General features: G+C 62.3%; 103 protein-coding genes, 1 tRNA gene and 1 pseudogene (2 of these 105 running past the window's edge). 54 read left to right on the forward strand and 51 right to left on the reverse strand.

Features of this window, described 5'->3' with window-relative positions:
• The 6 genes from rpoB to J2S32_RS12210 form a co-directional block, all read left to right on the forward strand.
• Positions 1–1,092: the end of a DNA-directed RNA polymerase subunit beta gene (gene rpoB / locus J2S32_RS12185; RefSeq protein ID WP_253521793.1), read on the forward strand. It extends 3,129 nt beyond the left edge of the window; only the last 1,092 of its 4,221 coding nucleotides appear in the window; its start codon lies beyond the left edge, outside the window; its stop codon occupies positions 1,090–1,092.
• A 58-nt stretch (positions 1,093–1,150) separates the two neighbouring features.
• Positions 1,151–5,479, forward strand: a complete 4,329-nt coding sequence (gene rpoC / locus J2S32_RS12190; protein WP_253521795.1) for a DNA-directed RNA polymerase subunit beta' — start codon at positions 1,151–1,153, stop codon at positions 5,477–5,479.
• A 191-nt stretch (positions 5,480–5,670) separates the two neighbouring features.
• Entirely contained in the window at positions 5,671–8,037 is a 2,367-nt protein-coding gene (locus tag J2S32_RS12195; protein ID WP_253521797.1) for a putative bifunctional diguanylate cyclase/phosphodiesterase, read from the forward strand.
• Positions 8,038–8,077: 40 nt separating this feature from the next.
• Positions 8,078–9,427, forward strand: coding sequence for a glutamate--tRNA ligase (gene gltX / locus J2S32_RS12200; RefSeq protein WP_253521799.1), 1,350 nt, complete (start codon positions 8,078–8,080; stop codon positions 9,425–9,427).
• A 13-nt stretch (positions 9,428–9,440) separates the two neighbouring features.
• The gene (locus tag J2S32_RS12205; RefSeq protein ID WP_253521801.1) at positions 9,441–10,754 is read left to right on the forward strand and encodes an NADH:flavin oxidoreductase/NADH oxidase family protein; all 1,314 of its coding nucleotides are present in this window, start codon (positions 9,441–9,443) and stop codon (positions 10,752–10,754) included.
• A 428-nt stretch (positions 10,755–11,182) separates the two neighbouring features.
• A complete protein-coding gene (locus J2S32_RS12210; protein ID WP_253521803.1) occupies positions 11,183–11,482 on the forward strand; it encodes a hypothetical protein in 300 nt (99 codons plus the stop codon).
• 43 nt (positions 11,483–11,525) lie between these two features.
• Here J2S32_RS12210 and pyk read toward each other — a convergent pair whose 3' ends face one another.
• On the reverse strand, positions 11,526–12,992 hold the full coding sequence (pyk, locus tag J2S32_RS12215; protein WP_253521805.1) for a pyruvate kinase: 1,467 nt from the start codon (positions 12,990–12,992) through the stop codon (positions 11,526–11,528).
• 49 nt (positions 12,993–13,041) lie between these two features.
• Between pyk and J2S32_RS12220 the strand changes: the two genes are divergently transcribed.
• From J2S32_RS12220 to J2S32_RS12230, 3 genes are all read left to right on the forward strand, one after another.
• Positions 13,042–13,356 (forward strand): DUF1244 domain-containing protein, encoded by a 315-nt coding sequence (locus J2S32_RS12220; protein ID WP_253523098.1) that lies wholly within the window; start codon positions 13,042–13,044, stop codon positions 13,354–13,356.
• A gap of 81 nt (positions 13,357–13,437) precedes the next feature.
• Complete coding sequence (locus tag J2S32_RS12225) at positions 13,438–13,674, forward strand: DUF2312 domain-containing protein (protein WP_050601763.1); 237 nt, start codon at positions 13,438–13,440, stop codon at positions 13,672–13,674.
• A gap of 87 nt (positions 13,675–13,761) precedes the next feature.
• Complete coding sequence (locus J2S32_RS12230) at positions 13,762–14,079, forward strand: heavy metal-binding domain-containing protein (protein WP_253523101.1); 318 nt, start codon at positions 13,762–13,764, stop codon at positions 14,077–14,079.
• A 1-nt stretch (position 14,080) separates the two neighbouring features.
• Here the strand turns inward: J2S32_RS12230 and J2S32_RS12235 are convergent, their stop codons facing one another.
• Positions 14,081–14,815 (reverse strand): CPBP family glutamic-type intramembrane protease, encoded by a 735-nt coding sequence (locus J2S32_RS12235; RefSeq protein WP_253521807.1) that lies wholly within the window; start codon positions 14,813–14,815, stop codon positions 14,081–14,083.
• Between the two features lie 53 nt (positions 14,816–14,868).
• Between J2S32_RS12235 and J2S32_RS12240 the strand changes: the two genes are divergently transcribed.
• The 5 genes from J2S32_RS12240 to J2S32_RS12260 all read left to right on the forward strand — a co-directional run bounded on the left by J2S32_RS12240 (position 14,869) and on the right by J2S32_RS12260 (position 20,081).
• Positions 14,869–15,615, forward strand: coding sequence for a YebC/PmpR family DNA-binding transcriptional regulator (locus tag J2S32_RS12240; RefSeq protein WP_253521810.1), 747 nt, complete (start codon positions 14,869–14,871; stop codon positions 15,613–15,615).
• 52 nt (positions 15,616–15,667) lie between these two features.
• Complete coding sequence (ruvC, locus tag J2S32_RS12245; protein ID WP_253521813.1) at positions 15,668–16,135, forward strand: crossover junction endodeoxyribonuclease RuvC; 468 nt, start codon at positions 15,668–15,670, stop codon at positions 16,133–16,135.
• A gap of 147 nt (positions 16,136–16,282) precedes the next feature.
• Positions 16,283–18,610, forward strand: coding sequence for a TonB-dependent receptor (locus tag J2S32_RS12250; protein ID WP_253521816.1), 2,328 nt, complete (start codon positions 16,283–16,285; stop codon positions 18,608–18,610).
• 95 nt (positions 18,611–18,705) lie between these two features.
• Positions 18,706–19,056, forward strand: coding sequence for an ArsC family reductase (locus tag J2S32_RS12255; RefSeq protein WP_253521819.1), 351 nt, complete (start codon positions 18,706–18,708; stop codon positions 19,054–19,056).
• The gene (locus J2S32_RS12260; RefSeq protein WP_253521822.1) at positions 19,035–20,081 is read left to right on the forward strand and encodes a glycerophosphodiester phosphodiesterase family protein; all 1,047 of its coding nucleotides are present in this window, start codon (positions 19,035–19,037) and stop codon (positions 20,079–20,081) included. The genes J2S32_RS12255 and J2S32_RS12260 overlap by 22 nt, the downstream gene beginning before the upstream one ends.
• Here J2S32_RS12260 and ubiG read toward each other — a convergent pair.
• On the reverse strand, positions 20,062–20,832 hold the full coding sequence (gene ubiG / locus J2S32_RS12265) for a bifunctional 2-polyprenyl-6-hydroxyphenol methylase/3-demethylubiquinol 3-O-methyltransferase UbiG (RefSeq protein WP_253521825.1): 771 nt from the start codon (positions 20,830–20,832) through the stop codon (positions 20,062–20,064). The two genes, J2S32_RS12260 and ubiG, sit on opposite strands and share 20 nt — an antisense overlap.
• 53 nt (positions 20,833–20,885) lie before the next feature.
• Here ubiG and J2S32_RS12270 point away from each other — a divergent pair, with 53 nt between their 5' ends.
• Both J2S32_RS12270 and purT read left to right on the forward strand, forming a co-directional pair.
• A complete protein-coding gene (locus J2S32_RS12270; protein WP_050601771.1) occupies positions 20,886–22,166 on the forward strand; it encodes an aspartate kinase in 1,281 nt (426 codons plus the stop codon).
• Positions 22,163–23,323 carry a formate-dependent phosphoribosylglycinamide formyltransferase gene (gene purT, locus J2S32_RS12275; RefSeq protein WP_253521827.1) on the forward strand — a complete coding sequence of 387 codons (1,161 nt, stop codon included), beginning with the start codon at positions 22,163–22,165 and terminating at the stop codon, positions 23,321–23,323. Before J2S32_RS12270 ends, purT begins: the two co-directional genes overlap by 4 nt.
• A gap of 6 nt (positions 23,324–23,329) precedes the next feature.
• Here purT and J2S32_RS12280 read toward each other — a convergent pair whose 3' ends face one another.
• On the reverse strand, positions 23,330–23,866 hold the full coding sequence (locus tag J2S32_RS12280) for a DUF2306 domain-containing protein (protein ID WP_253521829.1): 537 nt from the start codon (positions 23,864–23,866) through the stop codon (positions 23,330–23,332).
• 158 nt (positions 23,867–24,024) lie between these two features.
• On the opposite strand from J2S32_RS12280, the gene J2S32_RS12285 reads away from it, so the two are divergent.
• From J2S32_RS12285 to purU, 4 genes are all read left to right on the forward strand, one after another.
• On the forward strand, positions 24,025–24,834 hold the full coding sequence (locus J2S32_RS12285; protein ID WP_253521831.1) for a LytTR family DNA-binding domain-containing protein: 810 nt from the start codon (positions 24,025–24,027) through the stop codon (positions 24,832–24,834).
• Positions 24,835–24,875: 41 nt separating this feature from the next.
• Positions 24,876–25,892 carry an NAD(P)H-dependent flavin oxidoreductase gene (locus J2S32_RS12290; RefSeq protein ID WP_253521833.1) on the forward strand — a complete coding sequence of 339 codons (1,017 nt, stop codon included), beginning with the start codon at positions 24,876–24,878 and terminating at the stop codon, positions 25,890–25,892.
• 1 nt (position 25,893) lies between these two features.
• A complete protein-coding gene (locus J2S32_RS12295) occupies positions 25,894–26,220 on the forward strand; it encodes a hypothetical protein (protein ID WP_253521836.1) in 327 nt (108 codons plus the stop codon).
• Positions 26,221–26,292: 72 nt separating this feature from the next.
• Positions 26,293–27,147: a formyltetrahydrofolate deformylase gene (gene purU, locus J2S32_RS12300; RefSeq protein ID WP_253521839.1), complete on the forward strand. Its 855-nt coding sequence runs from the start codon at positions 26,293–26,295 to the stop codon at positions 27,145–27,147.
• Here the strand turns inward: purU and J2S32_RS12305 are convergent.
• Entirely contained in the window at positions 27,137–27,586 is a 450-nt protein-coding gene (locus J2S32_RS12305) for a protein tyrosine phosphatase family protein (RefSeq protein WP_253521841.1), read from the reverse strand. The genes purU and J2S32_RS12305 overlap by 11 nt on opposite strands.
• 2 nt (positions 27,587–27,588) lie before the next feature.
• A complete protein-coding gene (locus J2S32_RS12310; RefSeq protein WP_437181924.1) occupies positions 27,589–29,763 on the reverse strand; it encodes a PQQ-dependent dehydrogenase, methanol/ethanol family in 2,175 nt (724 codons plus the stop codon).
• A 125-nt stretch (positions 29,764–29,888) separates the two neighbouring features.
• On the opposite strand from J2S32_RS12310, the gene J2S32_RS12315 reads away from it, so the two are divergent.
• The 3 genes from J2S32_RS12315 to J2S32_RS12325 all read left to right on the forward strand — a co-directional run bounded on the left by J2S32_RS12315 (position 29,889) and on the right by J2S32_RS12325 (position 32,313).
• Positions 29,889–30,758 (forward strand): dienelactone hydrolase family protein, encoded by an 870-nt coding sequence (locus tag J2S32_RS12315; protein ID WP_253521843.1) that lies wholly within the window; start codon positions 29,889–29,891, stop codon positions 30,756–30,758.
• 62 nt (positions 30,759–30,820) lie between these two features.
• Positions 30,821–31,828, forward strand: a complete 1,008-nt coding sequence (locus tag J2S32_RS12320; RefSeq protein ID WP_253521845.1) for an SPFH domain-containing protein — start codon at positions 30,821–30,823, stop codon at positions 31,826–31,828.
• 11 nt (positions 31,829–31,839) lie between these two features.
• The gene (locus J2S32_RS12325) at positions 31,840–32,313 is read left to right on the forward strand and encodes an NfeD family protein (protein WP_253521847.1); all 474 of its coding nucleotides are present in this window, start codon (positions 31,840–31,842) and stop codon (positions 32,311–32,313) included.
• Position 32,314: 1 nt separating this feature from the next.
• Here J2S32_RS12325 and J2S32_RS12330 read toward each other — a convergent pair whose 3' ends face one another.
• Positions 32,315–33,265 (reverse strand): complex I NDUFA9 subunit family protein, encoded by a 951-nt coding sequence (locus J2S32_RS12330; protein ID WP_253521849.1) that lies wholly within the window; start codon positions 33,263–33,265, stop codon positions 32,315–32,317.
• Between the two features lie 172 nt (positions 33,266–33,437).
• Here J2S32_RS12330 and J2S32_RS12335 point away from each other — a divergent pair.
• A tRNA-Leu gene (locus J2S32_RS12335) sits at positions 33,438–33,524 on the forward strand.
• A 165-nt stretch (positions 33,525–33,689) separates the two neighbouring features.
• Complete coding sequence (locus tag J2S32_RS12340) at positions 33,690–34,913, forward strand: tyrosine-type recombinase/integrase (protein ID WP_253521852.1); 1,224 nt, start codon at positions 33,690–33,692, stop codon at positions 34,911–34,913.
• Between the two features lie 136 nt (positions 34,914–35,049).
• Here J2S32_RS12340 and J2S32_RS12345 read toward each other — a convergent pair whose 3' ends face one another.
• The 3 genes from J2S32_RS12345 to J2S32_RS12355 all read right to left on the reverse strand — a co-directional run bounded on the left by J2S32_RS12345 (position 35,050) and on the right by J2S32_RS12355 (position 36,435).
• On the reverse strand, positions 35,050–35,244 hold the full coding sequence (locus tag J2S32_RS12345) for a DUF6961 family protein (protein WP_176267530.1): 195 nt from the start codon (positions 35,242–35,244) through the stop codon (positions 35,050–35,052).
• A complete protein-coding gene (locus J2S32_RS12350; protein WP_176267529.1) occupies positions 35,235–35,786 on the reverse strand; it encodes a thermonuclease family protein in 552 nt (183 codons plus the stop codon). The genes J2S32_RS12345 and J2S32_RS12350 overlap by 10 nt, the downstream gene beginning before the upstream one ends.
• A gap of 64 nt (positions 35,787–35,850) precedes the next feature.
• Positions 35,851–36,435 (reverse strand): lytic transglycosylase domain-containing protein, encoded by a 585-nt coding sequence (locus J2S32_RS12355; protein WP_253521855.1) that lies wholly within the window; start codon positions 36,433–36,435, stop codon positions 35,851–35,853.
• Between the two features lie 237 nt (positions 36,436–36,672).
• Between J2S32_RS12355 and J2S32_RS12360 the strand changes: the two genes are divergently transcribed.
• The 3 genes from J2S32_RS12360 (at position 36,673) to J2S32_RS12370 (ending at position 43,889) form a co-directional block, all read left to right on the forward strand.
• Positions 36,673–37,488, forward strand: a complete 816-nt coding sequence (locus tag J2S32_RS12360) for a DUF7146 domain-containing protein (protein WP_253521858.1) — start codon at positions 36,673–36,675, stop codon at positions 37,486–37,488.
• A 75-nt stretch (positions 37,489–37,563) separates the two neighbouring features.
• Positions 37,564–41,811 carry a strawberry notch-like NTP hydrolase domain-containing protein gene (locus J2S32_RS12365; protein ID WP_253521860.1) on the forward strand — a complete coding sequence of 1,416 codons (4,248 nt, stop codon included), beginning with the start codon at positions 37,564–37,566 and terminating at the stop codon, positions 41,809–41,811.
• Positions 41,812–41,915: 104 nt separating this feature from the next.
• Positions 41,916–43,889, forward strand: coding sequence for a ParB/RepB/Spo0J family partition protein (locus tag J2S32_RS12370; protein WP_253521862.1), 1,974 nt, complete (start codon positions 41,916–41,918; stop codon positions 43,887–43,889).
• Positions 43,890–44,284: 395 nt separating this feature from the next.
• Here the strand turns inward: J2S32_RS12370 and J2S32_RS12375 are convergent, their stop codons facing one another.
• The 5 genes from J2S32_RS12375 to J2S32_RS12395 form a co-directional block, all read right to left on the reverse strand.
• Positions 44,285–45,274 carry a DUF4238 domain-containing protein gene (locus tag J2S32_RS12375; protein ID WP_253521864.1) on the reverse strand — a complete coding sequence of 330 codons (990 nt, stop codon included), beginning with the start codon at positions 45,272–45,274 and terminating at the stop codon, positions 44,285–44,287.
• 203 nt (positions 45,275–45,477) lie between these two features.
• Positions 45,478–46,407 (reverse strand): TIR domain-containing protein, encoded by a 930-nt coding sequence (locus J2S32_RS12380; RefSeq protein WP_253521868.1) that lies wholly within the window; start codon positions 46,405–46,407, stop codon positions 45,478–45,480.
• Positions 46,404–46,967, reverse strand: coding sequence for a Mov34/MPN/PAD-1 family protein (locus J2S32_RS12385; RefSeq protein ID WP_253521870.1), 564 nt, complete (start codon positions 46,965–46,967; stop codon positions 46,404–46,406). Before J2S32_RS12385 ends, J2S32_RS12380 begins: the two co-directional genes overlap by 4 nt.
• Positions 46,945–48,639, reverse strand: a complete 1,695-nt coding sequence (locus J2S32_RS12390; protein ID WP_253521872.1) for a ThiF family adenylyltransferase — start codon at positions 48,637–48,639, stop codon at positions 46,945–46,947. Before J2S32_RS12390 ends, J2S32_RS12385 begins: the two co-directional genes overlap by 23 nt.
• 8 nt (positions 48,640–48,647) lie before the next feature.
• Positions 48,648–50,249, reverse strand: a complete 1,602-nt coding sequence (locus J2S32_RS12395; RefSeq protein WP_253521875.1) for an adenylate/guanylate cyclase domain-containing protein — start codon at positions 50,247–50,249, stop codon at positions 48,648–48,650.
• 125 nt (positions 50,250–50,374) lie between these two features.
• Between J2S32_RS12395 and J2S32_RS12400 the strand changes: the two genes are divergently transcribed.
• The gene (locus tag J2S32_RS12400) at positions 50,375–53,476 is read left to right on the forward strand and encodes a tetratricopeptide repeat protein (protein ID WP_253521877.1); all 3,102 of its coding nucleotides are present in this window, start codon (positions 50,375–50,377) and stop codon (positions 53,474–53,476) included.
• A 57-nt stretch (positions 53,477–53,533) separates the two neighbouring features.
• Here J2S32_RS12400 and J2S32_RS12405 read toward each other — a convergent pair whose 3' ends face one another.
• Together J2S32_RS12405 and J2S32_RS12410 are read right to left on the reverse strand one after the other, a co-directional pair.
• Complete coding sequence (locus J2S32_RS12405) at positions 53,534–54,241, reverse strand: adenylate/guanylate cyclase domain-containing protein (protein ID WP_253521879.1); 708 nt, start codon at positions 54,239–54,241, stop codon at positions 53,534–53,536.
• A 4-nt stretch (positions 54,242–54,245) separates the two neighbouring features.
• Positions 54,246–54,749: a Pycsar system effector family protein gene (locus J2S32_RS12410; RefSeq protein WP_253521881.1), complete on the reverse strand. Its 504-nt coding sequence runs from the start codon at positions 54,747–54,749 to the stop codon at positions 54,246–54,248.
• 396 nt (positions 54,750–55,145) lie between these two features.
• Between J2S32_RS12410 and J2S32_RS12415 the strand changes: the two genes are divergently transcribed.
• The 5 genes from J2S32_RS12415 (at position 55,146) to J2S32_RS12435 (ending at position 58,788) form a co-directional block, all read left to right on the forward strand.
• A complete protein-coding gene (locus J2S32_RS12415; protein WP_253521883.1) occupies positions 55,146–56,075 on the forward strand; it encodes an ArdC family protein in 930 nt (309 codons plus the stop codon).
• An 11-nt stretch (positions 56,076–56,086) separates the two neighbouring features.
• Positions 56,087–56,527: a hypothetical protein gene (locus J2S32_RS12420; RefSeq protein ID WP_253521885.1), complete on the forward strand. Its 441-nt coding sequence runs from the start codon at positions 56,087–56,089 to the stop codon at positions 56,525–56,527.
• Positions 56,528–56,745: 218 nt separating this feature from the next.
• Positions 56,746–57,681, forward strand: a complete 936-nt coding sequence (locus J2S32_RS12425) for a DUF2493 domain-containing protein (protein WP_253521887.1) — start codon at positions 56,746–56,748, stop codon at positions 57,679–57,681.
• Positions 57,682–57,751: 70 nt separating this feature from the next.
• Positions 57,752–58,021 (forward strand): hypothetical protein, encoded by a 270-nt coding sequence (locus tag J2S32_RS12430; protein WP_253521890.1) that lies wholly within the window; start codon positions 57,752–57,754, stop codon positions 58,019–58,021.
• Positions 58,022–58,389: 368 nt separating this feature from the next.
• Entirely contained in the window at positions 58,390–58,788 is a 399-nt protein-coding gene (locus J2S32_RS12435; RefSeq protein ID WP_253521892.1) for a single-stranded DNA-binding protein, read from the forward strand.
• A gap of 66 nt (positions 58,789–58,854) precedes the next feature.
• On the opposite strand, the gene J2S32_RS12440 is transcribed toward J2S32_RS12435, so the two are convergent.
• Positions 58,855–59,121, reverse strand: a complete 267-nt coding sequence (locus J2S32_RS12440; protein WP_253521894.1) for a DUF6437 family protein — start codon at positions 59,119–59,121, stop codon at positions 58,855–58,857.
• 344 nt (positions 59,122–59,465) lie between these two features.
• Here J2S32_RS12440 and J2S32_RS12445 point away from each other — a divergent pair, with 344 nt between their 5' ends.
• From J2S32_RS12445 to mobF, 4 genes are all read left to right on the forward strand, one after another.
• Positions 59,466–59,687, forward strand: a complete 222-nt coding sequence (locus J2S32_RS12445; RefSeq protein WP_050599527.1) for a hypothetical protein — start codon at positions 59,466–59,468, stop codon at positions 59,685–59,687.
• Positions 59,688–60,417: 730 nt separating this feature from the next.
• Positions 60,418–60,750, forward strand: a complete 333-nt coding sequence (locus J2S32_RS12450) for a hypothetical protein (protein ID WP_253521897.1) — start codon at positions 60,418–60,420, stop codon at positions 60,748–60,750.
• A complete protein-coding gene (locus J2S32_RS12455) occupies positions 60,740–63,052 on the forward strand; it encodes a type IV secretion system DNA-binding domain-containing protein (protein WP_253523106.1) in 2,313 nt (770 codons plus the stop codon). The genes J2S32_RS12450 and J2S32_RS12455 overlap by 11 nt, the downstream gene beginning before the upstream one ends.
• A 59-nt stretch (positions 63,053–63,111) precedes the next feature.
• Entirely contained in the window at positions 63,112–66,036 is a 2,925-nt protein-coding gene (gene mobF, locus J2S32_RS12460; protein WP_253521899.1) for a MobF family relaxase, read from the forward strand.
• A 14-nt stretch (positions 66,037–66,050) separates the two neighbouring features.
• Here the strand turns inward: mobF and J2S32_RS12465 are convergent, their stop codons facing one another.
• Entirely contained in the window at positions 66,051–66,686 is a 636-nt protein-coding gene (locus J2S32_RS12465; RefSeq protein ID WP_221601636.1) for a S24 family peptidase, read from the reverse strand.
• A 425-nt stretch (positions 66,687–67,111) separates the two neighbouring features.
• Here J2S32_RS12465 and J2S32_RS12475 point away from each other — a divergent pair, with 425 nt between their 5' ends.
• The 5 genes from J2S32_RS12475 (at position 67,112) to J2S32_RS12495 (ending at position 73,455) form a co-directional block, all read left to right on the forward strand.
• On the forward strand, positions 67,112–68,749 hold the full coding sequence (locus J2S32_RS12475) for an ATP-binding protein (RefSeq protein WP_221601634.1): 1,638 nt from the start codon (positions 67,112–67,114) through the stop codon (positions 68,747–68,749).
• A gap of 1 nt (position 68,750) precedes the next feature.
• Positions 68,751–69,575: an HNH endonuclease gene (locus tag J2S32_RS12480; RefSeq protein WP_221601632.1), complete on the forward strand. Its 825-nt coding sequence runs from the start codon at positions 68,751–68,753 to the stop codon at positions 69,573–69,575.
• The gene (locus J2S32_RS12485; protein ID WP_253521901.1) at positions 69,568–71,394 is read left to right on the forward strand and encodes a DEAD/DEAH box helicase; all 1,827 of its coding nucleotides are present in this window, start codon (positions 69,568–69,570) and stop codon (positions 71,392–71,394) included. The genes J2S32_RS12480 and J2S32_RS12485 overlap by 8 nt, the downstream gene beginning before the upstream one ends.
• Positions 71,394–71,828 carry an EcoRII N-terminal effector-binding domain-containing protein gene (locus J2S32_RS12490; protein WP_221601630.1) on the forward strand — a complete coding sequence of 145 codons (435 nt, stop codon included), beginning with the start codon at positions 71,394–71,396 and terminating at the stop codon, positions 71,826–71,828. Before J2S32_RS12485 ends, J2S32_RS12490 begins: the two co-directional genes overlap by 1 nt.
• Before the next feature lie 67 nt (positions 71,829–71,895).
• The gene (locus J2S32_RS12495; RefSeq protein ID WP_221601628.1) at positions 71,896–73,455 is read left to right on the forward strand and encodes a hypothetical protein; all 1,560 of its coding nucleotides are present in this window, start codon (positions 71,896–71,898) and stop codon (positions 73,453–73,455) included.
• Positions 73,456–73,479: 24 nt separating this feature from the next.
• Here the strand turns inward: J2S32_RS12495 and J2S32_RS12500 are convergent, their stop codons facing one another.
• The 4 genes from J2S32_RS12500 to J2S32_RS12515 all read right to left on the reverse strand — a co-directional run bounded on the left by J2S32_RS12500 (position 73,480) and on the right by J2S32_RS12515 (position 76,923).
• Positions 73,480–73,890, reverse strand: a complete 411-nt coding sequence (locus J2S32_RS12500) for a very short patch repair endonuclease (RefSeq protein ID WP_237487477.1) — start codon at positions 73,888–73,890, stop codon at positions 73,480–73,482.
• A gap of 31 nt (positions 73,891–73,921) precedes the next feature.
• Entirely contained in the window at positions 73,922–75,154 is a 1,233-nt protein-coding gene (gene dcm, locus J2S32_RS12505) for a DNA (cytosine-5-)-methyltransferase (RefSeq protein ID WP_221601626.1), read from the reverse strand.
• Positions 75,155–75,268: 114 nt separating this feature from the next.
• Positions 75,269–76,567, reverse strand: a complete 1,299-nt coding sequence (locus J2S32_RS12510; protein ID WP_221601624.1) for a type II toxin-antitoxin system HipA family toxin — start codon at positions 76,565–76,567, stop codon at positions 75,269–75,271.
• The gene (locus J2S32_RS12515) at positions 76,564–76,923 is read right to left on the reverse strand and encodes a helix-turn-helix domain-containing protein (RefSeq protein WP_067695826.1); all 360 of its coding nucleotides are present in this window, start codon (positions 76,921–76,923) and stop codon (positions 76,564–76,566) included. The genes J2S32_RS12510 and J2S32_RS12515 overlap by 4 nt, the downstream gene beginning before the upstream one ends.
• A 149-nt stretch (positions 76,924–77,072) precedes the next feature.
• Here J2S32_RS12515 and J2S32_RS12520 point away from each other — a divergent pair, with 149 nt between their 5' ends.
• Entirely contained in the window at positions 77,073–77,276 is a 204-nt protein-coding gene (locus tag J2S32_RS12520) for a hypothetical protein (RefSeq protein ID WP_320181559.1), read from the forward strand.
• Here J2S32_RS12520 and J2S32_RS12525 read toward each other — a convergent pair whose 3' ends face one another.
• Genes J2S32_RS12525 through J2S32_RS12610 form a run of 18 tightly spaced genes read right to left on the reverse strand, consistent with a single transcriptional unit; the run spans position 77,277 to position 95,006 of the window.
• Complete coding sequence (locus J2S32_RS12525) at positions 77,277–79,988, reverse strand: conjugal transfer protein TraG N-terminal domain-containing protein (protein ID WP_253521903.1); 2,712 nt, start codon at positions 79,986–79,988, stop codon at positions 77,277–77,279. It abuts the gene before it with no gap.
• Positions 79,989–80,000: 12 nt separating this feature from the next.
• Positions 80,001–81,437 carry a conjugal transfer protein TraH gene (locus J2S32_RS12530; RefSeq protein WP_160726843.1) on the reverse strand — a complete coding sequence of 479 codons (1,437 nt, stop codon included), beginning with the start codon at positions 81,435–81,437 and terminating at the stop codon, positions 80,001–80,003.
• On the reverse strand, positions 81,427–82,257 hold the full coding sequence (locus J2S32_RS12535; protein ID WP_230833605.1) for a conjugal transfer protein TraF: 831 nt from the start codon (positions 82,255–82,257) through the stop codon (positions 81,427–81,429). The genes J2S32_RS12530 and J2S32_RS12535 overlap by 11 nt, the downstream gene beginning before the upstream one ends.
• A complete protein-coding gene (locus tag J2S32_RS12540; protein WP_067695815.1) occupies positions 82,254–83,987 on the reverse strand; it encodes a conjugal transfer protein TraN in 1,734 nt (577 codons plus the stop codon). The genes J2S32_RS12535 and J2S32_RS12540 overlap by 4 nt, the downstream gene beginning before the upstream one ends.
• A complete protein-coding gene (gene trbC / locus J2S32_RS12545; RefSeq protein WP_050599554.1) occupies positions 83,984–84,736 on the reverse strand; it encodes a type-F conjugative transfer system pilin assembly protein TrbC in 753 nt (250 codons plus the stop codon). The genes J2S32_RS12540 and trbC overlap by 4 nt, the downstream gene beginning before the upstream one ends.
• A complete protein-coding gene (gene traU / locus J2S32_RS12550) occupies positions 84,733–85,746 on the reverse strand; it encodes a conjugal transfer pilus assembly protein TraU (protein ID WP_050599555.1) in 1,014 nt (337 codons plus the stop codon). The genes trbC and traU overlap by 4 nt, the downstream gene beginning before the upstream one ends.
• Positions 85,743–86,381: a type-F conjugative transfer system protein TraW gene (gene traW / locus J2S32_RS12555; protein WP_082835680.1), complete on the reverse strand. Its 639-nt coding sequence runs from the start codon at positions 86,379–86,381 to the stop codon at positions 85,743–85,745. Before traW ends, traU begins: the two co-directional genes overlap by 4 nt.
• Entirely contained in the window at positions 86,378–86,899 is a 522-nt protein-coding gene (locus J2S32_RS12560; RefSeq protein ID WP_050599556.1) for a S26 family signal peptidase, read from the reverse strand. Before J2S32_RS12560 ends, traW begins: the two co-directional genes overlap by 4 nt.
• Positions 86,896–87,282 (reverse strand): type-F conjugative transfer system protein TrbI, encoded by a 387-nt coding sequence (locus tag J2S32_RS12565; RefSeq protein ID WP_228135197.1) that lies wholly within the window; start codon positions 87,280–87,282, stop codon positions 86,896–86,898. The genes J2S32_RS12560 and J2S32_RS12565 overlap by 4 nt, the downstream gene beginning before the upstream one ends.
• Positions 87,275–87,655: a hypothetical protein gene (locus tag J2S32_RS12570; RefSeq protein ID WP_253521905.1), complete on the reverse strand. Its 381-nt coding sequence runs from the start codon at positions 87,653–87,655 to the stop codon at positions 87,275–87,277. The genes J2S32_RS12565 and J2S32_RS12570 overlap by 8 nt, the downstream gene beginning before the upstream one ends.
• Entirely contained in the window at positions 87,652–90,195 is a 2,544-nt protein-coding gene (traC, locus tag J2S32_RS12575) for a type IV secretion system protein TraC (protein WP_066284723.1), read from the reverse strand. The genes J2S32_RS12570 and traC overlap by 4 nt, the downstream gene beginning before the upstream one ends.
• Entirely contained in the window at positions 90,192–90,779 is a 588-nt protein-coding gene (locus J2S32_RS12580) for a hypothetical protein (RefSeq protein ID WP_050599560.1), read from the reverse strand. Before J2S32_RS12580 ends, traC begins: the two co-directional genes overlap by 4 nt.
• Positions 90,776–91,648 (reverse strand): DsbC family protein, encoded by an 873-nt coding sequence (locus J2S32_RS12585; protein WP_050599561.1) that lies wholly within the window; start codon positions 91,646–91,648, stop codon positions 90,776–90,778. The genes J2S32_RS12580 and J2S32_RS12585 overlap by 4 nt, the downstream gene beginning before the upstream one ends.
• On the reverse strand, positions 91,645–92,961 hold the full coding sequence (locus J2S32_RS12590; protein ID WP_006834211.1) for a TraB/VirB10 family protein: 1,317 nt from the start codon (positions 92,959–92,961) through the stop codon (positions 91,645–91,647). The genes J2S32_RS12585 and J2S32_RS12590 overlap by 4 nt, the downstream gene beginning before the upstream one ends.
• The gene (locus tag J2S32_RS12595; protein WP_006834210.1) at positions 92,961–93,776 is read right to left on the reverse strand and encodes a type-F conjugative transfer system secretin TraK; all 816 of its coding nucleotides are present in this window, start codon (positions 93,774–93,776) and stop codon (positions 92,961–92,963) included. The genes J2S32_RS12590 and J2S32_RS12595 overlap by 1 nt, the downstream gene beginning before the upstream one ends.
• Positions 93,773–94,342 (reverse strand): type IV conjugative transfer system protein TraE, encoded by a 570-nt coding sequence (locus J2S32_RS12600; RefSeq protein WP_006834209.1) that lies wholly within the window; start codon positions 94,340–94,342, stop codon positions 93,773–93,775. The genes J2S32_RS12595 and J2S32_RS12600 overlap by 4 nt, the downstream gene beginning before the upstream one ends.
• 12 nt (positions 94,343–94,354) lie before the next feature.
• Complete coding sequence (gene traL, locus J2S32_RS12605) at positions 94,355–94,642, reverse strand: type IV conjugative transfer system protein TraL (RefSeq protein ID WP_006834208.1); 288 nt, start codon at positions 94,640–94,642, stop codon at positions 94,355–94,357.
• Between the two features lie 31 nt (positions 94,643–94,673).
• Positions 94,674–95,006, reverse strand: coding sequence for a hypothetical protein (locus J2S32_RS12610; RefSeq protein WP_006834207.1), 333 nt, complete (start codon positions 95,004–95,006; stop codon positions 94,674–94,676).
• 364 nt (positions 95,007–95,370) lie between these two features.
• Between J2S32_RS12610 and J2S32_RS12615 the strand changes: the two genes are divergently transcribed.
• The 3 genes from J2S32_RS12615 to J2S32_RS12625 all read left to right on the forward strand — a co-directional run bounded on the left by J2S32_RS12615 (position 95,371) and on the right by J2S32_RS12625 (position 96,669).
• Positions 95,371–95,862 (forward strand): hypothetical protein, encoded by a 492-nt coding sequence (locus J2S32_RS12615; protein ID WP_006834206.1) that lies wholly within the window; start codon positions 95,371–95,373, stop codon positions 95,860–95,862.
• Positions 95,855–96,070, forward strand: coding sequence for a helix-turn-helix transcriptional regulator (locus J2S32_RS12620; RefSeq protein ID WP_006834205.1), 216 nt, complete (start codon positions 95,855–95,857; stop codon positions 96,068–96,070). The genes J2S32_RS12615 and J2S32_RS12620 overlap by 8 nt, the downstream gene beginning before the upstream one ends.
• A 209-nt stretch (positions 96,071–96,279) precedes the next feature.
• A complete protein-coding gene (locus J2S32_RS12625) occupies positions 96,280–96,669 on the forward strand; it encodes a hypothetical protein (RefSeq protein ID WP_196793211.1) in 390 nt (129 codons plus the stop codon).
• Between the two features lie 591 nt (positions 96,670–97,260).
• Here the strand turns inward: J2S32_RS12625 and J2S32_RS12630 are convergent.
• Positions 97,261–97,491 (reverse strand): hypothetical protein, encoded by a 231-nt coding sequence (locus tag J2S32_RS12630; RefSeq protein ID WP_006834202.1) that lies wholly within the window; start codon positions 97,489–97,491, stop codon positions 97,261–97,263.
• Between the two features lie 85 nt (positions 97,492–97,576).
• On the opposite strand from J2S32_RS12630, the gene J2S32_RS12635 reads away from it, so the two are divergent.
• A protein-coding gene (locus J2S32_RS12635) for an IS3 family transposase (protein ID WP_369765956.1) occupies positions 97,577–98,769 on the forward strand; the annotation gives its coding sequence in 2 pieces (ribosomal slippage) (positions 97,577–97,826 and positions 97,826–98,769; 1,194 coding nt in all).
• A gap of 138 nt (positions 98,770–98,907) precedes the next feature.
• Here J2S32_RS12635 and J2S32_RS12640 read toward each other — a convergent pair.
• From J2S32_RS12640 to J2S32_RS12650, 3 genes are all read right to left on the reverse strand, one after another.
• A complete protein-coding gene (locus J2S32_RS12640) occupies positions 98,908–100,494 on the reverse strand; it encodes an ABC1 kinase family protein (RefSeq protein ID WP_253521907.1) in 1,587 nt (528 codons plus the stop codon).
• Positions 100,491–101,057, reverse strand: a complete 567-nt coding sequence (locus tag J2S32_RS12645; RefSeq protein WP_006834198.1) for a MarR family winged helix-turn-helix transcriptional regulator — start codon at positions 101,055–101,057, stop codon at positions 100,491–100,493. Before J2S32_RS12645 ends, J2S32_RS12640 begins: the two co-directional genes overlap by 4 nt.
• Positions 101,058–101,387: 330 nt before the next feature.
• Positions 101,388–101,573, reverse strand: a complete 186-nt coding sequence (locus J2S32_RS12650; RefSeq protein ID WP_228135198.1) for a MarR family transcriptional regulator — start codon at positions 101,571–101,573, stop codon at positions 101,388–101,390.
• Between the two features lie 263 nt (positions 101,574–101,836).
• Between J2S32_RS12650 and J2S32_RS12655 the strand changes: the two genes are divergently transcribed.
• Positions 101,837–102,724 (forward strand): alpha/beta fold hydrolase, encoded by an 888-nt coding sequence (locus tag J2S32_RS12655; protein ID WP_006834196.1) that lies wholly within the window; start codon positions 101,837–101,839, stop codon positions 102,722–102,724.
• A complete protein-coding gene (locus J2S32_RS12660) occupies positions 102,721–103,134 on the forward strand; it encodes a hotdog fold thioesterase (RefSeq protein WP_006834195.1) in 414 nt (137 codons plus the stop codon). The genes J2S32_RS12655 and J2S32_RS12660 overlap by 4 nt, the downstream gene beginning before the upstream one ends.
• A gap of 156 nt (positions 103,135–103,290) precedes the next feature.
• Here the strand turns inward: J2S32_RS12660 and J2S32_RS12665 are convergent.
• The 6 genes and pseudogenes from J2S32_RS12665 to J2S32_RS12690 all read right to left on the reverse strand — a co-directional run.
• Positions 103,291–103,470: pseudogene (locus J2S32_RS12665) on the reverse strand (IS3 family transposase); the annotation flags it as partial.
• A 311-nt stretch (positions 103,471–103,781) separates the two neighbouring features.
• On the reverse strand, positions 103,782–106,514 hold the full coding sequence (locus tag J2S32_RS12670; RefSeq protein WP_063506921.1) for a TonB-dependent receptor: 2,733 nt from the start codon (positions 106,512–106,514) through the stop codon (positions 103,782–103,784).
• 166 nt (positions 106,515–106,680) lie between these two features.
• Positions 106,681–107,751, reverse strand: coding sequence for an acyl-CoA dehydrogenase family protein (locus J2S32_RS12675; RefSeq protein WP_006834193.1), 1,071 nt, complete (start codon positions 107,749–107,751; stop codon positions 106,681–106,683).
• An 18-nt stretch (positions 107,752–107,769) separates the two neighbouring features.
• Entirely contained in the window at positions 107,770–108,981 is a 1,212-nt protein-coding gene (locus tag J2S32_RS12680; RefSeq protein ID WP_006834192.1) for an acyl-CoA dehydrogenase family protein, read from the reverse strand.
• Positions 108,982–109,049: 68 nt separating this feature from the next.
• Positions 109,050–109,376 carry a 2Fe-2S iron-sulfur cluster-binding protein gene (locus tag J2S32_RS12685; protein ID WP_006834191.1) on the reverse strand — a complete coding sequence of 109 codons (327 nt, stop codon included), beginning with the start codon at positions 109,374–109,376 and terminating at the stop codon, positions 109,050–109,052.
• A 28-nt stretch (positions 109,377–109,404) separates the two neighbouring features.
• A complete protein-coding gene (locus J2S32_RS12690; protein WP_006834190.1) occupies positions 109,405–110,667 on the reverse strand; it encodes a cytochrome P450 in 1,263 nt (420 codons plus the stop codon).
• 201 nt (positions 110,668–110,868) lie between these two features.
• Between J2S32_RS12690 and J2S32_RS12695 the strand changes: the two genes are divergently transcribed.
• The 4 genes from J2S32_RS12695 to J2S32_RS12710 all read left to right on the forward strand — a co-directional run.
• On the forward strand, positions 110,869–111,597 hold the full coding sequence (locus J2S32_RS12695) for a FadR/GntR family transcriptional regulator (protein WP_006834189.1): 729 nt from the start codon (positions 110,869–110,871) through the stop codon (positions 111,595–111,597).
• A gap of 50 nt (positions 111,598–111,647) precedes the next feature.
• Entirely contained in the window at positions 111,648–112,790 is a 1,143-nt protein-coding gene (locus J2S32_RS12700) for an NAD(P)H-dependent flavin oxidoreductase (RefSeq protein ID WP_006834188.1), read from the forward strand.
• An 89-nt stretch (positions 112,791–112,879) separates the two neighbouring features.
• A complete protein-coding gene (locus tag J2S32_RS12705; protein WP_253521909.1) occupies positions 112,880–113,563 on the forward strand; it encodes a ubiquinone biosynthesis protein COQ4 in 684 nt (227 codons plus the stop codon).
• Positions 113,560–113,709: the 5' end (the start) of a thiolase C-terminal domain-containing protein gene (locus tag J2S32_RS12710; RefSeq protein WP_253521911.1), read on the forward strand. The gene runs 1,023 nt beyond the window's last position; only the first 150 of its 1,173 coding nucleotides appear in the window; it begins with the start codon at positions 113,560–113,562; its stop codon lies beyond the right edge, outside the window. Before J2S32_RS12705 ends, J2S32_RS12710 begins: the two co-directional genes overlap by 4 nt.

Below are 113,709 nucleotides of genomic sequence, written 5' to 3' on the forward strand. Positions count from 1 at the left end.
GATGGCCGCCAGGCGCAGCTTGAAGCGGTCAAGTCGCAGTATGACGAAGCGGTCAAGATCATCGAAGAGAAGTTCGAAGACCGTAAGGAAAAGCTCGAACGCGGCGACGAACTCGCTCCGGGCGTGCTCAAGATGGTCAAGGTCTTCGTCGCGGTGAAGCGCAAGCTGCAGCCGGGCGACAAGATGGCCGGCCGTCACGGGAACAAGGGTGTGATTTCGCGCATCCTGCCGCAGGAGGACATGCCGTTCCTCGAGGACGGTACCCCGGTCGACATCGTGCTCAACCCGCTGGGCGTGCCTTCGCGCATGAACGTCGGTCAGATCTTCGAAACGCATCTCGGCATGGCGGCCCGTAATCTGGGCCACCAGATCGGCGAGCAGCTCGAAGAGTGGAAGCGCGCCAATCCGGATGCGTCGGAAGATTACGCCAAGGCCAAGCCGCCCGAAGCGATCATCGATCGTCTGAAGGAAGTTTACGGCGAGGAGTATCACGACGCGATCGACAGCCGTTCGACCGCCGAAGTGATCGAACTGGCAGGCAATCTGACCACGGGTGTCCCGATGGGTACGCCGGTGTTCGACGGTGCGCGCGAAGGCGATGTGACGATCGAGCTCGAAAAGGCCGGTCTGCACAGCTCGGGCCAGTCGGTCCTGTTCGACGGGCGCACAGGTGAAGCCTTCGACCGCAAGGTCACCGTGGGCATCATCTACATGCTCAAGCTGCATCACCTCGTCGACGACAAGATCCACGCCCGTTCGATCGGCCCCTACAGCCTCGTCACCCAGCAGCCGCTGGGCGGTAAGGCGCAGTTCGGCGGCCAGCGCTTCGGGGAAATGGAGGTCTGGGCGCTCCAGGCCTACGGCGCCGCCTACACGCTGCAGGAAATCCTCACCGTGAAGTCGGATGACGTGATCGGGCGGACCAAGGTCTACGAAGCGATCGTCAAGGGTGACGATACCTTCGAAGCGGGCATTCCGGAGAGCTTCAACGTGCTCGTCAAGGAAATGCGCAGCCTGGGTCTCAATGTCGAACTCAAGTCGCTCAGCGAAGGCGACGAGGACGGCGACGGCCTCGCGATCGCGGCGGAATAGGGGAGCCTAGCGCTCCCCACCACCGCCCCAAGGAATTCACCCGCTAAGGGAATAAGTCATGAACGAACTGACCAAATTCACCAACCAGCTCGCGAAGCCCGAAACCTTCGACGAGATCCAGATCGGCATCGCCAGCCCCGAGCGCATCCGCTCGTGGTCCTTCGGCGAAATCAAGAAGCCCGAAACGATCAATTACCGCACGTTCAAGCCTGAACGCGACGGGTTGTTCTGCGCGCGCATCTTCGGTCCCGTGAAGGATTACGAATGCCTGTGCGGCAAGTACAAGCGCATGAAGTACAAGGGCGTCGTCTGCGAGAAGTGCGGCGTCGAAGTGACCGTGACCAAGGTCCGCCGCGAACGCATGGGCCATATCGAACTGGCCGCGCCGGTCGCGCATATCTGGTTCCTCAAGTCGCTGCCCTCGCGCATCGGCCTGCTGCTCGACATGCAGCTCAAGCAGCTCGAACGCGTGCTGTATTTCGAAAGCTACATCGTCACCGAGCCCGGCCTGACCCCGCTCGAGAAGTTCCAGCTCCTCACCGAGGACGAACTGCTCGAAGCGCAGGACGAATATGGTGAGGACGCCTTCACCGCCGATATCGGTGCCGCTGCGGTCAAGACCATGCTGATGGATCTCGATCTCGAACAGGAAAAGGCCGATCTGCTGGAAGAGCTCGCGACGACCAAGTCGAAGCTCAAGCCGGCCAAGATCATCAAGCGCCTCAAGGTCGTCGAAAGCTTCATCGAAAGCGGCAACCGTCCCGAATGGATGATCCTCGAAGTCGTGCCGGTCATTCCGCCCGAACTGCGCCCGCTGGTGCCGCTCGACGGGGGCCGTTTCGCGACCTCGGATCTCAACGATCTCTATCGCCGCGTCATCAACCGTAACAACCGCCTGAAGCGGCTGATGGAACTGCGCGCGCCGGACATCATCGTCCGCAACGAAAAGCGCATGCTGCAGGAAGCCGTCGACGCATTGTTCGACAACGGCCGCCGCGGCCGCGTGATCACCGGCGCCAACAAGCGTCCGCTCAAGTCGCTCAGCGACATGCTCAAGGGCAAGCAGGGCCGCTTCCGCCAGAACCTTCTGGGTAAGCGCGTCGACTATTCGGGCCGTTCGGTCATCGTGACCGGTCCCGAACTCAAGCTGCACCAGTGCGGTCTGCCCAAGAAGATGGCGCTCGAGCTGTTCAAGCCGTTCATCTACGCCCGCCTCGATGCCAAGGGTCTGTCGATGACCCTCAAGCAGGCGAAGAAGTGGGTCGAGAAGGAGCGCAAGGAAGTCTGGGACATCCTGGATGAAGTCATCCGCGAACACCCCGTCCTCCTGAACCGCGCACCGACGCTTCACCGTCTCGGCATCCAGGCGTTCGAGCCCGTGCTGATCGAAGGCAAGGCCATCCAGCTCCACCCGCTGGTCTGCGCCGCCTTCAACGCCGACTTCGATGGCGACCAGATGGCCGTCCACGTCCCGCTTTCGCTCGAAGCCCAGCTCGAAGCGCGCGTGCTGATGATGTCGACCAACAACATCCTCTCGCCCGCCAACGGCAAGCCGATCATCGTGCCGTCGCAGGACATGGTCCTGGGTCTCTACTACCTCTCGATGGAGCGGCAGGAGAAGACGCCCGAATTCGTCGAGGACAGCGACGGCAACAAGGTCGAAAAGCTGCAGATGTTCTCGGACATGGCCGAGGTTCACCAGGCGCTCGAGACCAAGCAGGTCTCGCTGCACACCAAGATCCTCGCCCGCGTTCCGCAGGCGGACGAGAACGGCAAGATCGCGATGTCGCGGTTCGAAACGACCGCCGGCCGCATGCTGATCGGCGAATGTCTGCCCAAGAACCACAAGGTTCCGTTCGACATCGTCAACCGCTTGCTGACCAAGAAGGACATCGCCGACGTCATCGACGAGGTCTATCGTCACACCGGCCAGAAGGACACGGTGCTGTTCGCCGACGCGATCATGTCGCTCGGCTTCCGCCACGCGTTCAAGGCCGGCATCTCCTTCGGCAAGGATGACATGATCATCCCCGAAGAGAAGATCGAAATGGTCGAAACGACCAAGGCGCTGGTGGCCGATTACGAGCAGCAGTATCAGGACGGCCTGATCACCCAGCAGGAAAAGTACAACAAGGTGATCGACGCCTGGAGCCGTTGCGGCGACCAGGTTGCCGAAGCCATGATGGAGAAGATCCGGGCCCGCCCGATTGGCAAGGACGGTGTCCAGGCCGAGATCAACTCGATCTACATGATGGCGCACTCCGGTGCCCGTGGTAGCCCGGCGCAGATGAAGCAGCTCGCCGGGATGCGCGGCCTGATGGCCAAGCCGTCGGGCGAGATCATCGAGAACCCGATTATCTCGAACTTCAAGGAAGGCCTCAACGTCCTCGAATACTTCAACTCCACCCACGGTGCCCGTAAGGGTCTCGCGGATACGGCGTTGAAGACGGCGAACTCGGGTTACCTGACCCGCCGTCTCGTCGACGTGTCGCAGGACTGCACCATCGTCGTCGAGGACTGCAAGACCGACAACTCGCTCGACATGCGCGCCATCGTCCAGGGCGGTAGCGTGATCGCCTCGCTCGGCGAGCGTATCCTGGGCCGCACCGTGGCCGAGGATATCGTCAACGCGGCGACCGACGAGGTCATCGCCAAGGCGGGCACGCTGCTCGACGAACCGATGATCAAGGTCATCGAGGAAGCCGAAGTGCAGGTCGCCAAGATCCGCTCGCCGCTGGTCTGCGAAGCCCAGCAGGGCGTTTGCGCCAAGTGCTACGGCCGTGATCTTGCCCGCGGTACGCCGGTCAACATCGGCGAGGCCGTCGGCGTCATCGCTGCACAGTCGATCGGTGAACCGGGCACGCAGCTGACCATGCGTACCTTCCACATCGGCGGTGCCGCACAGCTCAACGAGACCTCGCATCTCGAAGCCGTGTCGGACGGCAAGGTCGTCTATCGCGACATGCCCACCATCACCGACAAGAAGGGCCGTATCCTGTCGCTCGCCCGCAATGGCGAACTGGCAGTGATCGATGCCGAGGGCCGCGAGCGCGAAATCCACAAGGTGCCCTACGGTACCGTGCTGATGCACAAGGATGGCGGCAAGGTGAAGGAAGGCGATCGTCTGGCCGAATGGGATCCGTTCAGTCTGCCGATCATCACCGAAACGTCGGGCGTGGCGAAATTCCAGGACCTGATCGACGGTACGACCATGGAAGAACGCGTCGACGATGCCACGGGCATCGCGCAGCGCGTGGTCATCGATACGAAGACGTCGGGCCGCAAGAAGAACGAGGATCTGCGTCCGCGCCTGACCCTGTTCAACGATGCGGGCGACGAGACGGAAGCCGCGCGCTACATGCTGGCACCGGGCACCGTGCTTTCGGTCGAGGACAACCAGCAGGTCGATGCCGGCGACATCCTCGCCCGTGCATCGCGCGAAGCTGCCAAGACCCGCGACATCACCGGCGGTCTGCCGCGGGTGGCCGAGCTGTTCGAAGCGCGCCTGCCCAAGGATAATTCGGTCATTGCCAAGATTTCGGGCAAGATCGAATTCGTTCGCGAATACAAGGCCAAGCGCAAGATCGCGATCGTTCCGGAAGAAGGCGATGCAGTCGAGTACCTGATCCCCAAGACCAAGGTGATCGACGTGCAGGAAGGCGACTTCGTGAAGAAGGGTGATACCCTGATTTCCGGTTCGCCCAACCCGCACGACATCCTCGAAGTCCTGGGCGTCGAGGCGCTGGCTGAATATCTCTGCACCGAAATCCAGGAAGTCTATCGACTCCAGGGCGTGAAGATCAACGACAAGCACATCGAGGTGATCGTTCGCCAGATGCTGCAGAAGGTCGAGATCAAGGATGGCGGCGACACCGTGCTGCTGCCCGGCGAACAGGTCGATCTGGAAGAGCTCAAGGAAACCAATGCCAAGCTCGGCCGGAACAAGGAGCCCGCCAAGGGCACCCCGATCCTGCTCGGCATCACCAAGGCTTCGCTGCAGACGCGTTCGTTCATCTCGGCGGCTTCGTTCCAGGAAACCACGCGCGTGCTCACGCAGGCCGCAGTCGAAGGCAAGAAGGACACGCTGGTCGGCTTGAAGGAGAACGTGATCGTGGGCCGTCTCATCCCCGCCGGTACCGGCGCGGGTATGAACCGCATGCGCATCACCGCCACCAGCCGCGATGCGGCGCTGCGCGCCCAGTGGAAGAAGGCACAGGAAGCGATCATCGCTGCCCAGACCGCCGAAGAAGAGCACGCGGCGGAACTCGCCCAGGGCCCCGAAGCGGCGATCGGCGACGATCCGCTGGCAGTGATGGAAGGCGAAACGCACGGCACCGATGCCGATGCGGGCGAATACCTCAACGAGGACGCCAAGGACGGCGAATAAGCCGCGCCTAAATCGCACCGAAGTATTGGGCCCCGCCGGAGCGATCCGGCGGGGCCTTTTCTTTGGCGGGTAGCCTTTGCGCCGCGTTAATTAGTTCTGCTTCGCATGTTACTTGACCTTGAGTTGCGGGGGTTGCACGATGTGTCCCGAGTGGCCGCATCGGGGGTGTTGGCAACGACCGAGGGGAATTCGTGGCCACAGAAGTGCCCGATACCGAACTGCGTGCCGAGCCCGGTCCTGCCGGGGCGGATGCGGTGGGCCGTCTGCTCCTGACACGCCGACTGGACGATTTCATGGCCGGGGCGCGTCTGGCGCTGCTCCCCACGATCGGATCGCTTGCCGCGCTGCTGTTCACCTTTATCGGGCAGGTGCCCTTTGCAATTCTGCTCGCCTGGACCGCGATGCAGATCGCGCTGCTGGTGACCTATGTCCTGCTCGAGCGGCAGCTCGATTCTGAAGAGGCCCCGCTGGAGGAACTGGAGCGCCACTGGCGCCGGCTGATCGCGCTGCAATGGGTCGGCTCGTCGATCTGGGCGGCCATCTTTCCCTTTCTCGCCACGGTCGCGACCGGGTTCGACGCGGCAGTGCTGGCAGCCATTGCGATCGCGATCCTGTGCGGGGTCCTGCTGGTCCATCGCACTGCGCCACAGGCGGCGATATTCCATATTATCGTGATGACGGTGTCGATCACCGCGGCGACCTGGATCCAGACCGACGGTGCCGGCTGGCCCGCGCTGATGCTGCTGGCGCTGTTCGTCATCGCGCTCCTTGGTTCGACGCGCGAGCAGGAAAAACAGATCATCAGCGGGGCCGAGGCGGAGATCAGCCGCCGCGAAGCCGCGGGCACCGTCCGCATGCTGTTGTATGATTACGAGGAGCATTCGTCCGACTGGCTCTGGACCGTGGATGCCGCCGGGAACCTGCGCGATGTCCCCGCGCGGTTCGCCGCGGCAGCAGGCAAGGCCGAGGATGCGCTCGAAGCCACGCCGCTGATCGCCATGTTCTCTCCGGGGGACGACCGCGACCGGCTCGCGCGCCATCTGATGGAGCGCAGCCGGTTTCGCGATCTCGTGCTCAAGCTTCGGGTCGATGGCGCGGTGCGGTACTGGAAGCTGTCGGCGCGCCCGCGCAGCGATGGCCGGATGAGCGGGGTCGCGCGCGACGTTACCAACGACCGGCTGATCGAGGACCGGGTCGCCTTCATGGCGCATTACGACAACCTCACCGGCCTCGCCAATCGCTACCTTTTCAACGAACGGCTGCGTGCCGCGCTGGCGCAGCAGGACCGTGTGCGCAACATCGTGCTGTTCTATCTCGATCTCGACGATTTCAAGGCGGTCAACGACACCCGCGGCCATCTGGTCGGGGACCGCCTGCTGCGCGAAGTCGGGACCCGGCTCGAACAGGAGGTGCGCGGACAGGATCTCGTCGCGCGGCTGGGCGGGGACGAATTCGCCGTGCTGCTCGAAACGCGCGCGGGCGCGGGCATGCTGATCGAGCGCGCGCATCGCTTCCTCTCGGTCATCCGCGACCCCTTCGAACTCGACGGGCAGGTCTATCGCATTTCGGGCAGCATCGGCATTGCCAAGGGCGCCGATGGCGACCGCGATGCGGAAGAACTGATGCGGCGCGCGGATATCGCGCTTTTCGCTGCCAAGGCCAAGGGCCGCGACACGCTGGCGCTTTACGACGAGGAACTCGACCGGGTGGCGCGCGAGCGGCGCGATATCGAGACCGATCTGCGCGAAGTGCTCGCCCGCGATCAGCTCCATCTCCATTACCAGCCGGTGATCGATCTCGATTCGGGCGAGGTCGCGGGCTACGAAGCGCTGCTGCGCTGGTACCATCCCAAGCGCGGAATCGTGACACCGGACGACTTCCTCGAGGTGGCCGAGGAAACCGGGATGATCGTGCCCATCGGCGAATGGGTCATCCGGCAGGCGCTGGCCGAAACCGGGCAGTGGGAAGGCAATTTCCGCATCGCGATCAACCTGTCGCCCACGCAGGTGCGCAGTCCGCATCTGGCCGATGTGGTCGCGCAGGCGATCCATGCCCACGGGATCGCGCCCCACCGGGTCGAATTCGAGATTACCGAACATGTGCTGATGCAGAACAGCGACTTGTGCGAAGGCAATCTGGCAAAGCTGCGCGAGCTTGGCACCAAGGTCGCGCTCGACGATTTCGGGATCGGCTATTCCTCGCTCAGCTATCTGCGCCGCTTCCCCTTCGACCGGATCAAGATCGACAAGGATTTCGTCGAGGGGATCGAAGCCTCGGCCGACAATCAGGCGATCGTCTCCAGCATCACGCGGCTGGCCGATGCGCTGGGTATGGCGGCGACCGCCGAAGGCGTCGAAACGCGCGCGCAGCTCGACCTCTTGCGCAAGCTCGGCTGCCAGGAAGCGCAGGGCTATCTGATCTGCCAGCCGGTCCCGGGCGAGAATTTCGCCACCCCCGCGGCGGTCCAGGCGGCGATGCAGGGCGACGCCAGCGGCATCCTCGATTACCGCAAGGCGCGCGAGGCGGCGCTCAGGCGGCGCTCGTCGCGGGCCAGCTGACCTCTCGCCAAGCGCGCGCCCCTCGGCTATCGGCGCGCGCATGACCCATGTCACCCGCTTCGCCCCGTCGCCCACCGGGCGGCTCCATGTCGGCAACATTCGCACTGCGCTGCACAACTGGATGCTCGCCAAGCAAAGCGGCGGGCGTTTCCTGCTGCGCATCGACGATACCGATGCCGAGCGCAGCCGCGAGGACTATGTCGAGGCGATCCGCGCCGATCTCGAATGGCTGGGTCTCGAGCCCGATGGCGAGGCCCGCCAGTCGCAGCGGCTCGCGCTGTACGAACGCGCCTTTGCGGCGCTGCGCGAGGCGGGCCGGGTCTATCCCTGCTACGAGACGCAGCAGGAGCTCGAGCTCAAGCGCAAGATCCGCCTCGGGCGCGGGCTGCCGCCGATCTACGATCGCGGGGCGCTCGAACTGAGCGCAGCCGAACGCGCCGCCAAGGAAGCCGAGGGCATCGCCCCGCACTGGCGGTTCCAGCTCGATCACACTGCGCCGATCACCTGGGATGATGGCGTGCGCGGCCCGCAGAAATTCGACCCCGCGCAATTGTCCGACCCGGTCATCCGCCGTGCCGACGGCAGCTGGCTCTACATGCTGCCGAGCGCGGTCGACGATCTCGACATGGGTATTACGCAGGTGCTGCGCGGCGAGGATCATGTCAGCAATACCGCAGTGCAGATCCAGATGTTCTCCGCGTTGATCGCGGCGCAGGATGGTGCGGGGCAGATGCCGGGGTTCGCGCATGAGGCGCTGCTGGTCGGCGCGGAGGGCAAGCTTTCGAAGCGGCTCGGCTCGCTCGGCTGCGATGCGTTTCGCGAGCGCGGGTTCGAACCGCAGGCGATCGTCGCGCTGCTGGCGCGGCTGGGGACCTCGCTGCCGGTCGAGCCGATCGCGGACCGCGCGGTGCTGCTCGAAAGCTTCGACCTCGCCACCTTCGGCCGCGCCCCCGCCCGGTTCGACGATGCCGAGCTCGAACGGATCAACGCCGCGCTGGTCCACCAGATGGACTATGCCGCGGTTGCCGCGCGCCTGCCCGAGGGGATGGACGAAGCCGGCTGGCATGCGATCCGGCCCAATCTTTCACGGGTGTCCGAGGCGGATGAATGGTGGCGGCTGGTGACCGGCCCGATCGATACGCGCGCGTTCTCGGAAGAAGACCGCGCCTATCTGGCCGAGGCTGCGCGGAGCCTTGCATGGGGAGACGATCCCTGGCGTGCGCTCACCGCCACGCTGAAAGAGACCACCGGCCGCAAGGGCAAGCCGCTCTTCCTCCCCTTGCGTCAGGCCTTGACGGGAATGGACCATGGGCCCGACATGGGTGAATTGCTGCCGCTGATCGGTGAGACGCGCGCACGCGAGCGGCTGGAGCAAGCCGCGCAGGGGTAGGGGAAACGCGATCATGGCCGTGACTTTGGCAAGCGAACTGAAATTGCCGTGCGGCGCCGTGTTGCCCAACCGGCTGGCCAAGGCCGCGATGACCGAAGGACTGGCCAGCCCCGATGGGCGCCCCACGCCCGAACTCGAGCGACTCTACGGCCTATGGGCCGATGGCGGGTCGGGCATGCTGCTGTCGGGCAACATCATCGTCGATGCCGACCATCTCGAACGGCCCGGCAATGTCGTGATCGACCGCGAGCCCGATGCCGGCATGCAGGCGCGGCTGGCACGCTGGGCGGCAGCGGCGACGCGGCAAGGCAATCATTTCTGGGCGCAGATCAGCCATGGCGGCCGCCAGACGCAGAAGCTGGTCAATCCGCATCCCAAATCCTCTTCCGATGTCGCCGTGGCGCTGCCCGGCGGGCAATTCGGCAAGCCGACGCCGCTGACCAAGACGGAAATCGCCGATCTGGTCGAGCGCTGGGCGCTGGCCGCGCGCGTTTGCAAGGATGCGGGCTTCACCGGGGTGCAGGTGCATGGCGCGCATGGCTATCTCGTTTCGCAATTCCTCTCCCCGCGGGTGAACCGCCGGACCGACGAATATGGCGGCAGCCTGGAGAACCGCGCGCGGTTCCTGCTCGAGATCGTCGCCGCGGTGCGCGCTGCAGTGGGGCCGGGCTTCCCCCTCTCGGTCAAGCTCAACAGCGCCGACTTCCAGAAGGGCGGGTTCGATTTCACCGACAGCCTGCAGGTGGTGCAATGGCTCGAAGCCGCATCAGTCGATCTGATCGAAATCTCGGGCGGCACCTATGAACAGCCCAAGCTGCTCGGTGTAGCCGGGCAAGAGGCCGAAGAGGCGCCGCAAGTCGCGCCCTCGACCGTCGCGCGCGAAGCCTATTTCGTCGATTTTGCCAAGGCTATGCAGGCCGAGGTTTCGGTCCCGCTGATGGTCACCGGGGGTTTCCGTACCCGCGCGGCGATGGGACAGGCGCTGGCCAGCGGGGCGGCGGATGTGATCGGGCTGGGCCGCCCGCTCTGCGTCGACACCGATGCCCCCGCGCAGCTGCTGAAAGGTGCCGACGAGCTGGCGCGCTACGAAGACAGCCTTGAGCTGCTGCCCCGCTGGCTCGGCTTTCTCAAGCGGTTCCGCGCGGTGAAGGCAATCAGCGGCTTTGCGGGGATCTACTGGTTCTACCAGCAGCTCTGGCTGCTCGGACATGAAGGGCGCACCGACCGCGCGTTCCCCGTGTTCAAGGCCTTCCGGCTGGTCGATGCGCGCAGCAAGCGCATCATGAAGGAACGCCGCGCTCTTGTAGCGGGCAGGCCCCGGGCCTAACTCCCACCATCATGCTCGCTGCACTCTACCGATGGCCCCTGCGCGCGTGCGCCGCGCTGTTGCTGGCGGTCCTGTGCGCGCAGGCTTTGCCGCATCAGCCGATCTCCCTCGATCGCGGCCGCGGCCCGGTGTTCAGTGCTGCAACTGCAGAGGTTACGCTCCCGCCGCGAGAAGGGGAGGCAGGGCTGGTCTGCACGGTCGCAGCCCCCTGTCCGAAAACATATGTGGCGCTTGGACGGACGCTTCCCGCGCTCGCGCTCGATGCGCAGCCGATCTTGCCCCAGCGCTGGGCAGCGCACCGTGTTCGCGGCCCACCGCGGCGGCCACCGCCCCAGTCGATCGCCGACCCCCGCGGGCCCCCGCACCTGATCTGAACCGCCACGCGCCCGCAATCGGCGCGTCTCTCCGTTTCAGACAGGACATATATCATGACACGTCCCACCGACGGCGGCACCGCCGTCCCCGATCGCTTCGACCAGATCGAGGCGCTGCTGCTGCGTTATCCCGAGATCGCCGAAACCGAACTGGCCGATCTCAAGCGCTGGTTCACCAAGGAGGCCTCGGCCTTCGAAGTCGCCAGCCTGTCGAGCAAGGATGAGCTACGCCAGCAATACCGCGCTTTTCGAGCCGAGCATATCGACCGGCTGGGCGCGGTCGAACTGGCCGCGATCATCCTCGGCGGCATCTTGTCGCTGGGGGCGATCGTCTTCCTCGCGCTCGGCGGTTGAGGCGATGCGGCTGGTGGGGGCAGAACGCGCCTGCCAGCCGCCGCTAGTCGTCGTGCTTGTCGAGCTCGTCGCCGCTGATGGTGACGACGTGGAGCAGATTGGTCGATCCCGGCGTGCCGAAGGGGACCCCGGCAAGTGCGATCAATTTGCTGCCCGCCTCGGCAAACCCGTGGCGCAGCGCCATGCGCTTGCCCTTGGCGATCATCTCTTCGAAGCTGCCGATATCCTTGGTCGCCACCGCATGCGCGCCCCATAGCAGGCCCAGCCGGCGCGCGGTCCGCATGCTCGGCGTCAGCACCAGCATCGGCACGCTGGGGCGTTCACGCGCCACGCGCCGCGCGGTCGAACCCGACCCGGTGAAGACCGTGATCGCGCTGACCGGGACCGTATCGGCCACGGTCATGCAAGCATGCGCCAGCGCATCGGCGGTGGTGGAATCGGGCGGCGTGTCGAGCAGGCGCACGCGTTCGATATAGGCCTCGTCGCGTTCCACCTGGCGCGCGATCTTGTGCATGATCGTGACCGCTTCCTCGGGCCAGTCGCCCGCTGCGGTCTCGGCCGAGAGCATCACGCAATCGGCGCCGTCATAGACCGCATTGGCGACGTCAGAGACCTCGGCACGCGTCGGGGCGGGGCTTTCGATCATGCTTTCGAGCATTTGCGTCGCCACGATCACCGGCTTGCCCTTGAGGCGCGTCTCGTTGACGATCCGCTTCTGCAGCGGCGGGACTTCCTGCGGCTCCAACTCGACCCCCAGGTCGCCGCGCGCGACCATGATCCCGTCCGAAGCCTCGATGATTTCGGCCAGGCGGCTCACCGCATTGGGCTTCTCGATCTTGGCGCAGAGCGAGGCATGCCCGCCCATCAGCCGGCGTGCTTCGGCCAGATCCTCGGGCCGCTGGACGAAGCTGAGACCGATCCAGTCGACCCCCTTCGCCACGGCAAAGGCCAAATCCTTGCGATCCTTGTCGGTCAGCGCGGGGATCGGCACTTCGGCATCGGGCACATTGACGCCCTTGCGGTCCGAGATCACCCCGCCGACTTCGGCCGAACAATGGATTTTCTCTTCATCCGCGCTGATCACTCTGAGGCGGATCTTGCCGTCGTTGATCAGCAGCCGTTGCCCCTTCTCGAGCAGGCCGAACAGTTCGGGATGTGGCAGTTCGACGCGGGTCTCGTCGCCGGGTTCGGGATTGCGGTCGAGCGTGAAATGGCCCGAATGGCGGATCACCGCCTGCCCGTCCTTGAACTTGCCCACGCGCAGCTTGGGGCCCTGCAGGTCGGCGAGGATCGCGATCGGGCGCCGGAACTGTTTCTCCAGCGCGCGGATCGTCTCGATCGTCTGCGCATGGTCGGCATGTTCGCCATGGCTCATATTGACGCGGAAGGCGTCGACCCCGGCCTTGAACAGGCGGGCGAGCATTTCGGGCGAACGGCTTGCCGGACCGACGGTGGCGAGGATCTTGACCTTGCGGCCGCGCGGATCGAGCTTGGGGGCGGGGTTGGCCATGACCATCGCCTATGGCAGCGGTGTGCGACAAAGCAAGGACCATACGATCATGATAACGAATGCACGCGATCCGCTTGACGATTTGCCCGATGCCGTAGCGGCGGCAGCATTCCGCCGGCTGGTGCGCCATTTGCGCCATCGCCACGATGCGCAGAACATCGAGCTGATGGGGCTGGCGGGGTTCTGCCGCAATTGCCTCGCCGACTGGATCCGCGAGGCGGGGTTCGACGGCGACAAGCTGGCCGCGCGCGAGCTGATCCACGGCATGCCGCAGGATGAATGGAAGGCCACCCGCCAGACGCCCGCGACCGAGGAGCAATTGGCGCGGATGGAAGCGAGCGTCGCGAAAAATCGCGTGGAGTAACGAGTCGCCGCCTTCACCCGCGCTGGCTGGCTGGCTATCGAGCCGTCAACCGATTCTCATTTTACCGGAGTACACCCGACCATGGCCGAAGCCACCGACGACCGCCTGCGCCTGCTGATCGAGCGGATCGAACGCCTCGAGGAAGAGAAGAAGGGCATCGCCGACGACATTCGCGACGTGTACGCCGAATCCAAGGCGGTCGGCTACGACACCAAGATCATGCGCCAGATCATCCGCCTGCGGAAGATGAAGCCCGACGAGCGCAGCGAACAGGAAACCATCCTCGACACCTACAAGGCCGCGCTCGGCATGGGTTGATTCCGGCGGGGCGTGCCCTACATTCATAACACACCTGTTGCCGAGGAGAATGAGGACATGCCCAGCCCCTGGAAAGACGCCCGCGGGATCACCGTGACGACCACGCCCAACATCGAAGGGCAGCCGATCCAGGACTATCTCGGCATCGTCACTGGCGAGGTGATCGTGGGCGCCAATCTGTTCCGCGACCTGTTCGCCAATATTCGCGACATCGTCGGCGGGCGCTCGGGCAGTTACGAGCGCATCCTGCGCGATGCGCGCGAACAGGCGATCCAGGAATTGCAGGCCGAATGCGGCGCGCTCGGCGGCAATGCGGTGGTCGGGGTCGATCTCGATTACGAGGTCATCGGCGATACCGGCTCGATGCTGATGGTCAGCGCCAGCGGCACTGCGGTAAAGATCTGACCTAACCCGCGCTGCCAGCCAGCAGCACCAGCGAAATGAACGCGCCATTGTGGAGCAGGTGGAGCAGCACGCTGGCCCACAGGCCATAGTGGACGCGCAGATAGCCGAGCATGGTCCCGGTTGCGAATTGCGGCAGGACCAGCGGCAGCGCCATGGCCATGTCCTCGGCGGGAAAATTGAACAGGTGGACGCTCGCAAACGCCAGCGTGCTCAGCCAGAACAATACCGGGAAGAAGCGCGCGAACCAGCCCATGGCGGCCCGCCTGCGCAGCGCGAAGAGGATGGCCAGCGCGGCCAGCAAGCCGGTTCCCCCGACGAGCGCAGCGTGGATCGTCGCGTTACCGCTCAGCATGATCGCGGCCAATCCGGCGCCCAGCAGGACGATCAGCGCCAGCACATGGCCGGGGCGCCCCGACAACCAGCCGCGAAACGCGATCTCTTCCACCAGCGGGGCGAAGACCACCACCGCGAACACCACCGCCGGACCGATATCGATCCCTGCCAGCGCGGTTTCGGGCACGGTGATGCCGGTCGACATGACCAGCCCGGCAATTCCCAGCAACACGCCCATTACTGCCAGATCGAGCAGGAACAGCCGCCATACCGCACCAAGGCTTCCCAGCCGCGGCCTTGGCGCGCGTGCGGGCAGCGCCGGGCGCTTCAGGAAAGCGGCAAATTGCGTCCATTCGCCGCGCATCGAATTCGCGGGCGCAAGGCTTGTCGTTGCGGCGTGCATGAGGCTAAGGCGACCCTCTGATTCCAACCATTTCAGCTACGCAAAGCGAAACCATGGCCGGCCATTCCAAATTCAAGAACATCATGCATCGCAAGGGCGCGCAGGACAAGAAGCGCAGCGCGATGTTTTCCAAGCTCAGCCGCGAAATCACCGTGGCGGCGAAAATGGGCATGCCCGACCCCGACATGAACCCGCGCCTGCGGCTGGCGGTCAATGCCGCCAAGGCGCAGTCGATGCCCAAGGACAACATCCAGCGCGCGATCGACAAGGCCAGCGCGCAGGATGGCGAAAGCTATGAGGAAGTGCGCTACGAAGGCTACGGCCCGGGCGGCAGCGCGATCATCGTCGAAGCGCTGACCGACAATCGCAATCGCACCGCGACCAGCATTCGCACTGCCTTTTCGAAGAACGGCGGCAATCTCGGCACCGAGGGCAGCGTTGCGCATGGCTTCGACCGGCTCGGCTTCATTTTCTACGCGGCCGACGCGGGCGGCGAGGAAAAGGTCCTCGAAGCGGCGATGGAAGCGGGCGCGGAGGATATCGCCTCGAGCGGGGATGGCCACGAAATCTGGACTGCTGCCGAAGACCTGCACCAGGTCGCGGCCGATCTCGAGAAGGCGCTGGGCGAGGCCGAGACGGTCAAGTTGGCGTGGAAGCCCAACCTGACTGTCGACATGGACGAGAAGAACGCTAGCACGCTGCTCAAGCTGATCGACGTGCTGGACGATGATGACGACGTCCAGACCGTGTGGGGCAATTACGACATCTCCGACGAGGTGATGGACAAGCTCGAGGGATGAGCTTTCGCGGGGTGCGCCTCCGGCCCCGGCGGACATCCTGCGGCACTCGCCGATGACGCTTATCCTCGGCCTCGATCCCTCGCTCAGTTGTACCGGTTGGGGCGTGATCCGCGCCGAGGGATCGCGCCTTGCGCATGTTGCCAACGGGCAGGTGCCGACCGACCCCAAGGCGCCGATGGCCCAGCGGCTGGCGGGCCTGCAGGCGGCGCTGGCCGATGTCATTGCCGCGCACCGGCCCGACCGCGCGGCAGCCGAAGAAGTCTTCGTCAACAAGAACCCGCAATCGACGCTCAAGCTGGCGCAGGCGCGCGGCTGCGTGCTGGCCGCCTGCGGAGCCGCTGGGCTGGCGGTCAACGAACACGCCGCGCGGCTGGTCAAGAAGGCCGTGGTCGGCACGGGCGGGGCGGACAAAACGCAGGTGCAGGCCATGGTCAAGGTGCTGCTGCCGGGCGTGCGGATTGCCGGGGCCGATGCCGCCGATGCGCTGGCCGTGGCGATCGCCGACGCGCATTTGTCCTAGAGTGCTGATTTCGCCCGCCGCAGGCGCGGTCGCCCGATGTCCAAAAGCTGTCCCAATTCCTTCTTATAATTGAAAGACTTTCGCCGCCGGTGTGTCACAAGGCGGGGCTAGGCGCGTTGCGATCCAATCCAACGACAGGGGCCTTCCATGACATTCCCAGCTTTTCGCAGCGCCTTGCTTGCTTCCATCGCTCTCGTTCCCGCTCCGCTGATGGCGCAGGAGGTGCCGGCCGCGGACCAGTCCGCCAGCAGCACCACGATCATCGTCACTTCGCAGAAGATCGAACAGCGCGCGCAGGATGTGCCGATCACCATTTCGGCGGTGACCGGGGACCGGATCGAGGAACTCGGCGTGTCCGATCTGGACGAGCTGTCCAACTATGTTCCGGGGCTGAATATCCAGGAGCAGAGCGCCAACAACCCCGGCATCGTCATCCGCGGGATCACCTCGGATTCGGGTTCCTCGCAGCAGGGGCCGCGCGTCACGCTCTATTACAACGGCGTCGACATCTCGCGCTCGCGCGGGTCGTACCAGGCGATCTACGATCTCGAGCGGGTCGAGGTCATCAAGGGCCCGCAGGCGACGCTGTTCGGCACCGCTTCGGCGGTCGGCGCGATTAGCCTTGTCTCGGCGCGTCCGCGCGCAGGCTTCTCGGGCAAGATCACCGGCGGCTACGGCAATTTCGACCAGACGCTGCTCGGCGGCTATCTGAATGCCGGCAACGATGTGATCGCCGGACGGCTGGCGTTCGAATGGCGTACGCGCGACGGTTATGTCGAAAACCTCGCCGCCAGCCAGGAGGAAGAGCTCTATGCGCAGGACCAGCTCGGCCTGCGCGGCTCGCTGCGCTTCACCCCGACGTCCGCCCTCACGATCGACCTGATTGGCACTTACGACCAGCAGCGCAACGGCGGTACGCCCTTCATCTCGGGTACCTTCCCCGCCTTCGCCGGTGCGCCCGGCGGCCGCGACAATGCCTTCGAGGATGCCAATCTGGGCGGCTCGCCCTTTTCGGGCGCGGCGCTGGGCGACGACCAGCTCGGCCTCAACCGCGAGGTCTATGATGTGAACCTCACCGCGGAATGGGAATTTGCCGACAGCTGGACCTTCACCACGGTCAATGGCTACCGCAAGTTCGACAGCGCCGAAGTGTTCGATGCCGATGGTTCGGCCGCGCCCTTCCTCGAATTCGCCGAGATCGCCGAAGGCGAACAGTTCAGCCACGAAGGCCGGTTCAGCTATTCGGGCGTGGATCTGCGCGGTTCCTTCGGCTGGAACGTCTTCACCGAGGACGGCTTGCAGAACGTTCCCTTCTCGACCGAAGAAGGCACCTTCCTCCAGTGCCTGACCAGCCTGTTCGGCGCGCCGCTGATCCCGGGTATCCCCTGCGTCGCGCCCGACGGCAGCGTACCCGCGAGCGCGGTCACCGGCCTCGCGACCGGCGGCGCCGCCACTGCCATCCCCTACCGCTCGATGTTCGAGAACCAGGGGCAGAACGACACTTACTCGGTCTTCGCCGATGCCACCTGGCTGGCCACCGACGCGCTCGAACTGACCGCCGGTCTGCGGTATCTGCGCGAAAACCGTCAGTCGGGCTATCGCACCGATGTTCCCAATTCGGTGCTGTCGGGCGCACCGTTGATCCCCGGGCAGGTCGATACCGGGGGGGAGACCTTCCTCGGCGAAGCCGACTTCGATGCGTGGCTCCCGCGTTTCAACGTGCTCTACCGGATCTCGCCCGAAGTGAACGTCTTCGCCACCGTCTCCAAGGGCCGCCGCTCGCCAGTCGTGCAGCAGTCCACGACGCTGCAGCTTGTTGCCCGGGAGACGGTGTGGAACTACGAAGGCGGTATCAAGCTCGCCAGCGGCGGCGTTTCGGGCTCGCTCGGCGTCTATTACCAGGTCTATGACAACTTCCAGGTCTCGGTCGAGGAGCTGGACGAGGACGGCAACCCGACCGGCGGTTTCATCACCCAAAGCGCCGGTGCGGCGTCCAATCTGGGTGTCGAGGCCGAAATCGCGGTCGAGGCGACCGACTGGCTCAGCTTCTTCGGCAATGTCGGGTATATCGATGGCGGGATCGACGAGGATAACAGCTTCGCCCCCGAATTTTCGGGTGCGCGTTTCCGCTTGCAGCCCGAATGGCAGGCGGCGGCGGGCTTCACCGTCGATTATCCCCTCGGCGGCGGGGCACGCCTGTTCGCCACCCCCAGCATCACGCATCGCAGCCGGATCTACTTCGAAGTGCCCAACAGCGAACTGACTTCGCAAGGCCCGGTGACGCTGGTGAATGCCCGCGCGGGGGTGAGCTTTGCCGATGACCGCTACGAAATCGCCGGATTCATCCGCAATGCTTTCGATGAAGACTATCTGCTCGATGCGGGCAATACGGGCGGTGCCTTCGGTATCCCGACCTTCATCCCCGCAGAACCGCGCTTCTTTGGCGTCCAGCTGACCGCGCGCTTCGGCGATTGATCTGACAGCGCCGCCGGGGTTCGCGCCCCGGCGGCCTGTTCAAGCGCTGCGCAAGCCGTTAGCGAGGCGCGTTCCAACCAGAAGCGGGCAGATCAGTGACTGAGACTATCCTTTACGGCATTCCCAATTGCGACACGGTCAAGAAGGCGCGCACATGGCTCGATGCGCAGGGCGTCGATTACGCGTTTCACGATTACAAGAAGCAGGGCGCCGATCCAGCCAGGCTGGCCGCATGGATCGAAACGGCGGGGGTCGATACCGTGCTCAACCGCCGCGGGACCACCTGGCGCAAGCTGCCCGAGGCCGACAAGGCCGATGTCGATGCGGCGAAGGCCGTCAAATTGCTGCAAGACAATCCGTCCATGATCAAACGCCCGATCGTCGAAGACGGCGGGGCCCTGCTGGTCGGTTTCAAGGAAGACGAATGGTCCGTGCACTTTTCCTGATCCTCGCGGCACTCGGTGCCGTCCCCGCGGCCGCGGCCGCGGCCGCTGCGGCTGAGGGCGACTTTCTCGTCATCGCGCATCGCGGCGCCAGCGGCGAACGGCCCGAGCATACGCTGGCCGCCTATGAGCGCGCGATCGACCAGGGCGCGGACTATATCGAGCCCGACCTCGTCGCGACGAAGGACATGCGGCTGGTCGCGCGGCACGAGACCGAGATCGGCGAGACGACCGATGTCGGCGCGCGCGAGGAATTTGCCGATCGCAAGCGGTCGAAGACGATCGAGGGGCGGTTGGTCACCGGTTGGTTTGCCGAGGATTTCACGCTGGCCGAATTGCGCAGCCTGCGGGTGAAGGAGCGGCTGCCCGGATTGCGCCCGGCCAATGCGCGGTTCGACGGGCTCTACCAAATCCCGACCTTCGAGGAGATCGTCACGCTGGTGCGCGCGAAAGAGGCCGAGACCGGCCGCGCGATCGGCATCTATCCCGAACTCAAGCATCCCACCTGGCTGCTGCAGGAAGAAGGCATCGACACGGTCGACCTGCTCGCCACTGCGCTGCGCCAGGCCGATCTCGACGACGCCGATGACCGGGTCTTCGTGCAGGCGTTCGAAATCGGCCCGCTGCAACGGCTGGACGTGCTGGTCGAGAGCCCGCTGGTGCTGCTGATCGCGGTCGAGGGCGGCCCCTATGACGAACCCGCGATCACCTGGGACGAATTGCTGACGCCCAGCGGTCTCGCCGACGTGGCGCAATATGCCGATGGTATCGGCCCCTATCTGGGCCGTGTCCTCGCTGCGGATGGAAGTCCGACTGCGCTGATCGCCGATGCGCATGCGGCGGGGCTGGCGGTCCATCCGTGGACGCTGCGCAAGGAGAACGCCTTCCTCCCGCCCGCGCTGCGCAAGGGTAGCGACGCCGCCGCGCAGGGCGATCTGGCCGCGCTGGTGGGAATGGTCGTGGCAGCAGGGGCCGATGGTGTCTTCACCGACGATCCCGCGCTGGTGGTCAGCGCGCTCGGGCGGTGACGATATAGTTCAGCGACAGATCGCCCGACAGATGCAGCCCTTTGGCGGGCGAGAAGCCGATCCCGCGCGGCGTGCCCATGTCGAGGCCTGCTTCGTCGAGCAGCGCGTCCAGTTCTTCGGGCGTGATGAAATCGTCCCAGTGGTGCGTGCCCTTGGGGATCAGTCCGATGCCTTCCGCCGCGCCGATCATTAGCAGACGCGATTGCGGCGTGCGGTTGGGGGTCGACAGCACCATCAGCCCGCCCGGCGCAAGCCGCGCGGCCAATGCTGCGACGAAGGCGCGCTTGTCGGCAACATGTTCGATCACTTCCATCGCGGTGACGAGGTCGAAGCTGCCGAGATCGAGCGAACCGACCTCGCCCGCAATATAGCGGATATCGAGCCCCGCGCCTTCGGCATGCACTGCTGCAGCCGCGGCGTTCTCGGGCGCGGCATCGACGCCGGTGACATCCGCCCCCAGCCGCGCCAGCGGTTCGCACAGCAGTCCGGCACCGCAGCCGACGTCGAGCGCGGTCTTGCCCGCGAGCGGCTGGCGCGCCTCGATATCCCCTGCCCAGTGCAGGTCGATCGCCTCGCGCAGGAATTGCAGTCGCACGGGATTGAGCCGGTGGAGCATGGCCGAGGAGCCCTTGGGGTCCCACCAGTCCTTGGCGAGCTTGCCGAAATGCGCGGCTTCGTCGGCGCGGATCGTTGCGCCCGAAATTGTGCCGGCCGAAGTATTGCTACGCGGCTGTGTGGTTGCATCGCTCATGCCCTCTGGCTAGCAGCCTAGCTCGACGCATTCCAGCACGGAGACCTCTACGCTTGGCCCGTATCGTGATGAAATTTGGCGGCACCTCGATGGCCGGGACCGAACGCATCCGGCGCGTGGCCAATATCGTGCGCAAGCAGCAGGCGCGCGGGCACGAGGTCGCGGTGGTGGTTTCGGCGATGGCGGGCGAGACCGACCGGCTGGTCAATTTCTGCCGCGAGGCCAATGCGCTCTACGACCCGGCGGAATACGATGTGGTGGTGGCCAGCGGCGAACAGGTGACCAGCGGGCTGCTGGCGCTGACGCTGCAGTCGCTCGGTTGCCAGGCGCGCAGCTGGCTCGGCTGGCAGATGCCGATCAACACTATCGAGGCGCATGCCAAGGCGCGGATCGACAGCATCGATGCGGACGCGCTGATTGCCAGCATGGAGCGCGGCGAGATAGCCGTCATCCCCGGCTTCCAGGGCCTCTCGGGCGAGGGCCGGCTGACCACGCTGGGCCGCGGCGGGTCGGATACGTCCGCCGTGGCGGTGGCTGCAGCTATTGGCGCAGATCGCTGCGACATCTATACCGATGTCGACGGTGTCTATACCACCGACCCGCGGATCGTCGCCAAGGCGCGCAAGCAGACCGCGGTGACCTATGAGGAAATGCTCGAACTCGCCAGCGTCGGGGCCAAGGTGCTCCAGACACGCTCGGTCGGGCTGGCGATGAAGGAGGGCGTGCGCGTGCAGGTCCTCTCCAGCTTCGTCGGCGACGACGCGGTTCCCGCAGACGAATACCCCGGCACGATGATCGTGTCGGAGGAAGAAATGAACGCACTGGTGGAGAAGGGCGATATGGAACGCCAGCACGTGACCGGCATCGCGCATGACAAGAACGAGGCCAAGGTGATCCTCACCCGCGTGCCCGACAAGCCCGGCGCGGTGGCCCACATCTTCGAACCGCTCGCCGCGGCGAGCATCAATGTCGACATGATCATCCAGAACGTCGGCCGCGACAAGGGCGAGACCGACGTGACCTTCACCGTGCCGCAGGCCGATCTCGCGCGCGCGCAGGCGCTGCTCGAGGACAAGCGCGACGACATCGGCTACAACCGCCTGATTACCGACAGCAAGGTCGCCAAGATCAGCGTCGTCGGTGTCGGCATGAAAAGCCATGCGGGTGTCGCCAGCACGATGTTCAAGGCGCTGGCCGACCGCGCGATCAACATCCAGGCGATCACCACCAGCGAGATCAAGGTCAGCGTGCTGATCGACGAGGACGAAACCGAACTGGCAGTGCGCGTGCTTCACACGGCCTATGGGCTGGACGCTGCCGACGAGGCGGCATGAGCCACACTGCCCGGATCCTCCTGCTCGGCTCGGGCGAACTGGGGCGCGAGTTCGCGATATCGGCCAAGCGGCTTGGCGCCTATGTCATCGCCTGCGACAGCTATGACGATGCGCCCGCCATGCAGCTGGCCGATGCACGCGAAGTGTTCTCCATGCTCGATGGCGACAAGCTGCGCGAGGCGGCCGAGAAGCACCGGCCCGATTACATCGTCCCCGAGATCGAGGCGATCCGCACTTCGGTACTGGCCGAACTGGAGGAGGAAGGCTTCACCGTCGTGCCCTCTGCGCGCGCCGCGCAGCTGACCATGAACCGCGACGCGATCCGCGACCTTGCGGCCAATGATCTGGGCCTCGTCACCTCCCGATATCGCTATGCCAAGAATTTCGAGGAAGTGCAGGCGGCCGCGCAGCACACCGGTTTGCCCTGCGTGATCAAGCCGGTCATGTCGTCATCGGGCAAGGGCCAGTCGACCGTGCGCGACGCGGCCGAGCTCGAAGCGGCCTGGGCCTATGCCTGCGCCAACATGCGCGGCGACCGCCAACGCGTGATCGTCGAGCAATTCGTCGATTTCGATTACGAGATTACGCTGCTGACCGTGCGCCACAAGGACGGCATCAGCTTCTGCCAGCCGATCGGCCACCGGCAGGAACGCGGCGATTACCAGGAAAGCTGGCAGCCCACGCCAATGACCGACGCGGCGATCGCCAGGGCGCAGGACATGGCGCGCACCGTGGTCGACGATCTGGGCGGCTACGGGCTGTTCGGGGTCGAGTTCTTCGTGAAGGGCGAGGAGGTGATCTTTTCCGAGCTTTCCCCGCGCCCGCACGACACCGGCATGGTCACGCTGGTCAGCCAGAACCTCACCGAATTCGACCTCCATGCGCGGGCAGTTATGGGGCTGCCGGTCCCGCCCGTGCTGCGCGCGCGCCCCGCCGCCAGCGCGGTGATCCTCGCCGAACGCGACAGCGCGGCGCTGGCTTATGACGGGCTGGCCGAGGCGATGGGCGAGGGGGCCGACATCCGCATCTTCGCCAAGCCCACCAGCCGTCCCTACCGCCGCATGGGCGTGGCGCTGGCCACTGCGGGCGATACCGACGAAGCGCGCTGCATCGCGCGCGAGGCGGCGCACAAGGTCCGCATCACCTACGGCGACTGATCAGCCTCAGCCCAGCAGCATCACGTTCATCAGCCGCCCGGGCAGCAGGAAGGCCGCGAGCCCGGGAAAGACCAGTCCGGTGACATAGGTAAAAACGAGCTGCCGCTTGTGTGCCGGGATGTTGCCACGCCGTGCGGTCGCTACCGAACGCCAGGCCGAGAAGATCGTCAGCGGGATGAAGACATGGATCGGGCCGTAGCCGCCGCCCGAAGTGATGAAGATCGCCGAAAAGGCGGTCACCAGCATCAGCGCGAGCCAGATCTTGCCCAGCAGCCTGTGCCGCGCATCGCCCTTGCGCGCTAGCAGCACATAGGCGCCCAGCGGGATCGCGGGGATAACTGCAACCACATGCACCGCGATCGCGGCATGGCGCAGATGCGGCAATTCGGGAGTCATGCCGGCAAGCGCGCGGCCGATCGCGATGACGCAGAGCAAGGTCATCACGGTCCCGATGGTGGCCACCAGCGCGCGGCTGGCCGGACCGATATCGAATGCGGACGGGCGGCGGGGGGCGGGCGGCGCGGACAGCGGAAGTGCGAACATTGTCTGGGTCTCCAGGCGGGTGGTTTCGCCCCCTTGGTGGCAGCGCGCCGCTGGCGGGCAAGCGGGCTTGCGCAAAGGGGCCGACCGCTTCGCGAAAGGACGCGAAATCGGGTGTTTGACCACTTTACGAAGCGCGAACGGGCACTAGTCTGCAGGATATGGAACAGGCCCGCCCCGCTGCAGCGCGCATTGCTCGCAAGCTGGTGATCGATCTGTCGGTCATGACCGCGGTCGGGCTGGTCTTGGCGATCATCGGCCCCTTCGGGACGGCCGCCGCGCCGCTGGCATGGCGGCTGGTGAGCTGGATCGGGCTCGCCTGGCTCGGCTATGCCTTCTACCGTCCGCTCGCCCCGCTGGTCGCCTGGCTGCACCCGCGGCTCGAGCTGCCCCGCGCCGGGCTGTGGATCGGCTTGACCATGCTCGCCACGGTGCCGCTGACGGCAGCGATCTGGACGATCGAATTCCTTCCCGGGCCGGTTCCCGCGCCCACGCTCGAACAGGCGCTGCTGGCCTATCTCAATGTGCTGGCGATCGGGGCCAGCGTCACCGTCGTCTTCTACCTGCTCGAACGCGGCCGGCCGAAGGCGGCGGCGCACGACGCGATGGCCCGGTCCGTCGCCGCGAGCGACGTGCAAAATGCCCGGCAGGGCGAGCCGCATTCCGCATTCCTGCAGCGCCTGCCGGCCGAGCTGGGAAGCGACCTGATCGCGCTGGAGATGGAAGACCACTACGTTCGCGCGCATACCATGCTCGGCTCGGACCTCGTGCTGCTGCGGCTGCGCGATGCGATCGCGGAACTCGACGGGATCGAGGGCGCGCAGGTCCATCGCAGCTGGTGGGTGGCCCGCGATGCGGTCGAAGGCGTCGAGCGCGAAGGGCGCAAGCTGCGGCTGCTGTTGCCGCGGGGGATCGCGGCGCCGGTCGCGCGCAGCCGCATGAGCGAACTGGGCGCGGCCGGCTGGTTCTAAGCATCTTGCCGTTGCCCCGCGCGCGCCGTAAGCGCCGCATCATGACGACCTATCCCAAGACCGCCCGCCTGATGCAGCGCGGCGCAGATTTTCTCGGCAGCGAAACCGCGATCCTGTGCGGCGCGATGAGCTGGGTGTCCGAACGCAGTCTCGTGTCGGCGATTTCGAACGCCGGCGGCTTCGGCGTGATTGCCTGCGGGGCGATGACCCCCGAACTGCTCGACCGCGAGATCGCCGCAACCCGCGCGCTGACCGACAAGCCCTTCGGCGTGAACCTGATCACCATGCATCCCGACCTGTTCGAGCTAATCGCGGTGTGCGAGAAGCACGCGGTGGGCCATGTCGTGCTGGCGGGCGGCATCCCGCCCAAGGGCAGTGTCGAGGCGATCAAGGGCGGTAAGAACCCCGCCAAGGTCATCTGCTTTGCGCCCACGCTGGCGCTGGCCAAGAAGCTGCTGCGCTCGGGCGCCGATGCGCTGGTGATCGAGGGGATGGAGGCGGGCGGCCATATCGGCCCGGTCTCGACCAGCGTGCTGGCCCAGGAAATGCTGCCCGAACTGGCCGAGGATCACCTTATCTTCGTCGCCGGCGGGATCGGCCGCGGGCAGGCGATTGCGGGCTATCTGGAAATGGGCGCGGCGGGCGTCCAGCTCGGCACGCGTTTCGCCTGCGCGCAGGAAAGCATCGCGCATCCCGATTTCAAGAAGGCCTTCTTCCGCGCCAGCGCACGCGACGCGGTAGCCAGCGTCCAGGTCGATCCGCGCCTGCCGGTAATCCCGGTCCGCGCGCTAAAAAACAAGGGAAGTGAGTTGTTTACCCGGAAACAGATCGAGGTTGCCGGCGTTCTGGACCGCGAGGAGATCGCGATGAACGAAGCGCAATTGCAGATCGAGCATTACTGGGCGGGCGCATTGCGCCGCGCGGTCATCGACGGCGATGTCGAGAATGGCAGCCTGATGGCCGGACAATCGGTCGGCATGCTCAAGGAAGAAGAGCCGGTCGCCGCGATCATCGACAAGCTGATGGCCCAAAGCGAAGCAGCGCTCGCGCGTCGCTGATATGCCCCCTCGCCCGCTCGACCTTGATGTCGCCATCTATCGCGATCGCGTGCAGGTCACCAATCGCGCCACCGCAACCTTTGCCGACCAGCGCGCCAATCACGAATTTTCGAACGCGGCCTCGGTAGTCGCCGAGCCGCGTTATCTGGAAGACACGATCGTCCGCGCGATCCGTCAGCTCGCGCATGAGGACAGGGCCTTCATGCTGTGCGATCCGATCGCGCATGTGGTCGGCTGCGAGACCGCGCTCGACGAATCCGAACGCTACATCGTGGAAAGCGCCTTGCACCAGTCGGGCATGAAGACGGTGGTCTTCGAAATCGACTGACCAAGCCTGAATTGCGGCTGGCCAAGCCTGTTTGCGCTTGCACGGTTGGGCGCGGGGCGCACATGAGGGCGCATGTCCGACCCATTCGTCCTGACCCTGTCCTGCGCCGATCGTCCCGGGATCACCGCGCGCGTCACCTCGTTCCTGTTCGAGCGCGGCGGCAACATCCTCGAAGCGCAGCAGTTCAACGACCGGATGAGCGACGCCTTCTTCATGCGCGTCGAATTCGATCCGGGCGCGATCTCGCGCGATACCTTCCGCGGCGAGTTCGCCCCGTTGGCGAGCGAGTTGGCGATGGAATGGAAGCTGTCGCTGCGCGACCGCCCGCGGCGCGTGCTGATCATGGTCAGCAAGTTCGACCATTGCCTGGCCGACCTGCTCTATCGCTGGCGGATCGGCGAATTGCCGATGGAGCCGGTGGCGATCGTATCGAACCATCCGCGCGAGGCGATCGAGCACACCGATCTGGGCGAGCTCCCGTTCCACCATCTGCCGATCACCCGCGACACCAAACCCGCACAGGAAGCGCATGTGCGCGCCATTGCCGAGCAAAGCGGCGCCGAACTGGTCGTGCTGGCGCGCTACATGCAGATCCTCTCGGACGAACAGGCGGCGCATTTCGCCGGGCGCTGCATCAATATCCATCACAGCTTCCTGCCCGGCTTCAAGGGCGCCAAGCCCTATCACCAGGCCTATGAGCGCGGGGTCAAGATGATCGGCGCGAGCGCGCATTACGTCACCGGCGATCTCGATGAAGGCCCGATCATCCACCAGGATGCCGAGAGCATCGGCCATGCCGACACCCCCGATGCGCTGGTGCGCAAGGGCCGCGATATCGAAAGCCGCGTGCTCGCCGAAGCGGTCCGCCTGCATCTGGAAGAGCGCGTCCTGCTCAATGGCCAGCGGACCGTGGTGTTCAGGGGCTGAGCAGCTCTTTCCACGGCGCCGTGACGGCGTCGTCGCCGGATAGCGGGTCCCACACCGTCGCCATCCGCGCACGCGCTGCCTGCTGGTCCATCCCGGCCTTGAGATCGGTCAGGTAGAAGAACGCCGTGACGCGGTAATTCATGATGCAATGGACATGCACCGGCGTGTCGCTCTGCTCCAGCGCGGCACGAAACGCCGCGACATGGCGCGCGTGGGGTGCGTCGAAGGGAACCGGGATATGCGTGTAGCTGATCCCCTGCTCGGCCAGCAGCCGCTCCTCATCCGCCAGCGCTTCGGGATGATCGTCCAGCGCCAGATTGATCACATGGCGCACGCCGATGGCCGCAAGCCTCGCCGGGTCGCCCGGCTCGAGTTTGCCCGACGTGGTGATCCCGTCGGGCCGCCTGCGCCAGTTCCTGATGTCGGATGGGTCGTCCACGCTCAGCGTGCGGCAGCGACGCGGGTCTTGGCGCGTTCGGCCTCCATCGCCTTGTCCTCATTGGCGCGCTTGATGACATATTGGCGGATCGCTTCGACCTCGTCCTCGGATAGCGAGGGTGCGAAGCTCGCCATGCCGTTGTCGCTCAGCGCGCCGCCATGGACGATCTGCAGCCAGGCGGTCCGGTTCTCCAGCGCGCCCGAGCGGCGCAGGTCTGGCAATTCGGTCGATCCCACCGCGCCCGGCGCATGGCAGACCGCGCAATAGCGGGCGTATTTGCTGCCCCCCAGCGCAAGGGTCACGGCACTCGCGCGCGACGGCGGCGGGTCGAGCGCGGCGAGCGTGAAGTCGGGTTCTTCGGGCAGGGCGGCGGTGCCGCCCAGCTTGAACACCAGCAGGCGGCTGATGTTGCGCACGGGGCGCATATTGTCGATCAGCGCGCCATCGGCGGAAATCGCAAAGGCGCCGCCCCAGCCGGCCAGCACGGCGACATATTGTTCGCCATTCACGGTGTAGGTGATCGGCGGGGCGACCACACCGGTCTGCGCGGCGAAACTCCACAGCCGTTCGCCATTGGCCGAATTATAGGCGGCAAACTCGCTGCCCGAATTGCCTTGGAAGACCAGCCCGCCGCCAGTCGCCAGCAAGCCGCCGTTCCACGGGCCCGGGTGCTCGACGCTCCAGCGTGCTTCCTGTGCGACCGGGTCCCACGCCACCAACTTGCCCTTGATCGTGCCCTGCACCTCGCGGCGGATGCCCAGATCGGGCGGCAGATCGCCTGCGCCCAGATCGAAGCCGATGTTGAACCCGCGCGCGCGGTCGGGCTTCCAGTTTGCTTCAGGGGCATAGAGCATCGCGGCTTCGAATGCCGGGATGTAGACGAGATTCTCGCCCGGGTGGTACGCCATCGGGTGCCAGTTGTGCCCGCCCAGCGGCCCGGGCATCACCAGCGCGGGCTGGCCGGTGATGTCGATCCGCGTTTCGGGGTTCATCTGCGGGCGGCCATCCTCGCTCATCCCGGTCGACCAGTTGAGCGGGATATAGGGCTCGGCCGAAATGAACTCACCCGTCGCGCGGTCGAGCACGTAGAAATAGCCGTTCTTGGGCGCCTGCATCAGCACCTGCCGGCTGCGCCCGTCGATTTCCATATCGGCCAGCACGATGTGCTGCGTGGCGGTGTAGTCCCAGGTTTCGCCCGGCGTGGTCTGGTAGTGCCAGACATATTCGCCCGTAGCGGGGCGGATTGCGACAATGCTCGAAAGATAGAGATTGTCGCCTTCGCCGCGCCCGTCTGCTCCGGGGCTGCGATAGGCGCGGTTCCACGGGGATCCGTTGCCGACCCCGAAATAGAGCAGGTCGAGCTCGGGATCGTAGGCCATCGAATCCCACACCGTGCCGCCGCCGCCAATTCCGTCCTCGCCCGCCAGCGCGTCGCCGCTCCAGGTTTCGGTCGCCGCCGTGAGATAGTCGGGCGCGTCATCGCCCTCGTCGCCGGGCACGGTGTAGAAGCGCCACAGCTCCTCCCCGTCCTCGGCGTCATAGGCGGCGATATAGCCGCGCACGCCGAACTCGGCGCCGCCATTGCCGATCAGCACCTTGCCATCGACCACGCGCGGCGCGCCGGTGATGGTGTAGCTCTTGTCCTGGTCGACCGTAACCTTCTCCCACGCCACCGCGCCGGTATCGCGGTCGAGCGCGACCAGCCGCCCGTCGAGCGTGCCGAGGAACAGGTGCTCGCCCCATGCCGCCAGACCGCGATTGACCACGTCGCAGCACGCCTTGACCCCGGTTTCGCCCGGCACTTCGGGATCGTAGCTCCACAGCGGCTCGCCCGTCGCGGCGTCATAGGCGAAGACCTTGCTCCACGCGGTGGTGACATAGAGCTTGCCGTCCATCACCAGCGGGGTCGCTTCCTGCCCGCGCGCGGTGTCCATGTCGGAGAACCACGCGAGCCCGAGGTCGCCCACGCTGTCGCGGTCTATCTGGTCGAGCGGCGAGAAGCGCTGTTCGGCATAGCTGCCACCATGCGTGATCCAGTTGGCCGGGTCCTTGCCTGCATTGACCAGCCGGACGGTGTCGACCCCGCCTTCGGGTGCGTCCGCGGCACCCATCTTGCAGCCAGCCAGCGTCCCGCAAAACCCCAGCGCGGCCACTGCCGCCCAACCGATCCCTCGCATTATCCTCTCCCCGGCGACATTTGCGTCGCTCTATGAAACCTATCCTGCCGACGATGCGCGGGCTTGTCCATAAGGCTGCACCCTGCGAGGATCGGCGCGAACGGGACTGCGAGGAGAGACGAGCGATGTGCGATGAACAGGATCTGGCGCGCTGGGCGCGCGGCAAGGTTTCGCGCCGGGCCTTCGGCGGCGGTGCGATGGCGGCGGGCGTGGCGGCCTGCGCGCCGGTCGATGCCAATGTCGATCGTCCGGCGGAGGCAGGCGGGCTGACCGAACGCATGGTCAGCTTTGCCGCACCCGGCGGGACGATGGACGGGTTCTTCGTGCATCCCGCGGACAAGACCGGCCCGCTTGTGCTGTTCTGGCCCGACATCGCCGGGCTGCGCGAAGCGAAGCGGCAGATGGCGCGGCGGCTGGCGGGCGCGGGCTATGCCGTGTTCGTCGCCAATCCCTATTACCGCGATGTTGCAGGCGAGCAGTTCGCCGACTTCGCCGATTTCGCGGGCAATGGCGGCTGGGACAAGGCGCGCCAGTGGCGCGCCAAGCTCGATGCGGAAGCGATCCAGGCCGATGCGCGCGCCGCCACTGCATGGCTCGATACGCAGGACGCCGTCGATACCGCGCGCGGGATCGGCACGCAGGGCTATTGCATGGGCGGGCCCTTTACCGTGTGGAGCACGGCTGCAGTGCCGCGGATGAAAGCGGCGGGCAGTTTCCATGGCGGCGGGCTGGTGCGCGAGGGCGCGGACAGCCCGCACCGCATGCTGCGCGAGGACGCCCATTATCTGATCGCGATCGCGCAGAACGACGATACCAAGGAGCCTCAGGCCAAGACCGAATTCCGCGCGGCCGCCGAGGCGGTGGGCGCGGCGGCGGAGGTCGAGGTCTATCCCGCCGACCACGGCTGGTGCGTGCCCGATTCGCCGTCCTACGACGAGGCCGAGGCCGAGCGGGCCTGGGCGCGCTTGCTGGCAACCTACGCCGCGGCGCTCTGACCGCTTTCGCTTGCCGCCAGCCCCACGCGCGCTACGATGCGGGCGAATAGAGGAGGGTCGTGATGCTTGGTGGTACGCTTGTCCTGATGCTGCTGGTCCTGGTCGTTGTCATGTTCCTGGTGATGGGCGTGCGCATCGTGAAACAGGGCTTCGTCTACACCATCGAACGGCTCGGGAAATATCACCTTGCCGCCGATCCCGGCCTGCACATCATCTATCCCTTCATCGATCGCGTCGGTCACAAGATCAACATGATGGAGCAGGTGCTCGATATTCCGGGGCAGGAAATCATCACCAAGGACAACGCCATGGTCGGCGTGGATGCGGTGGTGTTCTTCCAGGTGCTCGATGCGGGCAAGGCGGCTTACGAGGTGTCGGGCCTCCACAATGCGATCCTGGCGCTGACGACCACCAATCTACGCACGGTGATGGGTTCGATGGACCTCGACGAGACCCTGTCGAAGCGGGACGAGATCAACGCCCGGCTGCTCAGCGTGGTCGATCACGCCACCTCGCCCTGGGGGATCAAGATCACCCGCGTCGAGATCAAGGACATCCGCCCGCCGGTCGATATCTCCGAAGCCATGGCGCGGCAGATGAAGGCCGAACGCCTCAAGCGTGCCGAAATCCTCGAAGCCGAAGGCGACAAGACCAGCTCGATCCTGCGCGCCGAGGGTCGCAAGCAATCCGCCATCCTCGAAGCCGAGGGCAAGCGCGAGGCGCAGTTCCGCGATGCCGAAGCGCGCGAGCGCGCGGCGCAGGCCGAAGCCAAGGCGACCGAGATGGTTTCCAACGCCATCGCCTCCTCGGGCAACCAGGCGATCAATTACTTCATCGCGCAGGAATACACCAAGGCAGTGGGCAAGTTCGCCGACAGCCCCAATGCCAAGACCATCCTGTTCCCGGTCGAGGCGACCCAGCTGATCGGCTCGCTCGGCGGTATCGGCGAACTGATCAAGGGCACGTTCGACGGTGTCGAGGGCACGGTGGACAGCGGTATGCCGATCCCCGCCGGCCGCGATACCGCATCGCCGCGCCGCAGCAGCGTCCCGCGTTCGCGCGGCGATTGAGCGGAATTGCGATGGATGGCATCGAATCCTACTGGATCTGGCTGATCCTCGGCCTCGCCCTGGCCACTCTCGAGATGGTCGTGCCCGGGGTCTATCTGATCTGGCTGGCGATGGCGGCGCTGGGCATCGCAGTGCTGGCCTTCGTCTCGGCGCCCCCGCTGGCGCTGCAGATCGTCGCCTGGCTGTCGCTCTCGCTGATCCTCGCCTTTTCGGCAAAGCGCTGGCTGCGCGACCGCCCGGTCAGCTCCTCCGACCCGTTGCTCAACAACCGCGTCGGCCGGCTCCACGGCGAAACCGCACTGGTGACGCAGGCGATCGAAAGCGGCTCGGGCCGGGTGAAGGTGGGCGATAGCGAATGGATTGCGCGCGGTGCGGATACCGCGGCGGGTGCGCGCGTGCGCATCATCGGCAGCAATGGCGCCGAACTGCTGGTCGAGCCGGTTGCGCTGCTCGAAGGCGATAGCCCGCCCGGGGGCGAGGCCTAGCTCAGCCGTTGAGCGCTTCGGTGAAGCGGCCGTGCTTGCGGTAGCGCACCATCCATTTGTCGAGGAACAGGCCCAGCGGCTTGGGCTCGATGCCCAGCTTCGCGAAACCCGGAAACTCGCCCGAGACGACATTGCCCTGCTTGAGCAGCTTCCACTGGTCGCTGCCCATCGGTGTGCCCGGCAGCGCGGCGAAGGTCGCCGAAAGCGCATCGGGCATCGCCAGGAAAGTGCGCTTGCGCTGCTGCGCGGCGGCGATCGCTTCGTTGATCTGCATCATCGACATCTGCTCGGGCCCGCCCAGCTCGTAGGTCTTGCCGCCGAATGTGGCCGGGTCCTCGAGCGCGCGCACCGCCGCTTCAGCGACATCGTCGACATAGACCGGCTGCAGCTTCGCTTCGGGGGCGAAGACCGGCAGCACGGGCAGCGCCGAAATTAGCCCGGCGAACATGTTGATGAAATTGTCGTCCTTACCGAACAATATGCTCGGACGCAGGATGGTCGCCTTGGGGAAAGCGGCAAGCACGCGCTCCTCGCCCAGCTTCTTGGCCGCGGCATATTCGATCTCGGTACCCTCCTCGGGCTCTGCTGCGATCGCGCTGACATGGACGAACGCGCTGGCGCCTTCCTTCGCGGCGGCCTCGGCCATCCAGCCAGGCGCTTCGCCCATCAGCCGGCGCAGATTGCCGCCAAACGCGCCCACCAGGTTGATCACCGCATCCGCGCCCACGAGGCAGCGCTCGACCGACTGGCGATCGCTCGCATCGCAGCGCGCGAACTGCATCTGGCCGAGGTTGGCGAGCGGCTTGAGCTTGAACGCCTTTTCGGGATTGCGGCTGGCGATCCGCACCCGCGCACCGCGCTCGAGCAGCGCCTGCGCCACGTAATTGCCGATAAAGCCGCTACCGCCCATCAGCACTACCAGTCTGCCGTTCAACGCACCGCTTTTCGCCATGGTATTCGCCTGTTTCCTCGAAGGGAGAAGTGTCGCCACGCCCCTAGCCTCAACCCCCGCTGCGCCGCAAGCGTTCCGGCGGGTGTGAAAGGCGTTGACAGGTAAGCCACTGCTTCGCTAGTGGCCCGCGCCTACCCGCAGCCGTGCTACGACGACCGGCCAGCGACAGTGTGCCCAGATGGCGGAATTGGTAGACGCGCATGCTTCAGGTGCATGTATCCGCAAGGGTGTGGAGGTTCGAGTCCTCTTCTGGGCACCATTTGTTCTTCTCACGTTCTCCCAAATAATCTATAAAACCCGCAGAAATCCTAGGGATTTGGCCCTTGGATCGTTCCGGATCGTCCCGCCTGTTCTCGGGGGTTCCAGACACTTTTGTGGGCCTTTTGAGGCCGTTTCGCAAAGGCCCAGATGAAAAGGCCCCCACATGCCGCTGACAGATACTCGCCTCCGCGCTCTCAAGCCCAAGGACAAACCGTACAAGGTAACCGATGAGCGCGGCCTATATGTCGAGGTCACGCCGACCGGCAGCAAGCTTTGGCGATTCCGATACCGGATCGGTGGTGCGCAAAAGAAGCTCTGCATCGGCAGCTATCCTGACATCAGCCTCAAGCAAGCCCGAGACGCAGCCTACGAGGCACGACGAGCTGTTGCTTCTGGGGGCGACCCGGCCTTTGAGAAGCGGAAGCGGAAAATCCGCGCCGAGTTCCTTTCTGCACAGACGTTCGAGGCAGTCGCGCGTGAATATATCGAGCAGATGATGGTCCAGAATGGCCGCGCCGATGGCACGATCGTCAAGGCCAATTATTTCCTCGACAAGCTTGCGCCTGCCATCGGTAACCGACCCATCCACGAGATCGAGCCGTTCGAAGTCCTGGCTCCTCTGAAACGACTGGAAGCCACTGGTAAGCACGAGACTGCGAAGAAATGCCGCTCGTTCGCAGGCCGCGTGTTTCGTTACGGTGTCGCTACCACCCGCTGCAAATCCGATCCGACCAGTATGCTGAAGGGCGCTCTCGTAACGCCGAGAGCCACGCATTATGCAGCAATCCTCGAGCCCACCGAGCTAGGCGGGCTGCTGCGCGCAATCGACGACTTCACTGACTACATGGTGACCAAGTTTGCTTTGCAGATCGCGCCGCATGTGTTCGTACGTCCCGGCGAACTCCGCCACGCCGAATGGCATGAGATCGACCTGGTCGATGGGGTCTGGAAGATCCCTGCCGGTAAAATGAAAGCGCGCCGAGCGCATGCCGTCCCGCTGTCCAAGCAAGTTAGAGGTTATCTCACAGACCTGGCCGAGATGCTCGGCCGCGAAGGATATGTCTTCCCGTCTGCGCGCAGCTCCAAGCGTCCCATGAGTGAAAACACGCTCAATGCCGCATTTCGTCGCATGGGATATTCGAAGGAAGAAGTCACCGCGCATGGACTCCGGGCGACAGCATCGACATTCCTGAACGAGTCGGGCCTTTGGAATCCCGATGCGATCGAGCGTGCCCTGGCACATGGCGACAGCAATGTTGTGCGTGGCATCTACCATCGCGGCAAACATTGGGAAGAGCGCGTGCGCATGGCTCAATGGTGGAGCGACTACCTCGATGAGCTCCGGACAGGAGGAAAGGTCATCATGGGAAAGTTTGCGAATGGTTGATCGGAAGAACGAATTTCTTCTCAGCCAGTGCAGGATTGAAGGCTCAGGACGAGCCCTATCAGGGACACTGACGCGAGCAAGGCGAACTCAATTCTGATGCCCCAGACTTTAAGCCACTTCCGCATCGTGCTGAGCCTCAGTTCGCAGAGCTTTGGCAGCTAAGCTGATCGAACCGTTCAGCAACAGTCTTCCACGTTGCTATGCCTGCCTCGTCCCCTTCGTTGGAAAGTCGCTGGATCTGCTTTGCGATAAACGCGGCTCCCTCTTCGCCATGGTTCTTTTCGACCCAAAGTGCAACGGCCCACAATTCTTGATCGCGGTTCAGCACCATGGTTCACGTCGCCCGGTCCAGGTCCGCGCCAGCCCTTCGCTGACCAACTGATCGCCAAGCGAGCGGCCGCCGCGCGTTACGACCCGCAGTTTACGACCGTACTGATCCTCATCTCTGCTTCCGATGGTCCTCAGTTCAAAGGGTCCGCCATTGAGCAATTCGACAAGGCGATGCGTCGCGCGCATGCCGAGTTGGTATTCATAATCGCAACGAGGCTCGCTGATCTCTGGTGTATCGATGTCAGCAATGCGGATCTTTACGCCATCAAGCCAGAAGGTATCTCCATCCACGACGCATGTGCGCCGGACGGATCCGCAAATGTCGAATTGTGGGAAGCTCGCTTGCTGGAATAAAGTTTGAGGCTGCTGATCGTCGTTAGCAATGCTGGCATCATGGACTGGCCAGGTGAGTGCCAGCATCCCTCCAGCAAATACGATCGCGAATGCTCCCAATCCCAACGCGATCTCCTTTCTCAGCTTCCGGCGCTTCTGTGCCTTCAACGACTTGCGAAAATCGAACGGCTCACCGGGGGTCTCATTCACTAGCGTTGTCCGTTTTCATTCCGGCACATGATTTCAGACAATAGCCGGAAATCAGGCAGTTTCGTCAATTGTACGTACCAATTGCTTGCCAACGTCCCAACACGGACCGGACATATTGCGGTGTTTCACCGTTGCTGGGAATGCCGCGTGATCGGGAGACGGCACCTGGGCCCGCATTGTAAGCAGCCAAGGCCAGGTGGACCGCGTCGAACCGGTCCAACATATCGCGAAGATACCGGGCGCCACCGTCGATCGATGCAAGAGGGTCATGACGGTTCCGGACGCCCAGTTCGCGCGCCGTGGCCGGCATAAGCTGCGCCAGCCCGGCAGCACCGGCTGGACTCACAGCCATCGGATTAAAGCGGGATTCAGCCCAGATAAGAGCACGAAGCAGGTTGGTCGGAAGCCCGTAACGGCGCTCAGCCTCGGCTATCGCCGCCATATACAGGCTTTCCCGATAGGATATGTTTGCTGGCTCGGCCTGGTAGATTGCAGGAAGATATTGCCTTGCCGGCTGCTGGTCCGTCTTCGGCGGAACGACCGCGTGTTCGAACAAGGTGAAATCCTGGGCGCGGACTTGCTGAGAGGAGGTCGCGATCATTCCCAAACAGGCGACCGCTATCGCGGTCCGACGATTGAGGCGGGTCATCTCGAGTGGTGCTCCATTGATTCGAATCGATATAGAACATAAGTAGAACATATGCCTGTAGGAAAGCAGCGAATGCCTGCCTTCGGGAGAGGAGAGGAACGCTGATGAGGGGGCCACTTTGCTTGCTGAGGAGCTCGCATGTCCCTGTCTGTCCAAGCTCATCCCAACCGGTCGCTTGCCGGGACCGCCCGTCGCATTTGTGAATCGCGAGGGGGCAAATGGTCAGGCACAAGGGGCATGGCCTGCTGCCCTGCGCATGATGACCGCACGCCGTCACTCGGTGTGTCGCTCGGTCGACAGGCTATCCTTTTCCATTGCTTTGCGGGATGCGATCAGCAGAGCGTATTGTCTGCATTGGCGCGTGAAGGTTTCGAGGCACCGGCGCTTTTTTCAGGTTCTGCGACCACCAACGAGCCCGAATCGACCAGCACCCGCAAACCTTCGGCGGCAGCGCTGAGGATCTGGCGCGATGCACAGCCACTGCGTGCCAGTCCGGCAAAGGCATATCTTGAAAGCCGCGGCATCCTCGCCGCATCTCCGGCGCTCCGCTTCCATCCACGAACGCCGCTTGGCCCGAAAGGACGGGCCCGTTTTCTGCCCGCCATGATCGCGGCAGTCAGCCTCGGCGAGGGCCCGATCGCCATCCACCGCACGTTCCTGTCTACCGAGGCTTCAGGCAAGGCCGCTTTCGAAAAGCCGAAACGCGCGCTCGGCGCGCTCGGTGAAGCTGCTGTTCGTCTCTTCGCTCCAGTTTCCGGCAAGCTTGGCCTTGCCGAGGGGGTCGAGAGCGCGATGTCGGCCTATGCTCTCACCGGCATTCCCGTCTGGGCGACCCTGGGCAATGAGCGCTTCGGTCTCGTCAGCGTGCCTGAGAGCGTGACCGAGCTTCACCTCTTCGTCGATCACGATGCTGGCGGCGAGCTGGCCGCGTCGCGTGGCCTAGCCGCTTATGCCCGCGATGGGCGGACGATCCACGTTCGCAAACCATCCTCACGCGACACCGACTGGAACGATGAACTTACAGCATGGCTGCGCCGCAAGGCGGCGCGGTAGAGGAGAGAGAGCTTCTCGAATTCCTGATCCGGCAGAGGGCGTGTCCCGATGCCTTCATCAGGAGGACGAATTGCCATGTTTCAATCAGACCTGTTTCCCGCCGACGAGCAGTTGCCGTCAATGCGCCTGGCCTATGCCATCGGCACCCGAGTTGCCGCGCTTCTCGCTTCGGGACGTCATCTTACCCGTACCGACATTTCCGGGCTGTTCGCCGAAGAGACCGGTGTTCTGGACTGGGGAGGTGCCTGGACCATCGACGACTACAACAACGCGGTCGAGATCGGTGCACTGCTCTGGCTTCGAGAGTCCTCACGGATCGATCTGGCGACGAACGTGCACGAAGCGGAAGCGCGGTTCGACTGGCTCGAAGCAGCCTTGCCGCCGCGGCATGTGCGCAGCGAAGCACAGGTCGAGCTCCAGCAGTTCTCGACCCCGCCAATGCTGGCCTGGCTGATGGCGAAGGCCGCAGCTGTCTCTGCGCAAGACACCCTACTCGATCCGTCCGCAGGCAATGGTGCCCTTGCGCTGTGGGGCAACGTTCGGAACGCCTTGTTGGTCCTCAACGAGATAGATCCTGTGAGACGAGACAGCTTGGGTCACATCTTCCCTTCGGCCGCGATTACCGCGCATGACGGGGAACTAATCGCCGACCTGATTCGCGGCCCTGTTCCTTCGGTCGTGCTGATGAACCCGCCGTTCGCCCGAAGCCAGGAACGCGGCAAGGACGGTGAGACGGCCATGCGTCACCTGCGCAGTGCGATCCGGGCCGCTGCCAATGGGGCGAGAATTGTCGCGATCATGCCCGAAGGATTCGATGCTTCCACTTTCGCCAAGGCACAGGACGAAGCGTCGCTGCTCCTCGATGTCCGGCTGCAGCAGATGTTTCGCCGGACAGGGACGGGGATCGCTGTTCGCCTGGTTGTGTTCGACAAGACGCCGACTGCGTCCTCGCCTGCGATCACCGGAGATACTGCCGACCTCATCTCGCTCCACGAGCTGCTCAACGCGCTTCCGCCACGCGTAGAAACCTCCACCAACATCCATCGCCTGCCAATCGGGAAGCCAGTGCGCCTTGTTGGCAAGATCTCAACGCACCGCGCGCCGGTCCGGCCAATGGCTCCTTTCGCAGCGACAGCAGCAGCCAGGGCGAATGCGATCGATCTTGCCTATTCGGTCCTCGCCGAACCCGCGCCGGTGCTCGAACAGACCGGCATCTACCTGCCTTACCGGCCTAGCCGCATCGCCTTCGAGAATGCGCCGGCCCATCCCACCCCGCTCGTGGAATCGGTCGCCATGGGTTCGGTCGCGGCACCGCAGCCCGATGTTTGCCCGCGCCTTCCCGCATGTTGGCAGGCCGATGGCCTGCTGTCCGAAGCGCAATGCGAGACACTGGTCTACGCTGCCCAGGCATTTGCGCGCGATCTTCCGGGTCAGTTCAAGGTGAGCCAGGAAGGCACCTCGCTGGAACTCTCCGAGGACGGAGACTCCTACCGCCAAGGCTTCTTCCTCGGCGACGGAACCGGAGCGGGCAAAGGACGGCAGATCGCCGCGGTCATCATGGATCGCTGGCTCGCAGGCGAGCGCCGACATGTCTGGATCACCAAGAACGAGGCGCTGCTCGAAGATGCACGCCGCGACTGGGAAGCCCTTGGCGGGCTGCCGCTCGATCTCCAGCCGCTCTCGCGCTGGAAACTCGGCCAGCCCGTAAAGATGTCCGAAGGCATCCTCTTCGTCACCTATCCGACGCTGCGCTCGGGCCGCGCCGAGGATACGCGGCTCGACCAGATCCTTGCCTGGGCGGGCGAGGATTTCGACGGCGTGATCGCTTTCGACGAAGCCCATGCGATGGCTAATGCGCTCGGGGGCTCTTCAATCCGCGGCAAGGTCAAGGGCTCCGAACAAGGGATGGCGGGCCTCAGGCTGCAGAACCATCTCCCGCGCGCCCGCGTGCTCTACGCGTCTGCCACTGGCGCTTCGGATATCGCCAACCTCGGTTACACTTCCCGCCTCGGCCTTTGGGGACCCGAGACCGCTTTTCCGACCCACGAGGCATTCATGACCGAGATCCGCGCTGGCGGCGTCGCGGCGATGGAGCTCGTCGCCCGTGATCTCAAGGCCCAGGGGCTCTATCTTGCCCGTGCGCTGTCCTTCGCCGGGGTCGAGTACGAGATCTTAGAGCACTGCCTGACCGAAGCGCAGGTGCGGATCTACGACGCCTATGCTGATGCCTGGGCGATCATTCACCGCAATCTCGAAGCCGCGCTCGAGGCGACCCGTGTGGTCGATGAGGACAGCGGCGATACGCTCAACCGGAATGCCAAGGCGGCAGCGCTTTCGATCTTCGAAGGCACCAAGCAGCGATTTTTTGCCCAGCTCCTGCTCTCGATGAAGCTGCCCAGCCTGATTCCGGCGATGGAAGCGGCGCTTGGCGAAGACCATTCGGTAGTCGTGCAGCTGGTCTCGACCGCCGAGGCGATGCTCGACCGGCGCCTTGCCGACCTCTCCGACGAGGAGCGTGAAGCGCTCGATATCGATCTGTCCCCGCGCGAATACGTTATCGATTACCTTACCAAGAGCTTTCCGGTGCGCCTGATGCAGGTCTTCGCCGACGAGGACGGCAATATTCGCTCCGAGGCGATGAGCGATGAGCTGGGCAATCCCGTTTTCTGCCCGCGCGCCATGGCCGCGCGCGATGCGCTGATCGAGCAGCTCTGCGCGCTGCCGCCCATCGCCACTGCGCTCGATGCGATCATTGAACACTTTGGAGCCGAAGCCGTGGCCGAAGTCACGGGTCGGACCCGCAGGCTGGTCCTGGGGCGCGATGGTCAGCAGAGGCTCGAACGGCGAAGCCCCAGCGCCAATGTCGCCGAAGCGCAAAGCTTCATGGACGGGACCAAACGCATCCTCGTCTTCTCGGATGCGGGCGGGACGGGACGATCCTACCATGCCGACCTTCATGCGAAGAACCAGCAGCGCCGAGTCCATTTCCTGCTCGAGCCGGGCTGGCGGGCCGACAACGCTATCCAGGGGCTCGGCCGCACCAACCGCACCAACCAGGCCTCGGCCCCGCTGTTCCGACCGGTGACCACCGACGTGAAGGGCGAACGCCGGTTCATCTCGACCATTGCGCGCAGGCTCGATGCCTTGGGTGCGCTGACGCGCGGCCAGCGCCAGACCGGCGGGCAGAACCTGTTCGACCCGGCAGACAATCTCGAAAGCGACTATGCGCGCGACGCGCTCAGCCGCTGGTTCCAGCTGCTCTATGACGGCAAGCTCGAAGCCACCACCTTCGGCAACTTCGTCGAACGTACCGGCCTCCGCCTTGAAAACCCCGATGGCGGACTGACCGACAATCTCCCGACGATCCAGCGTTGGCTCAACCGCATCCTCGCGCTACCGATCGCACTCCAGAACGCGATCTTCGACGAATATCTCGGCCTCGTCGAAGCGCGGATTGAAGCTGCGCGCGAGGCCGGAACGCTCGACCAGGGACTGGAGACCGTGAGGGTCGATCGCTTCACGGTCCTCGCCGATGAACTCCTGCGCACCGATCCCGTGACCGGAGCCGAGACCCGCCTCGTCTCGCTCGAAGTGACGAGGCACCTTCGGCCTCTGCGATTGCAGCGCCTGGTGCGGATGCACGAGATCGGCAGTCGGCACGCGATCCCGATGCGCAATATGCGGTCAGGCAAGGTCGCGCTGTCGGTTCCAGCCCGTCGCCTCATCGCCGACGACGGGGCCGTGATCGAACGCCGGCGCCTGCTGCGCCCGCTCAAGTCCGCGAACTGGACCCTTGAGGCACTCGCCGAGAGCCACTGGGAAGAAATTGGCGTCACCGCATTCACCAGCACCTGGCGGACCGAGGAAGAAGAGGCGGCCAAATCATCGGTCACCGAGCGCGTCCATCTCGCCACCGGACTTCTGCTTCCGGTTTGGAAGCGCCTTCCCGGCGATCATGTCCGCGTCACCCGGCTCGTTGCCGAGGACGGCCAGTCGATCATCGGGCGCGAAGTGCTCGATGTCGATCTCGCGGCAATTGCCGATACCTTTGGCCTTTGCGGAGTTACCGGGCCAGCTGCAGAGCAGATCGGCGACCTGGTCCTCTCAAGCGGAAAGCCGCTGGTCCTCGCAAGCCACGATGCCTTGACCGTCAAGCGATCGCTGGTCGGCGGCGAACAGCGCCTTGAACTGACCGGATTCTCGCCGGATCGCCTCGACTGGTACAAGGGCAAGGGCTGCTTCACCGAGATCATCCGCTACCGCACGCGGCTGTTTGTCCCGGTTTCGAGAGCTTCGTCGGTCCTCCCCGCGCTTGCCGCCTGATCCCTCGGGCAAACCCCAATCTAAGAATGAGAGTGGAGGGAGCCCTTTGGGCTTGTGGGCCTCGTGATCCTCACCTGCGCCTTCATTCCATCAGGAGAACACCCATGATCCAGTCGATCCCCTTGAAGAAGCTTGTTCCGAGCCCGCGCAACGTTCGCAAATCGAGCGACGTGCTGGCCGACCTCCAGCTGCGGGCAGACATTGCTGCGCGCGGCCTGCTGCAGAACCTCGTCGTGCGCAAAGGAAAGCGCGGCAAATTCGAGGTCGAGGCCGGTGGTCGCCGTCTCGCCGCGCTGCAGGCGCTGGCCGAAGATGGCACCTTGCCCGACAACCACGAGGTCACCTGCCTCGTCATCGAAGGCGAGGAAAGCGAAGTGCGTGAGGCCAGCCTTGCCGAGAACTTCCAGCGTCTCGCGATGAACCCCGCCGACGAGGCGCAGGCCTTCGCGGCGATCATCGAGGCGGGCGCTACCACCGAAGACGTGGCGCGCCGCTTCGGCCTCACCGTCCGTTTCGTCGAAGGGCGCCTGCGTTTGGCAAGTCTGGCACCCTGCGTCTTCGAAGCACTCGCTGAGGGTACGATCACGCTCGACATGGCCAAGGCCTACGGCGCGATCTCCGACATCGAGCGCCAGGCGCATGTTTATGCCGAGCTGCAGGACGCCTGGTACCAGGTCACCCCTGACACCATCCGCCGCATGGTGCTTGATGCCACGGTGCGCGGTTCCGATCCGCGTGCCGTGCTCGTCGGACGCGATGCCTACCTCGCCGCAGGCGGCCGGATCGAGCGCGAACTGTTCGACGATGATGCCAGCGAAAGCTGGATCGATGTCGCGCTGCTCGAAGACCTCGCGCACAAGGCCATGGAAGAGGCGGCACAAAAGACCGCACTCGAATATGGCCTTGCCTGGGTGCGCCCGACCCTTGGCACCTATGTCAGCCATGACCTTGTAGAAGGTCTCGGTCGCTTGCCCTGCGAGCCTGCGCCGATGACCGAGCAGGAAGCGCAGGAGCTCGGCGAGCTCGAGGCCGACTACGACCGCGTCGCTGCCGTGCTCGAAGACGAGGACAGCGACGAGGAGGAGATCGCCAAAGCCGAGCAGGAACTCGTCGTTGTCGACCGGGCCATGCGCGCGCTCAATGATCGTCCCCCTGTGCTTGCCGACGAACTAAAATCCGAGGCTGGTGCTTTCCTCGTCCTCTCGCGCAATGGCGAACCGACACTGGTCCCGCAGTTCTATACCGAGACCGAAGTCATCGCTGACGAAGGTGTGGTCGAGGCCATCGAGGAAGGTGGAACGGCGAAGCCCAAGGGGAGCGCGCTCTCACAGCGCCTGCTCGACGAGCTTGCAATGCAGCGCCGCGACATCTTGGCGATCCATCTCGCCAACGATCCGGCACTGGCGCTCGACTTCATGGTCTTCACGCTCGCTGATGCTGATGGACATGACTGGCGGGCCAAGAAGGCATCGACGCTGGTCGGCTCTGTCGCGTCCGGCCCCGTCACCGGGTTCGAAGCCAAGGACGCACCGGCAAGTGCTGCCCTTGCCGAGTTCGCCGGGTCGCTCGATGAAAGCTGGCGTGTCGGCGAGACCGACGTCGAACGGTTTGCGAGGTTCCGGGCGCTCTCCGACGAGGCGCGCTCGGCTTGGCTTGGTCATGTCGTCTCGCGCACGCTTGTCGCCAGTCTCGCCTGCGAAGGCGAACGCTCGGTGCCGCTGCACGAGGCGCTCGGCTCACTTCTCGAAATCGAGACCGCGCATTGGTGGCGTCCCACGGCGACGAATTACTTCGATCGTGTGGCCAAGGCCCGCACGCTTGAAGCGCTCGATGCCGCCGGCGGTCCCGAACTGGTCAGTCGCTATGCCGCCTCCAAGAAGTCCGAATTGGCAAGCGCTGCCGAACGCATCTTCTCGGGCAACTTCATCGGCGAGGAACATATCAAGGAACGGGCGCAGGCCTGGGTGCCTTCGATCATGCGTTTCGCCGGTGCCGAAGAGGTCGAACCGGTTGACGCCGAAGCGGATGAGCCGGTCAGCAATGTTACAGCTGATGAGATAGCCGAGCAGGCTGCCTGACCCCTCCTGACAGGTCCAGGTCACTCGGCGGGCGGTCCGTCCCAATCGGGACGGACCGCCTTTTCGTATTCTCCTAGTGCGGCGTTCGTCCCAATACTCCTGAATCCTGACATTCTTAGTGCTGAGGCAGCGTATCTGCAGCCGCCGCCAGAGCCGCCGTTCGCAGCCCCGAAATCGTCCGTCGGTAGCTGCCGTTCATTCAACCGCCAGAAATTGTGGCAACTGGGTCGGTAGCTGCAAGGCAGCTTTCAGCTCGAGAAACAAGGAAGCAGACATCCGAGACACTGGCCCTCTCGGTGTAAACGAGATGCTCGGCATACGGCTCAGAAAGGACCGAAAGCGGGTGAACAAGTTCCGGGTGGCAAGTATCGACTACGGGCGCACAAGGGAGGGAGCTAATTAAAGAATCCATCTTGCTCCATAGTCTCTGTCAATCGCGCAGCCTTCTCTGGGGTATCAACATAGGGCGACAGAATGGGCCGTTTCCCAAATAGATGCCGCCAAATCATTCGCAGATGACCAGGCTCGAACTCTACATCGACATGCACCGTGGGCACGGTCGCGGCGTAATGCCGCACCAGGTCGTCGCAAGAGCGGTCCCGAGCAATATAGAGCCGATAGCCGAACTGAGCGACCGTCCTGTTGATCTTGCGAACCTTCGCCTTGTCGCTCAGCACACGGTGCCGCATAACGCTGTTTACCGGACGAAGGCGCGTCGATCCGCGTAGCACCATACCTGCATCGATTGGGAAAATGAGCTCGATCTCTCCATCCTCGGGGTAGGGTATGCGAGCATGAACTGGTTGGTCGGGATCGTAGAAGCAAACTGGATTGTCGGTAGTCAGGAACGGCAAGTCGGTCTTGTTGTGGAGGACCTCAAAGCCCATCCGGAAGGCCAAATCGCCGCTACCCATAATGTCCTGGGGCATATTGGCTAGGCTCTGCTCGGGATTGATGCCAACGGGGACGTGGTCGAGCTTCCCAGCATATTCCGCCAGATCCGCGGGCAGCGCCCCGACCGCTTCTAAAGTCTGGATCTCCGCGCGCATCTTTTGTGCCAGCAGATATTCATGTCGTTCACGCGCCGCCGGCACACGCGCCATTAGGATCGCAACCATCCCAAGTAGATTGAAGGAAATAGCCGGCGAAAGGCGCTTCGCACGCGCGGCGGCGACAGTGATAGGCCACACAGTCTCCACACGATTCCAATGATCTTCCCAAGACGTGTCATCACGTCCGCCATCCTTGGATGGGAGCGAATAATATAGTTTGCGATACGCGATCGAGCCAGGCTGTGATGGCTGCGGGTCATCAGGTTTGTCGTCAAAGTAAGCCCAGACTCGGCCGTCCGGGCCTGTGAAACCCGCCATATAGGTGATCGACAAATAGTGATGTTTGCGAAGCTTTCTCCCCGCCCCACCGCTACCGGCCTTGAGTCGGCTGAATGGAACAACGTCGCCATCGGTAGGGACTAGCCCCCAATTCCAACGAAACATCGATCCTCGAGGAAAATGCATTTAGTTATCGACGTCCTTCAAATGGTAACCGGGCTGGCGCAGCCCAATGACCGGCGATTGACCTGGCTGTTCTAATTTTTCTCGATTAGCGAAGCGCGAACACCCATTTCCTCGATGATGGCACTGATCCGATCGATCACGGGGCCGAGCGCCACAGCCCGAGCACTGGCTTTGTCAGCAGTTGCATAGGGAAGCGGCGTCAGACCCTTGAAGTCGGACGGCAGTGTCACATCGGTGCGTTGCGGCACCAGCAACAGAGTGCGATGGCGGCCAAGGCGGGACATGAAAAAGCCGAGCTCGAAGATGACGTTGTCGCGCGGGACCGCCGATGTCTTGCCGCGAGCTGTGACGAGATCATCGGGCTCGCAGAGCGCAACGCCGAAGTCTGCAATGTTGACCTGCTCCTCTAGGGCTTCGATCGGATACCCGCCGGCCGGAAAGATCATATCGTCGCTCCAGATCTCAATGTCCGCATCGTGGGAAAGCCCGACGCGAATGGACTTTGCGATCGGTAGCGCCTCCGCAGAGCAGATCATGAACACCCGGGGGCGTATATTGGCACGGTTTACGAAGCGATTCCTCTGTTCGAGCCGCCCAGCAAGGTCCCGGGCGACGAGGCGCCACATCTCGGGATGCGCTTCGCCGACCTCGGCAAACTTCTCATAGCCAACTTTCAACGTGACCACGTCCTCGACCGCTTCGATGGACGCGGATCGGCCGATGCTGGGATTTATGGCCGACATCTCGCCGATGGTGCAGGGTGGCTCGCGGTGATAGAGGCGCACCCCGTTGATGATGATTAGGCCTCGGCCGGACAGCAGAAAATGTACCGACCGATCGCTGTCACCTTGCTCGATGATATTCTTGCCCGCGGCGAATTCGACCAAATCGCCGGCATCGGCAAAGGCCGCAGCGATCGTCTCGTTGCCGCGAATAATCTTCTGGCCGAGCAGCGCGTCGATCAACACCGCGCGATCCTCATATCGTTTCTTCAAGCTCAATCGTTCCTCCTGTTGATGTCTTTCCTGCGCCACCAGCCTGACCGCTTCCAAGACCATAGGGTGGGCTTGCCGGAAAGGGTCGGATCATCGGCCGGCCTCGGCTCAACGCGGATCTCGACCCGCGTCGGCGCCGATCCTGGCGTGAAGGCCGTTGCGCCAAGTTCGATACGCTCGCCGCCGTCGAGGCGGATGATGAGCAGGACCGCGAACAACGGCGCGTCGGAGCCGTCTTCTACGATCAGCTGCATCTGCGCCAGATCGGTGGTGCTCGGAACCGGCAGGTATAGGGGATGGGAATGCCACTCGCCCAGATAGTTGAAGCGCGCATAGTCGGCGCCGGTTCGGCGGAAGAAGCTCCGCATGAAGCGACGATGTTTCTTGGGATGGCGAACGAAGCAGCTCTCGGTTCCGCCCGAACGCTGAACCGACAGATCGACCACGCGGAATTCTTCGTCTGCGACGTGCTCGCCCACAAGCACACCGCCAATTTCACGGGTGCCGGCGCGCGACAGCGCTTTTTCGAACTTCGCGATGAGATCAGGCGGCAGCGTTACGATCATGACGTTCCTTGATCAGGCGCTGCACGGTGGCCAAGCCGTTTGGATCCATTGCCGGCGTGACTTCCGGCTCCGGTTGGCCGAGGTCTACCGGAAAGGTGTGGAACGGCTGTAAGAAGAGCCATTCCGCCTTCAGCCCGAGTAGATAGGCAGAGACGGGAAAAGCCGACTCGCCAGGCGACAGGAGTGTGTCGATAGCGAATCGCGTGGCGTGCGCTGCGATCACGGCAACGTCGGCATCATCGGCGATCATCGGGCCACTCAAAGCGTCGATCCCGTACCCCGCGGTTGCACGCGGCGCGACGACGTTCTTCTCCAAGCACACCGCTTCGATCCGCGCTCGCGCGATCTGCGGCGCAGGATCGAGACCGGGCCGCGACCGGGCGATCATTCCGCCGAACCCGCCACCATAAATCTCCAGCCACAGGAGCGGCTTCCGGGCTGCGGCGACAACCGACCCGAGCAAGTTAAACACGCGCGCATTGGCGGTCGCGTCGATGATCAGGTCACAGGTCTGCAAAAGCGCCAGCACGCCGTCGATACTGCCGCTGCTCTCCTGTCCGGCGAGCTGCTGACGGCGCACGGTGCACTTGGCGGCCGGCACGATCATCTCGATCCGGCGCTTCAGCCCCTCAGCCTTGTGATCGCCGACCGCGTCCCAGTCGAGATCGTGCCGAACAAGATTTTCGGGAAGCATCACATCGTCATCGACAAACAGGAAATTGCCGACGCCGCTGCGGGCCAGGCTGGTCGCGATCTTGCCGCCAGCCGAGCCGCACCCGACAAGACCCACGGTCATGGTCCCAAGGGCCGCGCGAGATGGCTCCATGCGAACGCCGCCGCCCTCGGGAAGGCATTTAAATTCTGTGACGGTGTCGGCCCCGTCCTTCACCCAGAACAGACGGGCGACGCCATCTGCGTGCACCAGGCACATATCCAGCACGTCGGAGACATAGCCCTCGGGATAGCTGCAGCCCGCTTCGGCAAGAGCCTTCTTTAACCCAGAAGCAGTTCCCAGCGCAGGAATCGGCATTCCGGCTGGTAGAATGGCGACATGCCCCTTCAGGGTCAGGCTAGATGCCTTCAGGGCTTCCGGGACCGTCGGGTCACGCCAAACAGGGTCCTCATCGCCGACTGTCAGCGGGATCACTACGTGCGTCGTCGAGCGCATGAAGAAGTCCATCGGCAGCAGTTGCGGGCCTGGCGTTGCATCGAGCTTGCTCGCAAGCGCCCGGGTCAGGACAAAGCCCACGGCCGAGGCGCGCAGTTGCTGACCCAGGCTTTCGACGTGGCGCGATGGCAGGACCGGATGCGCTTCGACATCATTCGGCGTTTCACCGTGCAAAAGCCGGTAAGCGCTCTCGACCATCTGGGCACCCGTGATGTCGGGCGTCCAATTGTCCGGGCCCCATTCGAGACATAGTTCGCCGCGTCCCCATTGGTGCTCCGACCATCGTTCGGGAGATTGGGGAAGAACCGAGATCGGGGTGTAAGGAAATGTCTGCGGATATGTCAGCCGGATCGGATAGCGCTTCGGGCCGATCTCGATCTCGGCATCGAAGCAGAGCCGGACCTGATCGTCGAAATAGATGCTGGCGACGGTGAACCAAGCCTCACGCCTCTCAAGGTCGGCAAGGGCTGCCTGTTCGGATGCCAGGCGGCCCAGATCACGCATATACCACATCAGGCGAAGCCTGCTGGCTTGGTCGGCGTGGCATCGCGATTCGGAAAGCGGAATGCGCTCGGCGCTGCAGCGGCCGGCGCGGCAATGATCGGCTCCAGAAGCGTCATCGCCATCGCGGCCTTCGCGACCTTGGCGGCCGCAGCCGTCGTATCCCCTTCGTCGGCGAGTTCCTCAAGCGCCACGTCATAGGTCAGGCCTGAGCGCTTCCGGCTGGATCCGAAAATCTTCTGTCCAGCGTTGGAACACCATCCATACGCGACCGCCCCGACCGCGGTCTCATCCCCGGCGCATCGACGCTGTTCGTGCTCCGAAGCCAGGATGGCTCGCCCCGTCGCGCAGCGGATCATCGACCCCTTCATGCCCAGGCGCGTCAGTGCGACGGGGCCGGCATCAAATCCGATTGCGATCCCGAGACCGGCAACGTCGACGCCCTCGTCCTCAAGCAACTCCAAAGCGCGGACGAAGCCGCTGCGCAGTCCGCCCGCGCACAGGATTGCGGTGCTCGCGCTTGCTTCGGTGTCGGCAGTCTGCGCGGTGCCTTCACCGATGACGCCGTGGACACAGTCGCCGATAAACCGGATTTTCCGCCCGCCGAAATCTTCGGTGAGCACGGCGTCGAGTTCAGCGCGCAGCACATGCAGTGCTCGCACGACGTCCATTGCATCATCGTCGTCGTCGATATGGTTGGCAACATAAGCGGTGAAGCCGTCGATGTCCGCATAAACCGAGATCGCGTCGTTGCGGCGCGAATTGCCAGGCGTCAGCACCTCCAGATCGAGATCGGCGAACGGCGGGGTATGCCCGCTAAACGAAAACTTGCCGATCGGATTGGCTTCGAGGTCCTTTTTCCAATCCCGGACGATACCATCCGCGGTCACGGCGAGCGCCGCTTCTTCCTGGCTATCGCCCACCTCGGCTGGGGTCAGCGCGCTGATATCTTCGTCATCCACCGCATCCAAGTCGATGGCGCCGCGCGCTTCGTTGGACAGATAGATGCCGGTGTTGGTTCCGCCCCCGGCGCGCTTGGCGGCATGGTTTGCCGGTACGCCCAGGAAGAGCGGCTCGGAACTGCCACGCCGGCCGTTCCGAACCGCCAGGGCCAGGCCTGTGTCAATGCCGACCCTGACCTTTGCCGATGGAATTTTGTCGTCACCATCCTCGCCGGTCTTTGCCAGGACATCCATAATCAGCTGGCCGATCGCCACCGCCTTGTGCACGCGCGCGGCTTCGTCGCCATACGGCTTGGCGACCACCAGATGCAGCCGTTGATTGTGAAAATCGACCTGAATCGCATCCACCCCGGCGATGATCCGGTAGACGGCGCGATAATGAAGGTTGAGAAAGCGAAGGGTCCGCTTGTGGCACGTCTCGCCCTCGACCTCGGTCGACTGCAGCATCTCGCCCAAGTTGAGAATGTCCGCATAAACATGGACGCCGTCGACGCGATACGCCTTGTTCCGCGCGAGCCCATGCAGGTCGGTATCGCGCACATAGTCCTTGATCTCGACCGTCTCGACCTCCTTCAAGCGGGTTGCCACCCGTTTGTCGGTTGTCTCGCTCTTCCACACCTTCTTTGCCATGATATTGAAATCCCTGTTCATTTTCCGCTTAGGGCGATTTGCCAGCAGATTTGTTGGCAAGCCATAAACCATGTTTTTCCGTTTGCCAACAGAATTGATGGCAGCTAGGGGTGCTCACTGGTGCAGGTCATGGAGCGACGCTGACGATGGCGTATAAATTCAATCCGGCCTTTCAGTCCGATGATGAGGCCGTATCGAATTTCATCGTTCGACAACCCGAGCTTGCAGAGACGCTCACGATCCTGCGCGGGGAGACGGCGGCGCCGCGGGTCATTCTGGTCGCACCGCGAGGTGCTGGGAAAACCACCTTGTGTCGGCGCGTGCTGGCTGAAATCAGGACCGATGAAACGCTGCACGCATTGTGGCAGCCGATTTTCCTTGGCGAAGAAAGCTATACGGTCACCACGCCAGGGGAATTTTTCCTCGAATGTCTGTTCTATCTCGCCGATGATGCCGGCGATGCGAACCTCAAGGCCCGGCACCGCGAAGCGGTGACGATCGCCGACGAAACAATCCTGCTGCAGCGCTGCCTGGAGATCTTGCGCGAAGTGGCGGCAGCCGCTGGCAAGCGGCTTCTTGTGGTCGTCGAGAACTTCCACATGCTGCTGAACGATCAGATCGGCAGCGACCGCTCAATCCTTCTGACCGCCTTGGCCGACGATTCGCTCTTCGGCGTACTCGCAACTTCCGTGGCGCAATCGACCGACGAGTGTTCGGGGCGCCCCCTCGACGGCTATCGCATCCTGCCGCTCCGGCCACTGACGCTTGAGGAATGCCATGCGCTATGGGCCTCCCTCACCACGCACGACGTGCCGCGTGCCCGCATCCGACCGTTGCAGATTCTGACCGGCGGCAGCCCGCGACTAATTCATATTCTTGCGGATTTTATGCGCATGCCTTCGCTTGGCGATCTCATGGAAAACCTTAACCAGCTGATCGATCAGAACACCGAATATTTCAAAAGCCAGCTCGACATGCTTCCAGCAGTCGAGCGGAAGGTGTTCGCCGCGCTGCTCGACGCATGGGATCCGAGCACCGCAAAGCAGATCGCGGCGGCAGCGCGGGTCAATGTCAACACGGCCTCCGCTATGCTTGGCCGGTTGAGCGACCGCGGTTCGGTGATCAAGGAGCAAGGTCGCGGACGATCGGCGCTATATTACGCCGCTGAGCGGCTGTTCAATATCTACTACCTGATGAGGCGACGCAGCCATCCTTCGAGCCGGGTCCGCGCACTTGTCGCTTTCATGACCGAATATTACGATCGTGACGAACTGGTCGCGACAACAGCCAAACTCGTCGATGAAGCCTGCCGATTTGAGCCCACCAAGCGTGCCGACTATCATTGGGCCTTCGACGCCATTTTGATGGGGCAGCCCGAAACGGTCCGCGCACGTATCCTCGCGCAAACGCCCGCTGATTTCCTCCAGTCGCTGCGTCAGGACGGTTTGCCGGCGGAAGTCGCGCCAAGCTTGATCGAAGCGGAATTCGACGAAAGCGACGGCGATGCCGCTGTCGACAGACTTCTTCGCGAGGCACACGATGCGCTCGAGAGCGACGATACCGACCGGGCGAAGGCTTTGCTCGCTGATGCCGCCGCTATCTCCCCATCAAACCCGATGCCATTCATACAGTTGGCGTTCACGCATCTTCAACTCCACGAACATGAGGAATCCGTTCTGGCGGCCGAGCGCGCCGTGGAGCAAGAACCGGACAATCCCGGCACACATTCGATGTACGGGCTGATGCTGTCGTTCGCCGACCAGACCGAGAAAGCCGAGGCGGCATTCAATCGCGCGTTGGAAATCGACCCCGGCTGCGCGCCGGCGATCCTTCATCTGGCGCGTTTGCGCGATCGGAATGATGATGAAGATGGTGCGCTCTATTTGTATCGCAGGGCGGCTGCGCTCGGCGAGTTGACAGATGACGCGACCGCGCACTTTGCCAGAATCCTGATGCGTCAGGACAAGGAGGATGAAGCCGAGGCAGCGCTTCGTCAGGCGCTCGAGGATCATTCTGATCGTTCCGAAGCCAGGCACCTCTTGGCCAGCTTGCTGAGCGGAACCGGTCGTGCGCCAGAGGCGATAATGCTGCTCCGGGATGTGGCCGAGCACGGCGACGATTGGATGGCCTGGGCCGATCTCGGCGCCTTTCTCTCAGCCGAGGGAGAATTTGCCGAGGCCCGCGCTGCACTAGATCGGAGCATTGCGACCGGCGCCGATAGCCCTGTGATCTACCGGATGCTGGCCACTGCCATGCGCAATTTGGGCGAACCTTTCGAAGCGATTGCCAAGTTAGTCGACGCCATGCTGGAAAAGCATGCCGACGATGCCTGGGCATGGATTGCGGCCGGAGATATTTATAGCGCGAGCCGTCAGCGAGATCGCGCCGAGAAGGCCTATCGCCACGCCACGACACTCGAGGAGGGCGAGCCGGCCTGGGTCAGGCTGGCGCGCCTGCTGATGGAGAAATCCGCTTCGGATGCCGAGGCGGAGTCGGCACTGCGGAAGGCCGTCGAGGCAGTTCTTGAAAGCGGTGCATGCGGTCCGATGCGCGAAGTTGCCGAGCTACTCGTCCATCATGGCGACGATGACGACGCGCTCGAATTGCTGAACGAGGCACTTGCCGCAAATGAAGACTGCTATTGCAGCCTTGTACTTCAGGGGGACATCGCGGCCCGTCGGCATAACGAGGATGGTGCGCGCGAACATTTCGAAGCCGCCCTAGCCCTGAATGACATTGGCGTATCGGCGCTGACGGGACTCGCTCGTATCTCTGCGCCTTCCGAAGCGCAGGCATTGATTGGCCGGGCGATGGAGGCTGACCCCGACAATCCCAAATGCCTTTTGGCGCGTGCACAGTTGACCGATCGCGAACTGCAGTTCCGGATCGAGGACGGCTCCGAAGCGCTCAAACGCGACCCGGATCTGACCGAGGCACGGCTATTTCTCGCGCCGCTCGAAGCCAAGCGTGGCGATATCCAGGCGGCGATCGCCCATCTCGGTGCCGCACTGCCGGAATTGGAGACGCGCCGTGAGCTCATCCCGAGCTTTGTCGACACAAGCCTGGAGCTTGCCCGTGTTGGCCTTAGTAATGAGTTGAGCGCACTGCTCGACTCCGAAGAAGGCCGGACAGTGGAGCCGCTCTCGATAGCGTTGAAGCTGGACCGAGGAGAATCGCCAGCTGTTGCCAAGGAAATTCGGGAGGTTGCGCTTGATATTCTGGATCAGCTTCACGCCAACGAACGATAGCCGGCACCTTCGCTGAGAGGGTAATCGTCTGGTCGAAATAGGGTGCGTTGAACGCGGTTACGGCGTCCACTCGTAATTTGAGCGGTAGACGTCTTCGTCAACGCCAGCGAACTTCATGCTTCGCTTTTCCCACATATTCACCCCTTTGCTCAGCTTCGCTTCGTCCAACATTGCGTCATACACCGCGGCCGAGATGAAGGTGCAGTAGGGATATTCCCGATTATCGGAGAGCTTCGCCGCAAAGCTTGGCGGGCGGCCAATCCAAATGAGATCGTTGTTATTGCGGATGCCCGCGCGAACCGCTCTGGAGATTCCGACATCGATGCCGCACGCTTGCCGGATCTTCACGTCATTATTCTTTACCGAGTTGAACCGGGCTGTCGCCTTTTTCTGAATCAGATTTTCAGTAGCCCACTGAATTTTCAGGGCGGCCTTCACTGCGTCCGTTCGCTTCCTATCGCCGATAAACACACCCATCACGCGATCGCCATCGAAGCTTCGTATCTCACCTCCTTGCGCTCTGATGATGCGTACCGAGCAGTCCAGATAGGCGCGGATGATTTTCGCCGTTGTGTCCCATGGACAAACCTTTGCGATGACGCCCGATCCCGCGAGATCGGCATAGAGGAACGCGGCATCCAGCTTCACGGCTCCGTTCGACAGGGCGATGTCGTCCGATGTCGGTATTTTCTTGCCCTCGCGTTCCTCGAACGCCGTTCCAAGGATGCCGTCGGCAGCATCCGTGAGATCGTCTTTCAATGCCATGTGATTACCCGCGAATCATGGGTATCCGGCTATGTTCGATTGCCGTCATCACCAGAAAGATCGCAAAAGGCAGGAAGGTCGCCAGCGTAATACGGATTGCGACAGCAATGGCCCGGTATTTCTCGCACAGAATGTGGGAATTGCGCCAGACTTGGCCAAGCATGTCAGCGCGATAGTCCGCCTCGCTAACCGCTTCGAACTCGTCCTTGAATTTGGTTTCCGTGCGGTCTTGGATTGCGGCGAAATAGATCAGGCTGCCCTGACCGCCCTCAAGATCAGGAAAGTTGCACCGATAGAGAAATGTGTATGACCCAACTAAGCCAAGGACCAGAAAAACAGCGGGAATGGCGATGTACCATTGTTTGAGATCGCCAGCTTGTACATTGAGCGCACTGACCGTCAGTACAGCAGAATTGACGGTGAAGAGCCCAGCGACCTTGGTGTCGACGCGGGGGAAAAAGTTCAAGACGCGCGTCAACTGTGCTTCAATGACGGTCAGATCTTTCATGCTACCCCTCCGATAGGAGACGGTATCAAGTTCCGTCGGCGTAGCAAAGCATGTTGTCTGCGCGACGCTTGGACGACGAGCGCGGATGAACAAACGACTGCTTTCGGGAGGATCGCAATTGGCCATGAGCTCCCGGGATGGACGCCAAAGCCAACGCGCCGTTTCGCTACCGGGAGTGTCCGCTAGTCCAATCGCGCTCCCGAAAGGAGGCTTTCCGGACTGTCGAACATTGCGGACAGATCGAGCCGACTGATCCTATGACCGCTTTGAGGCGATCGTCGGCAACTCTTTAATGACTGACGCGATAGCGCATAGCCGTTCTCCTTAAACGAGAGGGGAGGGAGCTTTGCTCTTCTGAACCGGGACAAGTTCGTTCCGGCGATCAGGAGACCTTCCATGACCACGTCCCGCCGCACAGCTTCGACATCGCCTGCCGCGCGCATCACCGCCGCCATTATCGAAAAGCTCGAGCAAGGCACCAAACCTTGGGTCAAGCCGTGGCGCGGTGTGCCCGTCTCGCGGCCGTTACGTTCCTGCGGGACACCATATCGCGGTATGAACACCTTCTGGCTGTGGATGGTAGCCGACGGCTGTGGCTACGCCTCGCCCTACTGGATGACCTATCGCCAGTGCCAGGCGATCGGAGGGCAGGTCCGCAAGGGTGAGAAATCGACCATCGCGATCTTCTACAGGAGCTACACCAAGGAGGTCGAGAACGCCGAAGGCGAGGCCGACACCGAAAACCGGCGCGTGCTCAAGGCCTATGCCGTGTTCAACGCCGACCAGTGCGATGGCCTCCCCGAGTTCTATCATCCCAAGCCGCTGGTTGCCGCGCTGGAGCCCGAAGGGCGCGAAGACCGACTTGATGCCTTCTTCGGTCAAGTGGGCGCAGACCTGCGCCATCATGGCGCGCAGGCCTATTACGAGCCGCTTCGCGACCGGGTCACTATGCCGCGAGCCGAACTCTTTGATGCCTACGACCACTACTATGCGACGCTCGCGCACGAGCTGTCACACTGGACGGGGCATTCTTCGCGGCTCGATCGCGATCTAAAGAACCGGTTCGGCAGCGACGCCTATGCTGCCGAAGAACTGATCGCCGAACTGTCTTCAGCCATTCTTGGGGCCGAACTTGGTCTTCCGGTCACCCACCTCGACCATCACGCCAGCTACATCGCGTCCTGGCTCAAGATCCTCAAATCGGACGAACGTGCGATCCTGACCGCGGCTGCCAAAGCCGAGGAAGCGGCCAACATGCTGCTCGAACTGGGTGGATGCCAATCCAACGAAAGCGAGACCGACATCGATCTCGCTGATGCAGCCTGAGGAGCCGTGAGATGGGACGTTCCGTCAGCTATCCGACCGGCTCCGTGGTGGCCTTTCGCCTGCTAGATGACGGCGAAGACGACGATGTCGACTGGGCCTACGAGTGCCTCATCGACGAGATCATCGATACCACAAAGGCAGCCTTCCCATCCTTCGAGGACTTCGATGGATGGCGCGGCCGCGAGGACCGTATCCTCCTGCGCAACGCCTTCGCCGATTGCGGCATATCGACCTATTGTGGGATCGCGGCGATCTGGCTCGCCGAGCGCGACGATGCCCGGTACTGGGAGGCCGATTTCTACAACCCACGAACGGCGAGAGCACGGCACTGGCTTGGCCAAGTCTCGGGTAGGTTCATCGACCTGTTTGGTGAGTTGCGCCTGGTCGGTCGGTTCTCAAATGGCGAAGCGATCTTCGAGCACTCCCGATCCATCTGCAACACCGGATCCTGATACTGCCTCATCCCTGTCCGCCGGGAGAGGCCCTTGGGCCGGTTGGGGCGCGCCGCAACCTGCGGCCCGTCGGCCCGTGTTGCCCGCGCCAGCCTAGGGCCGCAGGTTCCCCGCTACGCGGTGCGTCGCGCCCCTTTCCCCGGCCCTGATCGGGCTCCGGCGGACAGGTCCGAGGCAATGGTGCCTCCTCTCCTTGTCCCCCGATCAGGAGACACCCCATGTACGACAGCTTCATTGATCAATTGAGCGGCCTTGACTTGTCAGGCCTCAGCATCAGGCCCGCCCCATTCAACGCAACCGACTTTCCTTGCCAGGATGCGATCGACCAGACGCTTGGCGCCGTATGGTCCGACCTTTTCGCGATGTTTTCCGACACGGCCCTTGAGGCCGATGCCGAGGATATTGCCTGGGGCGTGGTCAATCTCTTTCACCGTGCCGCCAGCCGGAAGTCCGCTCAGCTTGATCGGGCCAGCGACGAGATCCGGGTCCTCCTCGCATCAGCCGATGGCTCCGAAGTGCATTCGAGCAATCTTGAAGAGCAGGTCGAGCGCGCGCAGGCTGCAGAAGCCAGCATGCTGGCCTTCGAGCAGATGCGCGAGGCTGCGGCAGCACTCTATCGCGACGAGACCGGGTCCTCGTGGAAGCCTGTTTCGGGCTCGCGCACGAGCCATTCGCGCCACCTTACCTCGGCTGTGATCGATGCCCGCGACTTCCTCCGCGCACGCGCTGAGAACAGGCGTCACGCCCTGATCCCGGAAGGCACTCCGGTCGTCTTCGCCGGCGGTCGCCAGAGCTTCGAGAGCTCCGAGGACGCGCGCGCCTACGCCGACAATATCTGGGCGACGCTGGACAAGGTTCGCGATGCGGTTCCCGATCTCTTCCTGGTCCATGGCGGCGACGGCAAGGGTGCCGATCGCCTCGCCGCGAGCTGGGCCGAGCGCCGCGAGGTCCAGCAGTTGACCTATTCGCTCGACCGTCGGCTTGGTGCCCGCGCCGGGTTCAAGCGCAACGAGCAGATGCTCTCGCTCAATCCGCGTTACGTCGTCGCCTTTCCGGGCAATGGCGTGACCGAACGGCTGGTGATCGATGCCAAGACGCGCCGGATCACCGTGGTCGATCGTCGCGGCCCCTTGGGCACCTCTCCCGGGTCCTGAGGGGGCCTTTACAATCTGCAACTGCATTGCCCGGATGTGCATTCGGCGCAGACCCGACTATGGACCGGTCATGCAACTTGACGATCTGCTGCAGCGCTACTTTGCCACCACCGACCTCTCCGGGGTTGCTCCCGAGACGTTGTCAGCCGGCATCGAGCATTGCCGGGTTGATCTCGGCCTTGAGGAGGACCGGGGCAAGCGCTTTGCACTGTGGTCGTTCCTGCACATGTTCGGGTCCGCCCCCGAACTCGACGTGGCGTTCGAGAACGAAGAAGACCGGGAAGCTGCCCGCAACTTCATGGATCTGCTGGCGGCATCGGAAGGCGAAGGCGAAGCCTGATTGGAAGTGCCGGTCACGGCACCTTCAGACCCGCACCCGATACCCATCCGGCTTTCTTCGCGAACAGTCCTGAATCAGGTCAGCTGAGGACAGCAACCCGTTCCTTTCCGGCCGTGTGGTCGCGCTTCGCGCGCCTGCCCGCACCACCCGTCATGAACGGGTTTCCCTTGGAGCTTCGCTCCAGCGGACAGCAACCCGTTCCTTTCCGGCCGTGTGGTCGCGCTTCGCGCGCCTGCCCGCACCACCCGTCATGAACGGGTTTCCCTTGGAGCTTCGCTCCAGCGGTGCAGTCCTCCCATGTCCTGCTTCTTCTGAATGTTCGCAAGCCGGAGATGGTCTCCGGTTTGAGGAACTGAAGGACTACTATCATGACCAATATCGCAATCCTCACTGGCCGCATCGCTCGCGAGCCCGATACCCGCGAGACCAAGGGCGGCACCAATGTCACCGGGATCACCGTCGTCACCGATCGCCCTGCACGCGACAAGGACGGCAAGACCTACAAGGACGAGAGCGGCTACACCGCCAAGGAAAGCGAGTTCCACCGGGTGACCTGCTTCAACGGCCTCGCCAAGACCGTCGGCCAGTACTGCTCCAAGGGCCAGCTGGTATCGGTCCAGGGGCGCATCCACTACACCCAGTGGGAAGACAAGGACGGGGTCACGCGCTACGGTACCGAGATCCTTGCTGACAAGGTCGACTTCCTCTCCCACGGTAGTGGTTCGAGCGACGACAACGACAACACCGACGCTCCCGATATCGACTGACATCGATCCCGATCGTCCCCTTACGAAGAGGCTCTGCCGCAAGCGGCAGGGCCTCTTCTTCTGTGGTTACTGGGTTCTTGCCGCTGCATTCGAAGCACGGGTTGCACCACGCCCCGTCAGTTTCTCGATCGCGGCATTCTCGCCGAGTTTCCCGAGTTCTTCGGCAACCTGCCTCAGGCCCTTCTTCGAGAAGCTTTCGAGGCCGCTTCCCAAGATGATTTCGCCGAGTTCCCTGGCTGCTTGTACTTCGAGCTCGCGTTGTCTGGCGTCGAGCGCCTCGCGGTCTGCTTCGAGCTTTTGCAGGGCTACAATCGCGCTCCTGTTCCGGGGCATGTTACTTGTCCTTTTGTCCCCCTCGGATCTGCTCCCCAATTGCTTCTATGCCCGCGACATCGGGGTGTAGGAAAGGCAATTCGCACCCAGCAGATGTTTGATCCGGGTGGAGGTGGTGGGTTCTTGCTCACGGTTCTCCCAGCATGATGGCCTTGCGCCTCCCGCCTCAAGGACGGCGGGGCCCCACCATTTTGCCCGCCACCGGATTGCATCCGGCAGCGAACAAAATCGTTACCCCCACCGCCGCTATTGCGGTCGCCCATTCGGGCGATCCCTGACCCGGGATGCACAAGACCATCGCGCGCACCTCCTGTCGTCTCACGACAGAAATCAGGAGGATTATCATGGCTTATTCGATGCATTGCGCCCTTCCGTCACGGAGCTATTTCGAGGCTCTCGAAACAGCCGAGAAGAGAGCGCTGCACAGCTTCTTCGATCAGCACGTTATCGAGGATGATGAACTCGGGTACTTTGCCCTCGACGAAGGTGACTACAACATCTTGCCAGCGCATCTCGCAGCGCGGGTGGTCCACACGGTCCACGGCGGCATGCTCGACGAGTTCTGAGACGACCGACAGGGCGGGAACCGGGAACGGTTCCTGCCCTTTTTTCTTGTTCGCCGGATAGTCCAATCAGGCACAAGAATCAGGTTCGGTCGGTTGCTCTGACGGTCGCCCACCGCAATGCGGCGGCGCCCGATAAATGGAGCGGGGCTGTGGACGCACTCTGTCCCGCGCATCTTGCGATGCGCTCCTGAGGGTGCGGCGTGATCTGTTCTTGGGCCCCGCGCGCACTTGCGAACCGGCACCGGGTCGGGCGGCGGGAAGCTGGGCACGCGACATGCCCCGTTTGCCTTGCTTCCCACGCGCCCTTGGCCGCTGCCTTTTTCGCAGGTGCTGTCTTTGGCTGGAAGCGTCGAAATGCTCTCGATCTGCATCCGAAGAGGTGCCAGGCCTGGTTGCTCGCGCTCCATCGTGGAGGTCGGGAATGGTCGTCCTTGATCAATCCCCGTTGCTGACTGGACCACCTCGCGCACTTGGGAACAAGGGAGCACACCCTACCCCGCGATTTCGGGATTTATCTCTCTGTTATTGCTAAAGAATGTGGTTATGGGCGAAATCAACCCGTCTGCGAGTTGAGCGGCTTTGCACTGATCCGCAGACAACTCACATCTCTCTATCACACTGAAATATTGTCTTAATCTTTCGATTGACTGCGAGTTGTTCACGATTTATTCTCATCAGCACCTTCCGCAAGGTGAGCCAGGTTCCGTCGGCCCGACAAGGAACCTGTTTCATGACCCGACAAGATCGGCTTCAGACATTCGTATCTCTCTCCGTAGGTAACTGGGTTCGCCAGTGTGCCGCGGACCATGGCGTAAGTGTCAGCGTCTTTATCCGTGACCTCATTGTCGCAGCGTGGCAGCGCGATAACGAGGCGAAGGACCGCCCCGCAGGGCTCGATCCCGCGCGCCAGGCTATCTTCATTTCGGTGGCGCTCGATGCGCTTCTAGCCAGCCATCCTGATGCGAGTTTGCGCGACCGTACCCACGAGGCGTACCGGCGACGCCTGGAGCGTCTTGGCCTCCCCGTCAACGCGAGCATGGGAGGCCATTCCCATGAAGCATAATCTCCTGAACTTCACCCGCGGGAGCCAGCTGCTCGGCCACTTTGGGTTCATGTTTGCAGCCGGCCTGAAGGGTCCGTTGATAGTCACCGGCCTTGTTGCTGTCGGCACGTGCTATTGGGAAGTGCGGTCGGCTCTGAGTGATCACCAGATCTACCTGGTCTGGATGCACATCTACGCCAGTCTCTACGCCTTCATGGAGTTCGATCCGGCCAAACTGGTCAACCTTGAATTGCTTGACGGCGAAAGGGTCGGCCTCCAGTTTGGCATCGTTCGCGAGTTCCCGTCGATGCGCGAGGCGGTCGAGGCGTTTCGATCGGCAGTGAAGCAGGGATTGCTCGTCGCGGCGGTCCTGTTGATCCCGGCATTCGTGTTCTTCTGGTGGTTCGCCGAGCGCTTTGGCGGGCGGTCGAAGGAGCGCAAGCACGAGCGCGGTGCAATGCTTGTTTCGCTCGACGAACTCGAAGAAGAAATCGAGCGTCACAACAAGGCATTCAGGGCCGAAGAACTGGGACGCAAGTTCGGCTGGAAGTGGCGGCTTGCCAGCTCGTCGGCGCTCGCCGAAGCGGGCCACTACCAACCCGCACATCTCGCCGGTGTAAGCTGGCCCTGGCGGCTCGAGCAGAGTCACGCCATGCTCATTGGCACGACCGGAACCGGCAAGACCGTGGCGCTCACCGAACTTGTTGCCGAAGCACGTGAACGCGGCCAGCGCGCGGTCATTTTCGACCTCACAGGGGCTTTCATTGAGGCCTTCTACGATCCCGCGCGCGACATCATTCTCAATCCTGTCGATGTTCGGTGTCCGCTATGGAGCGTGTTCAACGACTGCACGACGGAAGCTGAGTTTCACGCCGCGGCCGAAGCGCTCGTGCCCCATGACGGGGGTGGTTCAGAACAATTCTGGGTGCTCGCGGCGCGCATGCTGTTCGTCGAGATGTGTCTCCATCTTGCCCGCACCAACACAGCGACCAACGAGGCCTTGGCACGGCGGCTGATGACCGCTGACCTGTCCGAAGTGCATAAGCTGATGCGAGGAACGATGGCCGACCCGCTGACCGCTCCGGAGGCGGCCCGCATGGCGGAATCGATCCGCGCGGTGTTCAATGCGAATGCGAAAGTGCTCAAGCTCTTGCCCTCATCCGGACAGCGCTTTTCGGTCCGCGACTGGGTCAAAGGCGACTGCCAGGCGGGCTCGATTCTGTTCCTCTCTGCCCGCTATGTCGACATGAGCATCTCCTCGCAATTGCTCACGCTATGGCTCGACACGGCGATGAATACGCTGATGACGCTCGAGCGCACGCAGGACCTGCGGATGTGGTTCCTGATCGACGAGCTCGGTGCCCTTCATCGACTACCGGCGCTTGAAAAGGGGCTGCAAACGGCGCGCAACTTCGGCGGAGCGATCGTCACCGGGGTGCATGCGTTTGCCAAGCTCAAGGAAGTCTATGGCGAGAACATGGCCATGACGTTGTCCTCGCTTGCGCGCACCAAGCTTATCCTGGCGACGGCAGATCGAGAGACAGCGACCTGGTGCTCCGATTTCATCGGTCACCGGCAGGTGCGCGACATGGAAGAGGGCTACAGCTACGGGTACAACAATGCGCGCGATGCAGTCAGCCTGACGCCCAGGCGGCAGATCGAGCCGTTGCTCCTGCCCGACCAGTTCATGAACCTTCCGCGGCTGTCGGCCTACATCAAGTTTCCCGACGGATTCCCCGCTGCGCCGGTCTCGCTCATTCCGCGCACGCGTGGTCGTATTGCCGAAGGTTTCATCGCCCGCGAGAAACCGCTCATAAAGCCTGGCCAGGGTCCTGCGGCAGCGACGCCCCAAGCGAACCTGGGTTCGAAACCGAATGACGAGCATCCCGCTTCGAATGATGACGGTGCCGGTAAGCCTGTCGATTCAAAGCAGCTCAAATTCGACCTCGAAGGGCAGCGCCGTGTCGCCGATGAGCCGCAAGATCGGCAGGAGCCTGTGCCGCTTGAAAACCTAAATGCAGGGCGCGCTATTGGTGATCTCGATGCCGAATCCCGGTCCGATACACATCTGGATGCAGGTCCAACGCTACCTCTCGCCGCAGTGCAAACCGGTGAAGATGCACCAGCAATGGGCGCGGAACAGCACCCGTCCGAACCAGAAACCGCCGGCGATGCTGCAGCTGGAAAAGGCGGTTCGACGCCACGAGGCCGTGCGGCGGAAAACGGGCGTCAGTCGCTCAAGCCGGTCGAAAAAGACCTGCGTGAAGGTGCGGTCGCAGATCCGCCGGAGAAGGATTTCGGCGAGTTCGAACCCGACATGTGAAAGGCAAATGGGCAGGGATTACCTGGCCGCGGGGGAAGCCGTGACAAGGACCAGACAGTATGCTTTCCGTCGCCAATGTGCGCTCCCCTTCGGCTGCCGCGAGCTATTTCGCGGCAGACAATTACTACACCGGCGCCGATGCCGATCGTTCCGGAACCTGGGTCGGGAAGGGAGCGGAACGACTTGGTCTCGAGGGCCGCGTCAGCGCCGAGCAGTTCGATGCCTTGCTGCGGGGAGAACTTCCCGGCGGTATCCAGGTCGGCAATGCGGGACAGGCCCACAGGCCGGGAACCGACCTCACATTCTCACTGCCGAAAAGCTGGTCGCTGCTTGCGCTGGTGGGCGGCGACCAGCGGATTATCGATGCCTATCGCGAGGCCGTCATCGAGACCTTGCGCTGGGCAGAAAAGAACGCGGCGCAGACCCGGATGAGTAGCAAGGCTGGTTACGGGAAGGTCGCGACAGATAATCTGACGATTGGTCTTTTCCAGCACGACACCAACCGCAACCAGGAGCCGAACCTGCATTTTCATGCGGTCGTGGCAAATGTCACGCAAGGCAGCGACGGGAAGTGGCGCGCGCTTCGCAATGACAAGCTTTGGTCGTTCAACACCCTGCTCAACTCGATGACCATGGCGCGCTTTCGTCTGGCGGTCGACAAAATGGGCTACGAAGCAGGGCCGGTTGGAAAGCACGGCAATTTCGAAGCAGCGGCCATTGCTCGCGGGCAGGTCGTGGCCTTTTCAACGCGGCGCGAAGAAGTCCTCGAGGCGGTACGCCAGCTCGGTGAGAACACCCCGAAAACCCGCGACATTGCTGTGCTCAATACGAGGAAAAGCAAGGCGCCCGTCAGGGACCGGGAAGGCCTTCTCGATGCATGGCGGCAGAAAGCCCAAGAAGTCGGGATTGACTTTGTCGGTTTGATCGATGCGTCGCAGATGCGGGCTGCAACGAAGGACATTCCCAGCTCCAAAGAAGGGAGCCTTCTTCAGCGTGGAATTGCGAAGCTGAGAGAGTTCGCCCAGCGGATCAAGGGCGATCCGGCTGATCCGCTGATCCCAGCCCATGTCCTCAAGCAAGATGCACCGATCATTGCGGCAGCGCAGGCCGTTGCTTCCGCGGTGCGTCATCTCTCGCAGCGCGAGGCAGCGTTCCCGCGTGAGGGATTGCTGAAAGCGGCGCTTGATTTTGGGCTGCCGACGACGGTGGATCACGTCGAAACCCGTGTGAACGCATTGGTCAGAAGCGGCGCACTCGAGCCCGGCAAAGGCGAACACAAAGGCTGGCTGGCGAGCCGCGAGGCGCTGGACCTTGAAAGCACCATTCTCGCGAATGTCGACGAGGGACGAGGTGCGGTGTCGCCCATCTTGGATCGGCCGGACGCCGCGCAGCGGGTTCAGGATGTTGCTGCGCTCAATCACGGAATTTCACTCAATGAAGGGCAGGAGGATGCTGCGGGCCTTGTCCTTTCGTCGCGCGACAGGATCGTAGCGATCCAGGGCATTGCCGGGGCGGGCAAGAGCAGCGTGATGAAGCCGGTTGCCCAGCTGCTCCGCGAGGAAGGCAAGCAAGTGCTGGGGCTCGCCGTGCAGAACACGCTCGTCCAGATGCTCGAGCGCGACACTGGCATCCGTTCGATGACCATCGCCCGCTTTCTCGCCCAATGGGGCAGGCTTCTGCCCGAGCCGGGAAATGCCTCCCTTCTGAGTGAGGCTCGGAGCGCGCTCGGAGACCATGTCCTGGTGCTCGACGAGGCGTCGATGGTGTCGAATGAGGACAAGGCCAAGCTGGTACGGCTGGCGAACCTTGCCGAAGTCTACCGCCTTGTTCTCGTCGGCGACACGCGACAGCTAGGCGCCGTCAATGCCGGTAAGCCCTTCGACCTCGTACAGCAGGCCGGGATCGCGCGCGCCAACATGGATGTAAATTTGCGCGGCCGCGATCCCGCCCTGCGGCGAGCCCAGGCCGCCGCGCAGGAGGGACGCATCGACGATGCGCTCCGGGCGCTTGCTCCTTCAACCATCGAGGCTCGCGGGGACAGTGCGATTGTTGCTGCCGAAAAGTGGCTTTCGCTCAGCCCGGCGGATCGGGATCGGACGTCGATCTACGCGTCGGGACGGGCCTTACGTTCTGCGGTCAACGATGCTGTCCAGCGCGGACTCAAGGCCAATGGCGAGCTCGGGCCGCGATCCGGGCGCCTGACCGTCCATTCGCGGGTGAATGTGACACACGAGGAGCTTCGCTATCTTCGCACCTACCAGCCGGGCATGGTTCTCAACTTCCGCTCGCGCGACAGCACCCAGAAACTTTCCAAGGGTGACTACACAGTCAAGACCATTGACGAGGCGCGCAGGCAGCTCGTGCTTGAGGACAGGAAGGGGCAGCTTCGCAAGTTCAATCCTGCGCGTTTACGGCCGGGCGCAGACGATAGCCGCCTGTCGCTCTTCGAACGCAAGCCGCTGTCAATCATCGAGGGTGACAAGATCCGTTGGACCGACAACGACCACAAGCGTGGGCTGTTCAACGCCGACCGTGCGAGGATCGTGGCCATCGACACAAAGGGCGTCTTGGTGGAGACATCAGCGGGGAAGGAGCTCCGCCTGAGCCGCGGCGACCCCATGCTCAAACGCATGGACCTCGCCTATGCCCTCAATGCGCACATGGCGCAGGGACTGACCTCTGATCGCGGAATCGCAGTGATGGACAGTCGCGAACGTAATCTCGCCAATCGGAAGACCTTCTTGGTCACGGTCACCCGGCTTCGCGACGGCCTTACGCTGATTGCAGATAATGCCGAGAAACTCGGCCGGGCCATCAAGTCCAACAGCGGCGATAAAGCGTCGGCCGTCGAAGTAACGCAAAGGCTCAAAGCGGCAGCTGCCAAGGGGCTTTCGCAAGACAAGGATGTTGGCAGCGCTTCGCAGGCAAGTGACAAGCCCGAACTCACCAAGGAAAGGGTAAAGCCTTTCGAAATCGGGATCTAAGCCAACGGGAGCTCCTAAACCGCGCGTCCGAACCAGATGACACGCCCGACCACCTGGATTTCGGACCGATCGACATCATCCCAGCTGGGATAGGCCGAATTATCGCTGCTGATGGTGATCTTGCGGCCACCTGGCTTGAGCGTCACGCGCTTGACCACCAGCGCATCATCGGCGCGCAGGACATAGATGCCGTCACGTAGCCGCGAACCTTGGTCCGACGCATCGACCAGTACTTCGTCGCCATCGCTGAGTGTCGGCTCCATGGAGTCGCCTAGGACATGGATGATCGAGAGACTGGCGCTCTTTGCCCGGGTCAGCCGGGCAAGCCAGCGTTCGTCGAAGCCGAAGCGTGTATGGGCGGTCTCGCTTTCGGCAATCGCTCCAAAGCCCGCTGATGCATCGACATTGAGTACGGGTATTTCGATCAGTCCGTCACGCATTGGCGCGGCCGGGCCGCCCAAAACTTGCTCGTCGACCCCGAAGAAGCTGGCAAGCGTGCGCCGGTCATCATCGTCCAACTTGCGCGGCGAGCCGCGCTTGATGAACTGCTGAATGTAGGACGAGTTTCGTCCGATCATCCGCGAGATCGAGGAATATCCGAGCCGTCGCTGCTGGATCAGGCGATCGAGCTCCTCTCTGACATGTTCCATCGTGTCGTTCCTTCTGACGGTCTGAGGAGAGAAGGAAATCTCCTAGACTCGATGGAACCTTCCTACTAAGAACAAAACAGGAACACAAGTGCTGAGTGAGTCGAGGAAGGCCATGAAATTGCTGGATCGCATTGAGCGACACCTGAAGGAATCGCACATGTCGGCGACACGGTTTGGTCGTCGCGCGGTTGGCGATCCACGCTTTGTCTTGGACTTAAGACAGGGAAGGCGGCCGCGGCGACGGACCTTGGAAAAAGTTGAGGTCTATCTCAGGCATGCAGAGGTGCGAAACGGAGACGGTCTTTGAACGCAAGTCGTTTGTCAGCTTTCATTTAACGATCATCCCGCTAAGTTCGATACCGTTCGACGCGGGGGGTAGCGGGCTGGATTTCAGCAAAGGTGCCCTCTTTTAAGGGGGCGGCTAAGTGAATGATCTGATTAATCAACCCGATGCGCCACGGCTCATTTACGGGCTTCGGGACACAGGCTACAGTTTCAATACCGCCGCCGCTGATATCATCGACAATTCAATCGCGGCCAATGCGACCGAGGTCAATGTACGAATAGAGTTGGCCGAAGACGGTCGAAAATTCGTGTGCTTCGGTGATAATGGTGATGGCATGGACAGCGAGATGCTGTTCGACGCTATGCGTTACGGGGCACCTGCCAGAGCTAATCTTGCCAGTCTCGGCAAGTTTGGCCTTGGTCTCAAGACGGCATCCAGTTCGGTCTGCCTTAGGTTTACGGTCATTTCCCGTCAGTCTGATAAGGCTGACTTCGCCAAGCTCGCATGGGACCTCGAGCATGTCGAAGAGCAGAACCAGTGGGAAATGCTCCGCGAAGAGATGACAGCAGATGACTACGAGCTCTTCGAAGAGCTTTGCGGCGACAAGGGCACGCTTGTGGTCTGGTCCAAATGCGACCGTCTGCTATCGAAAGAATACGACGATCCGGGTGGCGCGAGGGAACAGGCTGCAATCAGACGGCTGGGTGAGCGGCTGATCGACCATGTCGCTCTCATCTATTATCGCTTCCTCGACAAAGGGGACGATCGTGAGAGGCATGTCTCAATATCTGTTAATGGGGAACAGGTCAGACCGTGGAACCCGTTCTATCCTGAGAAGGCCGATCAGGTGCTTTCACCTGAACAGCAGAAACTCGAGATCGAACTGGAGGACGGGTCGGTTGAAACAGCGCACATCAGGGCGTGGATTCTCCCGAACCGACGGGATCTGACCAGAGACGAACAAAAAATCGCGAATATCACCAACCGCGGCCAGGGCTTCTACATTCATCGCGAAGGACGAGTGATCCAGCAGGGCGGCTGGCTTGGCGTATTTGGTTCTGTTGAGCCGCACACGTCGTTGCTGCGCGTCGAATTCGATTTCACACATAAGCTTGACGAGGCCTTCAAGGTCGACGTCAAGAAATCGAAAATTCTCTTCGACCCGGCTCTTGAGGAAGCCCTCAAGACCCTACTTCAGCCGACTTATCGCGAGGCAGGAAACCGCTACCGGCGCAAGGAGAAAGCAGCGGCGGTGGAGCGCGGCGTCGATCACGGCAGCGCGAATAAAGTCATCGGCAATACGCCTTCGACCAAAAAGCCGGACGTCCAGTCTGCCGACGCGGGTCAGAAAACCGCTACACTCAACAACAATCGCGGTTCAGGCATCAAGCTTCGGGTACCCGTGGATACGCACGTAAACCCGGATCGTATTCACGTTGAAGCTGTCGAAACCATTACGTCCGGCGATCTCTGGGAGCCGGCTATGCGCAGCGATGCCGAGTCAGGCTTCGTAGCAGGCGTCCGCATTAACAAGCATCACGACTTCTATCTGAAAATCTATCAGAGAGCTGCCGCCAGTGGCTATGCAGTCGAGGGTATGGATCTGCTGCTGTGGGCTTTTGCTGTGGCTGAGCAGAACAACACCAACGATGACCTTGAGCCGATATTTGAGGACATTCGCAACGAGATTTCGACCAATCTCAAGAAGCTGCTGCGTGAAGTGCCTCTGCCCGACGACGAAGAGCTGACAGAGACCGGGGACGAAGAAGGGGACTGAAATGCTTGCCGAGAAGCAGGCCCTGATCCGCCGGGAAGTTGAGGAGGGAACCGGCGCTGCAATCTGTCTGGAGGAAGACAGGTCCGGAGTGCAGACAGCAATCAGGCTCTGGTTTGCAGACCTTGAGCGCTCTCACAGCCCGATGGTCACTCTTCGGCCGACCGGTCTGCGCCGCTTCGAAGCGAAGTTGGCATTCGGCAATTTCGCAGCCGATACGATCCGGCAGATGCGGCAGGCAAGCGCAGAAGAAGTCCAGCTTGCAAGGGCACTCGTCGCTTCAGTAGCGTCGAGCGCGGATCTAAAAATCGGTAACAATCAGACTACCGATGACTGGATGATCGACAATGGCAGTTTCACGATCATCGCAGAGAAGCGCGGTATCGAGAGCCGGTTTGACGATGACTCCGTTGCAGCGACCTGCCGGGAGCTCGTCATTCCGGTTCTTGCCGCAATGGCAGAGCTTTATGGATACGATCCGATCGAGGAAAGTACACCGACCGAGCAGGAAGCGCTGACTGAAGGCGCTGTCAAACTGACCGTCGTACGCCGACGCGAACGAAATCCACGCAATCGTCTGCTCTGCCTGCGTATCCACGGGGCAGCCTGCATGGTATGCAGTCTTATTCCTGGCGATCTTTATGGCGATGCTGGCGGTATTATTGAAGTTCATCACCTGCAGCCGCTTTCGCTTGCCGGCGAGCCCAGACCATACGATCCGGCAACTGACCTGATACCACTTTGCCCGAACTGCCATCGCGCGGTACATACAAGACGCCCGGTCCCTTGGACGCCCGCAGAACTCAGGGCCAAGCTGGGCAATGACTGACGGATCAGCATCACTTCCTGCCGATTTCAGGCAGATTACAGCGGCACCTCCCCAGGGCTGGGAGTTGTCGTCAAGAGTTGTGCAGCCGGAAATCCGGATCCGGAAAGAGGGTGCTGGTTTTGCGCTCCACGTTGCTGGCACCAAAACTGTGCGGGGGGAAAAGAAAGTCTGGGACGCGCCCGGCCCGGACTACAACTGGGTCGCCGACGGAAATGTGATCCGCCCACTTCCTCACAATACGCCGGCCATAGTCCGGCAGATGCTGGGCGGACAGCTGCCGAAAACGCTCAGCTTTCCCGATGTGGTGCGTCTTGTCCGGCTGGGTAATCCCGACATACCTGTCATAGCTGAAGAGAGCGTCTTCCACTCAGCGCAATCGGCTGCTGCCGACCTGCGCCCGGATCAGGACATTCCGGGTCTGCATGCGACTCTGTTCCCGTATCAGGCTCAGGGCGTAGCATGGATGGACCAGACCATACGGCATACCGGCGGCCTCATTCTCGCTGACGAGATGGGGCTCGGAAAGACCATCCAGATCATTGCCCTGCTGCTCTGCGAAAAACCGGAAACCTCACGACCAGCCCTCATTATCTGCCCGACGAGCCTGATCGCCAACTGGCGGAAAGAGATAATGAAGTTTGCGCCCGAGCTTTCTGTTCTCATCCACCGCGGACACAACAGAACCGGCATCACCGCGGGTCTGCAGCGGGCGCAGGTCGTGCTTTCAACCTACGACACTGTGGTCAACGACATATCCATTTTTGCAGGAATGCCCTGGTCATGGCTGATTTGTGATGAAGCGCAGGCTTTGAAAAACCCCGATTCCGGGCGCAGGCAGGCAGTCGGGAGGATTCCCAGGCAGCGTACCATTCCGATGACGGGGACGCCGGTCGAGACGTCGCTCCTGGATCTCTGGTCGCTTGCTGATCTCGCGATACCTGGATTGCTGGGAAGCCGGGAGGACTTTGAAGCCGATCATCCTGACTCCGAGGAATCGGCAAAGAATCTGGCTCGCCTGACCGATCCTGTCGTTCTCTGCCGAAAAGTGAGGGACGTCGCCGGCGATCTTCCGGAGCGCATCGATATCGATCTGCCACTCGAACTCGGTGACGAGCTTTCCCGGCGTTATGATGAAGTGCTCGCCGAGACGCTTGAGAAGTACCCTGTGGCAGGTAATCTGGTCGCGACAGGTCAGTTGCAGCTCTTCTGTGCCCATCCCTGGCTGCAGGGATCAGGCGATCCCGACAGGGATCAGGACGCGGGGATCGATCCGTCAGCCGGAATGCCGCTCGTCACACCGAAGGTGGAGCGCGCAATCGCCATTCTCGAAGAGGCGTTCAGGAGCGGACGAAAGGTTCTGCTCTTCGCAATTTTTAATCGCTGTGGCGAGATTATCCGTGAGGCAGCACAGGGTCGGCTGCCGGATGCATACTGGGGGGCGATCAATGGGTCCACGCCGCAGGAAGAGCGGCAGGCAATCGTTGACGCATTCTCTGGCCACGATGGGCCGGGCTGCCTTGTACTCAATCCAAAGGCGGCAGGAGCGGGACTCAATATAACCGCTGCAACTATAGTCATTCATTTCACCCAAGCATGGAACCCTGCACTTGAATCCCAGGCAAGTGCCCGCGCGCACCGGCGCGGGCAGACCGAGCCGGTTTATATCTACCGGCTGTTTTACGAGGACACTGTCGAACGGGTGATGATTGACCGATCCCAGTGGCGCCGCGAGCTTGGCAACGAAGCAGTCCCGGTATCAACACGTGATGCCGATGATCTGAGGCGGGCTCTTTCCATCCGGCCCGGCGGAGAAAATTGATGAGCAGTCAGACTTATGAGAAGCCGCTGACGGCAAACGACACCGGAGAAACCGGAGGTCATCAGGCCGGCATACACATACCGAAATCACAGACTGATCTGATTGCGCTGCTTCCGTTTCTCGATCCAGCGCAGAAGAACCCCGATGCGTGGCTGGAGATGACGGACGAAACGGGGGTGACCTGGCGCTTCCGCTATATTTACTACAACAACAGGCTTCATGATGAAGGCGGGACAAGGGACGAGTACCGCATCACTCATATGACCAAGTTCTTCCGCGCTGTCGGGGCGACAGAAGGCGATGTACTCGTGCTTACCGGATCCCCGGGAAGTCTAACCTATTCTGTGTCGGTCCGGAAGGATGAGTCGCCTCAGGGCGAGGAGGCAGGTGCACCGGTGAGGGTCCGCCTGAAAGGCTGGCGCCGTGTACATTAGAGAAACCGGAGAGCCGATAGATCCGCCGGGCGCGCGTCACCGGGGTAGCATCCGGCAACCTGAACTGGTGGATGATCTCCCTATCGGCGTGCTTCACCTTGGTGTGAAGACTGCAACGCTGGAGAGGGCTGGTTTTCGCACCGTCGGTGATCTCGCCAGCGTAAGCCGGGAGCAGATCATCCGGATTCCCACAGTTGGCTGGCGCACCGCCGATCTGCTCAGTGAAAACCGGCAAGCGCTGATTGATGCTTCGGATGCTGAGACGGGCACTGATTGGGACAGGTATTGCGAAACGACGCGTATCCCTCTCCTGCCGCATGAGGGCCGGCCGCGTTCGGGCAAAGACTTTCTGGCTTCGCTTCCGGACTTTCTCGCAGAGGTCGCCGACAATCTCGCAGACGAAACCTTTTCAGCAATTCTTCGCGAACGCATCTGTCAGCCGCCGGAACGGCAGAAGACGCTCGATGAAATAGCTGCGACAACCAGCCCTCCGGTCACCCGCGAAAGGATCCGGCAGAAGGAGAAGAAGCTGCTGGGGCAGCTGACAGGCGGGCTACTCAACGAGACATATGGAACGCTGGGAATACATTTCCGTCCGGAGTTTTCGGTCTGGTGGAAACGGGCTGCTGACCGTCTTTCCCACCTTGAGGAAATCGAGTTCACAGATTTCGTAGAAGCCCTCTCCGCTGAATGGGAGGTTCCCAATCACGCGGTCATAGCACAGCTCCCCATCATCCTTGCGATAGTCACCGGCGAACCGCAGATGTCCGGGGAATTCCGGGCAGCAAGCCGCGTCGATCCCCGGCTCTTCGGCGATCTGAGGCGGGAAGTGCTCGGACTCCCACTGAACCGACTCAGACTGGGCAGATACGTTGAGCGTCTGGCTGAAGCCGGATCGGAAACTGTAGGGGATATCGTCGCGAGGTTGCGCGCCGGCAGCCTAGGGGCAAGGGGAGGAAAGGCGGCCGAGGTGGCTGCGATGCATGCAAATCAGCTGGCCTCCTGCCTCCGTGATGATGGTCTGATCGATTGGCGGTCATACCGGACAGCCAACGCACTGAGCTGTCTGCCAGCCTCGCCAACGGTCAATGCCGCTGAGTTCGTCGCCACACTTCGTGACACCGTCTGTGACTTGCTATCTGTGTGCCGCGTTACGAAGCGGGCGTCCGAAATTTACCGTCTCAGGACGAGCCGCACTCTTGGGAGCCAGATGACACTGCAGGCTGTCGCCGACGCCCTCGATACCCATCTGCCCACGGTCAAACGCGAAGAAACGGTGTTTCTGAGTTTTCTGAATGGAGTGCTGATCGGTCACGATTTCAGCAAGCTGCCTGTATGGCTGGATGACCTCTGGCTGGAATACTGGGACGAAGCCCGGGCCAGCTACGAAAGTGCCCGGGACAACTACGGAGAATTCTCGGAGAATCTTGCCTGGAAATGGCGACTGACGGTGCGCGACATCGGCAAAGCAGCACCAACGATCTGGGCAGTGCTGAGCGGCTATCCGACCGACAGGCGCTCGAAAAGATCCATCAGCAAAGCTCCCGTCGTGAGCCCGATCATTTATCCGGACCCTCAGTTACCTGCCGGAAGGATCCGGCTCCGTGGCTTCCGGCGGGTGCATTGACGAGGCGCACATGGATTCTACATCCTAGCCTCTGATTTCGAGCGATAGCTCATCACCCCTGAGCCAAGATGTCAGCCGCGTCAGAAGTGCTGTCGGTTCAATCCTATTCTTTCCCTTGAGCGCGCATTCCCAGACGGTGGCAATGCGCCATCCTTCCGAAAGCAGCGCTGATCTGACAACCTTGTCCCGCTCTTGATTGGCGCCGATCTTCGCCGCCCAGAATTCGGTGCGTGTCTCTGGAAGCCGGAACAAATGGCAGTCATGACCATGCCAGAAGCAGCCGTGCACAAAGATAACCGCATGAAACCGGCTGAGTACGATGTCGGGCTTGCCGGGCAGATCCTTCCGGTTGACCCTGAAGCGATAACCTAGCCGGTGAAGGCCACTTCGAATCTGAAGTTCAGGCTTCGTGTCCCTTCCCCTTATAGCCGCCATGTTACGGCTTCTTGTCGTGGGATCATGGACGTCAGGCATACTCCCGGACAGCCACCTCATCGTTCGGGGCTGCTTCCCGGGTTATATGCGGACGCATGATCCTTGCGACCTCGCTAAACACCGGCACTGCCACCGAGTTACCGAACTGCTTATACGCCTGCGTATCGGAAACAGGGATCCGGAATGTGTCGGGAAAACCCATCAGCCTTGCGCATTCCCTCGGGGTAAGCCGTCGGGGATTCTTGCGTCCCTTTTGCTGTACAAGAATTTCAGACCCATCCTTGTAATAGCGCGCTGAGAGCGTTCTGCAGGTGTCGTCCGGGCCTACCAGGCCATAGCCAAAGCCATTGCCTGCTGCACGATGCTTGGCTGAGTAATCTCGGAGATATTTCCAGAGGTGATTGCTCAGGGTATACTTGGCATTGACCCTCGCAAGTTCTCCCTCTGTATAGTGCGATTCTGCAGTTTCGCCGCCGTTCTCGGGATGCAGTACCGATCGCATCCGCGCTTCGCCTTCAACCGGAAGCTTCAAGTCCGCCCAGTCGAATCCACTTTTTTCGCGGAAGCCAACGAGCACGATCCGTTCACGGTTCTGGGGAAGAAAATGACGTGCGTTTAGAACGCGAACATGGAGCTCGTATCCGAGGTCTTTCTCCAAAATTTTGCGGATGACCTCGAAGGTCCGGCCTTTGTCGTGGCTTTTCAGATTCTTCACGTTCTCGAGCAGGAATGCGCTTGGTCTGTGAGCCTTCAGGATCCGTGCAACATCGAAGAACAGCGTTCCCTGAGCTTCGTCAAGGAACCCATGTTTCCGGCCCAGCGCATTCTTTTTTGACACCCCGGCGATTGAGAATGGCTGACAAGGAAAGCCTGCGAGCAGAACATCATGCTCAGGAATCTCATCGACGGGGACTTTGGTAATATCGCCGGCGATCGGGCGGTTGTCCGGATAGTTGGTGTGATAAGTAAGCTGTGCATATTTGTCCCATTCAGACGTGAATACGCAGCGGCCGCCTATGCCGTCAAAAGCCCGGCGTAGTCCTCCTATGCCGGCAAAGAGGTCAATGAATGTGAACCCCTTCGCATTTGTGTGTGTCGGGACTGTATCAGCGCGCTCACGCAGCCAGTCGAGCACAACTTTGCGAGGTCTGATCTTTCCGGACTCCCAGCGGAAAATCTCCCGTTCGGAGTAGCCAAGTTTTTCTGCGAGTTCCTCGGTCGAGAGTCCGGCACGGCAGCGTAGAATTCGGAACTCAGATTGCATATGTCTGCCTCGGGTAGTTGTAGCGACGGGATGTCATGAAAATTCCCCACGGGCAAGGGCAGAGATTTTAGTTTCAACAAACCGCTGTAGGCGATCGCCCGGTCTGCCGGCTTCTCAGCCGATATCACGGAATCCGCGCCTAGCCTTCCGTGCCATGTCGGCTTCCACTCCGGCGGTATTGCAGTGCCTGTCCCAGTTACCGACTGCGGCCCGGATCGTTTCGATGATCGACTTGGTCTCAGTAGGTTTCAGGTCAGCAAACCGTCCGAATTCCAGCAGATCGTCGAGTTCAAAGTCGTCGGTCTTGCCAGCCAGCGACATCTGGTGCTCGTTGGTCCAATCCCCCTTGGGATTGTAGGCGTAGACGACATCGTATGCGGGCGAGAGGCTCCAGCGACCCGAGCTATCCATCAGGAAGGCGATGTTCTTGGTGTGGTCGTCTTGGTTACGGATAAAGACATTGAGCAGCGCGCGGCGCACCTGCTCCTTGATCGCTTCGCGTCCGAGACCGAGCATGCGGATGGTCTCGATTGCCTGCTCGTAGCTATAGGCCCGGGCGAGGTTGAAATCGAAATGGCGCATCGCGCAAAGCGACTGCATGTGGAGCTTCTTGCCGTCAGGCGTGCGATCAAAGCGCTGGGTCATGAAATGCGCCCTCCCGCCTTCCTCGTGCAGTCGTGAGCGAGCCATGTCGATGGCAGCCTCTCGGGCTAGCAGATAGCAAGCGTATTCAAGCCGGCCGAAGCCCATTGGGTCGGCAAGTTCCTTGTCGGCATTGCCCGACACGCCGTCGAACTTGACCAGCCATTGCGTGTAGCCGGGCCCTGCAGTCAGCTGCCCTGAATGGAACTCTCCGGTCGCCTCGTTCCAGGCGAGGACGGCCTTGGCCCGGGCGCCACCGGCGGAGGTTCCGACGCGCAGGATCTCTTGGAGTGCGCGGTGATCATCCTCTCCCTTGAGCACACCGGCCAGTTCTTCACGCGCGGCAATGACTCTGTTGGCGAGCTCGACCAGCGGGGCGATATCGACCGGCCGGCCCTGTTCACGGCGCTCACCGGTAGCGGGCTCGAATTCGAGCGCACCCATGCCTCGGCGACCGGTATAACAAAGGCGCTCGACCGGATCGAAGCTGTCGGCTGTGCGGCCTTGCTCGGCAAGCCAGCGATTGATCAGCGCGTTACCAAACTTGTCGGGCAGGCTGTCTGCCAGCATGCCCGGTAGCCCTTTAAAGGTCTCGTAATTCAGCGCGGGAAAATCGTAGACGCCGCTTCGTAATGGCATTGTGAGCGGAGCGACTTCGATGCCGCTGCGACTGAATTCCGGAGTGTATTCGAAAACCCCGACATCGCGATCTTCATCCCACAGGACGGCGCCGATCTGACGACCCCAGAGATTGACTACCGCACGCGTCATGGGGCCTCGTCACCCCAGCTCCATTCCTCGCCAGCCTCACCTTCAGAAGACTTGCGCACCCTTTGCCGCGCCTTGCCGGTGTCGGACCGGGGATCGAGCGGTCTCAGCTTGGCGTCCGGCATGACATCCAGCAGGCGGTCTTCAATGTCGAGCGCACGCATTATCCTGGCGAGGCTATCGATGGTCCCGCCATTACCGGCTTCCAGGCGGGCGAGCGTTGAACGCGAGATACCTGCCATTTCCGCAAGCTCGGCCTGCTTGAGATTGCGTGATATGCGATATGCTTCGATCTGCTTCCCGAGGTCGGATAGCAGCACCGAGAGCGGACGCAGATCTGGTGAATCATAATGTGGCATTATCGAGACATTATCTCCGTTATGGAGCTTTGTGTAGCGATTTTGCGTCTTTACGTGATGATATTTAATGTGTCAATATCGAGACGTAAATTGGCTTATGCCCGATAATGCATCAAATTTGCTACTTTATTTAGGTCGGAGTGATGGAAATGGATGACGAGAAGGAGCAAAACGACCAGACGGACTGGAAGGGCCTGCGAGAGATCGACCGTGCCATCTCCGAAAATCGGCGCATGGAATACAGCTGGAAGAAGGCTCTAGCAGATCCTTGGGAACGACGCGGACTCTGGCTACTTGGGCTGGTCGTCGTCGCATTTGCGGTGTTCGTCATCCTGCAGGATTTCGTGCTGTAGCTATCTATTGCCCCATTCTTTGACGTCGTCTGCAGCTTCCTCACTCGCGCCCGTGGCGCCTTCCGTTTGGCGATCAAGATAAGTTCGCACGGTTCCGATCCTGCCACGACCCTGTCGGCGCACCCGCTCGACCTCATCCGTGATGTCAGACCGATCAGGAGCATCGGGCATTGAGGGACCACCCGCAGAGCCCACGGCTCCTCTTGCGCGTACCTGCCCAGCACTTCCGATCCCGGGGCGGCTGACAGGAGCGAAGTCCGGCAGCGAAAGGTCGGCTTCGATGTCGTCTTGTAGGCGATCAGCATAGCTCTCGACAAACCGCGATTGCAGTTGTTGGCCGCGCGCGCTCATCTGGAACTCGATGTCGTCGAAGCGCACCGGCCCGTAATAGTCGCGATTGGCTTCGATCTCGGCCATGCCCCATTCGCGATAAGCCTGGCTCAGGTTTAGCGTGCCTGCGGCACTATTGGCCTCGTACCAACTGGCCTGGTTCTCGAGGCGGCTGGCCACCTCTTCGGCCCGACGCGCCTCTCGTGTGTAGCTTTCGGCTTCGGTCAGCGATCGGCTGAGACCCGACGAGCTGGTTGACACCTGCGATACCGAACTCGAACTCGTCTCGCGCAGGAAGCCTTCACGCGTGTTCGACCAGTTGCGGCTATCCGAAAGCTGCCGCAGCGTACCCATTATCCTGCCGCGATCTTCCGAGGCGATCCCGATATCGCTGTCGGTCCACGACTGATTTCGGCCACCGCGGACGCCCGCCTGCGCGTTTAGTACTCCACCTTCGGCCTTTGCTCCGGCTCCTGCTTCGCCGTTGAGGAACCAAGAAATAGTAATGTCGTCTGACGCGCGCCGGGACAGGCCGAACTGCTGCTGGAGCGTCCTCGAGGCATTGTCGACTTCGCTGAATGCCGTGCCGATGCTGTCGTTCGTACCAACGCCGCTGACAGTATCGGAGCTCTGACCCTGGCTGTAGGCGTTGCGGATCTCGCTGAACCGGGTGAGCGCAGAGCTCGTCGATTGCTGGGCGAGGTTGGCATAGGTCTCGCTCTGCGTCCGGCTCTGGCTCGCCATCGTTCCTAGGCGGCCCGTGAAGTCCTGCCCGAGCGTCGGCGTGAACGGATAGCTTGAATTCGGGACTGCAGCGAACTCGCCATCGGGGAAGCTGGTCGTCTGCGTGCCGCTGTCGCTGAATCCCCGCGTCTGTGCCGCGCCATAGGCAATGTTGGGGGCAAGATTGCCCTGCGCAAACTGGCGGGAAAACACTGTCGAATTGTCGATGCTCGAGTTGCCGAGTGAGACGTTGCCGGTGCTCGCTTCGCGCGAGGCTTCCTCGGCTGCATTCTGGCTCGGGTTGAGATAGCTCGTTGCCTGGCCCGAAATCGCCAGCGCACCACGCGCCACGCCGCCGGCAAGGAACGGGATCGAGGCGACAAGATAGCCTGCCAAGATGCCGATATCGCTGTTGACGTCGCTCATGCCAGCAAAGGTCGCGAGGCTGAGGCCCGTGCTGCCGCCAGCGGCGGCGACATCGCCCGCGCCTTTGAACATCAGGATCATGTGCAGGATGACGAAGAGCGGTCCCCACGCCGCAAGATAGAAGAAGCCGGTGACGTAACCTCTCAATGCAATGGGTCCGGTCCGCGGCATCAGGAACAGCGGAAACAGGACAGGGAACAGCGCGTAGAACACCACCGTCAGTACGACATTGAGGATTGGGACCCATTTCATCGCGTTGTGCGCGATCGAAGAATAGGTCCGCTCGGTCTGAATATCGGCCCGGGTCTGCGCGAAGACGTCAATACTGCCGGTGCCGCTCGCCCCTGCAAAGCCGTGCATGGCCTGGTTCATGGCATTGATCGTCAACAGCTGGCGGAAAATGTCGCTCGCGCTGCGCGAGATGCCGGTAAGATACTGATAGGCAATCGGGAGGTCGGCCATGAGCTTGGCCTTGGCGAGCGCTTCGGTCTGGCGCGGATAGAGTTGGCGTCCCGCGACAAGCGTCATCTCGTCAATGAGGCTCGCCCATCGCCCCGAAAGCGCGGTGTAGGCTTCGCGGCAGGTGATGATCGAGGCCGTCACGCTGTCGTCGGCCTGCCGGGTCAGGAATTTCTGCGCGCGCGCCGCGCTGCCGGGTGCGATCGTCGCCCAGATATCATCGCTCTCGGACAGCTCCTTCATCGAGTAGCGGCCGAGCAGCAGATCGTAGAACACGCATTGCCTGACATGCTCGTCGAAGTTCGCAGCAAACTCCGGATCGGAAATGCGCAAGCTCCGCGTCGATTCAAGCAGCCGCGCGCCATAGATCATGCCGTTCTTCGAGTAGTTGAGGTCGTCCGGCAAGCCGAAGACGAGCTCGGCCGAGCGGGTCAGATAGTCCCCCGCCTGGCTGGTGAAACTTGCCATCAGGGCGAGCCCGAGCGGAACATTGGCCACCGTTGCCGGTGCAAGGCTTGGATTGACCCGGTCTGTCACATGGACGTCCATGCGCGGCACCATCAGACACATGTAGATGAGCGTCGCACCGAGGAACCAGTTGAGCCATGCGCGCCAGTCCTGGTTGAACGCGACCACGATGACCGCGAGCACCATGCCCATCACCAGCGCGACCTGAATCAGGCTCTTGTAGCCGCCCGCTCCGGTCCAGGCGGCAACGGCATTGAGGACATTGACGATATACTCGCCGCCGCCGACCGTGAAAATCTCGACCATGCTGCCTCACCCTTATGGAACGATGGAGCGGGACTGCATCCCGCGCGACCAGTCGAGCGCGGCGGCCATCGATGGCGACATCGAGGCGGCGAGCATGTTCTCGATCATCGCGGTCTTCTCGATGATCTGCATGATCGCGGAGACCCGCGCCTGTCCGGTCGCTTGCCTCTGGGCGAGGCTTGACCGGACTTCCGCGACCTGAGCGCGCCAGATCGCGAGTTTCGCTTCATCGGCCGCAATGAAGCTCGCCATCGAGCGTCCGGCCTCGGCTGTGATGCGTTCGAGGATGGCATAGAGAAGATCGATGCTGGCGATCTCGGCCAGCGTGTCGCGGTCGTCGGTTGCCATCCCGCGTCCATAGGCCGCCTGCACGGTGAGGATCTTGTAGAGCGGCACCGATGCCACCTGGAGCAGCTCCTTCTCCTCGTCGCCGATCGCTGTGTCGCTGCGGATGGCCTCGACCATGCTGCCGATGAGCTGGGCAACGCGGGGCCGGATGGCCTTCGCGCTCGTGAGGCTCATCTGCTGGAAAGTGGGGTTGAGGCACTGGTCGGGCTCGTCACACTGGAACACCCGCACCGACTGGCCTTGCGTCCCGTCGAGCAGCGCGGTCACCAGCGTCGAGGAGGCATCGCCTGCGAAAGGCACGAACTTGCCTGGTTCGTCATCGCGGGGCGGCACGTAGATCACCGTGCCGATGAGCGTCATCGCATACTCGGCGAGGTCGCGGTCGAAGGTGCCACCAGGGTTGAAGAAGGCGCTCTGCTTGAGGACATGCCAGGTGTAATTGCGCGGTACACCGGGATTGACGTCGGCATAGTCGGCGCCGGCGCTCTCATTGGTCGAGGCGCGCTGACCCCTGGTGCCGCAACCGTGTTTGGCGGCAGCATAGTCGGTGAAGATACCTTCGGAATTGCCGATCGCTTCGCAGATCGCCTTGTCGGCGAGATCGCCCTTGGGCCAGACGCCGCCGACCAGCCCCTGCGCCATCTCGCAGGAGTTGATCGAGAGATTGTTCATGAGCTGCGCCTTCTGGCTGAACTCCTGCATGATCTTTGAGCACTCGGGGCAGACGGTATCGATCGCGAGGCTGAAGGCGAACCCCACCGCATTGTTCGCGACGGCCTTCAACAGCGCGACCATCTCGCTCGCGTTGATGAAGGAGAAGGACCCGGCGAAGATATCGATGCCGCCGCAACCTGCGCGGGCACGCGGCAGCTGGAGGTTGGCGATGCTGGTCGTCTTCTGCGGGAAGCGCGTCCAGACATTGCCGAGGCTGTAATAGCCCGCCGACTGTCCTTCGAATGCGCTCGGCCCGGTGACATTGGCCGCAGCGCCCATGTCGTCCATGAAGCGGTCCATGCTGTCGCCGACGTTTGCGGCGACGGGGGACGCGACCATGCTGGCGGCAGCTATGGTGAGCGCCGCATTGCGGATGCTAGTAATCATGTCCGGCTTCCTTCGAGGTGAGGAGGTAGATGCGGTCCTGCAGCTCGTCGGCCGAGAGCACGCCGTATCCGATCGGGATCGGGCGCCTGGCCACGCTGTCCCAAAGCACGAGCGCCGGGGTGATGCCGGGTTCGAGCCCCATGCGGGGCCGCTGGCCGCTTTCGACCTTGTAGTCGGGGAAGTGCCTGGACGGCCCGCCATCGGTCGAGATCGCCCGGACCGTGATATGCCAGCGGTCCGCCACCGAGCGCACGATCGGGCTCATCACTTCGCAGGCGCCGCAGGTCTGGGCGAAGAAGTAGAACAGTCCATAGCGTTCGGAGAGCCTGGCCATCACCGCGTCGCGGTCGGCAGCGCGCGCGTCCTGCCATTGCTTCTTGGCGAGTGCGCCGACCGGTCGTTCGAGCGTGTAGTCGAGCTCGGGATCCTGCCAAATCGCGCGTTGCCAGACATCGGAGAACAGCGAAGCCCGGTCGAGCTGGGCACGCTGGAAGCGGATATAGGCGGTGACGTTTTCCGGCGTCGGATAGAGGATCGCGCGCGCCTTGAGTTCGCGCAGTTCCCCCGTGACCGCGTCCAGCTCCTGCGTGGCGGTCACCTGGGCTGGTGGCTGCGCCATCTGCGGCTCGTCTGCCGGCACCGGCTTTACGCAATAGAACCAGTAGCCGAGCCTGCGCTGCTCGCAGTAGAGGCTGTCTGCCGAAGCAGCTGGCTTTGCCTGGCGCGCTTCCTGGGCGGCTGCCCGAACGGGGAGCAGTGCAGCGAGAATCATGGCCAGTGCTGGGAGGGCCAGCATCGGCAGTGATTGGCGGCGCGTCATTGGCCACTCCTTGCGTAATAATCTTCGATTTTCTGCTGGATGAGGATGCTGGTCTCGAGCTCGTCGGGGAGCCGTGCAGCCTCGGTGAACTCGGCATAGACTTCGCTGAAATCCATCTGGCTGAGGTCGAGCCGGGCGAACTCGTCGAGCGTGAACCCCTCGCACTGCTCTTCCTTGGGCTTGTCCCAGGGCTTGCGCAGCTGGCGGCGACCCTGTTCCTGCAGGATCCGCGAGAGCTTGCTCTCGAAGCAGCAGTAGACCTTCTTCTTGGTCAGGCAGACGCCGAGGAACTTGTCCGAACAATAGGTCCCCACGTAGGCGCACAGCCCCTGCGCATCGCGTTCGTGGAGCAGAACTTCCTCGCGGTTGCAGCCGAGCGCGACCAGCAGGCTGATGCCGGGGATGAGCGGGAAACCCTTGCCCTTGCAGCAGTTGAGCACGCCGAAGACCTTGGACGAGCAGGTGTTGCGCGTGCCGCGGAACAGCGTCAGCGTCTCGGGATCGAACTGCCCGCGGGCCTCGTCCATCGCATGGAGCGCGGTGACGGCATCCTTGAACTCGTCGTTCGCGGTGCGCTGGATCGTCTCGCAGCTGCCGTCGATGCAATAGACATCGCCGTCGCAGACATACTGGGTGGAGCTGTCGGTCCCGGGAAGCGGGCACTCGTAGATGCGCTCCCAGGTCTCGCAGGGGTCTTCGTCGGTGAGGCATTCCTCGCGAACAAAGCGACAGCTGCCCTGGCTTTCGATGTCGGAGCAATCGGTCGCCGCTTCGCGCGCGATGCAGGTGTAGCTCCTCTGCCATTCCCAGCAGGGCTTTGTGACAGAGACGCCATCGACCACGCGGGTCTGCGGATCGGTATCGGTGCAGATCTCTGCGTCCAGCGTGCAATCGCTATTGTCCGCAAAACCTGTGCACTGGCTTTCGTCCGGGGTCGTGGTAACGGTGGTAGCGTTGGCAATGCGGTAGGGCGTCTGACCTGCGACCTGTTCGTCGCAGGTCAGCTCGGTAAGCGGATCGCCCGGCTCGGTGCACCACTTGCGACCACCGGACCAACCCCACTGCAAGCAAGGACCATCGCGGTGCCCGGTCACCCGGCAAAGAGCGCCCGAAAACTCTTCGCAGTCCGGCTCACCTGATAGGTTGAAGCTGCCCAATGGGCTGCAAAGGTAATGATACTGCGGTTGCTGGCTGACCCTGACGACGAGTGGTACCGCGCATTGGCCAACCGACTGATCGATCCGTGTGCCCGTATTGCAGGTCGCGGTATATGTGCCCGCCGCGCCCGAACCGGGCGGCAGCGGAACGCAGGATCCCTGGCTGCCCGAAATTGCCATGCCGCTGGTGTAGTCGAGCGGCGTCTCGTTGATGGCGAGGCTGCGCGCGATCACGTCCTCGATCTCGTTCGGCTCGAACCGTGCGCGATTGGCCATGCTGTCGCGGATCGTCCGCATCGGCGTGCTGGTCGTAGCGGCGCTGCGGGCGCGGGTCTCGATCTGGTCGGGATCGCGCGCAAGATCCTGCAGATCGCGCGTCGCTTGCGGATCGAAATTGGGAACGCGTGCTGCGTCGGGATTGGTCGTTGCTGCCTCGCGCGCTTCGCCCAGCAGCTCGGTGGCAAAGTACTTCCCGTCAGCCCTTGCCGCATCGCGGGTCTGAGCCTGAATGGAAGCCGCGCTTGTGAGGGTGACGAGTGCCACAAGGAGATGGGCGAGGGTTTTGGCGGTCATGGCCGTTCCTCCCTGGAGAGCTGGCGCAGATGGAGGCGGGCAAGTTCGGCGCCCGGACCCTTGCCCGAGGCAAAGGTCTCGAGGACTTCGCCCACGCTAATGTTGCCGGCGATGCGGTCGTGCGGCGGCACCTCGCTGGTGCAATCGAACCCGTCGCAGGGACTGAACTCGGTGCTCAGCATAATGAAGCTCGGTGCAGCTTCGATGTTGAAGGCGCGGAACAGCCTTGGATCGATGCCGAGCGAACCGGCCGCGTCTCGGGTGCTCCAGATGGCGGCGAGCCGCTTCTTGAATGCCTCGCTGTTACCTTGCGGGAAGCCGCGCAGCACGGTGACGCCTCCCGCCCTGGTCATGTCGTGGACCAGTGCTTTCAGCGCTTCGGGCGGCATCGACAGGCTGGCAAAGGCAATGAAGCGCGGGGTTCCCCCGAGCGATGCCTTCTCTGCGGCGGCTTGCCCTGCGATCATGGCGTCGAAGTCGAGGACGGCGTCGGTCTCGGTTGCCTTGATGCTGTCCGCATAGGCTGCGCGATTGGCCTGCGCTTGCGCCTGGATAGCCTGTGCGTCCTCGGTCAGCGCCTCGGCGCGTTGGCGGACATTGGTGCTGAGCGCCTGCGCATCGTCGGCGTGTTCGGCCGCACGCTCGCGGATCGCTTCAAGGTCGATGCCTTCGGGCGCGCTCTGGGCGAGAGCGAGGCCACCGAGAGTGACGGCAAGGCCGACGGGCAAAAGGAGGAGGTGCTTGTTCATAGCGCGCAGCAGTTCCGCTTGCGCCAGACGAGGTATCCCATGTCTTCGCCGATGGCGGGAATGACCTGTCCGGCCGATTGAAAGGTGGTGGAGGCGCCGATGGGCGGGCAGGCGTAACGGCCCGAAGTCGCCGGGTTGGGGTTGGTGGCCTGGAAGCGGTATTGTTGCTTGCGCATCACCGGCATCAAATATTTGCCGCACAGGCCCTTGGACCCCATCGTCCCCCACGAGACGAGTTCGCGGTGGAGCTTGTAGGCAAAGCGCGAAAGCACGAGGCGCGAGGCCTGGACGTGGCCTATGCTGGCCGAGACATTGCCGTTCATCGGGTACATCGACCCCTGGCAGCCCGCGCACCAGAACATCTCGTCGATCGGCAGCTTCGCGGTCGAGGCGACGCAGTCGGCCGCACAGGCAGCGAGCGCCAGCGGGTTGGCGAAGAGCACGGCCTCGGGGTTGATGATCGCGGTGAGCTCGGAATCCTGCCACAGCGGATCGATCTCGGAGATGTAGAGGATGTCGATCGAGCCCGATTCCAGGCACAGAAAATCGGCGACGATCTCCATCCAGTAGATCAGCGGATAGGCATACCAGTGGACGTGCCAGCTCGAATAATACTGGCTCGCGCCGCCCACTGCTGATGGACCCGAGATCGAGCGGAAGCCGATATCGAAGCCGGGATCGAGCTTCATGCCGCCGAGGTTCACGAAGCACCACGGCTTCATGCTGACATCGGCAAGCCGCACGGGCTCCCAGAAGCCCATCGCAATTCCGGGCCTCAGACCGCACAGGCACACCGGCAGGTCGGGGTTATCGGGATCGGGCCGGCTCGAGGGCCAGATGTCCAGCCCGCCGATCGAGATCGGGAACAGGCACGACCAGCAGATGTCGGTGATCGGGTTGACAAAGCTTCCGGTGCAGCGTCCCGGACCGGCATCGGCCATCGCGGGCGTTGCAGTGGCGAGACCAAGAATGGCGGCCAGCATGAGCGCCAGCTTTCTTAAGTGCGTCATTGGGCCGTCCTCCTTTTCGGTGGCAGCGCGATTTCGCTGATCTCGAGCAGGCGGCCCTGCTGGCGCACGCGTGCGGGCACCGATCTGATCCCGAACCTCTCCGTGAGCTTGCCGCCCTGGTCGAAATAGAAGCGGCGCTGGCGGGCCTTCATCAGCTCGAGCGGCGCACCCTTCACCAGGATCAGCTTGGCATTGGCGGCCTGCTTGAGCGCCCAGGCGAGCTGGTCGGGATCGTCGCCGTCGAGGAAGAGAAGTTCGGCGCGTAGCTGCACGCTGTCGAGCGGATTGACCCTCGTGCCAGCGGCATGGATCAGCTCGCCTTTTGCCCCGCGGATATCGGCAGCGAGCGTGATCGTCGGATCAAATTGCCAGCGACGGGCTTCGCTGGCCCGGACGATTCCGGCGACGGGGTCGGGCCGGTTCACGCGCGCGATCGTGCGGCGCTTCAGGTCTTCATTGAGCCGCGCGGTCTCCCCCGAACGTTCCATCTGCGTCAGGCGCGAATGAATCTGCTCGAGGAGGTCGCGCTCGATCACGGGAAACACCGTGCCGCGCTGGCCATAGTCGCGCGCCAGCACCTCGGCAGGGCAGAGCAGGACTGCAAGTAGGGCCGCAGGGAGGATGAGCTTGCTCACAGGATCGCCCTCCCGCTGCCCAGGATCTGGCCGCGGCAGACGAAGCCGATCTCGGCGTAGCGGCTGTCGAGGCCGCGCTGATGGCTGGTCCCGGTGTAGAAGCAGCCGTCGGGGATCGGGCCTTCGGGGCCCTTGTGAAGCGCAATGCCGAGACGGGTCTCATCGAGCCGCGCGGCGATCTTGCGGCCGTTGATGAAGACCTCGTGGCCACGGTGGCTCACGACATCGCCCGGCACGCCCAACACCCGCTTGCCGAAGAGCTGCGCGCCTTCTCCGAAATGCGCTTCGACGAGTCTGCTCGCCGGCGGCTCGAAGAAGATCAGGCTGCCGCGCTCGATCCGCGCATGCTTGTCGAGCCAGAAGGCCCAGTTGGGCAGGCTCGGGCTGGCATTGATGAGGAAGGCATGGTCTTTCGCGAAGGCGTCGACCGCGCCCCATCCAAGTGGCAGCAGCACCAGACCGGTCAGGACGAGCGGTCGTTTGAGCGTGCGGACAAAACGAGAGGCAAAGCGCGTCACTGGCCGCCTCCCTGCCCAAGCTGGCGAGCGATCCGCACGCGCAGTTCATCGGTAGCATCGGGGGCATCGCCCGCGAGCACTGCTTCGCCGACCAGCACCACGCGGCCATCGGCCCCCATTTCCGCAACAGCGCGCTCGGACGCCTGAAGGAAGGCGAGCACGCGCGCCTGGCTGGCTTCGGGATCCTGCTCTGCGCGCGCTTCGGCATCGACGAATGCGGCGATGGTCTCGGCAAGCCGGACGGTGACGATCTGCTGGCGCGGCTCGGACAGTTCGCGGCTGACCCAGGCTGCCCAGAGTAATGCGACCACGAGCGCGAGCACGCCGAGAATTCTCAGCAACAGCGGGCGATTGAAGGATGGTAGTCTGCGCGTCTCAGTCACGTTTAGCCTCCCGGGCCGGATGGTAGTCGAGATCGGCCGCAAGCCGCCTCAGGAAGCGGGGCATGCGAAACAGCGTCACAGCGCCAGCGAGGGCGAGGAAGCAGCCCTTGAGGTCCTGGCTGAACAGGCTGCGGCGCAGCCCGTCGGCTTCGAGATATCGGTCCGACAGATTGGCGAGCTGGGTGAAGAGGCCGCCAAGGTCCCAGCCCGCAACGAACAGGAACAGCGCGAGCGGCAATCCCAGCACGATCAGCAGTGAAGTCGCGGCAAAGCGCGCGGTCTCGATGAGGACGAAACAGCTCCCTTGCAGGAACGGCAGCAGGCTGCGGAGATTGGCCGGAGGGGTCCGGTCGACGAGATGCGAGACCATCATTGTCCGCCTCCCGCCACGATCCGGATGGCATCGGCGAGGCTGTGCCCGCGCCGCTCGCAGTCCTGGATCGCCGCATAGGTGTCGGGATCGGAGGAGTAGATCGTCGCCGAGAAGGGATCGAGCACGAGCCGACCGACCGCCTCGGTCTCGGGGCCTTTGATGAAGACCTCGCTGTACTCGGTCCCCGAACGCTTGAGGCTGCGGATCAGCGTCTCGGTGCGGTCGTCCATGTCGAGCCGCGCGTTCGCCCTGAAATCGGCGATCGTCTCGGCCTTCTGCTGAAGTACCAGCATCCAGTCGCTATTCTCGAGCGCGGCGCGCGCGCCGTCGGACTTGTAATAATCATTGAGGGACTGGGTCGCGGTGGCGAGCGCGCCGCCGTACTTGCGGGCAGTGCGGGCATAGGTTTCGACGAACTCGCCCATCGACCCGCCCTTGAGCATGGCCCAGGCCTCGTCGATCAGCAGCAGCTTCTTGGTTGCTCGCGACGAGCGGGTCATCGCCTGGCTGGTCATGAACATGATCGCCGAAAGGACGACGCTGCGCAGTTCCTCGCGGCTTGCGAGATCGCTCATCTCGAAGACGGTAAAATCATCGTCGAGCGCGAAGCTCGCCTTGCCTGCAAAGAACCCGCCGTAGCTGCCGCCGCGGCAGAAGGGCGCGATCGCGGTGGCGAGATCGCGGCCCGCCTCGCTTTCCGATCCATGGAGCGCATGCGCGACATCGTCGACCGATGCGCCGCTGCCGAGTGCCTCCCAGGTCGCGGTCACGGCCCGATCGATGAGCCCGCGCTCGGTATCGCTCGGCGCGGTGCCGGGACGCGCCATCTGGCCAATGATTGCCTTGATCATGGCGAAGCAGTCGAGGCGGTAGTCCTCGTCTTCGTGTGCGCGGGCATCGTCGACCATCGAGAAGGGGTTCAGGGAAAAGCCCGAGGCGAGCGTGAACTCAACGAAGCGTCCGCCCTGCAGTTTGACCGAATGCTCGAAGCTGCGGCCGTCGTCGATCACCACGACCTTGGCACCGGCGCCGCGCAGGGCGGCGCAGAGTTCCTGCAGCAGCACCGACTTGCCCGAACCCGACTTGCCGCAGATCGCGATATTGTGGTTGCCGGCACCGTTCTCGAATGGCGACCACCAGAAGGGCTGGCCGCGGCGGCCAACGAGCAGGAGGTGCGGGATTACGCCGCCGAGATATTCGCCCTGCATCGGCGCGATATGTGCCGCTGTCGTCGAGAGCATGGTCTTGAGACGCTTCAACCGCGCCATGTCGTCGGCGAGGCCATCGGCGAGGCACAGGGGAAAGGCAGCGACGAGGCCTTGGAGCTGGAGGAAGCGCTCGTCGGCAAGGTCCCAGCCCGCCGCCTTGTAGATCGCCTTGATGATGCGTTCATGCGCGTCGCCCTGGCCGAGCGGCGAGATGCTGGTGAGCCCGTAGAACAGCTTCACGAGCTTCTTGCCAGCCTGGAGTTCGGCCTGGACGTGGCGCCACTCGGCCGACTGTTCGGCAAGCTTGGGCAAGAAACGCGCGCTCTTGGTCTGGCTGAGACTGGTCGTGCGCATGAACTTGAAGCCCGCGCGCGCCGAAGCAGCTTCCTGGTCGGGGTAGACCAGGCACAGCATGGTTGCCGTCGGACAGGGGAAACGCAGCTTGTCGGTGAACATGTCGCCGATGAGCCGCGCGCATTCCCAAGGTGCCCAGCGCTCAGGGGTAGAGCGCACGGCATAGTGCCGCACATCGAAATGGTCGGGATAGCATTCGCCGACTTCAGGATTGCCCTCCTCGTCGCGGCCCGTCTCGCGAAAGCGCTCGGTCCTGAGGATCAGGCGATCGTCGCCGACCTCGAGCTCGATGTCGCGGCGGATCGCTTGGGACTGAAGCGTATCGTGCGGGTTCCACGCATGGATATCGGTCTCGTGCGCGGTAGTCGGCGAGGTGAGCTCGTCGATCAGCGCCAAGAGGCCGCCCGGACGCAGCTCCTGCGCGTGCAGTCCGAGCGAGTGGAGCATGCCCATCAGCCCTTCGCGGCATTCCGAAAGTTCCGCGTCGGTCACGCTTCCGGGCACCGGCACGCCGAGCGAGACGATCAGCCGGACGTTGCGAGCATGGAACGGCGCATGCGCCGAGCCCGAGCTCCAGACGAGATCGTAAAGGCGCCTGGTGCGCGCTCTGGCGATGGCCTCGTAGATCCCGCCCTGCTCGTAGCGCGGAGCGAACCAGGGGCCGACCACGCTGCCGATCCGCGGAGATGCGAAGTTCAGGACCTGGAGGCAGGCGCCCTGCGGCAGGCCTTCGGAGAAGAACTGACCGAGGATCTCGCCGGTCCGTTCGTCGGCCCCGATCAGCGGGGTGACTTCGAGCACGAAGCCTTTGGAGCGGGCGTTGCGGTAGAGCTTCGCCCCCTCGTCATAGACCCGGTAGGGCAGCCAGTCCGAGAGCATATCGAGCCCGAAATGCGCCCGCGGCTTTTCGGGCCGAGCCGTGTCGGCAAACAGGCCCCGCGAGAGTGCGTCGCGCGCGGCAGCAAGGGATAGCGTCACTGGCTCTCTCCTTCGGTCATGTCAGGTTGGGGGACCGGCTCGCGGGGAGGGGAAAACGAGCCAGGTCCCCCGGGTTCCGGCGCGTCAGCGCCGGGCATCGCCGGAACGGGCTGCGAGGGGATGAACAGCTGTTCCGGCAATGTGTCTGCCTCTTGGATTTTTGGCGGTTGGAAATCGGTTGCGGGGTTGCTCTCGCGCGTCGCGGCAATAGTCGATGCCAGCGAGCGCAGGACTTCGCGGCGGCCCTGCGGCGTGCGCCAGCCTGTCCCTGCCTGTTCGGGCAGCGTCAGGTGAACGACGCGCGCCTCATGGTCGCGGCCCGCCGCGTCACGGTAGCCTGTCAGCACGACCAGCAGGCGACGAACCGCTTCGCCGGTCGGGGTCACCGTCCGATGCGCGTCAACCGTGTCAGCCTTTTCAATGCCGGTCGCCCCGGCATCGATCGCGGAAGTCGGCGCGCAGGTCCCTTCCGGAGCCCGGCAGGCAAAGCTGCCTTTGACGTTGCCGCCGAGGCTGGCGCAGCCACTGGCCAGGAGGAGCGGCGCAGCGAGCACCATGGCGCGAAGGATTGGAAGCCGGCTCATTGCGCCACTCCCTTGCCTTCGGCGACGAAGCGGCGGATCGCCGCGGCATCGCGGTAGCCATGAAGCACCGCCCCATCGCGGGCGCGCACGATGACCGGAGTTCCGGCAAACCCGTTGGCCTTCGCGAAGGCTTCGTTGGCATCGAGTGCCTTGGCCTCCTTGCAGGTCTTATCAGTCGCCAGAGCCTGGCCGGAATAGGCCGCATGGAGTGCCTTTGCCGGATCCTTAGCGCACAGCACCGCCTCGGAAATCTTGCGGCTTGCCGCGCCGAAGATCGAGATCGGTCGCTCTTCGACATGAACCTTGGCCTTGGCGAGTTCGGCGGTCAGGCGCTGGCAATACCCGCACTGGAAATCCGAGAAGACGACCAGGCGTTCGCCCTTGAGGTTGCCCCAGTGGATCGCGCCGGCAGCCGGAAGCGACGAGAGGTCGACATGGTTGGCGGCCGCCTGGACAGGCGTTTCGTCGCGTCCCGCCGGCGCGTCACTGGCTACGCGCGCCGCACCGGCCGCGAGCAGATCGGGATTGAGTTCGAGCAGGCGGGCGGCAGTGACGTCGCGCCGTTCTTCCATGTCGTAGAGACGGCCTACGAACAGGTAGCGGGCGGTCTCGTCGATGTAGAACAGCGTGTCACCCGAGACGACTTCGCACCAGGGCCCGAGCGTGTCGCAGCTGATCGCATCGATCGGGGTCTTGGGCAGCCGCAGTTTCAGCGCCTGCGCGACATCGCTCGCCATGCCCGCGGCGCTCGCAGGCATCGCAGTGACGGCAGAGACGCCGAGCGTCAGCACGGCGGCGGCGCTCGAGAGGGCAAGGGCAAGGTGGGCGGCGCGCGCCTTCAGGCTTGGCGGCGAGTCATTGTAGTTCATTTGGAGGGGCTCCTGACGTGGACGCCGTCGAGAAAGACGATCTCGACCTCGATGCCGGTCGGCATCTCGACGACGGGTTGGTATTGTTCGGCGCGTTCGATGAGGTATCGGCTGACGGTGTCGGCGGCTTCGCCGGCACCCTGGCCAAAGCCACCGGCGAGGATGTCGGTCGGCGACAGCGCCTCGCGCTGACCGTTGGCGCCGACCTGGCCGGTAAAAATGCCGTTGGCGTTGGCGGAAAATCCGCGGCCGAAGCCGCCCACAATCCCGGCGAGCAGCGCCTGGCTGACAAGGCTGCCTTCGCGGCTGACCACGCGGCCGCGCACGCCCGACTTTCCGGCGAAGGAGATGAACCCCTTGACCTCGCTCACCGCGAAGCGCCCACCGGGTTGCGCGCAGGTCATGCGCACCAGCTTGACGTAGACCTTCTCCGCCGAGAGATCGCCGCGCGCCGCGCCATTGACGAGGCAGCCGGTGATATCGGTGGTGAGCAGTTTGTTGCCGCGCATCACCGAGCGGGCCGGACCGGTGATCCGGAGCACCACGGGAAGCGGATCGCTCTGGCTGGCAACGCCGGTCGAGGCATCGACACCCACGATGACCGTTGCCGGTGCGTAGCTGTTGGGCGGAAGGTAATCGCGGCTCGCTTCGAGCAACAAGGCTGGCGCAGTCTCTGCCGCACGCGGCTTGCCGTCCTTGCCCGTCTCCGCGCTGAAGCTCATCAGGCTGAGCTGTCCGCCTTGCGTTTCCGGCGCTCCTTGCGGTGGCTGGACAGCTCCGCCGGTGCCGACGCCGGGTCCATAGGCAGGTGGCGGTGGCAGTGGCGGCGCGGCGGCAGGTGCCTTCGCAGCTTCGCTCAGCTGTGATCGCAGATTGGCATTCTCGGCCGAGATCGCGTCGATCGCCGCCTGGCCGTCGGAGCGCATCTGCGCGTTCTCGCTGCGCAGGGCTTCGAGCTCCTGTTCGATCTCGGGGCGCGGCAGCTGGGCCTGCTGGAGATCCTTGATCGCGCGGCCCTGTGCATCGAGCCGGTTACCGTAGCTCGCGACGAACTCGCGCTGCGAGAGGTTACGATTGACGAGGCCGCCGGTGTCGATTGTCGCCGCACCATTGGCATCGGTGCCAGCCTCGTCGCCGTCGCCGCCGAAAATGAACATGCCGCCGCCGATGAGCGCGATGGCCCCGATCCCGGCGAGCAGCATCTTCTGGCGCTGTGCGATCTGCGAATTGAGGTTGCGCCGTCCGCTTTCTCGCGCTTCCGGCGAGCCCGGCAGAGGCCTCTTTCCGGCGTCCTTCTGTGGTGCCTCGGCCATCAGTCGAGTCCTCCCTTGGCAAAGACTAGGAAGGCACTGGTCGCTTCACCGGGAGCGAGTGCATCGCGGCCATAGGCAAAAGCGAGCGCGCCTGCGGCACCTTCGCGCTCGGAGCCAAGCGCAAGGCTTTCCTGGCCGAGGTTGCGCACGAGGAAGCGCTGTCCGGTAAGTTCATCGCCCTGGTATTCGGCGACCAGCTGGACCTCGATCCCGCCGGTACGGCGCGGAGCCGACAGTTCGGCGCGGGCAGTGAATCCGGGCAGGACGGCATCGCTCGCCATCGCCTCGATCAGGCGGATCGCGGCGTCCTCGGGACCGGTCTCGGTCTCCCATTCGGTGGCCGCGGCTTTAGCGAGCGCGGGATTGGTGATGAAGAGCTGGGTCGCTTCCTCGCCGCCGAGACGGCAGGCGAACTTGTAGACGTAGCCCGCCTTGCTGGTCGCAAAGAAGCTGACCCGGGCAGCGGCAAATTGCGGGGGCACGGAGATATAGATGTCTCCGCGCACTGGCTCGTGCGTCACCTGGAAATCATTGTAGGGAAAACCGCTCGCGATCTTCGAGACATTGGCAAAGCCGTCATCGATAAGCGCGATCCGGGTGAGTTCGCCGCGAGCGAGCTCGCAGTCGATGGTCGCGTTGTCGGCCGCTTCGACGAATTGGTCGGCATACGCCGGGACCGGCGCGAGCGCGAAGGCAAGCACGGCGAGGCCGGTCAGCTTGAGCCCGGGATCGGGGCGCCTTGTCGCGCCGATCGCGAAACAGGCAAGGCCGGTTCCGGCAAGCGCAGCAGCGAGGGGAGATGGGAGAAGGCTCATTGGCCGGGTTCCTCCTTGTCGGTGGGAAGTTGCTCAAAGCCGGCGAGCGCAAGGCTGAGGCCACGCTTCGACCAGCGGAAACGGAAGGAGCGGCGCTGGCTCGCGATCACCTGCGTGCCGACAAAGGTCTTGAGCGTGCCGGTGACGGTCGAGGTCAGGGCCTTGGGGTCGACGTGCATTTCCGCGATCACGAAGGCCTGGCTGATGTCCGAGCCGCGCTGTTCCTCGACGATTTGGACGAGCTCGGCCTTGAGGCGGCCGTGCGCGGCGGGATCGGCGAGCTTCAGGATGTTCGTCATCCAGTAATCGAGGCTTTCGGGCGCCCGGTTGAGGAGCATCAGTGCCGTGTCGCGGGTGACAAGTTCGAGATAGGGCGCGTCGATCCCGCCGCTCGAGACGGTGATCCGCTCTGAGGTGATCGGCACCAACACAACCTGCTCGTCGCGGGTGACCGCGGCGCCGAGGCTGACCAGCGTGGTCAGGCCCAGGACACCTGCCAGCACGGCAAAGCGGTTGCGTTGCCGCAGGTAGGTCTGCGCCTGTTCGTGCGCGAATTCTGCTCGCATGGTTCGCCTCCCTCAGCCCGCCAACAGGCGGCAGTGGGAGGGCGGCGTGGCCTTCAACCCGAGAAAGCTCCCGGGTAGGTACCAGTACGCAGCATGCACCAGTGCCGAACCGGCGCCGCGTGCCTTTGCCTTCCGCAAGGCAAGCCAGGCCCCGGCGGCCAGGCCGATACCGATGAAGATATGCTGCGAGAGAATGCCCCAGGCGAAGGGAATAAGGATCCCTGCAAACTCGTCGATGGTCCAGAAGCCGATGAGCTCCGGGTCGTCGAGCCGCCGTGGAACGAGGTACCTGTCGGCCATGCCGCCCTCCTGTCGTGACCGGATCCGCTGATCAGATGACCGCGGTCACGACCGAGGTGACGATCGGAACGCCGGTGCCGACACCGATGCCGACGCCGACCGGCACCGCGACCTGGCCGAGCGAGAAACGCCCGGAGGCGAGACCGATCAGGCCGCCCGCAAGGCTGAGCACAGTGATGATCTTGCCGCCCGAACCTTCGAGGAAGTCGGTGAACTTGGTCAACGCGGGATCGAAGGTGGTATCGGCCCCGGCAAAGGCGGCACCGGCGCAGGCCAGCGCCACGCAGGCGGGAAGAATGTAGTCGCGGCCGCGAGCCCCGTTGGGCGAGCGCTGCTGGACCGGAAGGGCAGTCTTGGTGGTCATGGATGGAAACTCCGAGGATTGAACATCAGCCAGCGATGCGTTCGCTGTATGTTCTTTCCTCTCCCCGGAGCCGGGCTGTAGGAAATCGGGAATTGGATTTTGGGGCTTTCGACCAAGCAAAAAGCGACATCGGGAGGTGCGATGCACGGGATTCGCGCAGGCTGATCGCGCAACAGCGCTGACTGTGCCGGCATCTGAGCGAAGAGAGCCGCGATATGCGCGCAGGCGACCGAAATTCGCGCGAATCGTCGGAGGAAGCTGATCGTTCCTTCCTCTATGTTCTCTAAATGTTCTTTTTGTTTTCCTACAGGCTTCCTTCGCGGTTAGCCGGAGAGTCGATCACTCTGGAGATAAGGATTCGTCGATGACCAACATGGCGCTCTTTGCCGAACAACAGGTTCGCGCCGACCTCGCCCGGCTGCTTTTGGCCGCCGTCGAAGCCAGCGGCCGTGCCCGCTGCGACATCGCTCGCGACGCGCAGATCCATAAGGATGCCCTGCGCCGTGTTCTTGCGGGCGAACGCTCGGCCAGCCTCGGCGAAGCCTTGCGCATTCTTGCCGCGAGCGGCGTCGCGCCGCACGCACACCTGCTCCTGTTCCTCGTCAGCGGCGGCGATCACGCGATTGCGTGGCTGCAATCGGACCTCGCGCAATTCTTCGAGGACTTTTCCGGCGAACTGCCTTCAGCGCTCGAGCGTGTCTTGGGCAACCAGGTTCACGATGTGAAGCCGCGCTGGGCCAAGGGGACCGCGCACCGCGTCGCCCGCTTGCTCTCCGACCACATCGACGAGCTCGAACGCAAGGATGCGCTGCTTGGCGATGTCTTTGCCGGTGCCGAGGGAGGCCATCGTGGGTGAAGAGATAGACAAAGGAGCGACCGAAACCCGGCGGGTGACGCGGCTCATTCGCCTGCCCGAAGTTCAGCATCGCGTCGGGCTTGGCCGTTCGACAATCTATCGCTGGATGGCCGAGGGCAAGTTTCCGAAGCCCGTGCAGCTGGGTGGATATGCGGTCGCATGGGCAGAAGACGAAGTGGAGGCCTGGATTTCGGACCGCCTGAAGTGACCGCTTATTGGTCTGGAGCTGACTGGTTGGAGGCGGACGTGCCATCGACAGGGGCAGTCAAAGGCATCCTTTGCGCGGTCGCCGGATCGAAGCAGTCGGCCCGATACCCTCGAGTATTGGGAGCGCTCGTCGCTGCAAGAACCGAGCTGATTTCGGAAGCCACCGGCGCCTATTAAGGAACATACAATATTGAGTAGGTCGAGCCGATCATGACAAAGTGCATCGAACAAGATTTCCCGTGTCAAAATCAAGAGTACGATGCGTTCGATCAAATAGCGCTCTTAGAACTAAGCCAGCCAATTTCTGCCCATGAGTTGGTGAACGAGAGCGCATTTTGTGCGGAACTGCCGGTCGACGACGAACTTCGTATTGGGAACATAACGTACAAGCTCTATCTTAAATTCCTCCGTGGTCAGACAGGCCTCTATCACCTGTGGGTAGACTATGACGCCTGCGACGACCATGGCAATTACACGATGTTATGCGTGTATGTCGGGAAAGGGTTTGCTGAGCTTCGCGTTGATAGCCACGTCAAAAAAATGGCCGAAGAATGCCCAGCTATACGTGACATTCACCAGCATGGAGAATCGTCTCTCTAAGTACTACGAGCAATTGTTTCTCGATGTGTACGATTTCGAATTAAACAACATTGAGAATTCTGGCGCAGAACATCTGTTTGCGGTTTGGGATGAGGAACGCCATCACTTGGAAACGCACTTGAATGAGGTTTCCAATCTGAGCAAAATTCAAAGTTTCGACGACTGGTAAGAAGTCGTAATCCGACCGGCCTCAGGTCGAACGAACTCCAGTCTACAGCCCACGCCGTTACCGGTCTGGACGTCTGGTGTTTTGGCGCAGAGCGGCGGCTATATTACACCCCAAAAGCGACCGCCGAGCACGAATATGGCCGCATGATTCTTCAAGAGATCGCACACCTGCGTGGAGCAATGAGAGCTTCCGGATCAGATCGGCTTAATGCCTTCGAATTGGACATCGGCAGCGTGTCCCCGCCAGATGGGCCTTTCAACGTTTTCCGCCAACGCAAAGCCAAAAGATGCGAAATTCCCCAAGTGACTGAGAGCTTCGCATTGCTTAGCGATGGCCTCTACGTTGCTCGGGATCTGAGCCACCTTTTCTGGATATCGCGCTGCTCGTACGATTACCCACTCGGGTCCATTGTCTCCGACAAATCAGATGTTCGGATCGACGTTGGGATTTGAGTGAGTGGACATGATCTCGAAACCCTTCCTTTGGAGCCATTGCTTGACAACTTGAACTGCAAAATCAAGTAGTTCCCAGTCGGTAACCTCAATGAGTTCATCTGAGGCCAGGGAAAACGGATCGACCGATTGCGCGTTTCTAAGGTCGATCAAGCCCCAACCGCCCAACTGCGGTTTCCAGCCTGTCAGCGTCCTTCCCATCGGCCAGAGGTGACCTTCCCCCCGAAAAGTGGTCCGTTTTGAGAGTTAGGATTTCGGCTATTTACGGCTTGAAAGGGGCTGATGAATGGCACGGAAGAGATACACGCCGGAACAGATTATCGGGATACTGCGTGAGGCCGAAGTTCGGCTCTCGCACGGAGAGAAGATCGGGGAGATCAGCCGATCGCTGGGGATTTCGGAGCAGAGTTACTATCGCTGGCGACGCGAGTACGGTGGGCTGAAGGTCAGCCAGGCTCGGCGATTGAAGGATCTCAAGAAGGAGAACCAGCGGCTCAGGAAGGCGGTGTCTGATCTTACGCTCGATGCGCTGATCCTGAAGGAGGTTGTCGAGGGAAAGTACTGAGCCCTTCACGGCGTCGGCTGGCCATCGACCATGTGCAGGAGGCATTGGATATCTGCCAGCGCCGTGCCTGCCGGGTCGTTGCCCAGCACCGCTCGACCCAGCGCAAGCTGCCCGCACCACCAGCCGACGAGAAGCCGCTGACAGCTGCAATCATCCGGCTGGCCCAGCAATATGGTCGCTACGGCTATCGCCGGATCACGGCGCTGCTGCGCAATGAAAGTTGGTTGGTGAACGCCAAGCGGGTCGAGCGGATCTGGCGCCGTGAAGGGCTCAAGGTTCCGCAGAGACAGCCAAAGCGCGGGCGTCTGTGGTTCAACGATGGATCATGCGTGAGGCTGCGTCCGCAATATAGTGGCCATGTGTGGAGCTACGACTTCGTCATGGATCGCACCCATGACGGCAAGGCCTTCCGCATGCTTACCGTGATCGACGAGTACAGCCGCCAGTGCCTGGCGATCCATGTCCAGCGCAAGCTCAAGAGCGATGATGTCCTGGCCGTGCTGACCGAGCTGTTCCAACGCCATGGTCCGCCTGATCACATCCGTAGCGATAATGGCGCTGAGTTCACTTCTCATGCCGTGCGCGACTGGCTCTGGCGGATTGGTGTGAAGACTCTCTACATCGAACCCGGATCACCATGGGAGAATGGCTACAACGAATCCTTCAACGGCAAGCTCAGGGATGAGCTTCTCAACGGGGAGATCTTCTACACTCTGAAGGAGGCAATCATCCTGATCGAGCGCTGGCGTATCCACTACAACACCGTCCGGCCACACTCTTCGCTGGGCTACCAGCCGCCGGCCCCACAAACGATCTTGCCTCGTCCTGCCATGCTGCCTTACGCTGCGCTCCAGGCCGCCCAGCAGGGCGACCCCAACCGCCGGAACTCTAACTTAACCGGTGGACCACCCTGATGGGGCAGGTCAGCAGCATGGTGGCGGCAGGCACCGCTTCGGCAGGTTTCTGTTCGGTCATTTCCACTCTTCTCCCTTGATGTAGCCAATATCGGTGCCGGGCGGCCGTGGTCTAAGCGTTCATTGTGTGTGGTCTTATCAGTTCCATCTAGGAATGAGTGCTATTCCCGCGAAAGCCAGAACAATTCCTGCCAGTAACAACGATTGGTCGGCCAGCAATGCGGCAGAGATGATCAACGCTGCCACCACCGGACCCTTGACGGGGGTGCTGCGGTCCTCTTCCCGCGTCAGATGGTTCAGACTGGCTGGGTCGATGGATACCTGAATCGTACCTGATCGAGCGACCGAGGCAACGTTATCGATTAGCTCGGGCAGCGATGCCGAGAAATCAAGCAGGCCACTGCGGACCTTGGCCAAATGATCCCGCGCGGCTCCGATCGAAAATCGCTCGGCAAACAATTGCATCACGATCGGCTTCGTTTCTTCGGCGATATTGTAGTCCGGCGCCAAAGAGCGAACGAAGCCCTCTGCGGTCAGCAGGGTGCGCAGCAAAATAGCGAGGTCGGGCGGCAATACGAGGCGATAATCGCGCAACAATCCGAAAACCCGATCGAAAATTGCCGCGAATTCTATCCCGGCAAGAGCTGTGCCGCTAAATTCCGCGATCAGCTCATCCAGGTCCATCACCAATTGCGCGCGATCCACGAGTGGATTGCCTGCCCAGTCGAGCAGCAGATCGGCCAACTTGTCTATCTGTCCGTTCGCGATAGCGAAAATCAGTCGGACGATTTCCTGACGCCGCGCGCCGCTGAGAAAGCCGACCGAGCCGAAATCGATGAAGCCTACCTGGTTCCCTTCCATCCAGAAGACGTTGCCGGGATGCGGGTCGCCATGAAACTCTCCATTGAGAAGGATCATCCGTAGCACTGCATCGGCATAGCGCTTCGCGAACTGGGCATTCCCTGCCGGATCAGTTGCCGGGTGCCGCGACGCGGGCTTTCCGCCCAGGGCTTCCTGCACATTGATCGTCAAGCCTGTGAGTTCCCAGTGGATCGCGGGCGTCTTCACCCCAAGCATCTCCAGATAACCGCCAATCCTTTCACAGGCACGTGCTTCTGCCGCCAGGTCCATCTCCCGCGCTAAATTCTTGGCGAATGTCTGAAGGAATTCCACGGGTCGATAGCGAGCAATGTCGCTTGACCGACGCTCGGCGAGGCCCGCGAGCCGTGTCAACAGCCTCATGTCCGCCTCGATCCTGGACGCCATGCCGGGTCGGCGGATTTTCACGATAGTCTCGCTTCCGTCCAGCAGGGTTGCGACATAAGTCTGCGCGATAGAGGCTGAGGCGATCGGGTTTCTCTCGAAAGCGGCGAATTCACGTTCCCAGTCGCTGCCCCAAGCCGATACAATCACCGGTTCGATCTTATCGAACGGCAGCGGTTCCACCTGGTCGTGGAGAGTGCCGAACGCGGAAATCCAGGGTTGTGTAAACAGATCGCTTCTGGTCGCCAGGAGCTGGCCAAGCTTTATTCCGACAGGGCCGACATCGCGCAACAGCGCCACCACCGATGCAGGACGCAAGTCCTCGGTATCTGGCTCATTCTCCGAAACCGGCATAAAGCCAAGCAAGCTTCCGAGATTTTTCAGACCGTGCCGGGCGAAAATCTGACCGAGTTCTGCTAGCCGCGTCAGTTCACCGACACTGTTTTCCAGATCATGCTTCATCGGCTTTCTTCGCAAGTGTCAGCCTGCTTCTGATTCTCCGCAACTTTTCGAAGCATCGTACGCAGGAGGTCGATTTGAGGCGCAGACATTCCCTTCCAGAGAATTTCGTGGAGTCGATCAGCCGCTTCGCGCAGTTCCGGCCAGATGGTTCTTACTTGCTCGGTGAGGTGGAGGTTCCAAACCCTTCGATCGTGCGCCGCCCGCTCTCGCTCGATCAAACCTTTTTCAACCAAAACTGCGACAGCCTGTCCTATCGTCGCCGATTCAAGCTCGAGCAGGCGAGAAATCTCGGTCTGTGTTAGCGTAGGTTCTCGCAACAAGGACGCGATGATCCGCCATTGTGTTTGATTGAGGTCGAGCCCCACGATCAGAGCGTCGAAGGTCCGCCGAGCGGTCCTGTTCACCTCTTCTAGCAAATAAAGGATGTCATCCTTTTCGTTGGGGGCGTAATCACGTATCTCATCTTTCGGCATATGCTTATCCATAGCGCTATCTTGGAAGGCTCGCGCATGCCTGGCGTGTTCAAGCTCAGCGTCAACCATATTCGCTAGCAGTGCCGCCATGCAAACACTCGCTGATTTCACGCTACAGCAGAAACTGAATCCGATGGTCGCTCAAGCTGATAAGGAACCGAACTGCGCTGGGTGAGTGCGGGGGCTCCGGCCACCTCGCCTGCCACGACTGCCGGGATGTTATGATCGCATGCGCTCGGCGTCCCTCATCTGAGCATCAGACCCCCTGAAGGGCAAACGCGGGCGTGAACGCGGGGCATGGGCTCGATTTCGAGTGATTATGGCTCGCTGCCCAGATTGTCATGCATCCTAGCCAGCGATCCGCGTAAGCGCTCCAGTTCCCCAAAACGGATCCCCCCGAGCAAGCGAGCATACATTGCATCAGCTTCTACTCGCATCTTGGGAAGTAGCTCGATTGCGGCAGGGCGTAAATGAACCCGCCAAACGCGCCTGTCGTTCTTCGCGCCTGCGTCTTTCCACCAGCTCAAGTTCTTCCAGGCGATCAATAGTCTGGCCGATGCTAGCGCGCTCTAGCTTCAGTTCCCGAGCCAGCTCTGTCTGGGTCATGCCTGGGCTCCGAAAGATAAGCCAATATACTCCATTGCGTCCGCGTGAGCCCGAATTGTTCAACCGAAGAATCGGCGGTCCTGCGCAAACGCCGGGTCACTTCCTCCATAAGAAAGAACAGCCGATCGGTATCGGTGAGGGAACTTGCCCCCCTTTGTATCCGCGTCATAGCCCGTCATGGCAGCCATCTAGGGCAACCTACCATAGCGGATCAGGAAATAAAGCCGTTTACTGTAAATCGATTTACAATATGAGGTTGCGGTATGCAGTCGCAAACTTTCCATATCGGGGGAAATGGTGGCATCTCCATAGCAGCCGAAGCGACCGGAAATGCCGATGCTTTACCGGTCTTGCTCGCGCATGGGGGCGGCCAGACCCGTCACGCATGGAAACGTGTCACAGCCGATCTCGCCAATGCGGGATTTCGTCCGATCGCAATTGATATGCGCGGTCATGGCGACAGCGAATGGTCTGCCGAGGGCGCTTACGAAACGCGCGACTTCGCTTCAGATCTCGTTGCGATCGCTTCAAAAATGGACCGCAAGCCAGCGCTCGTCGGGGCCTCCCTTGGCGGGTTGGCCGGACTGATCGCCGAAGGACACCTTGCGCCGGGCCGCTTCGCGTCGCTCACTCTCGTCGACATCGCGCCGCGTATGGAGACGGGGGGCGTTATGCGCGTAGTCGGCTTTATGGAGGAGCACGTGGAGACCGGTTTCTCTTCACCGGACGAAGCGGCAGAGGTCATCGCGCGCTACATGCCACATCGCCGCAAGCGCGGAGCCGGCAAGGGCTTACGGCGCTATCTGCGAGAGAAGGAAGACGGCCGCTACTACTGGCATTGGGATCCGGCCTTTATCCGCAACATCACACTAGCCAAGCGAAGCGATCCGGCTCATCAGGAACGCCAGTTTGATGCGCTGAACGATGCAGCCAGCAGGCTTTCGCTGCCATTGCATATTATTCGCGGCGGATCGAGCGATCTGGTTTCCGAAGACGCGGTCGCGCAATTGCTCGAACTTGTTCCACACGCTGAATACACCGACATCGCAGAGGCAACACATATGGTGGTTGGCGATGCCAACGATGCCTTTTCGGCAGCGATACTCGATTTTCTCAAGCGTAATCACAGTCCGCAGGGAGCCGTTACATGACCGATAATCTGACAAGGATCGATCCTAAGCGCCTCGAAGAGATCCTGCAGATTGCCCCGTTTCACCGGTGGCTTGGCCTCACTTTACGGTCATGCTCGAACGAGCAGCTTGAACTGGAGATGCCTTGGCGCGACGAGATCGTGTCAAACCCGGCAATCGGTTCAGCGCATGGCGGCGTGCTCGCCTCTCTGATCGATTTAACCGGGCTCTACACCTTATTGTCGCAAGGTACAGGGGCCAAGGCGACCGCCGATCTGAGGGTCGACTACCACCGCCCGGCAACCTCGGGACCACTCGTAGCATCGGGCAAAATAATCAAGATCGGTAAAAATATCTCGGTCGCTGAAACACGTGTATACGGTCCTACTGGCAACCTTTTGGCTAGCGGCCGCGGTGCCTACGTATGCTAACAGCGTTATCCTAATGGAACTAACTGCAGGGCGAAAATTAGCAGGTCTGTTCCTCGAAGACCTGCAAAATAGTCCCACGACTTTCAGAGCGAATTGCGTCGCGATAGCCGCCTTCCAATGAGTGACGTGACCCCCTGATCTTCCCCCCAGCCGGGATTAGAGCCGAGCTGCGTTGATGCGTATGAGCGCGGTTGAAGCAATGGGCTGCGCAGCGGAGCCCGTAGGGCGTGGCGAAGCAGGCCATTGCTTATCTAGTTCGGCGGCGAACGCCGCCGGTGTCGCGTAGCCAAGGGATGAGGGCGGTCTCTCTCGGTTGTAGTCTTCCACCTGACCTGCCCCATCAGGGTGGTCCACCGGTTAAGTTAGAGTTCCGGCGGTTGGGGTCGCCCTGCTGGGCGGCCTGGAGCGCAGCGTAAGGCAGCATGGCAGGACGAGGCAAGATTGTTTGTGGGGCCGGCGGCTGGTAGCCCAGCGAAGAGGGATTCATGCAGCGAACACCGCTGCCGGCCTCTCCCTATCACATCATCGACGATATTGAGCACACGGAACTTTTGTTCGGACGCCACCTAGTCGTGAGCAAATAAAAGTTCGAAAAAGAGGGCTCGACACAGCGAAACGCCGAACCCTCTTGCAATTAGCGAGTAAGTTTAAAACTTGCCGCGCACGGTGATGCCGTAAGTCCGCGGTTCCGCAAGAAAAGCGGAGAACGTTTGTTGCGGAGCCACGAAAGGCGTGTTGAAGGCCACCTGCGTATACCCAACGTCAAACAAATTATTGACCCATCCCTCGATCGCGAAGCGATCCGCAATATTGGTCAGACCCACACGCCCGTTCACTACGACGAAGCTGTCCTGTTCCTTGCTGAAGAGCAGGTCGGAGCCGGTGTTGTAATCACCAGCCATACGAGCGTTCACGAAGACCAGGCCTTCGAGCCCACTGTCGCCGATTGGCGGCGTCCACGTAAGCGACGATGTTGCCACGATCTCTGGTGCATTCGACAGGTTGTCGCCTGGCAGCAAGCGTAGTGCGGGGTCGAGCGGTGCCCCGGTATCGTCCCCGATAAGATTGTCTTCAAAGCTCGTATCAGAATAGGTGACGCCAAGGGTAATATCCAAATCACGAGCGGGCCGTAGATAGGTTTCGATCTCGACACCTTGAGCGATCACACCTGGTGCAACTTCATCGGAAGAGCATGCACCGGTTGTCGCGCTTGCGTCTCTGTCGGCCCCGCCGAGATCGCTATCGCAACTATTGACCGTCTGCACAATGTAGAACGCCCCATTGAACGTGTTCAACTGGAAGTTACTGAACTCTTGCCGGAAGCCTGCAATGCTAACCCCGAACTCGCGTGTCGAGTATTTGAGGCCGATCTCATATGCATCGACTGTTTCTTCATCGAACTGCAGCGCGGCTGCCGAGATATTGGCCGGATCGAACGCAAGCGGATTTGACAGTGCAGACCTGTCGAGGTTGAAACCGCCCGCCTTGTAGCCGCGTGAATACGAACCGTAGACTAGCAGATCGGGAGTTGGCTTCCAGCTCAGGATAGCCGTGCCGGTAAACTCCTCTTCTTCGCGCGAGTCTTCGAGAGAAACTCCATCGAGCTCCGATGTCGAATTGCCTTGGCAGGAAAGGCTGATGATACCACCGGCCAGAGGTGCCAAAGTCGGAACACCCAGAAAGCCTCCGAGCAGATTGCGGTTTGTCGGACAAACCGTGTTGTCGTTGCGGAAAGTTGCGTCGAAGTCCTTGGTTTCGTTTGTATAACGAAGCCCCAGCGTCAAATCGAGCGTATCCGTGATCGCAAAGATATTATGCGTGAAGAACGCGAAGTTCTCACTCGTCTGATTGTAGACCTCGCTGACCGTTCCCAAATCGCTGATGCTTGCAAGGTTGTTGATACCTGCGAGGATCGCCGGGGTTGCAGCGCCGAATGCCGGGCTTCCGGTCAGCGTACCGTCCAATGCCGCCACGTTGGCACCCAGGCAATTGGAAGCCCCCGGATTGACCAAAGCCGGGTTGATCGCGATAGCGATGCGGCACGCTACGAAATTGCCGTACTGGGTGCCGAACCGCAGATTGTCACGCACCTGCAGTTCTTCATTGGCGTAATACGCGCCGATCAACCAATCGAGTTTGCCATCGAAGGCCTCACCGGTAAGGCGCAGTTCCTGAGTGAATGTTTCAAAGTCTCGAGCAAGAGCATTCTCGGTCGGAGCGCGGTAGAGAATATCGACAGTAGTGTAATCGGTGTCAGATCCCTGGCTGTTGGCATATTCACGGTAGCCCGTGATAGACGTCAACGTGACGTTCCCGAAATCCCAATTGATCTCAGCCGAAATACCGTAGTCTTCGGTTTCGCCTTCATAGCTTCTGCCCGGCGTAGGGTACAGGTCGCGGTTGAATGTATCCTGGGTGAGGGCACGCGGATCCTGCCCAAGCGCAAGCAACACGGGAACGATCGGATTTGCGGTACTCGTCAGGGCGGCCCCATCCGATGGCCTCGTAAAGGGATCAAATCCAGCGCTGATCCGTGCAAGCGGAGCAAACTCGGGCTGGACGAACGTCGCGGCACAGCACGCTTCGTCCTTTTTGGAATAATCCCCGACAAGGCGAATGGACAGGTCGTCATTGGGTTCGAACAGGAGCTGACCGCGGACCAGATAACGATCGCGATTGTTGATCGTCCCGCCGTTGGTAATATCGTTGTAGAAGCCGTCGCGCTCAAAATACACGCCGTCCACACGCGCAGCTACGGTGTCGCCAAGCGGAGCGTTTATGCCACCTTCGACGCGGATCGCATCATAGTTGCCATAAGTGAAGGCCCCGTATGCGCTGAAATCGAACTCGGGCGGTGCGGTGTAGATATTGATCAGGCCTGCCGATGAGTTCCGCCCGCCCAGAGTACCTTGGGGACCGCGAAGGATTTCGACCCTGTCGATAGGGCCGAGCTCACTCAGGGCGCTTCCCGAACGAGAGCGATAGACTCCATCGACAAAAACCGCGACCGAACTTTCCAGACCAGGGTTGTCGCCGACCGTGCCGATACCGCGAATACGCGCGGAACCGTTAGCTTCGTTGCCGGTGGAAGACACCAGCAGGGACGGTGCAACCTGGTTCAGCTCACGTATGTCGCTGGCGCCCGAATTCTGGAGGGTTTCTCCGGAAACAGCTGACACGGCGACTGGAACATCCGCCAAGACCTGCGATCGCCCTTGCGCGGTAACAATGATTACGTTTTGGTCTTCGACATCGGCCCCTTCAACCAGATCCGCATCGGGTTCGCCAACATCCTGGGCGAAGGCGGCTGTCGGTGTGAAGGCAAGTGCCGCTGCCAATGCACCAAGGGCGCAATGGTGGCGTGATGGAAATCTTTTCATGTGCCTCTCCTCTAAGAATGTGCCCCATCCTAGGCACTAGTCGATGTTAGAAACGATGCCGATAAGCGCGTTTCATTTCAAGAATTGGTAGATGAATTGACGGATTATTTCACATTGTCGACAAGCATGTGGCAAAAATGCCATGCAGGTCACTACATGCAGGTTTCTAGTAGCCAGAAAGCTTGGAAAATCGGTCCTTTAACCAGCTCGACGAACCGAAGCTCTGCTCCAGCACGCGGGCGCGCTTGAGATAGAAGCCGACGTCGTACTCATCGGTCATGCCGATCCCGCCGTGCAGCTGGATGCCCTCGTTTGCCATGGTGTGCATAACGCGGTTGGCTTCCGCCTTGGCGATGGTCGCCGCGCGCGCCACGCCGAAGCCGGCATCGACGGCTTGCAGGCCCGCCTCGACCGCGCTGCGCATCTGGGCGAGATCGGCGAAGAGGTCCGCCATGCGGTGTTGCAGCGCCTGGAAGCTCGCCAGCACCTGGTTGAACTGCACGCGCTGCTTCAGATAGTCGAGCGTGTCGTCGAACACTTGCTGCGCCATGCCGAGCATTTCGGCTGCGGTGAGCACGCGCGCGCGGTCGAGCACGTCATCGAGCAGGTTGTCGCCGCCATTGGCGAGCTTCTCCGCCGCCGCGCCGTCGAAGGTGACGTCGGCATGGCTGCGCTGGTCGGTCAGCTTGCGGGTGGTGAGCGCGACGCCGTCGCCTTTCTCGACCAGGTAAAGCCCGTCCTTCGCCGCGACGACGAACAGGTCCGCACCATGCGCTTCATGGACGAAGGCCTTGGTGCCGCTCAGCTTGCCGTCGGACACACTGGTCTCGATCTTCGCAGGATCGTGGCTCGGCCCTTCGTCGACGGCGAGGGTGGCGATGGCCTCGCCGCTCGCCAGCCTGGGCAGCCACCTGGCCTTCTGCTCGTCGCTGCCGCCAAGAACGATCGCCGAGGCGGCGACGGTGTTCATCACCAGCGGGCTGGCGGTGAGCGTCTTGCCGAGTTCCTCGACGACGAGGCCCGCGGACAGGAAGCCGAAGTCCGACCCGCCATGCTCTTCGGGGATGATGACCCCGGCCCAGCCCATCTGCGCCATCGTCGCATAGGCGTCGCGGTTGAAGGCTTCGGGCTCGCCGCTGGCGCGGACCTTGCGGAATTCGGTGACCGGGCTTTCGTTGACGGTCCATTCGCGCGCCATATCTCGCAGCATTTCCTGTTCTTCGTTGAGAACGGCCATTGTCCTTGCTCCCCTCTCTTACTGGTGGTCGAGCATGCCGAGCACGCGCTTGGCGATGATGTTGTTCTGGATTTCGGTCGAGCCGCCATAGATGGTGGTCGCCTTGCCGAAGAGCCACGCGCGCACGGCCCCGAGCTCGCCGTCCGAAAAGCCGTCGCCTTCCCAGCCGAGGCCCTGCAACCCGCGGATTTCGATCAGCAATTCGCTGCGTTCCTGGCTCAGCTTGGTGCCGAGCTTCTTGAGCACAGAGCTGATTTCGGAGACGCCGCCAGCTGCCTTGCTCTCTTCCATCGCGCGGCGCGCGGTGAGCAGGAAGCTGTTCCAGCGGATTTCGAAATCAGCGATCTTGTCGCGCAGCACCGCATCGGCGAGTTCGCCGTCGGCGCCCGTCGGCTGGTACTTCTTGGCGATATCGCCAAGGCTCTGGCCCATGAGTCGGGCGAGGCTGCCGCCGCCCGAGATGTTGGTGCGCTCGTGCTGCAGAAGGCGCTTGCCGATGGTCCAGCCCTGGCCTTCCTCGCCGACGAGGTTTTCCTTCGGGACCTTCACGTCGGTGAAAAAGGTTTCGCAGAACGGGCTGGTCCCGCTGATCATGGTGATCGGGCGGACTTCGACGCCGGGCGTGTCCATGTCGATCAGCATGAAGCTGATGCCCTTGTGCTTGTCGCTCTTGTCGGTTCGTACAATTGCAAAGCACTTGTCGGCCCATTGGCCGCCGCTGGTCCAGGTCTTCTGGCCGTTGACAAGGTAGTGGTCGCCCTTGTCCTCGGCAAAGGTCTGGAGGTTCGCGAGGTCAGAGCCGGCATTGGGTTCCGAATAGCCCTGGCACCAGCGGATTTCGCCGCGGCAGATCGGCGGAATATGCTCCTGCTTCTGTGCCTCGTTGCCGTATTCGAGCAGCGTCGGGCCGAACATCATGACGCCCATGCCGCCGATCGGGTTGTAGGCACCCGCCTTGGCGAATTCCTGGTCGATGATCTTGGCCTGCGCCTTGGTGAGGCCGCCGCCGCCGTATTCCTTCGGCCAGGTGGGGGTGCCCCAGCCGCGCGCGCCCACGGCTTCGCGCCACTTGGTCTGCGCCGGCGTTTCATTGGTGGGGCCGTCCACGCCGGCCAGCGCGTTCGACTGGCCCTTGAGTTCGGCGGGAAAATTGTCCGCCAGAAACTGCTGCACTTCCGCGCGGAAGGCGTCTTCGTCGGTCTGGGTTGCGGGCTCGATTTGTGTGGCCATGGGTGTTTTCTCGAAGAATCAAGGAAAGACAGATAAGAATGTAGGCTACGGGGACGAGGATCCCTCCGTCAGTATTGTTGTTCGGGTAGGTGAAGAACCAATCCATCCAGCATCGGCTTCATCGGAATCTGACAGGCAAGGCGACTGTATTCAGTGGTGCCTTCGGCGAACTGCAAGAGGTCGGCCTCCATTCCATCATGCATAAGCCGACCCACCTTGTCGATCCATTCGGGATCGACATGCACATGACAGGTCGCGCAAGCACATACCCCTCCGCAATCGCCATCGATACCCGGCACGTCATTGTATAGCGCCGCTTCCCTGGCTGTCTCGCCTTCTTCTATTTCGACCTCCCGTCGCTCACCATCGCTAGCCACGAACGTAATTTTGATCATCTTGAACTCCGCATTTCGATCTCGAGAGTCAGCGGGCGCGGAGCCGCACCGGCAGCCTGGTGATTCCGCGGACGAGGTTTGAAAAAAGACGCTCTGGTTCACCTGTAACCTCGACCCGGGAAAAGCGCTTGTGAATTTCTTCCCAGATGATCCGCAGCTGCAGTTCCGCGAGCCGGTTTCCCATGCAGCGGTGAATGCCATAGCCGAATGAGAGGTGATGGCGCGGATTTTTGCGGTCGATGATGAACTGGTCCGCGCGCTCGATAGCACTCTCGTCGCGGTTGCCTGACAGGTACCACATCACCACCTTGTCGCCCTTCTTGATCTGTTTGCCGCCGATCTCCCAATCTTCCAGCGCGGTGCGGCGCATATGAGTGAGGGGGGTCTGCCAACGGATGATTTCCGGAACCATTTTGCTAATGAGCGAAGGATCCGCGTCGAGTTTCGCGTACTCGTCCGGGCTTTGGTTCAAGGCGAGCACGCCGCCGCTGATGGAATTGCGTGTTGTGTCGTTTCCACCGACGATCAGCAGCATAAGATTGCCGAGAAACTCGAGGAACGGCATGTCGCGCGTGGCGGGAGAATGAGCCATCATCGAGATGAGGTCGTTCTTCGGCTCCTCGTTTATCCGTTCGTCCCACAGAGTCTTGAAATACATCGCGCAACCGATGAGTTCTTCGCGCCGCGCCTCGTAGGATTCGACGATCCCGGTTTCAGGTGCCGCAGTTGCTACATCGGACCAGCGCGTCAGCTTGCGCCGCTCCTCCCAAGGGAAATCAAACAAGGTTGCCAGCGTCATCGTCGTCAACTCGATCGCAACCTTATCCACCCAGTCGAAATCTTCGCCAATCGGGAGTTCATCGAGAATCTCTCCCGCGCGCTTGCGGATGATCGGCTCGAGCAGTTGCAGGTTGGACGGAGCCACTGCCGGAGTCACCGCCTTGCGCTGCTGATCGTGCTTGGGCGGGTCCATCGCTATGAACATTTCAAGTTCGAGCGCGCCTTCCACCGAATGCATGTCCTGGATTGCAATTCCGCCTAGCTTCGCTTCCGAAGAGAAGACCTTATGATTGGTGTCCACCGCCATGATGTCGTCGAACTTGGTAATGGACCAGTAAGGGCCGACATAGCTCTCGCGGCAGTAGTGGACAGGTTCTTCGGCGCGCAACCTGTCAAAAAATAGACCGATGGTATCGTTCTGAAACAGGCTTGGCCGGGCCACGTCGATTTCCTCGATCGGAATTGACGCGATCCTCGCCGCGGCATCCGGCTCGGCGATCTGGCTGTCCATAAGAACTATTCCTTCTACATCTCAGGCCTGATCGGCCTTCAGTCATCCTTAAGGGAGACATCTCGTGCAGTCAATAAATCGTATACTCTTTTAGTCCCTTGCAGACACCAATCCCATCGGATAGTGTGCCGATCCAACGAAGGTTTGCTAATATCCTTATACTTTTTATTCGAGAGGTGCGGGTGTGCTGATGAGTGGCGGATGTCAGCGGTGAAGAAGGCCAAGCGTGCCCTTTCTCTTGCGCAAAGCATCGTGCGGGACATCGAGGCGGGTCGCCATAACCCGGGTGACAGGCTTCCGCGCGAGGATGAAATGCTCGCGCGTTACGAGGTTGCGCGCGCAACTTTGCGGGAGGCTTTGCGGTTCCTGGAATTGCAAGGGGTCATCCATCTCCAGCTCGGCCGTGGTGGAGGTCCCGTCGTAGCCCGTCCGCAGACCGGCGATTTTGCAAGCAGTTTGTCATTGATTCTGCATTTCATGGAAGCCGATTTGCGTGGTTTGCTTGAATTGCGCGAAGCAATTGCTCCCGATGTCGCAGGGTATGCAGCCCAGCGTGCAACTACCGCTGATCTCAGCGCGTTGGCAGGGTGTCTGGCGGAATTGAGGCATCATGAAGCCTCTGATCAATTCGAGGAACTTAATCGCAGATTTCACGACTTGTTGGGTTGGGCGAGCGGCAATCCGCTGTTCGGTTTGCTGACCTCTGCGATGCATCTGTTGACCCGCGAGTTTTCCCATTCGCTGGGATATTCGGCACAGGAACGGGCGGTGCAGATGAAGTTTCTGGTGCGGGTGCTCGAGGCAGTGCGGACTGGCGACAGCGCCGCGGCCCGTCAAGCAATGAGCCGGTTGGTGGCCGGCTCTGCCGTCTATCTTTCGGAGCGCAGCCCCGAGCTGGTCTCGCAGCGGGTGCGGTGGGGGCAGCTGTAGAATTTTCAATAGTTTGAGTGTGCGTTTAGGCAAGTGGCTGGAGAGGAAGAATGGCGTTGAAGAGCCGAATATGCGAAATGCTGGGGATCCGGTACCCGATCCTGCTTGCCGGGATGGGCGGAGCGAGCGTTCCGGCGCTGGCGGCTGCGGTTTCGAATGCCGGCGGGCTCGGGGTCCTGGGTGCCGCGGCGTGTTCGCCCGATCAGTTGCGTGACTGGATTCGCCAGACCCGGGAATTGACCGACAAACCTTTCGGTGTCGATACGCTGCTCCCCGCGTCGGTCAGGCGCGGCTCTGCCCCTCAAAGCGGTGCTGCACCCCAAAATCCCATGGATCTGATGGGTGAATATCAGCAGTTCGCGCGCGACTTCATGGATCGTGAAGAGCTTCCGGAGGTCGATGCTGCCGCCGCCATGCGGGCGGCGGGCGCGCCTGAAATGGGCAAGGGCGGCCCGCAGTTGTTCTCGAAGGAATTCTTTGAGGCGCAGATGGAAGTGGTGATCGAGGAAAAGGTGCCGGTTTATGCTGCCGGCCTTGGCAATCCTGAACCGTGGATGGATCGGCTCCATGCCAATGGCACCAAGGTCATGGCGGTGATCGGCAAGGTCAAGCACGCCGAACAGGTCGTCGGGTCGGGCATCGACATGATCGTCGCGCAAGGGCACGATGGCGGAGGTCACAACTCGCCGATCGGGACTATTTCCTTGATTCCCCAGGTGGTCGACGCCGTTGGCGATCGTGTTCCTGTCCTTGGGGCCGGCGGTATCTCGGATGGCCGGGGTGTTGCCGCTGCGATGATGCTGGGGGCAGAGGGCGCGTGGGTCGGCACGGCATTTCTCGCGACCGAGGAAGCGGGCATCGAGCGCTTCCAGAAAGAGGCGATCACCGAAAGCGGCGATGCCGATACGGTCGTTAGTCGATCGCTTACCGGCAAACCGGCGCGCATGATCCGTAACAAATGGGCCGACGCCTGGGTGCAGGCCGGAAAGGAGCCTCTGCCGATGCCCTATCAGTCGATGATCTCCGGCCCGGTCATGGCCTCCGGGATCAAGGCAGAGCGCAAGGATGTCATCCCCGGCTTCGCGGGGCAAGGCATCGGCCTGATCGATTCGATCCGGCCTGCCGCCGAAGTGATGCGCGACCTGGTCGATGGAGCCGAGAAGGCGTTGGCGTCCGCTGGTATCTACAAGTGAAGCGCAGGAGGCAAGAAGATGGCTTACGCCAAAGGTCATGAATTGCGCCGCCCCGTAGAGCCTCTCAGAGCGCTGGGGCAATGAGGCAGTTGATTGCCGACAAGGAGGATACGGCGCAGGTGTTCCGTATCGTCAAGGCATTGTCGGGCAATTCCTATTATCGGAATTTCAATCGCTTCATGAAGTCGAGCGATGGGCGGCGTATCGCTTCCGACCGGGCCGACCTACTTGAAACCTTGTGCGATCGCAAACGCCTTGCGACCTGTGCGTCTGGCACGCTTGGCCGAGCCTACCTCGATTTTGTTTACGGGGAGGGTCTGACAGCAGAAGGTCTGGCGGAAGCCAGCGAGGCCGGAGGTCTGGAGGACCTCGGCGACCCCGATGTTTCCCTCTATCGTCGGCGCCTTCGCGATTCGCATGACCTGTTTCATGACGTCGCCGGATACGGCAGGGACGCACTGGGCGAATTGTGCGTGCTGTCCTTCGGAAACGCGCAATTCTATAATCACGGGATCGCTTTCATCTTGGGCGTCGGCATTCCCAAGATGAAACTGGAAGCTGCCCAGTTGCCAGTGGCGCGCGCTGCATTTGAAGCGTGGCGCCGGGGCCGGGCTGCAGCCGATCTGACCACCTTCTACTGGGAAGAAAATCTCGATCGTCCGTTGGAGGATGTCCGCCGCGAGTTGCGACTGCGTCCGCCGGAGACCTATCAGAGGGTGCGCGCTCTTTCCGAACAGCTCGAACGCGATTACCAGGCGGTCAGGCAGGCATGAGCTTAAGCGACAAATCGGCCATCACCGGAGTGGGCGAAACCGCTTTCGTGAAAGGCACCGAGAAAACCGCGGTCGACATGATGCTGGAAGCATCGCGCAAAGCCATAGCAGATGCAGGGCTGAAGCCGTCGGATATCGACGGCATG

The organism is Qipengyuania citrea, from assembly GCF_024171405.1.
GTDB lineage: Bacteria > Pseudomonadota > Alphaproteobacteria > Sphingomonadales > Sphingomonadaceae > Qipengyuania > Qipengyuania profunda.

What these genes read in the sequence shown, in the direction of transcription:
- rpoC (WP_253521795.1), top strand. Translation starts at nt 1,151, where the DNA reads ATGAACGAACTGACCAAATTCACCAACCAGCTCGCGAAGCCCGAAACC.
- gltX (WP_253521799.1), top strand. Translation starts at nt 8,078, where the DNA reads ATGACCCATGTCACCCGCTTCGCCCCGTCGCCCACCGGGCGGCTCCAT.
- J2S32_RS12205 (WP_253521801.1), top strand. Translation starts at nt 9,441, where the DNA reads ATGGCCGTGACTTTGGCAAGCGAACTGAAATTGCCGTGCGGCGCCGTG.
- J2S32_RS12210 (WP_253521803.1), top strand. Translation starts at nt 11,183, where the DNA reads ATGACACGTCCCACCGACGGCGGCACCGCCGTCCCCGATCGCTTCGAC.
- pyk (WP_253521805.1), bottom strand. Translation starts at nt 12,992, where the DNA reads ATGGCCAACCCCGCCCCCAAGCTCGATCCGCGCGGCCGCAAGGTCAAG.
- J2S32_RS12220 (WP_253523098.1), top strand. Translation starts at nt 13,042, where the DNA reads ATGATAACGAATGCACGCGATCCGCTTGACGATTTGCCCGATGCCGTA.
- J2S32_RS12225 (WP_050601763.1), top strand. Translation starts at nt 13,438, where the DNA reads ATGGCCGAAGCCACCGACGACCGCCTGCGCCTGCTGATCGAGCGGATC.
- J2S32_RS12235 (WP_253521807.1), bottom strand. Translation starts at nt 14,815, where the DNA reads ATGCACGCCGCAACGACAAGCCTTGCGCCCGCGAATTCGATGCGCGGC.
- J2S32_RS12240 (WP_253521810.1), top strand. Translation starts at nt 14,869, where the DNA reads ATGGCCGGCCATTCCAAATTCAAGAACATCATGCATCGCAAGGGCGCG.
- ruvC (WP_253521813.1), top strand. Translation starts at nt 15,668, where the DNA reads ATGACGCTTATCCTCGGCCTCGATCCCTCGCTCAGTTGTACCGGTTGG.
- J2S32_RS12250 (WP_253521816.1), top strand. Translation starts at nt 16,283, where the DNA reads ATGACATTCCCAGCTTTTCGCAGCGCCTTGCTTGCTTCCATCGCTCTC.
- J2S32_RS12260 (WP_253521822.1), top strand. Translation starts at nt 19,035, where the DNA reads ATGGTCCGTGCACTTTTCCTGATCCTCGCGGCACTCGGTGCCGTCCCC.
- ubiG (WP_253521825.1), bottom strand. Translation starts at nt 20,832, where the DNA reads ATGAGCGATGCAACCACACAGCCGCGTAGCAATACTTCGGCCGGCACA.
- purT (WP_253521827.1), top strand. Translation starts at nt 22,163, where the DNA reads ATGAGCCACACTGCCCGGATCCTCCTGCTCGGCTCGGGCGAACTGGGG.
- J2S32_RS12280 (WP_253521829.1), bottom strand. Translation starts at nt 23,866, where the DNA reads ATGTTCGCACTTCCGCTGTCCGCGCCGCCCGCCCCCCGCCGCCCGTCC.
- J2S32_RS12285 (WP_253521831.1), top strand. Translation starts at nt 24,025, where the DNA reads ATGGAACAGGCCCGCCCCGCTGCAGCGCGCATTGCTCGCAAGCTGGTG.
- J2S32_RS12290 (WP_253521833.1), top strand. Translation starts at nt 24,876, where the DNA reads ATGACGACCTATCCCAAGACCGCCCGCCTGATGCAGCGCGGCGCAGAT.
- J2S32_RS12295 (WP_253521836.1), top strand. Translation starts at nt 25,894, where the DNA reads ATGCCCCCTCGCCCGCTCGACCTTGATGTCGCCATCTATCGCGATCGC.
- purU (WP_253521839.1), top strand. Translation starts at nt 26,293, where the DNA reads ATGTCCGACCCATTCGTCCTGACCCTGTCCTGCGCCGATCGTCCCGGG.
- J2S32_RS12310 (WP_437181924.1), bottom strand. Translation starts at nt 29,763, where the DNA reads ATGCGAGGGATCGGTTGGGCGGCAGTGGCCGCGCTGGGGTTTTGCGGG.
- J2S32_RS12315 (WP_253521843.1), top strand. Translation starts at nt 29,889, where the DNA reads ATGTGCGATGAACAGGATCTGGCGCGCTGGGCGCGCGGCAAGGTTTCG.
- J2S32_RS12320 (WP_253521845.1), top strand. Translation starts at nt 30,821, where the DNA reads ATGCTTGGTGGTACGCTTGTCCTGATGCTGCTGGTCCTGGTCGTTGTC.
- J2S32_RS12325 (WP_253521847.1), top strand. Translation starts at nt 31,840, where the DNA reads ATGGATGGCATCGAATCCTACTGGATCTGGCTGATCCTCGGCCTCGCC.
- J2S32_RS12330 (WP_253521849.1), bottom strand. Translation starts at nt 33,265, where the DNA reads ATGGCGAAAAGCGGTGCGTTGAACGGCAGACTGGTAGTGCTGATGGGC.
- J2S32_RS12340 (WP_253521852.1), top strand. Translation starts at nt 33,690, where the DNA reads ATGCCGCTGACAGATACTCGCCTCCGCGCTCTCAAGCCCAAGGACAAA.
- J2S32_RS12345 (WP_176267530.1), bottom strand. Translation starts at nt 35,244, where the DNA reads ATGGTGCTGAACCGCGATCAAGAATTGTGGGCCGTTGCACTTTGGGTC.
- J2S32_RS12355 (WP_253521855.1), bottom strand. Translation starts at nt 36,435, where the DNA reads ATGACCCGCCTCAATCGTCGGACCGCGATAGCGGTCGCCTGTTTGGGA.
- J2S32_RS12360 (WP_253521858.1), top strand. Translation starts at nt 36,673, where the DNA reads ATGGCCTGCTGCCCTGCGCATGATGACCGCACGCCGTCACTCGGTGTG.
- J2S32_RS12365 (WP_253521860.1), top strand. Translation starts at nt 37,564, where the DNA reads ATGTTTCAATCAGACCTGTTTCCCGCCGACGAGCAGTTGCCGTCAATG.
- J2S32_RS12370 (WP_253521862.1), top strand. Translation starts at nt 41,916, where the DNA reads ATGATCCAGTCGATCCCCTTGAAGAAGCTTGTTCCGAGCCCGCGCAAC.
- J2S32_RS12385 (WP_253521870.1), bottom strand. Translation starts at nt 46,967, where the DNA reads ATGATCGTAACGCTGCCGCCTGATCTCATCGCGAAGTTCGAAAAAGCG.
- J2S32_RS12390 (WP_253521872.1), bottom strand. Translation starts at nt 48,639, where the DNA reads ATGCGTGATCTGGGCCGCCTGGCATCCGAACAGGCAGCCCTTGCCGAC.
- J2S32_RS12395 (WP_253521875.1), bottom strand. Translation starts at nt 50,249, where the DNA reads ATGAACAGGGATTTCAATATCATGGCAAAGAAGGTGTGGAAGAGCGAG.
- J2S32_RS12400 (WP_253521877.1), top strand. Translation starts at nt 50,375, where the DNA reads ATGGCGTATAAATTCAATCCGGCCTTTCAGTCCGATGATGAGGCCGTA.
- J2S32_RS12405 (WP_253521879.1), bottom strand. Translation starts at nt 54,241, where the DNA reads ATGGCATTGAAAGACGATCTCACGGATGCTGCCGACGGCATCCTTGGA.
- J2S32_RS12410 (WP_253521881.1), bottom strand. Translation starts at nt 54,749, where the DNA reads ATGAAAGATCTGACCGTCATTGAAGCACAGTTGACGCGCGTCTTGAAC.
- J2S32_RS12415 (WP_253521883.1), top strand. Translation starts at nt 55,146, where the DNA reads ATGACCACGTCCCGCCGCACAGCTTCGACATCGCCTGCCGCGCGCATC.
- J2S32_RS12420 (WP_253521885.1), top strand. Translation starts at nt 56,087, where the DNA reads ATGGGACGTTCCGTCAGCTATCCGACCGGCTCCGTGGTGGCCTTTCGC.
- J2S32_RS12425 (WP_253521887.1), top strand. Translation starts at nt 56,746, where the DNA reads ATGTACGACAGCTTCATTGATCAATTGAGCGGCCTTGACTTGTCAGGC.
- J2S32_RS12430 (WP_253521890.1), top strand. Translation starts at nt 57,752, where the DNA reads ATGCAACTTGACGATCTGCTGCAGCGCTACTTTGCCACCACCGACCTC.
- J2S32_RS12435 (WP_253521892.1), top strand. Translation starts at nt 58,390, where the DNA reads ATGACCAATATCGCAATCCTCACTGGCCGCATCGCTCGCGAGCCCGAT.
- J2S32_RS12440 (WP_253521894.1), bottom strand. Translation starts at nt 59,121, where the DNA reads ATGCCCCGGAACAGGAGCGCGATTGTAGCCCTGCAAAAGCTCGAAGCA.
- J2S32_RS12445 (WP_050599527.1), top strand. Translation starts at nt 59,466, where the DNA reads ATGGCTTATTCGATGCATTGCGCCCTTCCGTCACGGAGCTATTTCGAG.
- J2S32_RS12450 (WP_253521897.1), top strand. Translation starts at nt 60,418, where the DNA reads ATGACCCGACAAGATCGGCTTCAGACATTCGTATCTCTCTCCGTAGGT.
- J2S32_RS12455 (WP_253523106.1), top strand. Translation starts at nt 60,740, where the DNA reads ATGAAGCATAATCTCCTGAACTTCACCCGCGGGAGCCAGCTGCTCGGC.
- mobF (WP_253521899.1), top strand. Translation starts at nt 63,112, where the DNA reads ATGCTTTCCGTCGCCAATGTGCGCTCCCCTTCGGCTGCCGCGAGCTAT.
- J2S32_RS12465 (WP_221601636.1), bottom strand. Translation starts at nt 66,686, where the DNA reads ATGGAACATGTCAGAGAGGAGCTCGATCGCCTGATCCAGCAGCGACGG.
- J2S32_RS12480 (WP_221601632.1), top strand. Translation starts at nt 68,751, where the DNA reads ATGCTTGCCGAGAAGCAGGCCCTGATCCGCCGGGAAGTTGAGGAGGGA.
- J2S32_RS12485 (WP_253521901.1), top strand. Translation starts at nt 69,568, where the DNA reads ATGACTGACGGATCAGCATCACTTCCTGCCGATTTCAGGCAGATTACA.
- J2S32_RS12490 (WP_221601630.1), top strand. Translation starts at nt 71,394, where the DNA reads ATGAGCAGTCAGACTTATGAGAAGCCGCTGACGGCAAACGACACCGGA.
- J2S32_RS12500 (WP_237487477.1), bottom strand. Translation starts at nt 73,890, where the DNA reads ATGGCGGCTATAAGGGGAAGGGACACGAAGCCTGAACTTCAGATTCGA.
- dcm (WP_221601626.1), bottom strand. Translation starts at nt 75,154, where the DNA reads ATGCAATCTGAGTTCCGAATTCTACGCTGCCGTGCCGGACTCTCGACC.
- J2S32_RS12510 (WP_221601624.1), bottom strand. Translation starts at nt 76,567, where the DNA reads ATGACGCGTGCGGTAGTCAATCTCTGGGGTCGTCAGATCGGCGCCGTC.
- J2S32_RS12515 (WP_067695826.1), bottom strand. Translation starts at nt 76,923, where the DNA reads ATGCCACATTATGATTCACCAGATCTGCGTCCGCTCTCGGTGCTGCTA.
- J2S32_RS12520 (WP_320181559.1), top strand. Translation starts at nt 77,073, where the DNA reads ATGGATGACGAGAAGGAGCAAAACGACCAGACGGACTGGAAGGGCCTG.
- J2S32_RS12525 (WP_253521903.1), bottom strand. Translation starts at nt 79,988, where the DNA reads ATGGTCGAGATTTTCACGGTCGGCGGCGGCGAGTATATCGTCAATGTC.
- J2S32_RS12530 (WP_160726843.1), bottom strand. Translation starts at nt 81,437, where the DNA reads ATGATTACTAGCATCCGCAATGCGGCGCTCACCATAGCTGCCGCCAGC.
- J2S32_RS12535 (WP_230833605.1), bottom strand. Translation starts at nt 82,257, where the DNA reads ATGACGCGCCGCCAATCACTGCCGATGCTGGCCCTCCCAGCACTGGCC.
- J2S32_RS12540 (WP_067695815.1), bottom strand. Translation starts at nt 83,987, where the DNA reads ATGACCGCCAAAACCCTCGCCCATCTCCTTGTGGCACTCGTCACCCTC.
- trbC (WP_050599554.1), bottom strand. Translation starts at nt 84,736, where the DNA reads ATGAACAAGCACCTCCTCCTTTTGCCCGTCGGCCTTGCCGTCACTCTC.
- traU (WP_050599555.1), bottom strand. Translation starts at nt 85,746, where the DNA reads ATGACGCACTTAAGAAAGCTGGCGCTCATGCTGGCCGCCATTCTTGGT.
- J2S32_RS12570 (WP_253521905.1), bottom strand. Translation starts at nt 87,655, where the DNA reads ATGATGGTCTCGCATCTCGTCGACCGGACCCCTCCGGCCAATCTCCGC.
- J2S32_RS12580 (WP_050599560.1), bottom strand. Translation starts at nt 90,779, where the DNA reads ATGAGCCGGCTTCCAATCCTTCGCGCCATGGTGCTCGCTGCGCCGCTC.
- J2S32_RS12585 (WP_050599561.1), bottom strand. Translation starts at nt 91,648, where the DNA reads ATGAACTACAATGACTCGCCGCCAAGCCTGAAGGCGCGCGCCGCCCAC.
- J2S32_RS12590 (WP_006834211.1), bottom strand. Translation starts at nt 92,961, where the DNA reads ATGGCCGAGGCACCACAGAAGGACGCCGGAAAGAGGCCTCTGCCGGGC.
- J2S32_RS12595 (WP_006834210.1), bottom strand. Translation starts at nt 93,776, where the DNA reads ATGAGCCTTCTCCCATCTCCCCTCGCTGCTGCGCTTGCCGGAACCGGC.
- J2S32_RS12600 (WP_006834209.1), bottom strand. Translation starts at nt 94,342, where the DNA reads ATGCGAGCAGAATTCGCGCACGAACAGGCGCAGACCTACCTGCGGCAA.
- traL (WP_006834208.1), bottom strand. Translation starts at nt 94,642, where the DNA reads ATGGCCGACAGGTACCTCGTTCCACGGCGGCTCGACGACCCGGAGCTC.
- J2S32_RS12610 (WP_006834207.1), bottom strand. Translation starts at nt 95,006, where the DNA reads ATGACCACCAAGACTGCCCTTCCGGTCCAGCAGCGCTCGCCCAACGGG.
- J2S32_RS12615 (WP_006834206.1), top strand. Translation starts at nt 95,371, where the DNA reads ATGACCAACATGGCGCTCTTTGCCGAACAACAGGTTCGCGCCGACCTC.
- J2S32_RS12625 (WP_196793211.1), top strand. Translation starts at nt 96,280, where the DNA reads ATGACAAAGTGCATCGAACAAGATTTCCCGTGTCAAAATCAAGAGTAC.
- J2S32_RS12630 (WP_006834202.1), bottom strand. Translation starts at nt 97,491, where the DNA reads ATGGGAAGGACGCTGACAGGCTGGAAACCGCAGTTGGGCGGTTGGGGC.
- J2S32_RS12640 (WP_253521907.1), bottom strand. Translation starts at nt 100,494, where the DNA reads ATGAAGCATGATCTGGAAAACAGTGTCGGTGAACTGACGCGGCTAGCA.
- J2S32_RS12645 (WP_006834198.1), bottom strand. Translation starts at nt 101,057, where the DNA reads ATGGCGGCACTGCTAGCGAATATGGTTGACGCTGAGCTTGAACACGCC.
- J2S32_RS12650 (WP_228135198.1), bottom strand. Translation starts at nt 101,573, where the DNA reads ATGACCCAGACAGAGCTGGCTCGGGAACTGAAGCTAGAGCGCGCTAGC.
- J2S32_RS12655 (WP_006834196.1), top strand. Translation starts at nt 101,837, where the DNA reads ATGCAGTCGCAAACTTTCCATATCGGGGGAAATGGTGGCATCTCCATA.
- J2S32_RS12660 (WP_006834195.1), top strand. Translation starts at nt 102,721, where the DNA reads ATGACCGATAATCTGACAAGGATCGATCCTAAGCGCCTCGAAGAGATC.
- J2S32_RS12670 (WP_063506921.1), bottom strand. Translation starts at nt 106,514, where the DNA reads ATGAAAAGATTTCCATCACGCCACCATTGCGCCCTTGGTGCATTGGCA.
- J2S32_RS12675 (WP_006834193.1), bottom strand. Translation starts at nt 107,751, where the DNA reads ATGGCCGTTCTCAACGAAGAACAGGAAATGCTGCGAGATATGGCGCGC.
- J2S32_RS12680 (WP_006834192.1), bottom strand. Translation starts at nt 108,981, where the DNA reads ATGGCCACACAAATCGAGCCCGCAACCCAGACCGACGAAGACGCCTTC.
- J2S32_RS12685 (WP_006834191.1), bottom strand. Translation starts at nt 109,376, where the DNA reads ATGATCAAAATTACGTTCGTGGCTAGCGATGGTGAGCGACGGGAGGTC.
- J2S32_RS12690 (WP_006834190.1), bottom strand. Translation starts at nt 110,667, where the DNA reads ATGGACAGCCAGATCGCCGAGCCGGATGCCGCGGCGAGGATCGCGTCA.
- J2S32_RS12695 (WP_006834189.1), top strand. Translation starts at nt 110,869, where the DNA reads ATGTCAGCGGTGAAGAAGGCCAAGCGTGCCCTTTCTCTTGCGCAAAGC.
- J2S32_RS12700 (WP_006834188.1), top strand. Translation starts at nt 111,648, where the DNA reads ATGGCGTTGAAGAGCCGAATATGCGAAATGCTGGGGATCCGGTACCCG.